Here is a 113,415-nt window from a genome sequence, read left to right on the forward strand (position 1 = left end):
CCACGGTCCCACCGGTCGCGATCCTGCCGTTCCAGGATGAGCAGGTTGCCTGCGGCGTCCCGACGGGCCTCGGCACGGGAGTGCTGGAAGAGGAACAGCGCCAGCAGCGCGGCCACCTCGGACTGCTCCGGCATCAGCCGGTCGAGCAGCCGCGCCAGCCGGACCGCCTCGTCAGCGAAGGCCGGCTCGCCGTCGGCGACGTAGCCGCGGGTGAACAGCAGGTACAGCACGGCGAGGACGCCGGGCAGCCGTTCGGGCAGCGCCGGCCCGCCCGGTACCCGGTACGGGATGCCGGCCTGCGCGATGCGGGTCCGGGCACGGGTCAGCCGTCGGGTCATCGTCGACTCGCTGACCAGCAGGAGTCGAGCGATGTCCTTGGTCGGCACACCGCACACGGTCCGCAGGGTCAGCGCCACCCGGGCCTCGATCGCCAGCGCCGGGTGGCAGCAGGTGAAGATCAGACGCAGCCGGTCGTCCACCACGTCCTCCCCCACCTCGGGCTCGGGCTGCGCCTCCGCCGGTGTGAGCAGCGCCAGGTCGTGCAGCTTGCGGCGCTCCACAGTGGCCCGACGCAGCACGTCGATCGCCCGGTTACGGGCCACCGTCATGAGCCAGCCACCCGGGTTGATCGGCACGCCGTCGCCGGGCCAGCGTTCCAGGGCGGCGGCCAGCGCCTCCTGGGCGCAGTCCTCGGCCAGCGCCCAGTCCCCGGTCACCCGGATCAGGGTCGCGACGATCCGGGGGTACGCCTCGACGCCGGCAGCCGCGACGGCGTCCGCCGCCACCGCGCCGGCCGGCGCCTGGGTGCGCATCGGCCGGCGCTGCGAGGTGGACAACGGTCAGGCGGACAGATTCGCGAACGGGCGCAGTTCCAGCCGCCCGTGTCGGGCCATCGGGTGTGCCCGCGCCACCTCGATCGCCTCGTCCAGGTCGGCGCAGTCGAGCAGGTCGAAGCCCACGATCACCTCCGTGGTCTCCGCGAACGGCCCCTCGGAGACGAGCAGTTCGCCGCCGCGTACCCGGATCGTGGTGGCCGCGGTGGTCGCCGCCAGTTGGTCACCGGTGAGGCGTCGACCGCGGGCGTCGTTCTCGGACACCCACTTGTCGATGTCGGGTACGTCGGTCGGGTCGGTGTCCGGCTCGCTGTCGGTACAGACGAACATCAGGTACTTCATCTGGTCGCTCCCTGGTTTCTCGGGGTGTCGCCAGCATGACGATCGGCCGAGGGTGTTCCGGACACCCTCTCCCGAAAAAACTCGGTCAGTTTCCGTTGGCGGCGCGGCGGCGGGCCTCGCGGGTCTTCATGGCGTGCTCCATCAGCGTGACCAGCACCTCCTTGCTGGACTCACGCTGCCGGGCGTCGCAGAGCAGCACCGGCACCCCCGGGTCCAGGTTCAGCGCGGCCTGCACCTCGTCGAGCCGGTACTGCCGGGCACCCTCGAAGCAGTTCACCGCGACCACGAAGGGCGTGCCGCGGCCCTCGAAGTAGTCGATCGACGGGAAGCAGTCGGCGAGCCGGCGGGTGTCGGCCAGCACCACCGCGCCGATCGCGCCCAGCGCCAGTTCGTCCCAGACGAACCAGAACCGGTCCTGCCCGGGGGTACCGAACAGGTACAGCACCAGGTCGTCGCTGATGGTGATCCGGCCGAAGTCCATGGCCACGGTGGTGGTGGTCTTGCCTTCCACCCCGGACAGGTCGTCGATGCCGACCCCGGACTCGGTCAGCACCTCCTCGGTGCGCAACGGCCGGGTCTCGCTGACCGCGCCGACCATGGTCGTCTTGCCCACGCCGAAGCCGCCGGCGACCAGGATCTTGATCGCGGTGGGCAGTGGGGTCGCTCCCGCCGGCCGGTCAGAGTGCCCGTAGTCCATTGATTACCGCCTCGAAGATGCTGTTGTCGGGAAGACCGGCCGTGGTCTGCGGCTCGCGAACCTGCACCAGGCTGCGGGCTGCCAGATCACCGAGAAGCACCCGGATGGTGCCCACCGGCAGGTCGAGATGGGCGGCGATCTCGGCGACGGACTGTATGCGCTGGCACAGCCCGACGATCGCCAAATGCTCCGGACCGATACCGATCTCCGGCGTGACCTCGGCTCGGGTCGCGGTGACCAGGGAGATCAGGTCAAAGGTGCCGGTGACCGGGCGGGCCCGACCGCGGGTCACCGCGTACGGGCGCACCACCGGACCCGCGTGGTCATCCACCCACTGGTGCTCTGCGGACTCCCCCTGGACCGTCATCGCCGCTACCTCTCGCTGGCCGGTTGCTCGGTACGCGACGGGGATGCGACGTACTTGCCGACGCGGGTGACCAGCATCGCCATCTCGTACGCGATCAGACCGACGTCGGCGTCCTCGCTGGCCAGCACCGCCAGGCAGGCGTTGCGGCCGGCTGCGGTGACGAACAGGAACGACGACTGCATCTCGATGATGGTTTGCTGCACCTGCCCGCCACCGAAGCGCTTGCCGGCGCCTCGGGCCAGGCTCTGGATGCCAGCCGCCATCGCCGCGAGGTGCTCACCGTCGTCCCGGCTCAGCCCCTGGGTGGAGGCCATCAACAGGCCGTCGGTGGAGAGCGCGACCGCGTGCTCGGCCTGCTTGACCCGGCCCACCAGGTCATCCAGCAACCACGTCAGGTCGGCACTCGAAGCCGTCTTCTGGGTCACTTCGTCGTCCTCTTCTCGCGCGGCTCTGCGCCGTGTTCGTCTGGGGCTTGGCCGCCGCACCGCGGAGCCCACGTCATCAGTGTTCGGTCAGGTAGCTTGTGGGTCCTCGTCGGCCGGCTCGGGAGGCGCGGTCGCCGGAGCGCCGGGAGCGCCGCCGAGCAGCCGAGCCGCGTCGGTCCGACCGCGCCGGGTGCCGGTCTGGTAGGAGCTCATCATCCGGCGCACCTGCTCCGGTGCGCGCGCCACATCCTCGTCGTCGGTCTCCGACACCGCCGGGTCGTCGCGCAGTTCGGGGACGATGTTCGCCTGTCGCACCCGGACGGGCAGGCCCGAATCGGTCCGCTCCGCCTCGGCTCGGGCGAGCATCGGAGCGTCGTCGGCTGCCGCGACCTGCGCGCCGTCGTCGGCTGCCACGACCTGCGCGCCGTCGTCGGCTGCCACGACCTGCGCGCCGTCGTCGGCCACGACCTGCGCGCCACTGCCGTCCGCCGATCGGGTGCGGGCGACCGCGGGCAGCCCGGTGGGCACCGTCGGGGCCTCCAGGGCCGGCTGGGTCGGACCACGCCGGGCCCGGGTGGGCAGCTCGGGTGCGGCCGCGGCCGGGGTTGCCCGCTGCCGGGTGGGTAGGACGGTCTCGGCCTCGTCGGCCGGTGCCGTCGGGGTGGGGATGTCGGCCGACATTGACGTCTCCGTGCTGACCGGTTCCGGTACGTCCCGTGCGGTGGTCGTCGGTGCGGCCAGTGCGAGCGGTGCGAGGAAGGCCGGACGACCGGTGTCGATGGCGGGCGCCGACGGCAGCGGAATGGCCGAACCGGTCCGCAACGCCCCCGAGTCCTCCGGGCCGACACCGTTCTCGGTGACCAACTCCAGCGGGATCAGCACGACCGCGGTGGTGCCGCCGTAGGCGGACTCCTTCAGCCTCACCCGCACGCCGTGCCGCTCGGTCAGCCGGCTCACCACGTAGAGCCCGAGGCGGGTGGCGTTGGCGAGGTTCAGCTCGGACTGGTCGACGATCCGGTGGTTCGCCGCGACCAGGTCCTCCTCGCTCATGCCGAGGCCCCGGTCCTCGATCTCGATGGCGAACCCGTTGGACACCAACTGGCCGCGGACCTCGACGGTCGTGTGCGGCGGGGAGAACGACAGACCGTTCTCGATCAGCTCGGCGAGCAGGTGGATGATGTCGCCGACCGCGCGGCCGGCGAGCGACACCGGCCCGAGCGGCAGCACGTTGACCCGGGTGTAGTCCTCCACCTCGGCAACGGCACCGCGCACCACGTCGACCATCGGGACGTTGCGCCGCCAGGCCCGGCCGGGGGTGGAGCCGGAGAGCACGATCAGGTTTTCCGCGTTGCGCCGCATCCGGGTGGCGAGGTGGTCGACCCGGAACAGGTCCTCCAGCTCCTCCGCGTCGTGTTCGCGGCGCTCCATCGCGTCGAGCAGGGTGAGTTGGCGGTGCACGAGCGCCTGGGTGCGCCGGGCCAGGCTGAGGAAGACCTCGCGGACGTTGCGCCGCAGCTCGGCCTGCTCGACGGCGGTACGGATCGCGGTCTCCTGGACTGCGTTGAAGGCCTTACCGACCTGGCCGATCTCGTCGGTGCCGAATTCCAAGGGTGGCGCCTCGGCGGCCACGTCGACCTCTTCGCCACGACCGAGCCGCTCGACCACGCTGGGCAGCCGCTCGTTGGCCAGGCGGAAGGCCGCATTGCGCAACCGTTCCAGCTGCCGCACCAGGGCGCGGGCCGTGGTGATGGAGACGATGATCGAGGCGATGACGGCGAGCAGACCGAGGCCGGTGGCGAGCGCCAGTCGGACGACGACCCCGACGGCGACCGGGGTGGCCCGGTCGACCACGCCGTCGCCACCGGCCAGCACGACGGCGCTGATCTCGGTCAGCGCCGGGGTGGTGGTGTCGCTCCAGTCCGGCGCGGTGAGCGACGGTCGGCCCGCGCCGCTGCCCTGCATGACCTGGGTCTCCAGGGCGGTCAGCCGGCTGAAGGTGGCGCCCGTCGACATCGTCTCGTAGCGGCGTTGGTCGGCGGCGGGGAGCCGGACCAGCGCGGAGGTGGCGACGAACTGTCGGGCGCCGACGATCCGGGTGAAGTCCGCCCGCTCGGCCGGGGTGATCCGGCCGGCGGCCAGCACGCCGGCCAGCAGCGCGTCCTCCTGGGACAGCAGCTCGCGGGACCGGTTGAGGCCGATCAGCGCGGCGGTGTCCTCGGCGACCTGCTCGTCGTCGAGGTTGCCGAGCGCGTCGTACACCCGGTAGATCGACTCGATCACTCCGGTGAAGGTCGCACTGGCCCCGGCCCGGTCGATGCTCCGGTCGTCGACCGCCGTACGGGTCTTGCTCAAGTCGGTCAGCCCGGTGGTGAGAGCCGTGATCCGCTGGTCGAGGGTGTCGCTACCCAGCGCCCCGACCTGCCAGTTTTCGGTCGACTCCCGGAATTTCGCCGCCAACTCGTCGGTCCGCTGCCGCATCTGCGCCAGCGTGGCGCGCTGCGCGTCGTCGGGTCGACCGAGGTAGGCCACCGACGTCCGACGTTCCAACTGGAGCTGCAACAGCAGCGGCTCCGTGGGATCGAAGACCTTGGTGTCCAGCGTCTGCACACCGAGCAGGTTGACCCCGTCCCGGACGGTGACCCAGGCGGTGAAGCCCCAGAGCGCGACGAGCGAGACGAGTAGAGCAACGACCTTGGTACGCAGATTCGTACTGCGGGAACCCATTACACCGTCCCTGGCGCGGCCTGTGATTGATCGATCAGTCAGGATGCGTAGTACACGCATCGACCCCGGCGCACGCTAGCAGCGTCCGGGGCTGTGCTCAAGCGCTGCTGATCATGAGACCGCCGTGCGGGATCGGAGCGGAGACCGGTCCGGGTTGTTGACCAGGCCGGATCTGGTCATCGTCAATTGCCGGGCGGCGAGAACGGCCGCTCGGACGATCAGCACCGGCGTGTAGAGATCCTTATCGTGCCACAAGGGAGGGTCGGCGTGCTGATCGTCCACTTCGGAGAGGTGATGCAGGCCACGGCGGATCGCCTCGGGTACGCCCGGCCGCACCGGTCGGCGTATCCCCAGCAGCACGTGCAGGGCGTACGCCGTCTCCTCCGCGGTGCCCGCCCAGCGTCCCCAGCCGCCGTCCGCCCGTTGGGTGGCGACCAGCCAGTCGACGGCGCGGTCGACCGCCGGTCCGCCGATCCCGGCCGGGGCGTACCGGTCGAGAGCTGTCACGACGCACGAGGTGGCGTAGTACGCGGACGCGTGCCAGCGGTCGGCCCAGGAGCCGTCGGGCTGCTGTTCGTCGCCCAGCCACCCGGCCAGCGCGGCCGCACGGCCGCCGTAGCGGCTCGCGCCCGCCGCCGTGTGCCGGGCATGCCAGCCGAGCGCCTCCAGCACGTGCGCGTTCGTGGTGACCGACCGCCCGTCCTCCCCCTGCCAGGTGCAGAAGTGGGTGCCGAGGTCGAACCGGAGCAGGCTCGCCGGGTCCACCGGGTGACCGAGGCGGGCGAGAACGTAGAGGGTGACCGAGGTGGTGTCCGCGTCGGCCGGTAGCCCCGGCCCGGTCGGCACGCCCTGCGGTCCGAGGGCGGCGGCCAGGTCGGCGATGAGCTTCGGCGCGGGCCGGACCGGCACTTCCGCTCGGGCCAGACTGCTCAGCGCCCAGGCCCGCTCGAACACCGTGATCGGCGTGCAACAGGGCACCGGCCCGTCGAGAGGACCGACAGCCGTTTGCAGGTAGGCCAGCGCCTCCGGGTCGGCGCCGGGCGCCTCCGGGTCGCCGATCCAGGCGGCGGTGGCCGCCGGCGAGGCGCCGACGGCCCCGGCGACCGGGACCACGCCGCGGTGCCGGTGCGCGAGCGGCCCGAGCACCTCGAAGGCGTGCAGCAGCTTCTGCGGCACCGGACGTCCGGCGGCCACCAGCGCGTGTACCGCGTCGAGCCGCCGTCGGTCCACGGCGGGCAGGGCACGGAGCCCGTCGGCGAACCTCCGATCGCCCTGCGCGGCGAAGTAGGTGAGGTGGTCGTTGATCCGTTCCACCAGGGCCGGCACAATGAGGTCGGCCGCCGGTGTGTCCGGCAGTGCCGTGCCCCTTTCGAGCCAGCCGGCGAGCGCGCCCACGCCTCGGCTGGCGGCGGCGGCCAACCCGGTCGGGGCGGAGGCGGGGGCGCCTCGCAGTGTGCCGAGCAGCGCCTCGACCGCGCTCACCGTCGGCACCACGGCGTAACCGCCGGCGCCACCCCAACCGCCATCAAAGCGCTGGGCGTCCAGCAGATACCGCAGCCGCCGCTCATGCCCGGTGAGCCAGGGTGCATCAGCGACGACCCGGCCGGTCTCGTACACCGACGGGGTGACCCGGCCCGCCGGTTCGAGCATCATGGCGGCGAGCAACTCCCGGGCCGATGCGGCCACCTCGGACTCGTCGCGGGCGTCCGCGGTGGTCACAGCACGCCCCAGAAGTCGGTCGACCGGTAGAAACCCGAGCTGAAGCCGATCTGGCGGGCGAGGTAGTCCGCCTGCACCGGGCAGGTCTCGTGCAGCGGGTCGAGCAGTTCGCGGGCGTACGCCACCAGGTCGGTGATCTGACGCTCGACGTCGGCCCGCTCCGGCACCAACATCAACGCGTTGAGGTCCCCCCACCGCTTGTCGCGTTCGTAGCTGGCCAGGTCGTTGACGAGTCGGAGGATCCGCTGCACCTGGTCACTGGCCGCCACGAGCGCGTCGAGGTGGGCAAGCGTCGAGCGATCGTCGGAGTGGATCCAGTGCACGACGTTGACCACCGTGCAGGCCAGGTTCGCCGCATTGGCCAGGTACTCGTCGAGGGTGGGCAGCGCCCCGGTGCCGGCGGCCTGCTTCCAGTCCCACTCGCGCGCCATGGCGTCGAGCATCGTCCGCAACTCGTTGCGCCAGACCACCCCGTGGGTCTTGTAGGCCGGCACGGCGGCCAGGTCGTCGTGCAACTCGGCGAGGAAGCGGCCGAGAGAGTCGTCCGCCGCCGGTCGCCCGCCCTCGGCCACCGCGAGGCAGCCCGCCGTCAACCGGTCGATCTCGTCACGGGTACGCGCTTCGTGGTCGACGAGCCAGTCGACCGCGAAGCCCCAGAGCACGGCCCGGTTCGTGACGCGTAACTGGTCGAGGTCGCACCAGGGCGCCCCGAACGCGATAGCCATCGCGACGTTGCCGAACAGCGCCGGGTCGAAGGGTCGCGCCGGGAAGAGATCGGGGTACGCCGCAGCACGTTCAGCCAGGTCACGTTGGCCCTTCGCGGCGAGGGCACAGATCCGACCCTGCTCCGCGGCCAGCGCCATCTGGTCGCCACCGGTTGTCGGCGGCGACGCGAGCCCTGCGGTCATGCGGAGACACTCCGCACCGGCCGCAGGGTCACCTCGACACGCTCAAGGGGCCGCAGCGCGGCTGCCACCTTGATGCCGGGGAGAGCTTGTCGCTGCAGGCGGAACCGGAACCGGCTCAGCACCGTGGCCACGATCAGCATCGCCTCCAGATAGAACAGGTGCATGCCGATGCACTGGTGCGGGCCGCCGCCGAACGGGAAGTGCGCGTACCGGTGCCGGTCGCGGACCTGCTCCGGGTCGAAGCGGTCGGGGTCGAAGACCTCGGGCCGGTCCCAGAACGCGGACATCCGATGGGTGATCAGCGGGCTGACCACGAGGGTCGCGCCGGCCTCGATCCGTACGCCCCCGATCACGTCGGCCTCCACCGCGCGGCGCGGGAAGAGCCAGCCGATCGGATAGAGCCGCAGCAGTTCGTCGAGCACCTGCCGGGTGTAGCGCAGCTCGCGCAGGTGCTCGCGCCGGACCGGCGCGTCGCCGACCACCCGGTCGATCTCCTCGTACAGCCGCTCGGCGATCTGCTCGTCCTGGGCGATGTGCGGCCAGAGCCAGGTCAACACGCTGATCGTGGTCTCGGTGGTGGTGGCGACCATGGACACGGTGTCGTCCCGGACCTGCCGCTCGTCGAGCCGGCCACCTGTCTCGGTGCGACCGCGCCACAGCGTCGCGATGATGTCGTCGCCGTCCGTCTCGGCCGTCTCCCGAGCGGCTCGGACGATGGGGAGCAGAGTGTCGTCGATGACGCGAACGGCCTTACGGAATGCCCGGTCGCCGGGCATCGGCATCGCCAGCGGCGCCCACGGCACCATCAACCGCGGCATCACCGACCAGGCGATCGCGTCCTGCGCCTCCATGATGCGCATCGCCTGCGGCACCGAGATCTTGTCGGCGAAGAAGACCCGCATGATCGCCGAGCAGACGATCTGGGCCTGCACGGTGCCCATGTCGACGGGCTGGCCGGCGCGGGCCGGCCCGTCCAGGTCGTCGACCGCATCCTCGATCGCCTCGGCCAGCCGGTCCACCAGCGAGTCGACGCGTCGAGCGGTGAACAGCGGCTGGAGTACGTGTCGGCTGTTCTTCCAGTAGTCGCCGTCACTGAGGATGCCGTCACCGAACAACCGCTTCAGCGGACGCCACTGGAGACCGTCACCGGCGCGGACGTAGTTGTCGGACTTCTCGCGCAGAACCCGCTGCAGGTGCTCGGGCCGGGTGACCAGGTAGGGCCGGAACGCGCCCAGACTGAGCTTCACCACCTCACCCTGCGACCGCTCGCCCATCTCGACCAGGGTGCCGGCCGGATCGCGGAACAGGTTGGGCACCACGTGGCGCAGCGGGACCGAGCCCGCTCGTCGTGGCGGATCCGGCACTGTCTGAGGTGCTACCACGGGAACCGACACTCCCTTGTGGATACTCGGCGTCGCGGAACGACTCTGCGGAGTTAGTTGTTTTGTGGAGCATGCCACCGCTCGGCCGTCTCCCTCTAGACGCGTTACGTGAAATTTTCACACGCAAGGATTGCGCCGCCGTAGGATTCGAACGCGGGGAAGTGCGCGCACCACAGATCCCGCAGGTAGTGACGGTCGTGACCACGAGCCGGCATCCGTGCTGTTCGATAGTGATGAACATCACTCATTATTTCGTCGGTGGGGTCCGCCCAGGGATCGCCGAGGCTCGGCCGGGGACCGCGTCGGCACCACCTCGACCACCCACGCCGACCCGCGGAACGACCGAATCCGGGCGATGCCCGGCCCCCTGTGCCAGGCTCTTGTCATGGACGACAAGACCATCCTGAACCGGATCACCGAACTGGTCGACGAGGAACACAAGCTGCGGGCGGATGCCCAGGCCCACGAGTCGGGCACCGAGGGCGAGGCCAGCGAGCGGCTGCGCGCCCTGGAGGAGTCCCTCGACCAGTGTTGGGACCTCCTGCGCCGCAGGCGGGCCGCCCGGGACACCCACGGCGACCCGGACGCACAGGGCGAGCGCCCCAAGCCCGAGGTGGAGCGCTACCTGCAGTAACCAGCGTGGCGGGTCGGGCGGTCCGGCCGCCCGACCCGCTCCGGTCAGCGGATGCCCGCCTCGCGCAGCAGCTCTGCGGTCAACATGCCGGGATCGACCTGCTCGGCGGGCAGACCCCGGGCCGCGAACCAGGTGCCGACCACCCGCACGTCGCGGGCCAGGAACTCCGGCCCCTGCGGGTTCGCCACCACGTCGACCACCTGCGGCAGGTCGATCACGACCAGCCGGCCCCGGTGCACGAGCAGGTTGTACGGCGACAGGTCGCCGTGGGCATAGCCGGCCCGGGCCAGCACTCGCAGCGCCTCCACCAGTTGGCTCCACAGGTCGCGCAGCTCGGCCGCACCGGGTCGGAGCTGGGCCAGTCGGGGCGCCGCCTCCCCCGACTCGGCGTCACCGACGAACTCCAGCATCAGCTCGGTACCCCGCACCTGCACCGGGTACGGCACGGCGATCCGGTCGTGGCCGGCGCTGATCTCCCAGAGGCGTGCCAGGGCGTCGAACTCGGCCGCGGCCCACTGCCCGGCGATCATCTGCCGGCCGAACGCCGTCCGACCGGCCATCGCCCGGTTCTCCCGGGAGCGGCGCACCCGGCGGCCCTCCAGGTAGCCGGCGTCGCGGTGGAACAACCGGTGCTCGGGGTCGCGGTAGCGCTTGACCGCCAGCAGGCAGGAGCGGTCGCTGTCGGGCACGGCCCGGCGGACCAGGTGGACGTCCGCCTCCTTGCCGGTCTTCAGCACACCCAGTTCGGTGTCCTTGGCGGCCAACTCGGTGACCAGCCAGTCCGGGTGGGGCTGCGGCCCGTGGACGGCGTCGTCCCAGGACGACCAGCGTTCGCCGGTGTCCGGGTCAGGGGCGCTGTCCGGGTCCGCGGGCGGCTCGGTGGGCCGCCCGCGCTTCAGAAATCGCGGTTCGTCGTCGTCGAAGCGGCTCTTGCCGCGGCTCCGGCGCTCCAGCGCCGGAAGGTCGTGATCGCGCACTGTGGTGAGGTTCCCTTGGTCGAGGCTGAAAAAGGCGGCTGGAAGCGACCTGCGGAGACGGCCATGACCGACCCCCTCTCCTCGACCGGGCGAACGCCCGGGATGCACCATGCGCCGACAATGCTCGCTGCCCCGAGGCAGCCGGTCAACCGATTTATCGAAACGCCGTCCGACCAGCGGTGGAACCGCGGCGAGCGAGCGAACCCCTCAGCGCGCGAGCACGGTGGCGACCGCGGCGATCAACCCGTCCGCGGTGCGGCTCGGCGCGAACCGGACGTCGGACCAGGTGCGCCCCCGGTGCAGCCAGACGCTGGGCAACCCGACCGCGGCGGCGCCGCCGATGTCCGCCTCCGGGCTGTCGCCGACCACCCAGGCACCGCGCAGCGGCATTCGGACCCGCTGCGCGGCGAGCGCGAAGATTCGCGGGTTGGGTTTGCTGACCCCGGCCTCCTCGGAGATCACCCAGTCCGCGACGTACTGGTCCAGGCCGGTCCTGCGAATCTTGGCGTCCTCGACGCGTACGGTGCCGTTGCAGACCACCACCGGCACCCAGCCGGCGTCGTCGGCGATCCGCAGCGCGCAGGCGGTGAGCGGGTCGAGCCGGGTCTGCGCCACCACTCCGTCGTGCAGGTCCTCCACCAGGTCGATCGAGGGGACGCGCAGCTCGTAGCGGTCGCGGATGGCGTCGGCGAGGTCCCAGCGGTCGGTCAACCCGTCGGCGTCGACCGAGACCAGCCAGTCGATGTCGGTGGGGGGCGCGCCGATGCCGTCCAGGAAGCGCTCACCCCAGCGGCGGAACGGCCCGGCCCGATCCAGCAGGGTGTTGTCCAGGTCCAGCAGGAGCAGTGGCACTCGGGCACCCTACGGGACCGACGTGTCCGCCAACAGATCCCGCGGGTACCGACCTGACGACGAGGTCAGCCAGACATCGACATCCGAGGACCGCCCTGGTCGGGCAGTCGATCGGCGAGCATCGAATGGGCCGCTCGGGTGGCCGCGAGCACGGCCGGGTCCAGCGTCGCCACCAGCACCGCCGTGCCGTCGTCGGCACCTCGGGCCAGCACCCGCCCCTGCGGGTCGTAGATCGCCGCGCCCCCGTTGAACCGCCACGGGTCGACACCGCCGACCGCGTTGGAGAAGACCACGAACATCGTGTTGTCCAGGGCTCGCGCCGCGTAGTAGAGGTCCCGGCGGTGCTCGGAGCCGGCCAGGTATCCGCTGGGGCACAGGTATCCGTGCGCACCGTCGAGGGCGGCGGCCCGGCCATGCTCCGGGAAACAACCGTCGTAGCAGATGCCCAGTGCGAGCCGCCAGTCGTCGACGAGCAGCGTCGCGCCCCGACCGCCGGCGCTGAACAGCTCACGCTCGTCGCCCCACAGTTGCTGCTTGTCGTAGCCGACCCGGACCGCCCCGGCCCGGTCGACCACCAGCGCGGCGATGGTCCGCCGGCCGTCCGGGTGGCGGGCGGCGGCACCGACGAGCGCGGTGACGCCGGCCTCGCGGGCCGCGGCGCGCAGCGGATCGAGCCGGGAATCGGCGACCACCCCGGCGGCGTCGGCCGCGACGTCCGTGCCGGCCGGGTCGGCGGCGAGGGCCGGCGGGTGGTACGCGCAGAGGAACAGCTCCGGCAGGACGGCCACCCGGGCACCCAGCTCACCAGCTTGACGGATCAGGTCGGCCGCGCGGACCGCGTTTCCGGCGACGTCGCCCGGCGTGGGGGTGGCCTGAACGGTGGCCACGGTCAGCGGGGCGGTGGGAACGGTGCGGGGCATGGTCACCGGGGCGATGGTAGTCGGCGGCATACCAAGCCGTACGTACGGTTTGCGTGACCCGAGGTGACCTGCAACGATCGACGCGTGCCCAGAGTAAGCCAGGACCAGCTCGACGCGCGCCGGCAGGAGATCCTCGCCGCCGCGCGGGCGTGTTTCGCCCGGCTCGGCTACGAGGGGGCGACCGTACGCCGCCTCGAGGAGGCCACCGGCCTGTCCCGCGGCGCCATCTTCCACCACTTCCGCGACAAGGACTCGCTATTCCTCGCCGTCGCCGAGGACGACGCCGCGGCGATGGTCGAGACGGTGGCCCGCAACGGTCTGGTGCAGGTGATGCGCGACCTGCTCGCCCGCGCCGTCTCCCCGGACACCACCGGCTGGCTGGGCAGCCAACTGGAGGTCTCCCGCCGCCTGCGCACCGACCCGGCGTTCGCCCGACGCTGGGCGGAACGGTCCGCCGCGATCGCCGAGGCGACCCGCGACCGGTTGGCCCGTCAACGCGACGCCGGGGTGCTGCGCGAGGACGTACCGATCGACGTGCTGGCCCAGTTCCTGGAGCTGGCCTACGACGGCCTGGTGCTGCACCTGGCGATGGGCCGACCGGCCGGTGACCTGGGCCCGGTGCTCGACCTGGTCGAGGAGGCGGTCCGCCGCCGCTGACCGGGCGGGCACCGGTACGCCGACCGTGGCGAGGCTGCTCCACAATGGGGCCGCCGATCCCTCCGGCGACAGGAGCAGTCGATGATCGTGAACGCCGCGTCCGGCGACACCTGGGGCATCTCCGGCCCGACCTTCCTCCGGTACTACATAGTGGCGGCCGCCGTGGTGGTGGCGATCGGGGTGTACTACCGGATCCGCCTGCTGGCCGCCTCGGGGCACGCCACACTGGATCCGCTCGGGCCACAGCAGATCGCCTATCTGAACGGTGGCCCCCAACTCGCCGTGCACGCCGCAGTCGGCGGGCTGCGCGGCAGCGGCGCGATCGCCGTGCGCCCGGACCACCGGTTGACCACCGTCGGTGCCCCGCCGACCGGGCTCACCCCACTGGACCAGGCCATCCACTGGGCCGCCCACCAGCACGCTCGGGTCCGGGAGCTGCCACAGGACTCCCGCGTACGCGTCGCGCTCGACCAGATTCGCAACGGCCTGGAGCAGCGCGGTTTGCTGACGAACGACACCCAGCGCGAGCGAGCCCGCTTCTGGCACAAGATCATGCTGGCCCTGCTGGGCCTCGGCGGGCTCCGGCTGTTCTCTGGCCTCTCCAACGATCGCCCGGTGGGCCACCTACTGCTCACCTTTGTCGCGCTGCTGGGCGCCACGCTGTTGCTGGGCCGGGTACCCGTACGCACGCGGGCCGGTCGCACCGCGCTGCGTGCCGTCCGCCGCCAGCACACCCACCTCGCCCCGGCCTCCGCGCCCGCCTACGCCACCTACGGAGCGGCTGGCGCGGCGATGGGTGTGGCCCTGTTCGGCACCGCCTCGCTCTGGGCACTCGACCCTGGCTTCGCCGACCAGGCCGAGATCCAGCGCCAAGCCATCTCCAGCAGCGGCGGTTGGACGGGCGGCTCCGACGGGTCGTCCGGAGGCGACAGCTCCGGTGGAGACGGCGGAAGCTCCTGCGGCGGTGGCGGTGGCGGTGGCGGCTGCGGCGGTGGCGGGGGGTGCGGCGGATGACCGACCCATCCGGAATCGGGATCGGCTGGCGACCGGAGATCGCCGGCTTCGTAGCCGACCTGCCCGGGCTGCGCTTCGTCGAGGTGGTGGCCGAGGGGGTGCCCGCGTCCGGGCCACTCCCACCGGGCCTCGCGCAGTTGCGCGAACGCGCGGTGACTGTCGTACCGCATGGGGTGCGGCTCTCCCTCGGCGGCGCCGAGCCGGTCGACCCGGCGCGGGTCGCCCACCTGGCCGCGGTGGCGCAGCAGGTCGACGCCCCGCTGGTCAGCGAGCACATCGCGTTCGTCCGAGCCGGCGGCCTGGAGGCCGGGCACCTGCTGCCGCTGCCCCGCAGCCGGGAGGCGGTCGACGCGGTCTGCGCCAACGTGGCGCGGGCACAGGCCGAGCTGCCGGTGCCGCTTGCGCTGGAACCGATCGCCGCGTTGGTCGACTGGCCCGACGACGAGCTCGACGAGGCGGACTTCCTGACCGAGATTCTCGACCGGACCGGCGCACTACTGCTGCTGGACGTCGCCAACGTGCACGCCAACGCCCGCAACCGGGGCGCCGACCCGCTCGCGTTGCTGGACCGTCTGCCGCTGGAACGGGTCGCGTACGCCCACGTGGCCGGCGGGGCTGAGCACGGCGGCTTCTACCACGACACACACACCGACCCGGTTCCGGCGGCGGTGCTGGAGCTGGTCGGTGCGCTCTGCGCCCGGCAGCGACCACCGGCGCTGCTGCTGGAACGCGACGGCCACTACCCACCGGCCGTCGAGCTGCGCGCCGAACTGGATGCCCTGGCTGCGGCCTCGGGCTTCCCGGTCGTGACATGACCGACGCGCACGACGGCACGCGGCCACCCGGCGACCTCGCCGGGCTCGCCGAGCGGCAGGCGGAGCTGGTCGCGACGCTGGTCGCCGGCGGGCCGCCACCGCCGGGGTTCGCACCGGCCCAGTTGGCCGCAACCCGGGCGGCCCTGCTGCGCAAGCGTGCCGGCGAAGTGGCGCGGCACTGGCCACTGCTCGCCGCCGGACTCGGCGCCAGGTGGACGACGACCTTCGCCGGCTGGGCGGCCCGACGACCTACCGTCGGGTCGCTACGCGACGGTTGGGACCTGGCCCGCGCGCTGCACAACCAGCACGCGCTGCCCCCGGCGGCCGCCGAGGAGCTGGCCGTCCGCGAGGCGCGCCTGCGCTACGACGGGCTTTCGGCGCCGTGTCCGCGCCGATTGCCGGCGGTGGGTCGCGCCGGCGGCGCCGTCGCGGTGCAGATCGCCGGCCGGGTACGCCTGCTGCGCCCCGCCCCGCGTCCATCGACGGCGCCCACCGTTGGTGGCGACGGCGTACCGGATACGGCAGGATCGGCGTTATGGATCTCGGACTGACCGACCGCGTGTACGTCCTCACCGGCGCCTCCCGAGGCCTGGGCTACGCGACCGCGCAGTGCCTGGTCGCCGACGGGGCGCGGGTGGTGCTCTCGGCCCGGGACCCGGACGCTGTGGCCGCCGCCGCGGAACGGCTGGGCGGCCCGGAGCACGCCGTCGGGCTGACCGCCGACCTGGCCGACCCGGAGACCCCGGGGCAGCTCGTCGCCGCCGCCCGGGACCACTTCGGCCGGCTCGACGGTGCATTGATCTCGGTCGGCGGGCCACCACCGGGCAACGCCGCGGCGATCACCGACGAGCAGTGGCGGCTCTCCTTCGAGACCGTCTTCCTGGGCACGATCCGCGCGGTCCGCACGATCGCCGGCGCGCTGCCCGAGGGCGGTGCGATCGGGCTGGTGCTCTCCACCTCGGCCAGAGGCCCGGTGCCCGGCCTCGGCATCTCCAACGGTCTGCGACCCGGCCTGGTCGGAGCCGCCAAGGACATCGCCGACGACTACGGGCCACGCGGCGTGCGGGTGGTCGGCCTGCTGCCCGGCCGGATCCTGACCGACCGCAACCGGGAGCTCTTCGCCGCGACCGGCGACCCGGAACGCGCCCGCACCGAAGCGGAGGCCGGCATTCCGCTGCGCCGCATCGGCGACCCGGCCGAGTTCGGCCGGGTGGCCGCATTCGTGCTCTCCCCCGCCGCGAGCTACCTGACCGGTCTCACCCTGCCGGTCGACGGCGGCGCGCTGCGCGGACTGTGACGCCCGACCCGGCCGAAGACGCCCGTGTGACGACGCCCGACCCGGCCGAAGACGCCCGTGTGACGACGCCCGACCCGGCCGAAGACGCCCGTATGACGACGCCCGGCCCGGCGCGACGCACCCGGGCGGTGACGCCCGACCCGGTCCGGCCTGCCCGTGCTGCCGGCGGGTTTCCGCGGCCGACCCCCGCGGAGTTGGCAGCGGCCACGGACCGCACCATTCCCGACGTCCTCGCACCGGGGTTGGCCGTGCTCTTCGTGGGCATCAACCCCGGCCTCTGGTCGGCCGCGACGGGGTGGCACTTCGCACGGCCCGGCAACCGGTTCTGGCCCGCGCTGCACGGGGCTGGGTTCACTCCCCGCCTGCTGCACCCCAGTGAACAGGACGAGCTGCCCGCCCTCGGGCTCGGCATCACCAACATGGTCGCCCGGGCGAGCGCCCGCGCGGACGAGCTGAGCACTGAGGAACTACTCGATGGTGCCGCGATCCTGACCGACAAGGTGGCCCGGTACCGGCCGCGCTGGGTGGCAGTGGTGGGGGTGACCGCGTACCGGATCGGTTTTCGCCGGCCGAAGGCCACCTTCGGGCCGCAACCGGAGGCGCTGGGCGACGCCCGGCTGTGGGTGCTGCCCAACCCGAGCGGACTGAACGCGCACTTCACCCCGCTCACCCTGGGCCTCGCCTTCGCCGAGTTACGGGCGGTGGCGATCTGACCGGCGGCCGGCGACAGGCTTGTCGCGCGGCACCGGTGCACCTACGCTGATCCGCGACCCGGCCCCGGCACTGGAGTGACCATGACGGATGCGCCCGCAGGCACCGCCCAGGATCGGGCCTACGAGACCCGCCGCGCCCAGCCGTCCACCGGGCCGATCCGTTCGCTCGTCGCCGTCCAGTTGTACGTCGTGGCGGCCTACCTCGCCGCAGCGGTCATCCCCTACCTGTGGGCTCCCCGGCCATACCCGCCGACCTGGACGTGGATCGTGCCGGGCTGGCTGCTCGGCGTCCCCGGTTTCTTCCTCACCCTGCTCGGGCCGGTGCCCGGCATCCTGCTCGCGGTCATCGGGGTCGGTGTGCTGGTGTCGGCACGTCGCAGCTCCCCGACGGGGATGTACCGGTGGTGCGTCGCCACCACTGTCCTCGCCGCCGCGTACGGATTGTTCGCCTGCACGCCGTTGGCCGGCACGATCGCCGCCTTCGTGGCCGACTGATCCGAGGCAGCCCGTGTCGAGGAGTCAGTTGGCGGCGGCCGGCGGCAGCACCTCGTCGGCGCGGTAGGTGCCCAGCGGCATGACCACCGGCTCGGGGCCGGTCGCGTCGACGAACGGGGTGGGCGAGTCGGCGACCGCGAACTGGGTGCGGTACAGCTCGGCGTAGAGCCCACCGATGGCCACCAGCTCGTCGTGCCGCCCCCGCTCGACGATCCGTCCGCCGTCCAGGACCAGGATCTGGTCGGCGTCGCGCACGGTGGAGAGCCGGTGTGCGATCACCAGGGCGGTACGCCCGGCCAGCGCCACCGACAGCGCCCGTTGCACCGCCGCCTCGCTCTCCGAATCCAGATGTGCGGTCGCCTCGTCGAGGATCACGATCGACGGTGCCTTGAGCAGCAGCCGGGCAATCGCGATGCGCTGTTTCTCGCCACCGGAGAACCGGTAGCCGCGCTCCCCGACGGTGGTGTCCAGCCCGTCGGGCAGCGACCGGACCAGGTCGGCCACCTGTGCGCCGGCCAGTGCGGCCCAGATCTCGTCGTCGGTGGCGTCGGACTTGGCGTACCGCAGGTTCTCGGCGATCGTCTCGTGGAACAGGTGCGAATCCTGGGTCACCACACCGATCTCGTCGCGCAGGGAGGCGAGCGTGGCGTCGCGTACGTCCACGCCACCGACGAGCACCTGCCCTTCGGTGACGTCGTAGATCCGGGAGATGAGCATCGACAGCGTCGACTTGCCGGCACCGGACGGACCGACCAGCGCGACCATCTGCCCGGGCTCCACGCTGAACGAGACCCCCTTGAGCACCGGCTCGTTGACCGTCCGGTCGAGTGTGGCGACCTCCTCCAGGGAGGCGAGGGAGATCTCCGCGGCGCTCGGGTAGCGGAATCGCACGTCCCGGAAGTCGACCCGGCCAGCGCCTCGGGGCACCGGCACCGCGTCGGGCTTCTCCACGATGCCCGGCTTGAGGTCGAGCACCTCGAAGACCCGGTCGAAGGAGACCAGCGCGCTCATCACGTCGACTCGGACGTTGGAGAGCGCGGTGAGCGGACCGTAGAGGCGGGTGAGCAGCAGCGCGAGCTTCACGACGGTGCCCGCACTGACCGCGCCGGCGACCGCCAGCCAGCCACCGAGGCCGTAGGTGAGCGCCTGTGCCAGGGAGGCGACCAGCAACATCGCCACGAAGAAGGTGCGGGAATACATAGCTGACTGGATGCCGATGTCGCGGACCCGCTCGGCCCGGTCGGCGAACCGGCGGGCCTCGATCTCGGGCTGGCCGAAGAGCTTCACCAGCAGCGCACCGGCCACCCCGAACCGTTCGGTCATGGTCGCGTTCATCTTGGCGTCGAGGTTGTACGACTCTCGGGTGATCTCGGCCAGTCGCTTGCCGACCCGGCGAGCCGGGATGATGAACACCGGCAGCAGGATCAGCGACAGCACCGTGATCTGCCAGGACAGGATCATCATCGCACCGGCGGTGAGCGCCAGTTGAATGACGTTGCTGACCACACCGGACAAGGTGGAGGTGAACGCCCGCTGGGCGCCGAGCACATCGTTGTTGAGCCTGCTGACCAGGGCGCCGGTCTGGGTGCGGGTGAAGAACTGCAACGGCATCCGCTGCACGTGGTCGTAGACCCGGGTGCGCAGGTTGAGGATGATGCCCTCGCCGATGCGCGCGGAGTACCAGCGCTGGGCGAGGGAGAAGAGGGCGTCGGCGACGGCCAGCCCGGCGATCACGAGGGCGAGCTTGACCACGATGGAGCCGGCTTGCGGCCCCCGATCGGCGATGGCGTCGATGACCTCACCCGCCAGCAGCGGAGTCGCCACGCCGATCACCGCGGCAATCACCACGGTGACCAGGAAGATCACAATGTCGCGACGGTACGGTTCGGCGAAGGCGATGATCCGCTTGGCGGTGCCGCGCTTGAGCCGGTGGCCGGAGACCTCGTCGCGGTTGCGCATCGACCGGAGCATGCTCCACCCGGCCATGCCTCCGCCGGACATCGGGTTGGACACCGTTCACCTCCGGGTCGTCGGGCAGACTGCACCGTCAGGTCAATTCTCCCGACGACTGTGACAACCTCGGTCGTAACCCGGATCTTCCCGTACGGTCCTTACCTATTCTCCCTGGCCAGCCAGGTCGCGCAGGCGGCGGGTCTGCGCCTCCCGCTCGGCGCGCTGCTGATCGGCGTGCGACCGCCCCGCGGCGCCGGCGAGCAACGCCTTGATCTCCACCACGGCGTCGCGGGCCCCCGAGAGCAGGCCAGCGGTCAGGTCCTGGACCGCGCCGTCCAGCTCGGGTGGTGGCACGACCAGGGTCGCCAGCCCGATCCGGTCCGCCTCGGCGGCGTCCAACCGGCGGCCGGTCGCGCAGATCTCCAATGCCCGCGCATAGCCGACCAACTCGACGAGGCGCTTCGTGCCGGCCAGATCGGGCACCAGGCCGAGGGCCACCTCAGCCATCGACAGCTTCGCGTCCGCGGAGAGCACGCGCAGGTCACAGGCGAGCGCGAGCTGGAAGCCAGCGCCGATCGCATAACCCTGCACGGCCGCGACGGAGATGACGTCCGGTCGGTGCAGCCAGGTGAAGCCAGCCTGGAACTCCGCGATGCGCTCGGCGCACTCCTGCTCGGGCAGGGTGGCCAGCTCCGCGAAGGAGCCGGGGCCGGAAGCGCCGGCCACCGCGAGGTCGAGGCCGGCGGAGAACGCACGCCCCTCACCCCGGACCACCACCACCCGCACGTCACCCGGCAGATCGCGGGAGAAATCGCTCATCGCCCGCCACATCGCGGGCGTCTGAGCATTGAGCACGTCGGGCCGGCACAACGTCACCGTGGCAACCGGCCCGTCGCAGCTCAGCCGAACCCCGGTCGCCTCGGCGGTCACCGGGCGACCCGGGGTGTGACGCTGGTGGACGACGCTGGGGGGCGGGTCACGCCTTCTTGCGGCGCCGGGCACCGCCGCGCTGACGCAGCTGCACCCCTGACTCGGTGAGCACTCGGTGGATGAACCCGTAGGAACGGCCGGTCGAGGCCGCCAACGCCCGGATGCTCTCCCCCGAGGTGTACCGCTTTACCAGGTCCTTGGCGAGCGTCTGACGCTCGGCTCCGACGATCCGGCGACCCTTCTCAGTGCTGGTGGCTGTGCCAGTGGCTGCCATGCTGTGTCCTCACGTCCCAGACTGTGCGGTTCGGATACGGTCCCACCTATTAGACCGCCTCGAACGATCATGCGCCAGATATCAACTCTTCGCCAACCGACACGCTATGCAATGTCAGCTTCCCGATAGAGTGATCCTGGCGATCGGCCCCGGCGCTGCGTCCAGGCGTACCACGGCCGCGCGCTGGCGGCTGCCGACGACCCGTAGCCTTCGATCGTGATCGACCTGTTCGGCACCGCGGCCGCAGCGGCCGTGGTCTTCGCCGCCACCGACATCGACGACATCGTCATCCTGACGCTGTTCTTCGTCGCGGCCCGCACCACCGGCCGACCCCGCCCCTGGCAGATCGTCGCCGGCCAATATCTCGGCATCGGCGCGCTCGCGCTGGCCAGCGCGGTGGTCGCGGCCGGGCTGCTGGTGGTGCCGGACCCGTGGACGGGGCTGCTCGGCCTGCTGCCGATCGCACTGGGCGTACGCGCGCTACGGCGTTCCGACGACGAGGACTCCCCCACGGTCGTCACCGGCATGCTCGGGGTCGCCGGGGTGACGATCGCGAACGGCGCCGACAACGTGGCCGTCTACGTCCCCGTCTTCCGAGCCCTCGGCGTCGCCGAGAGCGCGGCGTTCCTCCTGGCCTTCGTGCTGCTCATCGCGTTGTGGTGCGCCGCCGCGGCCTGGCTGGGCGGGCACCGGAGGGTGGTCCGGTTGGTCGAGCGTGCCGGCCACTGGCTGGTGCCGATGATCTTCATCGCCATCGGAATGGTGATCCTGGTGAGCTCCGGCGTGCTCGGCCGGCTGGTCGACCTGCTCGGCTGAGAATCGGCCGAGCAGCCGTCCGGAAGTGATCAGGCCAGCTCGACCAGCTCGAGCAGGTCGTCGCTCCAGGCGTCCTCGTCGCCGTCGGGCAACAGGATGGCGCGGTCCGGCTTGAGCGCCAGCACCGCGCCCGGGTCGTGGGTGACCAGGACGATCGCGCCCGGGTAGTTGGCGATGGCGTCGAGGACCTGCTCGCGGCTGACCGGGTCGAGGTTGTTCGTCGGCTCGTCGAGCAGCAGCACGTTCGCTCCGGAGCAGACCAGGGTGGACAGTGCCAGCCGGGTCTTCTCGCCACCGGAGAGCACGCCCGCCGGCTTGTTCACGTCGTCACCGGAGAAGAGGAACGCGCCGAGAATCTTGCGCAGGTCGGTGTCGGACTGCTCGACGGCTGCGGCGCGCATGTTCTCCAGCACGGTCCGCTCCACGTCCAGCGTCTCGTGTTCCTGGGCGTAGTAGCCCAGCCGCAGGCCGTGACCCGCGTGCACCTCGCCGGTGTCCGGCGTGAGCAACCCGCCGAGCATCCGCAGCAGGGTCGTCTTGCCGGCGCCGTTGAGCCCGAGGATGGCCACCCGGGAGCCCCGGTCCACCGCGACGTTGACGTCGGTGAAGATCTCCAGCGAGCCGTACGACTTGGACAGGCCGGTCGCGGTCAGCGGCGTCTTGCCACACGGCGCGGGGTTGGGGAACCGCACCTTGGCCACCCGGTCGGCGACCCGGACGTCCTCCAGCCCGGAAATCAGCTTCTCGGCGCGGCGGGCCATGTTCTGCGCGGCCACGGTCTTGGTCGCCTTGGCCCGCATCTTGTCGGCCTGCGCCATCAACGCGCCGGCCTTCTTCTCCGCGTTGGCCCGCTCCCGGCGGCGGCGCCGCTCGTCGGTCTCGCGTGCCTCCAGGTATGCCTTCCAGCCCAGGTTGTACACGTCGACCACGGACCGGGTGGCGTCGAGGAACCAGACCTTGTTGACCACCGACTCCAGCAGTGCGCCGTCGTGGGAGATCACGATCAGGCCGCCCTTGTGGTTGGCGAGGAAGCCGCGCAACCAGGTGATCGAGTCGGCGTCGAGGTGGTTGGTCGGCTCGTCGAGCAGCAGGATGCCGCCGCCGTTCTCGCCCGCGTCGCGGAACAGGATCCGGGCCAGCTCGATGCGCCGACGCTGACCACCGGAGAGGGTGCCGATCGTCTGCGCGAGCGCCCGGTCCGGTAGGCCGAGGTTGGCGCAGATCCGCGCGGCTTCAGCCTCGGCGGCGTACCCGCCCAGGGCGGCGAACTGGTCCTCCAGCGCGCCGTACCGACGAACCAGCTTCTCGCTGGCGTCCTCGGCGAGTTGGGCCTCGATCTCCTGCATCTGGGACATCAGCACGTCCAGGCCGCGCGCCGAGAGGACCCGGTCGCGGCCGGTCACCTCGAGGTCGCCGGTGCGCGGGTCCTGCGGGAGGTAGCCGATGGCGCTGCGCTGGTCGATCTGGCCGGAGTATGGCTGTCCCTCACCGGCGAGCACCTTCAGCGTGGTGGTCTTGCCGGCGCCGTTGCGACCGACCAGGCCGATCCGGTCACCGGGCTGCACGCGCAGGGTGGTGTCGGACAGCAGGATCCGGGAACCGGCACGCAGTTCCAGGCCGGTGGCAGTGATCATGATTTCGGGCTCGCTCTCGGGGTCTGGAAGGCTGACTCGGGGCACGCGAAACGACCGGCGGGCCCAAGGGGCCCGACGGCGCGGGGCGGTTCAGCCTTCGCAGCGCAGCACCCGACAAGTGTACCGGGCGCCGCTGAGCGGCCCGCCCGGATTACCAATCAAGATCATCGGGTACCGGAACCGCTGTCCGGACCCCGTCCGGCACTAACGCGACGAAACGACGCATAGACGACATTTATCGGCATACGGCGATCGGGGCCACCCATGGAACTCAACGAGCGGGCCGAAATCGACACCTCACAGGTCAACGACGTGGGCCGAGGTGGTGGATCCGGCGGCGGCCTCGGCATCCCCATTCCGGGCGGCGGTGGTCGAGGCGGCATCATCGGCATCGTGGTGGCCGTGCTGGTCGCGCTGCTCGGCGGTGGGTTCGGCCTGAACGCCATGACCAACGGCGACGAGGGTGGGCAGGCCGGCGGCACCGACCTGGAGGAGGTGTGCGCGACCAGCAACCCCCAGCACCTCGAGGACCTGCGCTGCCGCAACGCGCTCTACGTCAACAGCATCCAGGGCTACTGGCAGAAGGCGTACCCGGAGCTGGGCAACGCCAAGTACGAGCCGACCGTCACCAACTTCTTCCAGGCCGCGGTGAACACCGGTTGCGGCCAGGCCGACTCGGGTGTCGGCCCGTTCTACTGCCCGGCCGACCGGAAGGTGTACATCGATCTGAGCTTCTACGACGAGCTGGCGTCCCGGTTCGGCGCCAAGGGCGAGTTCGCCCAGCCCTACGTGCTCGCCCACGAGTACGGTCACCACATCCAGAACCTGCTCGGCACCAACGAGAAGGCCGGCCAGGGCGACCAGAGTGGTCCCCGCTCCGCCTCCGTACGGCTGGAGTTGCAGGCCGACTGCTATGCCGGCGCCTGGGCGAAGAACGCCACCGAGAGCAAGGACAAGACCGGCCAGGAGCCGCTGTTCAAGTCGATCACCGCGAGCGACATCAGCGAGGCGGTGCAGGCGGCCGAGGCGATCGGTGACGACAGCATCCAGGAACGCTCCGGTGGGCAGGTCAACCCCGACCAGTTCACCCACGGCACCTCCGCGCAGCGGCAGCGCTGGTTCCAGCAGGGCTACGACCGTGGCGACCCGAAGACCTGCGACACCTTCGGCACCGACCAGCTCTGACCCTCACCCGTCGGCCTCGTCGATCATGGGTTGTGGTGGTGAGCGCCCTCGCCCACCGCCACAACTTCATGATCGACGCGGGTCGGGGGCGGGGGCCGGGCGGGGCGGACGGATCAGTCGAGGCGTGAGACCTGGTAGTGACTGATGTACCAGGTGCTTTCGATCTGGCGCACGATCACGCCGAGGTTGACCGTCAGAGTCGGCCGGTCGGTGAAGCCGAAGCCGACCTCCAGATAGCCGAGGACCAGGTCGTCGGCAAGTCGCCGGGTCTCCCGGATGTGGTACGCGGCGCTCAGACCGACCGGCTGTGCGGCGTAGTACGCGGCGACACCGTCACGGCCGACGGTGTACGGGTGCAGACCCTGGAAGATCGCATCGTCGGTGAAGTAGGACGCGACGCGGTCCGGCTCGTGGGCGTCGACTGCGGACCGCCACCGGTCGAGGACGGTACGCAGGATCTGAGCCTCGGCACTGGACATGATGATCTCCCTGGTCGGGCGGTCGGGCGAGTGGAGGGACGGACAGACACCGGTTACCGTGACGGCTGACCCGGATCGTTCGGGTGCGGTGTCAGCGGAGTGACGGTCTCGCGCCGCCAGGCGCGCAGCGGCATCGACGCGAGGACCGCCTCCAGCTCGTCCGCGTCGTCGGCGCGAAACAGCCCCCAGGTGCGCCACTCCCCCGGTGCCAGCGGCGGCCGCCACAGGCGCAGGAGGCTGCCCTGCGCCGCCAACTCGGCCGAGCGCGCTGCCTCACGCCTGCGCATGTCGGCGACCCCGTCCTCCGACGTGCCCTCCGGCACCGTCGTCACCATGTCCACCAGAAACTCCACGTGCCCATACTCCGGCCGCCAGCGCGGCCACACCTCAGGAATCCGCTATTGCGCACGGCCGCCCGCCCACCGCGCCCGAGGTCAGTCGGCCTGCCCGGGGGCCGGATCACGCAGCCGGATCCAGATCGCCCGGGCCGCAGCCACCGCGCCGACCAGCACCGCGTGCCGAGGCTCCGGCACGTCGAGCAACCGTTCGGCACGTAGCGGCACGAGCGGAGCCAACCGCCGGTCGGCCAGCACCGTGTCCACCGCCCGCCGGTCACCGCCGCAGACCACCGCCGCCAACGCCGCAGCCTCCGGCAACAGCAGCCGTACGGCCAGCTCCGCCGCGTCACCCAACGCCGCCTTGGCCTGGTTGTCGCGCCGACGGGCGAACCGCTGCTGCGACCACCCCCCTGCGGCGGTGCGCCCCTGCACGTACTGGCGGTCCACCTTGGACACGACGAGGTCGCCGCCCTCGGCCACGCCGACGGCCACCGCGCCCTTGCGGGCCAGCAGCAGACCGATCCGGCGGGGCGCGACGGCGGCGTCCACGAACCCGGCCACGTCGGCGGCGGCCGGCGCGCCCGGTGGGTCGTGCAGCTCCGCGGTGGACCCGTCGGGGGCGGCGAGCAGCAGCCCGTACTCCTGGGGGGTGGTGGTGGGCGGGCCGTGCCGGTCGGCGAAGCCCTCGACCCACCGGCCGACGCGGGCCGGGTCGACCTCGACCCACCGGCCGCCCCCTGCTGCGGGTCGACTGGTCACCGCCCGACCGTACGGCACGGCGGACCCGACCGGGTCCACGGGCGACCGCTCAGGGCCGCAGCAGCGCGGCCACCGCCAGCGCGGCGATCAGAGCGCTGGAGACGAGGCCCGTGACCAGCCGGCCGCGCCGCCCGGTCAGCGCCCGACCGACGACGGTGCCGCCACCGGCGATGAGCAACTGCCAACTCGCCGACGCCAGGAACACACCCGCCACGAAGAGCGCCGCGGAGCCCTCGTCGGCGGTGTCCCGACGGCCGAGCACCAGCGCGGCGAAGTACAGCACCGTCGTCGGGTTCAACAGGGTCAACCCGAGCACCGCCGCGTAGGCCCGCCCGGGAGTGCTCAGACCCCGACCGCCAGTTGTCGTCGACGTCTGCCGCGAACGGTGGACGCACCAGGTCCGCCACAGGCCGTGCGCGGCGAGACCCGACAGGACCACGGCGGCAACCACCCGCAGTGGCCCGGCGACCGGCGCGACGACCCCGGCCAGGCCAGCGCCACCGAGCGCGGCGACCGCCGCGTAGAGCCCATCGGCCGTCGCCACCGCGAGCGCCGCGGCCGCACCGACCCGGAACGAGGTACGGGCACTGAGCCCCAGGATGAGCACTGCGATCGCGCCGACCGGGATGGCGACGCCGTAACCGGCGACGAGACCGGCGAGGAACGCGTCGCTCACGACGACGGGTGGCGGATCGGAGCGACCCCGGGCACGGCGCGCTGTCGACGCACGGCGGTGGCCGCACGGACAGGAACCTGCTTCGGGTACGCCTCAATCACCCCGTCATCCTGGTCGCCGAAGCCTCACCCTCGCCACCAGATTTCCCGCGCCTCGCCCCACGCGCCTCGCGCCCCACGCCCACGCCCCACGCCAAGATCGTGCTCGATCTTGGGACGGCGCAGGGCCGCAGGGCCGCCTCCCGGTTGCGGGCCGCACGGCGAACGGTCGACGCGCGAAAAGCATCGAGCGCGACGCCCCGGTTGGGGGCGTCGCGCTCGACGGGTAGAGCCGACCAGGTCGACTCAGACGTTGAAACCGAGGGAACGGAGCTGGTCCCGACCCTCGTCAGTGATCTTGTCCGGGCCCCATGGCGGGAGCCACACCCAGTTGATTCGGATGTCGTTGACCAGGCCGCCGCCGGGACCGGTGGTGAGCGCCTGCCGGGTCTGGTCCTCGATGACGTCGGTCAACGGACAGGCCGCCGAGGTGAGCGTCATGTCCAGGGTGGCGACGTTCTCGTCGTCGACGTGCACGCCGTACACCAGGCCGAGGTCGACCACGTTGATGCCGAGCTCGGGGTCGACGACGTCCTTCATCGCCTCCTCGATGTCGGCGATCATGGCCTTGCTGACGCCGCCCGTCGGGGTGGCGGCCTCGGGCGTCACACCATCAGGCGTCACGCCGTCGGGCGTCACGGTGTCGGTCTGCGCCGCGGCGTCGGCCTGCGCCACGACGGCGTCACCGGCCTCCGGCGTTGCTGCGGTAGCCGTGTTCTCGCTGCTCATGACGTTCCTCCGCTTCGCTTCATGACGCCACGAGGCACCATCGGGCTGCAACAATGATTCGCTCGCTGACGCTCGGTCATGCCTTTACCTCCGGGCTCACGCCCACACCGGCGCGTGCCGCGGCGTCCTTGAACGCCATCCACGGCAGCAGCGCGCACTTGACCCGGGCGGGGTAACGGGCCACACCCGCGAAAGCCACCCCGTCACCGAGCACGTCCTCGTCCGGCGTGACCTGGCCACGTCCGGACATCAACTCCACGAACGCCTCGTGCACCTGGAAAGCTTCCCCGGCGTTCCGACCGCGCAGCAGCTCGTGCAGCACGCTCGCCGAGGCCTGGCTGATCGAGCAGCCCATCCCGTCGTACGAGATGTCGTGCAGCACCGTGCCGTCGGTGGCCACCCGGACGGTGACCTCGTCACCGCAGGTCGGGTTGACGTGGTGCGCCTCCGCGACCTGGTCACCCGAGTCGTCGGCGTCACGCAGGCCACGCCCGTGTGGGCGCTTGTAGTGGTCCAGGATGATCTCCTGGTAGAGCTGGTCGAGCTGCATCAGTCGAACACCTTCTTCACCTGCTCCAGACCGGCCACCAGAGCGTCGATCTCCTCCGTGGTGGTGTAGAGGTAGAACGAGGCCCGGGTCATCGCCGGCACGCCGAACCGGTTGCACACCGGCTTGGCACAGTGGTGGCCCACCCGCACCTGCACCCCGAGCGAGTCGAGCACCTGACCCACGTCGTGCGGGTGTACGTCACCGAGCGCGAACGAGATGGTGCCGCCCCGGCCGACCGGCACGGTCGGGCCGAAGATCCGCAGGTCCGGCACCGTCCCGAGGGCGTCCAGCGCGTACGCCGTCAGCTCCTTCTCGTGCCACTGGATGGCCCGCATCCCGACGCCGTTCAGGTAGTCGACCGCCGCGCCGAGCGCGACCGCCTCGGCGATCGGAGGGGTGCCAGCCTCGAATCGGGCCGGTGGCGCGGCGAACGTGGAGCGGCCCATGGTGACCGTCTCGATCATCGAGCCGCCGCCGAAGACCGGAGGCATGGCCGCCAGCAGCTCGGCCCGGCCCCAGAGCACACCGATACCGGTCGGGGCGAGCATCTTGTGACCGGTGAAGACGATGTAGTCGGCGTCCAGGTCGACCACGTCCATCGGCAGGTGCGGCACCGACTGCGAGCAGTCCAGCAGCAGCAGGGCCCCCACCTCGCGGACCCGCTCGGTGATGCGGGAGGTGGCGTTCACCGTGCCGAGGATGTTCGACACGTGCACCAGCGAGACGATCTTCGTTCGTTCGGTGACCAGGTCGTCCAGGCCCGACTCGTCCAGCCGGCCCTGATCGGTGACGGGGAACCAGCGCAGGGTCGCGCCGGTCCGCTCGCAGAGCAGCTGCCACGGGACGATGTTGGAGTGGTGCTCCATCTCGGAGATCACCACCTCGTCGCCGGGGCCCAACCGGAACCGGGGGTCACCGTCCGGGCGCAGCGAGGCGTTGGAGAACGCGTACGCCACGATGTTGATCGCCTCGGTGGAGTTCTTCGTGAACACCACCTCGTCCGGGCTCGGCGCGTTGATGAACGCGGCGACCTTGGCCCGCGCCCCCTCGTACGCCTCGGTGGCCTCGGTGCCGAGGGTGTGCACGGAACGCGACACGTTGCCGTTGTGCCGCGCGTAGTGCTCGCCGAGCACGTCGAGCACCTGCCGGGGCTTGTGCGAGGTGTTGGCGCTGTCGAGGTAGACCAGCGGGTGCCCGTTGATCTCCCGGGACAGGATCGGGAAGTCGGCGCGCACCTGGGCGACGTCGAAACGCGGCACGTCGTCGTACTGTGGCATGCCGGGTGGGATCGCGATGCTGGTCATCTCGGCAGCGCCTCTCTCGCTCAGGCCTGGGCCGTGCCGGCCCCGGCGGCGTACCGCTCGTAGCCCTCGGCCTCAAGCTTGTCGGCCAGCTCCGGGCCGCCCTGCTCGACGATCCGGCCGGCCACGAAGACGTGCACGAAGTCCGGCTTGATGTAGCGCAGGATCCGGGTGTAGTGGGTGATCAGCAGCACGCCGGTGTCACCGGTGTCACGGACGCGGTTGACGCCCTCGCTGACCACGCGCAGCGCGTCCACGTCGAGGCCGGAGTCGGTCTCGTCGAGGATCGCGATCTTCGGCTTGAGCAGCTCCAGTTGGACGATCTCGTGCCGCTTCTTCTCACCGCCGGAGAAGCCCTCGTTGACGTTGCGCTGGGCGAACGCCGGGTCCATCTGGAGTCGCTCCATGGCACCGCGCAGCTCGCCGCCCCAGGTGCGCAGCTTCGGCGCTTCGCCGTCGATGGCGGTCTTCGCGGTACGCAGGAAGTTCGCCACCGAGACGCCGGGCACCTCGACCGGGTACTGCATGGCCAGGAAGAGGCCGGCGCGGGCGCGCTCGTCGACCGTCATGGCCAGCACGTCCTCGCCGTCGAGCGTCACCGTACCGCCGGTGATCTCGTACTTGGGGTGGCCGGCGATCGAGTACGCCAGGGTCGACTTGCCGGAGCCGTTCGGGCCCATGATGGCGTGGGTTTCGCCCGACTTCACGGTCAGGTCGACGCCGGCCAGGATCGGCTTGAGCTCACCCTCGGGCAGCTTGACCGACACCTTCAGGTCGCGGATCTCCAGGGTGCTCATTATCGGGTCACTCCATTACTCGGCGTCAGGCTGAGGTAGATGTCGCCGTCGCGGACTTCGACGGGGTAGACGGGTACGGGTTCGGTGGCGGGCAGGCCGCTCGGTTCGCCGGTGCGCAGGTCGAAGCGCGAGCCGTGCAGCCAGCACTCCAACGTGCACCCGTCGACCTCGCCCTCGGAGAGGGCGACCGAGGCGTGCGAGCACTCGTCGTAGGCGGCGTAGAAGTTGCCGTCCTCGCCGTGCACCAGGGCGATCGGGGTGCCGTCGACATCCGCGCTGATCGCGGTGCCCTTCGGCACGTCCTCGGTGGAGCAGATGCGGATCATCAGGCGCCGGCCTTGGCGAGCCGGGCTTCGATCGCGTCGCCGAGGCGCTCGCGCAGCGACTCCACCGGGATCTTGTTGATCAGCTCGGCGAAGAAGCCGCGGACCACCAGGCGGCGGGCTTCGCTCTCCGGGATACCGCGCGCCATCAGGTAGAACAGCTGCTCGTCGTCGAAGCGGCCGGTCGCGCTGGCGTGACCGGCGCCGGCGATCTCGCCGGTCTCGATCTCCAGATTGGGTACGGAGTCCGCCCGCGCGCCGTCGGTGAGGAGCAGGTTCCGGTTGATCTCGTACGTGTCGGTGCCGGTCGCCTCGGCCCGGATCAGCACGTCACCGATCCAGACGGTGTGCGCGTCCTCGCCCTGCAGCGCGCCCCGGTAGCCGACGTAGCTGCGGCAGTCCGGCACGGTGTGGTCGACGAGTTGCCGGTGCTCCAGGTGCTGACCGGAGTCGGCGAAGTAGACGCCGTACAGCTCGGCCTCGCCACCCCGGCCGGTGTAGTCCACGCTGGTGAACTGCCGGACCAGGTCGCCACCGAGGGTGACCTGGACGTGCACCACCCGGGCGTCGCGACCCAGCTTGATGTTGATGTGCTGCGCCTGCACCGCGTCCTCGGCCCAGTCCGCCACGGTGACCAGGGTCAGCTTCGCGCCGTCGGCGACCGTCACCTCGACGTTGTCGGCGAGCGTGGCCGAGCCCTCCTGGGAGAAGACGACCGTGGCCTCCGCGAACCGACCCACCTGGACCTGGGTCCGGGCGAAGGCCAGTTCCTCGGGGTACGCGCCCAGCAGCCGGACGACGACCGGCTCCGAGACCACCGCGTCGGCGGCCACCTCGACCAGCGCGACCCGCGCCGCCCCGCCGTGGGCCAACGCGCTGATCCGGTCGGTCGGCAGCGGAGCGGGCGCGACACCGGCGTCGGTCGGGTCGACGAGCCGCACCGACACCCCGGCCGGGAGATCCGGGTGCTCGACGGTGACGCCCCGGCCGGTGGCGGCCGATTTGTCCGCCGTGGCCAGGCCGCGCAGGCGCTTGAGCGGGGTGAAGCGCCACTCCTCCTCCAGGCCGGTGAGGGCCGGGAAGTCAGCGACGTCGTACGAGCGCAGCGCCTGCGACTTGGTGCTGGGCGGCGCGGAAGCCTGGGTAGTCATTTCTTCCTTGGTCTGTCTGTTCCGTGACGACGAGGTTGGGGCAGGGTGCGGGCGGGCCGAGGTTCCGGCCCGCCACGCGGGAGCGGCGGCGTCAGCCGACCGCGCCCTCCATCTGGAGCTCGATCAGGCGGTTGAGCTCCAGGGCGTACTCCATCGGGAGCTCCTTGGCGATCGGCTCGATGAAGCCGCGCACGATCATGGCCATCGCCTCGTCCTCGCTCAGGCCCCGGCTCATCAGGTAGAAGAGCTGGTCGTCACTGATCTTGGAGACGGTCGCCTCGTGCCCCATCGACACGTCGTCCTCGCGGATGTCGACGTACGGGTAGGTGTCCGAGCGGGAGATGGTGTCGACCAGCAGCGCGTCGCACTTGACCGTGCTGCGGCTGTGGTGCGAACCCTCCAGCACCTGCACCAGACCCCGGTACGAGGTGCGGCCGCCGCCCCGGGCGATCGACTTCGACACGATGGTCGAGGAGGTGTGCGGCGCGGCGTGCACCATCTTGGCGCCGGCGTCCTGGTGCTGGCCCTCGCCAGCCATCGCCACCGAGAGCACCTCGCCCTTGGCGTGCTCACCGACCATGAAGACCGCCGGGTACTTCATGGTCACCTTGGAGCCGATGTTGCCGTCGACCCACTCCATGGTCGCGCCCTCGTGGCAGACGGCGCGCTTGGTGACCAGGTTGTAGACGTTGTTCGACCAGTTCTGGATGGTCGTGTAGCGGCAGCGCGCGTTCTTCTTGACGATGATCTCCACGACCGCGCTGTGCAGCGAGTCGGAGGAGTAGAGCGGCGCGGTGCAGCCCTCGACGTAGTGCACGTACGCACCCTCGTCGACGATGATCAGTGTCCGCTCGAACTGGCCCATGTTCTCCGTGTTGATCCGGAAGTAGGCCTGCAGCGGGATCTCCACGTGCACACCCTTCGGCACGTAGATGAACGAGCCACCGGACCACACGGAGGTGTTCAGGGCGGCGAACTTGTTGTCGCCCACCGGGATCACCGTGCCGAAGTACTCCTTGAAGACGTCCTCGTGCTCGCGCAGCGCCGTGTCGGTGTCCAGGAAGAGGACACCCTGCTCCTCAAGGTCCTCGCGGATCTTGTGGTAGACGACCTCGGACTCGTACTGCGCCGCGACACCGGCGACCAGTCGCTGCTTCTCCGCCTCCGGGATGCCCAGCCGGTCGTAGGTGTTCTTGATGTCCTCGGGCAGGTCCTCCCAACTGGTGGCCTGCTTCTCGGTCGACCGCACGAAGTACTTGATGTTGTCGAAGTCGATCCCGGTGAGGTCCGCGCCCCAGGCCGGCATCGGCTTACGGCCGAACAGCCGCAGACCCTTCAGCCGCAGGTCGAGCATCCACGCCGGCTCGTTCTTCTTGGCCGAGATGTCCCGCACCACCGCCTCGTTGATGCCGCGCTGGGCAACCGCCCCGGCGGCGTCCGGGTCGGACCAGCCGTACTCGTACCGGCCCAGGGCGGCAAGCTGCTCTTCCTGGGTCAGGGGCTGGACGATCTGCTCGGTCATCTATCTGTCCTCACAGTGGTGACGGGATTACCGGATTGAGCGCGCCCCGGCTGGGTCGGAATGTGCGTGGTGCACACCCCGTCGCCGTGCGCGATGGTGGCCAGGCGCTGCACGTGGGTGCCGACCAGACGGGAAATGACCGCGGTCTCGGCCTCGCACAGCTGAGGAAACTCGGCGGCCACGTGCGCCACCGGGCAGTGATGCTGGCAGAGCTGACCGCCGGAGGCGATCGTGGTCGCGTTGGCAGCGTAACCCTCGGCGGTGAGCGCCGCGGCGAGTGCCTCGGCTCGCGCAAGGGGGTCGTCGCCGGCGTCCTCCATGGCCGCCCGACAGCGCGACTCCAGGGCGGACACCTGCTCCGTGGCGAACGCCTCGACCGCGTCCGAACCGCCACTGCGGGCGATCCAGCGCAGCGCGGCGGTGGCCATGTTGTCGTAGTGATGGGTGCCACAGCGGACCCGAGCGGCCTCGGTCAGCATGAACACCTTGGCCGGGCGCCCCCGACCGCGGCTGCCCTGCACGGTCTGCTCGCGGGCGTAGACGTCACCCTCGGCGAGCATCGCGTCCAGGTGCCGGCGGATCGCCGCCGGGCTGAGCCCGAGGGCCACACCGAGCTGAGCGGCGGTGGTGGCCCCCCGCTCCAGCAGCAGTTGGGTGACCCGGTCGCGGGTGGAGATCTCGGCCGCCGTGGCCACGACAGGCGCAGACACGGACGCGCCGACGGCCGGACCGGCCGTCGACTGGTGCCCGGAGAGCGCCGCCGCGTTTTTCACAACGCCAACGTTACGTAATTACCTGGAGGGTCGCAAACCCGGGCCCCGGTGATCCGAACCACCGCGCGACCGAGTCGGACAAACCTCGATCACTACAGTGCGTAGGATTTGCGCCGTGAACCGAATCACGCGTCCGGTCTCCGGCACCCTGCTGCGCCGCCTCGCGCTCACCTCGATCATCGCGAACGTGGGCGTCGTCGTCACCGGCGGGGCCGTCCGCCTGACCGCCTCGGGCCTCGGTTGCCCCACCTGGCCCCGGTGCACCGACGATTCGTACGTCACCTCGTCCGAGTTGGGCGTGCACGGAGTGATCGAATTCGGCAACCGGATGCTGGGCTTCGCCGTGGGTCTGATCGCGCTGGCCACCGTGCTGGCCGTACTGCTGCACCGGCCCCGCCGACCCGGGCTCCTCGCACTGGCCGTGGTGGTCTTCCTGGGCATCCCCGCCCAGGCGGTGATCGGTGGCATCACCGTGCTGACCGACCTCAACCCGTGGGTGGTCGGGCTGCACTTCCTCGCCTCGATGGCGGTGATCGCCGCCGCGTACGCCCTCTGGCGGCGCATCGGCGACCCCGACGGCCCAGCCGTGGCCGTGGTGCCCGCACCACTGCGCGCGCTGGCCCGGGTCACCACCGGCGTCACCGTCGCCGTACTGGTCATCGGCACCTGGGTCACCGGCAGCGGCCCGCACGCCGGCGACCACGGCGCGGCCCGCAACGGCCTGGACCCGGAGTCGATCTCGCAGGTGCACGCGGACGCTGTCTTCCTGCTGATCGGCCTCTCGGTAGCGCTGATCTTCGCGTTCCGCGCCGTCGGTGCGCGGCGGGCCACCCGGGCCGCGATCGTGCTGATCGCCGTGGAGCTGGGTCAGGGCCTGATCGGCTTCGTGCAGTACTTCACCCATGTGCCGGCGCTCCTGGTCGGCGCACACATGCTCGGCTCCTGCCTGGTACTGCTGGCCGCCCTGTCGGTGCAATGGTCGACCCGCGAGCGCCACCCGGTCGCCCCGGCACCCGAGACCACCCCCGCCGACGACGCCGCACCAGTCCCGGTCACCGCCTGACGTCCCGCGGAGCCCCGCGCCCCGCCTGACGCGGGTCAGGTGCGGCGGGCCAGTTGGGTGGTGATCGCGGCAGCGAGACGGTCGGGGGCTCCGTCGGCGTACCCGATGAAGAGCGACGGCTCGGTCAGCTCCAGCTCGACCAGGACCGGCTCGCCGTCCGGACCGGGGATCAGGTCGACCCGGGCGTAGAGCAGCTGCCGTGTGCCGCCAGGAATCGCGGCGAGGGTCTTTTCGGCCACCGCCAGCTGTTCGGGTCGGGCGGTGCGGGTAGTGATCTCTTCGGCCTTGTAGAGCCCGTCCGGGCCGAGGTCCGGCCCGGTCAGCATCGGGCCCTTGCGGATCGCGTGGCTGAAGGTGAGCCCGTCCGGGCCGGCCAGGAAGAGCAGTGCCGTCTCGCCCTCGGTGTCGACGGCGCGCAGGTACGGCTGGACCATGGTCACCCGGCCGGCGTCGGAGAGCCGGCGGACGTGTGCCACGGCCAGGTCGCGGTGCTCCGGGTCGGCCAGGTCGTAGCGGCCGGTGTCCTGACTGCCGGCGCTCACGGCGGGCTTGAGCACGTACTCGCCGGTTTCGGCGGGTGGCTGCCAACTCTCCCCCGGCTCGACCCACGAGGTCGGGACGGTCGGCACCCCGGCGGCGCTCAGCTCGGCGAGGTAGCGCTTGTCGGTGTTCCAGCGAACCACGTCGGCCGGGTTGACCAGCGCCGGGACGGATGCCGCCCAGGCGACGAACTCGTCGCGGCGCAGCGCGTAGTCCCATGGTGAGCGGAGCACGACCAGGTCGTAGGAGGACCAGTCGACGTCGGGGTCGTCCCAGACCGGGGTCTCGACCGTGATGCCGCGGGCGGTGAGCGGGGCGAGAACGAGCCGGTCGTCCGGGTCGAGGTCGACCAGGTCGGCACAGGTCACGAGAGCGACCCGGGGTTCCCCCCGGGTCGACGTGTGATGGGTGGTCAATTCAGCTGTCTATTCAGCGGGCCATCGTGCGCCGGGCCATCGACCGCCAGAGGTCGTTGCTCGGGCGCATCTGGTCCATCAGTTCACGCTCCCAGGCGTTCTCGACGGTGACTCCCGCCTTGGCGCACGCCTCCCGTGCGGTGACGGTGTCGTCGGCGAACTGGTCGCCCCACTCACCGTCGGAACCCACGAGGACGATTCGGGCGCCACGCTTGCCGACGTACTCGATGACCGCCTTCGCGCCGCCGTGCCCGGCGGCGAACGCCTGGAGGCCCGCGACCAGGCCGTGGGGCGCCTGCTCGCCGGCGGTCTGCTCGGCCGTCAGCGTCGTATCGGAACCATCTGCCATGACGCGAAGCCTAAGCAGACCTGCACCCCCTCGGGCGAGAATCATGAACCTTTTGTGATGCCAATTACTCAGAGGTTTAAGGAAGACCACAGCTTTGGTGTCCGGTTATATCCGGACTTTATTGCTCAAAGCACGCGGCCAAACCAGTGCCCAACCGTCGCAGGTTGAGCCGATCCGGCTCATGTTGAAAGTTACTATGATGTGACGTTAAACCCGGACAACTCATCCATGGTCATGATTAGTCAGGAGATCATCGGCGCGCGACTGGCACACCGGCGGAGCCGCAGGACGTGAACGGGTCAGATCAGCGCGTCGAGCGCGACAGCCACGAACACGATCGTCAGGTACGTCGTCGACCAGTGGAACAGCCGCATCGGCTTGACCGCCTCGCCGCGCGTCGCGCGTCGGCAGAGCCGGTGCGCCTCGACCACGAAGATGGCACCCACCACCAGGGTCGGCACCCCGTAGATCGCGCTGAGCCCCAGCGGCCAGACGGCCAGGGAGGTGAGCACGGTGAGCCACGCGAAGATCAGGATCTCGGCGTTCACCCGCCGGGTCGAGGCGACCACCGGCAGCATCGGAATCCCGGCCCGCGCGTAGTCGTCCTTGTACTTCATGGCGAGGGGGTAGAAGTGCGGCATCTGCCAGAAGAAGACCACCGCGAAGAGCCCCCAGGCGGCAGGCGCCAGTGAGCCGGTCACCGCCGCCCACCCGATCAGCACCGGGGCCGCCCCGCAGGCGCCACCCCAGAAGGTGTTCGTCGGGGTGGACCGCTTGAGCCACAGGGTGTAGACGAGGTCGTAGTAGGCGATCGCCGCGAGGGTCAGCCCGGCGGCCAGCAGGTTGGTGAACGCCGCCATCAGGGCGACCGACACCACCGCGAGCACCAGACCGAAGATCAGCGCGTTCCGTGGCGACACGGTGTGCGCCGGCAGCGGCCGACGCTTGGTACGCCGCATCAACTGGTCGATGTCCCGGTCGATGTAGCAGTTGAGCACGCTGGCCGCGCCCGCGGCGAGCGAGCCACCGATCAGCACGACGGCCATCAGCCACAGCGACGGGAGCCCACGCTCGGCGAGCATCATCGCCGGGATGGTGGTGACCAGCAGCAGTTCGACGATCCGCGGCTTGGTGAGCGCCACGTACGCCAGGAGGACCGCGCGTACGTCCCGCCGGGCCACCGGACCCTCGGCAGCCCGGGCCGGGTGCCCGGCCGGGCTGCTCGCGGGGCGCTCGGTGATCATGCTCACGGATTGCCACCTTCCGGCATCGGCACGGGGAGATCGGATCGGCCCGGACCGCTCGGGTCCGCATACCGACCCACACACTACGCGTTGTCGTTTTGGCTGCCCGGCCGACCCGACAACGGTGCGGGCCGTCACACCACCGGGTTGAACCGGGCATTCGAATGGTCACGTAGCGCACACCATGCAGAGATCCCTGGGCGCACGTTTAGGGACGCTCGATAGGGTCACCAATGAGGGTTCCGCCCATCTGCCGAGGAGCACAACCATCGTGGCTGCCAAACGACCCGAGCACTCCGCACTGAACTGGTCCGACCTCGATCGCCGGGCCGTAGATACCGTCCGCGTGCTGGCTATGGATGCCGTGGAGAAATCCGGCAACGGCCACCCGGGCACCGCGATGAGCCTCGCGCCCGCGGCGTACCTCCTCTTCAACCGCGTCATGCGGCACAATCCGGCCGACCCGAACTGGGGCGGCCGCGACCGGTTCGTGCTCTCCGCCGGGCACTCCAGCCTGACTCTCTACATCCAGCTGTTCCTGTCCGGCTACCCGCTGAGCCTGGACGACCTGAAGTCGCTGCGGCAGTGGGGTTCGCAGACTCCGGGTCACCCCGAGCACGGGCACACCCCGGGCGTGGAGACCACCACCGGGCCGCTCGGGCAGGGCCTGGGCAACGCGGTCGGCATGGCCATGGCGACCCGCCGCGAGCGCGGCCTGTTCGACCCGGAGGCCGAGCCGGGCGCGTCGGTCTTCGACCACAACATCTGGTGCATCGTCTCCGACGGTGACATCGAGGAGGGCATCAGCCACGAGGCCAGCGCCCTCGCCGGGCACCAGCAGCTGGGCAACCTCACGGTGATCTACGACGACAACGAGATCTCCATCGAGGACGACACCCGGATCGCCAAGAGCGAGGACGTGGCCGCCCGCTACGAGGCGTACGGCTGGCACGTGCAGACCGTCGACTGGCGTCTCGGCGACGCCGACCAGGGCGACTACCACGAGGACGCCGAGGCGCTGTACGCGGCGCTGGTGGCCGCCAAGGCGGAGACCGGCCGCCCCTCCTTCATCGCGCTGCGCACCATCATCGGCTGGCCCGCGCCCAACAAGCAGAACACCGGCAAGATCCACGGTTCGGCGCTCGGCGCCGACGAGGTGAAGGCCACCAAGCGGATCCTCGACTTCGACCCGGAGCAGACCTTCCAGGTCGACGAGGAGGTGCTCAGCCACGCCCGCACGGTGATGGGCCGCGGCTCCGACGCCCAGCAGGAGTGGACCACGGCGTTCGACTCCTGGAAGAAGGCCAACCCGGAGCGCACCGCGCTCTACGAGCGGCTGGCTGGCCGCGTACTCCCCGACGGCTGGGCCGACGCTGTGCCGGTGTTCCCCGCGGATGCCAAGGGGGTGGCCACCCGGGCGGCCTCCGGCAAGGTGCTGGAGGCGCTCGCGCCGGTGCTCCCGGAGCTGTGGGGCGGCTCGGCCGACCTGGCCGAGAGCAACAACACCACCATGAAGGGCGAGCCGTCGTTCATTCCGGCCGCGCACGCCACCAAGGACTTCCCCGGCCACGAGTACGGCCGCACGCTGCACTTCGGCATCCGTGAGCACGCCATGGGCGCGATCCTCAACGGCATCGCCCTGCACGGTGGCACCCGCCCGTACGGCGGCACGTTCCTGGTCTTCAGCGACTACATGCGTCCGTCGGTGCGGCTGGCCGCGCTGATGAAGCTGCCGGTGACCTACGTCTGGACGCACGACTCGATCGGCCTCGGCGAGGACGGCCCGACCCACCAGCCGGTGGAGCACCTGACCGCGCTGCGCGCCATCCCGGGCCTGGACGTGGTCCGTCCGGCAGACGCCAACGAGACCGCCTGGGCCTGGCGGCAGGCGCTGGAGCACACCGACCGGCCGACCGCGCTGGCGCTGAGCCGTCAGCCGCTGCCGACCATGGACCGCGACGTCCTGGGCAGCGCGGAGGGCGTGGCCAAGGGTGGCTACGTGCTGGCCGAGGCATCCAACGGCAAGCCTCAGGTGATCATCGTCGGCACCGGTTCCGAGGTGCAGCTCTGCCTGACCGCCCGAGAGCGGCTGGAGGCCGATGGCACCCCGACCCGGGTCGTGTCGATGCCCTGCCAGGAGTGGTTCTACGAGCAGGACGAGGCGTACCGGGAGTCAGTGCTCCCGCGCGGGGTAAAGGCACGGGTGAGCGTGGAAGCGGGCATCGCGATGTCCTGGCGCGGCATCGTCGGTGACCTGGGCGAGAGCGTGAGCCTGGAGCACTACGGAGCGAGCGCCCCGCACACCGTGCTCTTCGAGCAGTTCGGGTTCACTCCCGACCGGATCGTGGCGGCGGCGCACGCCTCGCTGGCCCGGGTGGGCGACATCACCGGTTTCACGACCGGCAACTGAGGGAGCGTGGACGGCATGACGGACAAGCTGAATGAGCTGAGCGCTGCGGGCGTGGCGGTCTGGCTCGACGATCTTTCCCGAGTACGACTGAGCTCCGGCGGGCTGGACCAGCTCCGCCGCGAGAAGCACGTCGCCGGAGTCACCACCAATCCGACGATCTTCGCCAAGGCGCTGAGCGACGCCGACGAGTACAACTGGCAGCTGCGCGACCTCGCCACCCGTGGGGTGGAGGTCGAGGAGTCGGTACGCATGCTCACCACGTACGACGTGCGGTGGGCCTGCGACGTGATGCGCCCGTCGTACGACGCGAGCGCCGGTGTCGACGGCCGGGTCTCCATCGAGGTGGACCCCCGGCTGGCCCATGAGAGCGACCGGACGGTGGCCGAGGCCAAGGCCCTCTGGTGGTTGGTGGACCGCCCCAACCTCTACATCAAGATCCCGGCCACCGAGGCGGGCCTCCCGGCGATCACCGCCACCCTGGCCGAGGGGATCAGCGTCAACGTCACGCTGATCTTCGGCCTGGACCGCTACTCGGCGGTCATGGAGGCGTTCCTCGCCGGTCTGGAGCAGGCCAAGGCGAACGGCCACGACCTGTCCAAGATCGGCTCGGTGGCGTCGTTCTTCGTCTCCCGGGTCGACTCCGAGGTCGACAAGAGGCTGGAGAAGGTCGGCTCCGACCAGGCCAAGGCCCTCAAGGGCAAGGCTGCCATCGCCAACGCGCAGCTGGCGTACGAGCGCTACACCGAGGTGTTCTCCTCCGACCGCTGGAAGGCGCTCGCCGGCGCCGGCGCGCACCCGCAGCGGCCGCTGTGGGCGTCCACCTCGACGAAGAACCCGGACTACCGCGACGTCATCTACGTCGAGGAACTGATCGCCCCCGGCACGGTCAACACCATGCCGGAGTCGGTCATCCACGCCTACGCCGATCACGGCGAGACCCGCGGCGACACCATCACCGGCGCCTACGACGCGGCCCGCAAGGTCTTCGCCGACCTGGAGTCGGTCGGGGTGGACATGGACGACGTGATCGTCACCCTGGAGCGCGAGGGCGTGGAGAAGTTCGAGGCCAGCTGGCAGGAACTGCTCGACGGCGTCCGCAAGTCGCTCGAGGCGGCGGGTGCCGGCAAGGGTTCGCCGAACAAGGCCGCCAAGGGCAACGCGAAGGCCGCCGAGAAGGCCGGTGGTAACGCATGAGTGATCTTCTCGCTGGGCCGGTGGAGGCAGCCGCCGGGCTCGCGGTCTACGGCGCGGACGCGGTCGACAAGTCCGCGCCCGCCTCGACCCGGGACGCGCTGGTCAAGGCCGGTGTCCCGGGCAAGCTGGCGGGTAAGGACGCAAGCCTGTGGGGCCCGGACGCCGAAGCCGAGGCGAAGATCCGCCTCGGCTGGGTGGACACCCACCAGCGCAGCCGGGAGCTGCTGGTGCAGCTGGCCGAGCTGACCGCGGAGCTGGCCGATCTGGACCACGTGGTGCTCGCCGGGATGGGCGGCTCGTCGCTGGCCCCCGAGGTGATCACCCGGACCCTGGGTCGTCCGCTGACCGTGCTGGACACCACCGACCCGGGCCAGGTCCGGGCGGCGCTCGGTGACCGGCTGGAGCGCACCGTGGTGGTGGTGGCCAGCAAGTCCGGATCGACCGTGGAGACCGACAGCCACCGACGCGCCTACTGGCAGGCGTTCCTGGACGCCGGGATGACCGAGGCGGAGGCCGGGCGGCACTTCGTCATCGTCACCGACCCGGGCTCGCCGCTGGAGACCACCGCGACCGAGATGGGCGCGTTCACCGTGCTCGCCGACCCGAACGTCGGCGGCCGGTACTCGGCGCTGACCGCGTTCGGCCTGGTGCCCTCGGCGCTGGCCGGGGTCGAGGTCGCGGAACTGCTCGACCAGGCCGAGGCGCTGGCCGCGTCGCTCGGCGCGGACCGGAACAACCCGGCGCTGGCGCTGGGCGCCGCTCTTGGCGCCGCGGCGACGCTGGCCCGGGACAAGGTCGCCCTGGTGTCCGACGGCACCGGCATCGACGGCCTCGGCGACTGGGCTGAGCAGCTGATCGCCGAGTCGACCGGCAAGGCCGGGGTGGGCATCCTCCCGGTGGTCGTGGAGTCCCCGCAGAGCCCCGGCGCCACCGGTGCGGACGTGCTGACCGTCAGCTACGGCGGCGCGCTCGCCCCCGGTGACGTGCCTGGTGGCGGCGCCACCCCGGACGTGGCCGTCAACGGCCCGCTGGGCGCGCAGTTCCTGGCCTGGGAGTACGCCACCGCGGTGGCCGGGGTGGTGCTCGGCATCGACCCGTTCAACCAGCCGAACGTCACCGAGTCCAAGGAGAACACCAACAAGATCCTGGCTTCGGGTCTGCCGGCGGAGACGCCGTCGTTCACCGAGGGCGCGATCGAGGTGTACGCCCCGCAGGGCGCTCCCGGGGACCTGGCCGGGGTGCTGCGCTGGCTGCTCGACGGGCTGGGCGACGACGGTTACCTCGCGGTGATGGCGTACCTCGACCGGTTCGCCGACGCCGACGCGGCCCGGCTGCGGCCGCTGCTGGCGCAGGCGGGGCGCCCGGTGACCTTCGGCTGGGGGCCGCGGTTCCTGCACTCGACGGGCCAGTACCACAAGGGCGGCCCGCAGGTCGGCAGCTACCTTCAGGTGACCGGCGCGGTCGCCGAGGACCTGAAGGTGCCGGGCAAGCCGTACACCTTCGGTGAGCTGCAGGCGGCACAGGCCGCCGGCGACCGGCAGGCCCTCGCGGGTCGGGAGCGGCCGCTGCTGCGGCTGCACCTGACCGACCGGGCGGCCGGGGTCGCCCAACTGCTCGACGCGGCCGGTGAGCTGCGGGCGTGAGGATGGACGATGTGACTGAGGCGGAGCGAGGAGGCACCGTGAGCGCGAGGAGTGAGCCGATCTTGCGTAGCCCCGGAGCCGCGAACCGAGAGACCTCGGTGAACCCGCTCCGCGACCCGCAGGACCGCCGGTTGCCCCGGATCCCGGAGCCCTGCGCTCTGGTGATCTTCGGGGTGACCGGCGACCTGGCCCGTAAGAAGCTGCTCCCCGCCGTCTACGACCTGGCCAACCGGGGGCTGCTGCCGCCGGGCTTCGTGGTGCTCGGCTTCGCGCGCCGCGACTGGGGTGACGGCGATTTCGAGACCCTCGCCTGCGAGGCGGCCCGCAAGCACGCCCGTACCCCCTGGCGGGACGAGGTGTGGGCACGCCTGGCCGGCAACATCAAGTTCGTCGGTGGGTCCTTCGACGACGACGCCGCGTTCGACCAGCTCGCTTCGACGCTGGACGACCTGCGGCAGACCCACGGCATCACCGGCAACGCGGCGTTCTACTTCTCCATCCCTCCGGCCGCCTTCCCCGTCGTGCTCAAGCAACTGGCTCGCACCGGGATGGCCGACAACGAGAAGTCCGGCGGTTGGCGCCGCGTCGTGGTGGAGAAGCCGTTCGGTAACGACCTGCCCTCGGCGAAGGCGCTCAACGACCTCGTCGACGACGTGTTCACCCGGCAGGACGTCTTCCGGATCGACCACTACCTGGGCAAGGAGACGGTCCAGAACATCCTCGCCCTGCGGTTCGCCAACAACCTGTTCGAGCCGCTGTGGAACTCCAAGTACGTCGACTCGGTGCAGATCACCATGGCCGAGGATGTCGGCATCGGCACCCGCGCCGGCTTCTACGACACCGTCGGCACCGCCCGCGACGTACTGCAGAACCACCTCCTGCAACTTCTCGCCCTGGTGGCGATGGAGGAGCCGACCAGCTTCGACGCCGACGAGATCCGGGCCGAGAAGCTGAAGGTGCTCAAGGCCATCACCCTGCCCAAGGACGTCGCCCGGGACACCGTCCGCGGCCAGTACCTGCCCGGCTGGGTGGGCGGCGAACGCGCGGTCGGGTACCTGGAGGAGCGGGACGTTCCCACCGACTCCACCACGGAGACGTACGTGGCGGTGCGGCTGGGCATCCAGAACCGCCGCTGGGCGGAGGTGCCGTTCTACATCCGGGCCGGCAAGCGGCTGCCCCGGCGGGTCACCGAGGTCGCCATCATCTTCAAGAAGGCGCCGCACCTGCCGTTCAACGACGCCGACATGGAGTCGCTGGGCAACAACCAGCTGGTGATCCGGGTGCAGCCGGACGAGGGCGTGGTGCTCAAGTTCGGCTCGAAGGTGCCGGGCACCACGATGGAGGTCCGCGACATCGCGATGGACTTCCAGTACGGCGAGGCGTTCACCGAATCCAGCCCTGAGGCGTACGAGCGGCTGGTCCTCGACGTGCTGATCGGCGACCGCACCCTGTTCCCGGACGCGGCCGAGGTCGAGCAGAGCTGGCAGGTGATCGACCCGCTGGAGCGCGCCTGGGAGGGCACCAAGCCGGAGCCGTACCGGGCCGGCGAGTGGGGGCCGCGGGCCTCCGACGAGATGCTGGCCCGCGAGGGCCGCGCATGGCGGCGCGCGTGAGCGAGCGCAGTGAGCTCACCATGACGCAGAGCAGGAGGCTCCAGTGATCGGGCTGTGGGATACCACCGGCAACGAGGTGGTCAAGGCGCTCGCCGCCGAGAGGCGCAGCGCCGGTGGGGTGGCCAGCGGCATGGCGCTCACCCTGATCGTGGTGGTCGACGAGAAGCGGGTCCGCGAGGCGGAGGCGGCGGCGACGATTGCCGCCGCCGCCCACCCGTGCCGGCTGGTGGTGGTGGTTCGCTCCGAGATCGAGCGGGACCGCAGCCGGCTGGACGCGGAGATCGTGGTCGGTGGTCGCCTCGGTCCGGGCGAGGCGGTGGTCACCCGGATGTACGGTCGGCTGGCCCTGCACGCCGAGTCGGTCGTGATGCCGCTCCTGGTCCCGGACGTGCCGGTGGTGACCTGGTGGCACGGCGAGCCGCCGGCGGAGATCGCCACCGACTTCCTCGGGGTGGTCGCCGACCGGAGGATCACCGACTCGGCACAGGCCGCCGACCCGGTGGAGGCGCTGCGGCAGCGTGCCCGCGACTACGCGCCGGGCGACACCGACCTGGCGTGGACCCGGATCACCCCGTGGCGGACCCTCGTCGCCGGGGCGTTCGACACCGCCAGCGAGCGGGTTGTCGAGGCGACCGTGGTCGCGCCGCCCAGCGACCCGACGGCGACGCTGATGGTCGGTTGGCTGTCCAGCCGACTCGGCATCACCCCGCACCGGGTGGACACCGATGAGTTCCCCCGGATGCGGGAGGTGCGGTTGAGCTGCGGCAACGGCGACCAGCTGACGCTGACCCGTGAGGACAGCATGGCGGTGTTCCGGCGGACGGGCCAGGACGACCGGGCCCTGCCGCTGGTCCGTCGGCCCCTCGGTGACGAGTTGGCCGAGGAGCTGCGGCGTCTGGACGCCGACCAGGTGTACGCGGAGGCGCTGGGCGCGACGGTCGGGTTGCGAGGGCTGGAGCAGCGTCCCCCGCAGCGGGTGCACGTCTGGAAGGACCCGGCCACCGCGCAACGCGCCGAGGCCGGGGTCGCCGCGCACGCCGGCACGAGCGGCGAGGGCTGAGCCCAGCCCGGGCACGACCTCGGGGCAGGGCCGGGTTGATTCCGGGCCCTGCCCCCGCAACCTCCGGGGGCGTTCGCCCCCTCCACCTCGGGCACACCGGCCCGGGCCCACGCGACAGCGACCGCCCCGCGGTCTGAGAAACGAAGGCGCAACCCATGAGTGAGGCGAGTGTCGCGGTCCACGCCGACGCCGACCTGCTGGCGCAGGCAGTGGCGGCCCGGTTGCTGGTGAAGCTGCTCGACGCCCAGGCTGACCGGGGCGAGGCGTCGGTGGTGCTCACCGGTGGTCGGATCGCCGCGGCCGTGTACCGGGCGGTGGCGACGCTGCCGGCCCGCGACGCGGTGGACTGGTCCCGCGTCGACGTGTGGTGGGGTGACGAGCGGTTCCTGCCCGCCGGTGATCCGGACCGCAACGAGACGCAGGCCCGCGCCGCCCTGCTGGACGTGGTGCCGCTGGACCCGGCCCGGGTGCACCCGATGCCGGCCTCCGACGGCCCGGCCGGCAACGACCCCGAGGCGGCGGCAGCCGCGTACGCCGAGGAGTTGGCGCGCGCCGCCCGGCCCGGGCACGCCACGCTGCCGCACTTCGACGTGCTGATGCTGGGCGTCGGCGAGGACGGGCACGTGGCCTCGGTCTTCCCCGAGCACCCGGTGCACTACGAGACCCGGCCGGTCAGCGCCGTGCGGGGCAGCCCCAAGCCGCCGCCGATGCGGACCACGCTCACCCTGCCGGCGATCAACACCGCCGAGGAGGTCTGGCTGGTGGCCGGAGGCGCCGACAAGGCACGCGCGGTGGGGATGGCGTTGGCCGGCGCGGGGCCGGTGCAGTTGCCGGCCGCCGGGGTGCACGGCGTGGACCGCACCCGTTGGTTGTTGGACCGGGCGGCGGCGGCCGACGTCCCCGCCCGCCTACGCAGCCTCCGCTGACCGCGAGGAGGGGCCCGCTATTCGCCGCGCCGGCGGCGTAGCGCGGCGAGGGCCTCGGCCAGCAACGCCTCGCCCTCCTCGGCGGTACGCCGCTCCTTCACGTACGCCAGGTGGCTCTTGTACGGTTCGGCACGGACCCTGCCTGGCGGGTTCTGCGCGTCCCGTCCGGCGGGTAGACCACACCGGGGGCAGTCCCACCGGGCAGGCGCCTCGGCGTCCGCGGCGATCCGGATGTCGATCCGGTGGTCGTTGCGGCACCAGTAGGTGACGTTCTGTCGGGGGGCGGGTTGGTGCCGTTCGTCGGGGCGCATGGAAGCGGACCCGACACGGGCGCCGCGGATGACGTTGCCACTGGGCACGGCTGCTCGCTCCTGTCGTCGGAGGGGACCCGCCGTCTTTTCAGGGGTGGACGGCGGGCGACGCGGTGCAGCGGAGAAAAGCCTGCGCGCGGCCCGTCGAGTGACGGACCGCGCGCAGATTGTACGACTTGACGAGCTAGCTCAGGAGCCGCTGTTCATCTGGAGACGCAGCCAGAGCCCGAGCCCGACGATGGCGGCGAACCAGACGACGCTCACCAGAACCGTGTAGCGGTCCAGGTTTTTCTCCGCGACCGAGGAGCCGGCGAGGCTGGAGCTGACGCCACCGCCGAACATGCTCGACAGACCGCCGCCCTTGCCACGGTGCAGCAAGATCAGCATGGTGAGCAGAATGCTCGTGATGACCAGCAACACGATCAACGTGTATGCGAACCAGATCGGCATGGCTGGGGTCAGTTCCTCTCGTAGCGATCCTCGCCCGGTCTGATCGGGCACGGTGGCACCGACCGGTGGACGGGCGGTGTCCAGGATACCGAGCGATCAGCGGGCGAGGTGCTCCGGGAACCGGCAGATCTGAGCGAATTCCTCCGCGTCCAGGCTGGCGCCCCCCACCAGGGCCCCGTCCACGTCCAGCTGGGCCATGATCGAGGCGACGTTGGACGCCTTGACCGAGCCGCCGTAGAGGACCCGGACCTGGTCGGCGGTGTCCTGGCCGAAGCGGTCCACCAGTCGCTGCCGGACCGCCCCGCAGACCTCCTGAGCGTCGTCCGGCGTCGCGGTCTTGCCCGTGCCGATCGCCCAGACCGGCTCGTACGCGATCACGACCTGCCGGACCTGCTCGGCGGTGAGCCCGGCCAGGCCCCCGTCGAGCTGGTCGGCGCAGTGCGCCACGTGGGTGCCCTGCTCGCGCACGTCCAGCCCCTCGCCCACGCAGAGGATCGGCGTCAGGCCGTGCGTCAGCGCCGCCTTCACCTTGGCGTTGACCAGGGCGTCGTCCTCGTGGTGGTAGGCCCGCCGCTCGGAGTGCCCGACCACCACGTACGTGCAGCCGAGCTTGGCCAGCATTGGGCCGGAGATCTCTCCCGTGTACGCGCCGGACGCGTGCGGGGAGAGGTCCTGCCCGCCGTAGCCGATCATCAGCTTGTCGCCGTCCACCGCGGTCTGCACGGTACGCAGGTCGGTGAAGGGCGGCAGCACGACCGTCTCGACGTCGGTGAGGTGCTTCTCGGTGAGGCTCGCCGCCAGCTTCTGCACCAGCAGGTTGGCCTCGAGGTGGTTGAGGTTCATCTTCCAGTTGCCGGCCATCAACGGCCGACGGGTCGTGCTCGCCATTCAGTTCTCCAGGGCTGCGATGCCGGGGAGGGCCTTGCCCTCGAGGTATTCAAGGGAGGCGCCGCCGCCGGTGGAGATGTGCCCGAAGGACGACTCGTCCAGCCCCAGGGCACGGACCGCCGCCGCCGAGTCGCCGCCACCGACGACGCTGAACGCGTCGGCCTTGGTGATCGCCTCGGCGATTCCCCGGGTGCCAGCCGCGAAGGCCGGCATCTCGAACACGCCCATCGGCCCGTTCCAGAAGATCGTCTTCGCCTGGGACAGCGCGGCGCTGAAGCCGGCCACCGTCTCCGGGCCAACGTCCAGGCCGAGCCGGTGGCTCGGGATGCCGTCGACGCGGACCGTGTCGTGGGCGGCATCCGGGGCGAACGCGTCCGCGACCACCACGTCGACCGGGAGCATGATCTTGCCGCCGGACCGCTCCAGCAGGTTGCGGCAGGTCTCGACCATGTCCTTCTCCAGCAGCGAGGTGCCCACCTCCAGGCCCTGGGCCTTGAGGAACGTGAAGCACATCCCGCCACCGATGAGCAGCCGATCGACCGTGGGCAGCAGCGCCTCGATCACGGCAAGCTTGTCGGACACCTTCGACCCACCGAGCACCACCACGTACGGCCGCTCGGGGTCACCGGTGAGCTTGGAGAGCACCTCGACCTCGCGCAGCACCAGGCGGCCCGCGACGTGCGGCAGCCGCGCCGGCACGTCGTAGACGCTGGCGTGCTTGCGGTGCACGGCACCGAACGCGTCGTCCACGTACGCGTCGCCGAACGCGGCGAGCTGGTCGGCGAAGGCACCCCGCTCGGCCTCGTCCTTGCTGGTCTCGCCCGCGTTGAAGCGCAGGTTCTCCAGCAGGGCGACCTGGCCGTCGGCCAGGTCCGCGACCGTGGAACGGGCGGAATCCCCGACGGTGTCGGTGGCGAAGTGCACCGGCGCGCCGAGCAGCTCACCGAGCCGCCCGGCGACCGGGCGGAGGCTGAACTGCGGATCCGGCGCACCCTTCGGGCGGCCCAGGTGCGAACAGACGACGACCTTCGCGCCGGCCTCGACCAGCGCGCCGACGGTCGGCAGCACCGCGCGGATGCGGCCGTCGTCCGTGATGGCACCGGTCTGCTTGTCGAGCGGGACGTTCAGGTCGGCGCGCACCAGCACGCGCCGACCCGACACCCCCTCGGCGAACAGATCGTCGAGGGTCCGGATGCTCACAGCGAGCTACCGACCAGCTTGACGAGGTCGACGAGACGGTTGGAGTAGCCCCACTCGTTGTCGTACCAGCCGACGACCTTGACCTGGTTGCCAACGACCTTGGTCAGCGGCGCGTCGAAGATGCACGACGCCGGGTCCGTGACGATGTCGGTGGAGACGATCGGGTCCTCGTTGTAGACCAGGATGCCCTTGAGCGGGCCGTCCGCGGCGGCCTTCAGCGCGGCGTTGACCTCGTCCACGGTGGTCTCACGAGCCACGTTGACGGTGAGGTCGGTGACCGAGCCGGTCGGGATCGGCACCCGCAGGGCGTACCCGTCGAGCTTGCCCTTGAGGTCCGGCAGGACCAGACCGATCGCCTTGGCGGCGCCGGTGGAGGTCGGGACGATGTTCAGCGCGGCGGCCCGGGCCCGACGCAGGTCCGAGTGCGGCGCGTCCTGCAGGTTCTGGTCCTGGGTGTACGCGTGGATCGTCGTCATCAGACCGTGCTGGATGCCGAACGTGTCGTGCAGGACCTTCGCCATCGGGGCGAGGCAGTTGGTGGTGCACGAAGCGTTGGAGATGATGGTGTGCTTCGCCGGGTCGTAGGTGTCGTGGTTGACACCCATGACGACGGTGACGTCCTCGTTCTTCGCCGGGGCGGAGATGATGACCTTCTTGGCCCCGCCGTCGACGTGCGCCTTGGCCTTGGTGGCGTCGGTGAAGAAGCCGGTGGACTCGATGACGACGTCGGCGCCGACCTCGCCCCACGGCAGCTTCGACGGGTCCTTCTCGGCGTACGCCTTGATGGTCTTGCCACCGACGGTGATCTCGTCGGCGGTGGCCTTGACCTCGTAGGGCAGGCGACCGAGGATGCTGTCGTACTTGAGCAGGTGGGCGAGCGTGGCGTTGTCGGTCAGGTCGTTCACCGCCACGACCTCGATGTCGGCGTCAGACGCCAGCACTGCCCGGAAGAAGTTACGGCCGATTCGGCCAAAGCCGTTGATGCCAACCCGGATGGTCACAGGTCCCATCTCCTCGCGTTCTGGTCCGCCGGCTTCAGACAACGGGCCGGCGGGAATGGTGTGCGCCGACCGTTGGAGCCGGCCGTCGACGGTTCATCTCGGCCACCCCGCCGCGCGGTCTGAGGACCTGACCGCCCGAGGCGGTGGGGCACGACGAGAGTGCCGGTGTCGGCCCCCTTGCCGTACGCAGCGACCATATCCGAGCGCGCGAGACCACACTGCGCCGGGTCGTGCTCCCGGGCGCACTGTGCGGTCCCACCGTCCTATCAGACCACGAGCATGTCGGGCGTGACGGCTGCTTCCGTATCCGGGATGCCAAGATCGCGGGCCCGCTTGTCGGCCAGCGCCAGGAGCCGGCGGATCCGCCCCGCGATGGCGTCCTTGGTCAACGGCGGTTCGGCCAGCGCGCCCAACTCCTCCAGCGACGCCTGCCGGTGCTCCAGGCGCAGCCGGCCGGCGTCGGTCAGGTGGTTGGGCGCCTCGTCGGCGAGGATCTCCAGTGCGCGGGTGACCCGGGCGGCGGCGGCGACCGCGGCACGAGCCGAGCGGCGCAGGTTGGCGTCGTCGAAGTTGGCGAGCCGGTTGGCGGTGGCCCGCACCTCGCGGCGTACCCGCCGCTCCTCCCACGCGAGCACGCTGGAGTGCGCGCCGATGCGGGTGAGCAGCGCGGCGATCGCGTCGCCGTCCTTGACCACCACCCGGTCCACGCCGCGCACCTCGCGGTTCTTCGCGGTGATGCCGATGCGGCGGGCCGCGCCGACCAGCGCCAGTGCCGACTCGGGCCCCGGGCAGGTGATCTCCAGGGCGCTGGAGCGGCCGGGCTCGGTGAGCGAGCCGTGCGCCATGAAGGCGCCCCGCCACGCGGAGACCGCGCAGCAGACGTTCGCCGCCACCACGTGCGGGGGCAGCCCACGCACCGGGCGGCCCCGCACGTCGAGCAGGCCGGTCTGCCGCGCGAGGGCCTCGCCGTCCTTGACGACCCGCACGATGAAGTGGCTGCCCTTGCGCAACCCACCGGAGGCCAGCACGTGGATCTCGCTGGGGTACCCGTAGACCTCGGCGATCTCCCGGCGCAGCCGCCGGGCCACCGCCCCGGTGTCCAACTCCGCCTCCACCACCACGCGGCCGGAGACGATGTGCAGCCCGCCAGCGAACCGCAGCAGCGCCGCCATCTCCGCCCGCCGACAGCAGGGCTTGGGCACGTCGACCCGACTCAGCTCGTCCTTGACCGCGGCCGTCATCGCCATTGTGCGTCCCCTCACGGACCGGTTCCGGCGTGTCGCCGGAGATTACGTACGTGTCTAACGATCGGCGCGCAGGACAGGCACCAGCGCGGCGCCCAGGGCAGCCGGATCATGGCGGGGAGTGCCGTCGCGGACGGCGACGGGGGCGAGGACCAGGCGGGCACCCAGCGATTCTGCCGCACGTTCGACCGGTTCGGGGTCACCCACCGCCTTGGCATCAGCGAGCACGAGATCCACCTTCAGCTCGGGCAGGTACTGATGCAGTGCCGCGAGGTGGTCGGCGACGGAGAGCCCGAGGGTCTCCTTCTCCGCGGCGAGGTTCAGTGTGACCAACCGCCGGGCCGAGGTCGACACGATCGCGTCGGCCAACTGCGGCACCAGCAGGTGCGGAAGCACGCTTGTGTACCAGCTGCCCGGCCCGAAGATCAACCAGTCCGCCGCCATGATCGCCTCGATGGCCTCGGCGCAGGCCGCCGGCGCGGCGGGGGTGAGGCGCAGCGACTCGACCCGCCCGGTGGTCACGGCCACCTGGTGCTGGCCGCGCACGGTGCGCACCTCGTCGGGGGCGGCCGGGTCGACCCCGCGTACCCGCGCCTCGATGCCCACCGGCTGGCGGGACATCGGCAACACCCGGCCGACCGTGCCGAGCATCGCGCCGGCGTGCTCCAGCGCGGCCACCGGGTCACCGAGCAGCTCCATGAGACCGCAGAGCACCAGGTTGCCCACCGCGTGCCCGGCCAGCCCGTCCGTGCCGGCCGACGCCCCGTCGGTGCCGCGCCGGGCGGCGCCGTCGCCGTCCGGGTCGGTCGTTCCAGATTCGGGTACGCCCACCGGCACGGCCGCGAAGCGGTGCTGGAACAGCCCGGCGCTGCGACGGGTGGCCGGGTGGTCCCCGGCCAGCGCCACCAGAGCCTGACGCAGATCACCCGGAGGCAGCCCACCTCGCTCGGCGCGCAGGCGGCCACTGGAGCCGCCGTCGTCACCGACGGTGACCACCGCGGTGATATCGAAGTCGAGTTCGGGTGCACAGTGACGCAGCGCTCGCAGCGAGGCGGACAGGCCGTGCCCACCGCCGAACGCGACCACCCGGCGGGCCGTCATTCGCGCCCCAGATCACGGTGCTGGGCGTTGGCCGCCAGCCCGGAGTGGCGCAGCCGGCTGGCCAACTCCTCGGCGATGGCCACGCTGCGGTGCTTGCCGCCGGTGCAGCCCACGGCGACCGTCAGGTACCGCTTGCCCTCCCGCTCGAAGCCGATCGTGGTGGCGTTGACCAGGTCCGCGTACGAGGTGACGAAGGCGTCCGCGCCCTCCTGGCCCAAAACGTACGCGCTGACCGCCTCCTCCCGCCCGGTGTGCTCGCGCAACTCCGGCACCCAGTACGGGTTGGGCAGGAACCGGGCGTCCAGCACGAAGTCCGCGTCCGGCGGCAGGCCGTACTTGAAGCCGAACGACAGCACGGTGACCCGTAGCCGACGGGCGTCCTCGCCGCCGAACAACTCCTCGATGCGCCGACGGAGCTGGTTGACGTTGAGGTGGCTGGTGTCGATGATCACGTCGGCCTGGTCGCGTGCCTCCTCCAGCAGCCCGCGCTCCACGGCGATGCCGTCGGCCAACCGCCCGTCGCCCTGCAACGGGTGCGAACGGCGAACGCTCTCGAACCGCCGGATCAACACCTCGTCGTCGGCGTCGACGAAGACCACCCGAGGTGAGAAGCCGCGCTCCTTGAGCTCCCGGATCGCCCCGGCCAGGTCGGTGGAGAAGGCCCGCGAGCGCACGTCCAACACCATCGCGGTACGCCGAGCGGCACCGCCCGCCTTGAACGCCAACTCGGCCATGTCCAGCATCAGTGCCTGCGGCAGGTTGTCGACGACGTAGTAGCCGACGTTCTCCAACGCTCGGGCAACCGTGCTGCGGCCGCCCCCGGAGACGCCGGTGACCACCACGAGTGTGGTTTCCGACTCGGCCGCCGGCTGCCCGTCGACGGCGCTCGGATCGTCGATCCGGCCGCCGGCTGTGCGCGCCTCGCTCACCCGTACCCCCAAGCTGTGGCGCCGCGGCCGCCCTCGGCCGCGATAGGTCAATCAGCGACTCTATCCCGCCGCCCAGCCGACGGCCGGTACGCGTCGCGGGTCGCCGCTCGACCGACCGCCGCGGGTCGCCCTCCCGACAGCCACCACTCTTGATGACGATCAGTAACCGTCAATAAGCTCTTCGTGATCGTCGCAGGTCACACCGACACTGGGAGGGTGCGATGCACGACCTGGCGGACAAGAACAAATACGTCGGCTTCCTGTTCATGCGGATCAACCCGGAGTACTTCGCCCTCGGCCGGGAGGGCATCCACGAGGTCTCCGCCGAGCACGCGCGGGACCTGGGCCGCTTCGCCAAGCAGCTCACCCACGTCGTGACGACCGGGGTGAACGGCAAGTACGACCAGGTCACCATGGTCGAGGCCGACACCCTGGAGGAGATCAACGCGGCGGCCACCGCCTTCCGAATGGGCAACAAGGCCCGCTACATCGAGATCGTCGACATCGTGGTCGGGATGAAGGCCCCGCCGCGCGGCCTCGCGAACCGGTCCAGCCGGCCCAGCTGACCGCGCCCGCCCGGCGTGCCCGCCACTCGGGTGCGCCGGGCGGGCGGTGTCGGGGTCGGCTCGTAGACTCCGCGGATGGCTTCTCCCACCGACCTGCGCACCGAGGACGCTCTGCCGGTGCTGCGCCGGGTGTTCGGCTACGACGCCTTCCGCGGTTTCCAGCAGGACGTGATCGACCATGTGGTTGCCGGTGGCGACGCACTGGTGTTGATGCCCACCGGTGGCGGCAAGTCGCTGTGCTACCAGATCCCAGCCCTGGTCCGCGACGGGGTCGCGGTCGTCGTGTCCCCGCTGATCGCGCTCATGCAGGACCAGGTCGACGCGCTCACCGCGGTCGGCGTACGTGCCGGCTTCCTCAACTCGACCCAGACCCTGGACGCCCGCCGTCGGGTCGAGGCCGCCTTCGTCGCCGGCGAGTTGGACCTGCTCTACCTTGCCCCGGAGGCACTCGGCGTCCGGTCCACCCTCGCCCTGCTGGACCGGGGGCGCATCTCCCTGTTCGCGATCGACGAGGCGCACTGCGTGTCCCAGTGGGGGCACGACTTCCGCCCCGACTACCTGGCGCTGTCGATGCTGCACGAGCGTTGGCCCGAGGTGCCCCGCATCGCGCTGACCGCCACCGCGACCAGCGCCACCCGCACCGAGATCGCCACGCGGCTGAAGCTCGACGACGCCCGCCACTTCGTGGCCAGTTTCGACCGGCCCAACATCCAGTACCGCATCGTTCCCAAGCGGGAGCCCCGCAAGCAACTGCTGGCCCTGCTGCGCGACGAGCACCCCGGCGACGCCGGCATCATCTACTGCCTGTCCCGGGCCTCGGTCGACAAGACGGCCGAGTTCCTCACCGCCAACGGGGTCGCCGCCCTGCCGTACCACGCCGGTCTGGACGCCGCGACCCGCGCCGCCAACCAGCAACGCTTCCTGCGTGAGGACGGCCTGGTGATGGTGGCGACGATCGCCTTCGGCATGGGCATCGACAAACCGGACGTCCGATTCGTCGCCCACCTCGACCTGCCCAAGTCCGTCGAGGGCTACTACCAGGAGACCGGCCGTGCCGGGCGGGACGGCTTACCGTCCACCGCCTGGCTGGCGTACGGGCTGCAGGACGTCGTCCAGCAACGCAAGATGATCGAGACGTCCGACGGGGACCTCGCCCACCGCCGCAACCTCGCCGCACACCTGGACGCGATGCTCGCCCTCTGCGAGACGGTGCGCTGCCGACGGGTCCAGTTGCTCGAATACTTCGGCGAGACGACAACGGCCGCGTGCGGCAACTGCGACACCTGCCTGACCCCGCCGGAGTCCTGGGACGGCACGGTCGCCGCCCAGAAGTTGCTCTCCGCCGTCTTCCGTCTCGACCGCGAACGCAACCAGCGGTTCGGCGCCGGGCACTGCATCGACATCCTGCTCGGCAAACAGACCGACAAGATCAGCCAGTACGGTCACGACTCGCTGACCGTCTTCGGCATCGGCGCCGAGCTGAGTGAGGCCGAGTGGCGAGGCGTGGTCCGGCAACTGCTCGCCGAGGGGCTACTCGCCGTGGAGGGCGACTACGGCACGCTCGCCCTGACCGAGGCGAGCGCCGACGTCCTGGGTCGCCGCCGTACGGTCACCCTGCGTCGCGAACCGGAGAAGCCGGCCTCGACCCGCTCGTCGAAGCCGCGCGGCTCGGCCACCGTCGTGGCCGACCTGACGCCGGCCGCCACGTCGCTCTTCGAGCGGCTGCGCGGCTGGCGGGCGGCCACTGCCAAAGAGCAGGGCGTCCCGGCGTACGTGGTCTTCCACGACGCGACGCTCCGGCAGATCGCCAGCGGCGCGCCGGCCACACTGGCCGACTTGTCCCGCGTCAGCGGGGTCGGCGAGAACAAGCTCGCCAAGTACGGCGAGCAGATCCTCACCGTCCTCGCCACCGACTGAGAGCATGCCGAAGGGCCGGGCCCCTTTTGGGGGGTCCGGCCCTTCGGTCGTTGCTGGGCTGGTCAGCCGTCGGTCGTGTGCCGGGCTGAGCGATGTCGAAGGGCCGGACCCCGGGTGGGGGGTCCGGCCCTTCGGTGTGGTGCGGGTCAGCCTTGTGGTCGTGCGCTGGGCGGGTCAGCTGGTGGCGTAGCCGCGGGTGGCGATCCAGTCGGCGAGGTGCTCGATGCTGATCTGGTAGGCGGCGGTGTTGGGGTCGGCGGAGTCGGCGATGGTGACGGTGTTGCCGTTGTCGTGGTAGCCGACGACGCTGATGTAGTGCCCGCCTTCGTAGGAGTGCACGCCACCGCCTGTGTCGGTGCTGGTGCCGGCGATGTTGGCGACCACGGCGCGGCCGTTGTCGACGGTCTTGACCACGTCGGCGCGCAGACGGTCGGTCTGCTTGTCATCAGCGTTGGGGTTGCTGATCTCGACACTGTGGTAGGCGTCAGCCTTACCGGTTTCCTTGTTCAGCACCGGGGTGATGTCGTTGATCGAGTTGGTGCCGGCCTCGGTGGTGCCCATTTCCTTGGCCATGTCGTCGATGTTGATGTCCTTGCCCTGCACGGACAGGGCGTTACGGGTCGCGGCGGGGCCGCAGTCGTAGAAGTTCGGCTGCGCCTGGTAGCGCACGTTCAGTTCCCGCTCGCTGGTGGGCTTACGGTCGCCCTGGGTGTGGGCGTCCGCGGCGTACGCGGCGGTGATGGGGCCGGCGATGGCGCCGCCGGTGAAGGCGAGCCCAGCAGCGGTGAGAGCGGTCTTACGGATCAGATCGGTACGCATGATGGCGTGCTCCTCTGCGATGGGGGTGTCCGCAGCGCGCATCCGGGGGTGGGTGCGCGGCGGGAAGTCGTTCTCGGGGGGTTGCGCCCGGCAGCCCACGAACGGGCCGGCGTCGGGTGTCTCCAAGGGGGTGTAACGATCCCGGGGTAGCGGGTCATTCCGCCGCACTTGCCGGGGGTTGGCCTTGCTACTTCGGCGGCCGGGGGGTTTAACCGTGGCGGCCCGGCGGGTGTTCCCGGGGGCTGCCCGCACACCTCAGCTCCGGGGCTGTGGTGGCGTGCCAGGTATAACGACCCGGGTCGGCCCCCGATTCCACCGCCAGGGTGACTCCAACCACCGGACGAAACCACCCATCCGGAACAAACCGGCGACTTGGTGCTCCCGCATGGTGGGCATCCCGGCGTGATCCACTCCATGTCGGCGACATTGCGGTATCCGAGAGGCGGGATACCGCCACGTCGGCGATTTGGAGTCGATCACCCGACAGAAATCCCACATCACCCCACTGGCGACTAAGCTAATCGGGTCGTCGGCCCTCGCACCGCCTCGAACCGTCCTCGGGAGCTGGCGCGCGCCACGGAGGCACGGCTCGCCTGCCGAGATCATGCTCGATCCAGGCAACAGGGCCGTCAGTCATGAACGAGGCAACTACAACCAGGATCGAGCACGATCATGCGAACAGACACACCACCCTCGACCGCGGGCAGGCAGGACAGACGCACCACCGACTGACCGGCGGGGCGGGCGAGGCCGGCGAGGCGGGGCAAGTCGGGGGCAGGCGAGCCGAGACGAGGCGGGACCGGGCGAGGCTGGCGGGACCGGGCGGGACCGGGCAGGACCGGCGGGACCGGGCGGCGCAGGACCGGCGGGACCGGGCGGCGCAGGGCAGGCAGGACCGGGCGGCGCAGGGCAGGCAGGACCGGGCGGCGCAGGGCAGGCAGGACCGGGCGGCGCAGGGCAGGCAGGACCGGGCGGCGCAGGGCAGGCAGGCCGGGCAAGGCAGAGGAGGCGGGACAGGCGGCTGTCAGGGGCCCGGCGTCGCTGTGGCGCCGCCGTCGCCACTCGTGTCCTTGTCGAGGGCGGCCAGAATCGCCTCGGCGGTACGCCGGCCCACCCCGGGCACCTCGGTGATCTCCTCGACTGTTGCGGCGGAGAGTCGCTTGAGTGAGCCGAAATGACGCAGCAGCGCCTTGCGCCGAACCTCGCCCAAGCCGGGCACGTGGTCCAGCGCCGACTCGGTCATCCGCTTGGAACGCCGCTGCCGGTGGAAGGTGATGGCAAACCGGTGGGCCTCGTCACGGACCCGTTGCAGCAGGTAGAGCCCCTCCGAGGTGCGCGGCAGGATGACCGGGAACTCGTCGTCGGGGAGCCAGACCTCCTCCAGCCGCTTGGCCAGCCCACACAGGGCCACGTCGTCGATGCCCAGGTCGGCGAGGGCCTGCGCGGCCGCCGCGACCTGCGGGGCACCGCCGTCGACGACCACCAGCTGTGGCGGGTACGCGAATTTCCGCGGCCGGCCGGTGGTCGGATCGATCAGGACACCGACCTGCGGCTCCACCGCACCTCCAGGGGCGGTGGGGTCGTCGGCCGACTCCACCCCGACCTCGCCGGTCTCGGCCCTGGAGTCCAGGTAGCGGGCGAAGCGGCGGCGGAGCACCTCGGACATCGCGGACAGGTCGTCGGTGGCGCCACGGATGATGAAGCGCCGGTACTCGCTCTTGCGGGGCAACCCGTCCTCGAAGACGACCATGCTGGCGACCACATCGGTGCCCTGGATCTGGGAGATGTCGAAACACTCGATGCGCAGCGGCGAGGTACGCATGCCGAGTGCTTCGCTGATCTCGTCGAGTGCCTTGCCCCGGGTGGTCAGGTCACCGGAACGCTTGAGCTTGTGCCGGGCCAGCGCGTCCTTGGCGTTGCGCTCCACCGTCTCCATGAGTGAGCGCTTGTCGCCGCGCTGTGGCACCCGCAGCGACACCCGGCTGCCCCGGTGGTTGGAGAGCCAGTCGGCCAGCGCGTCGGCGTCCGCGGGCAACTCGGGCACCAGCAGCTCCCGGGGCACGTCGGTTTCGCCCTGCTCGCTCCCGTACACCTGGGTGCAGAAGTGGTGCACGAGGTCGCCGGTGGTCAGGTCCTCGGTCTTCTCCACCACCCAGCCCCGCTGGCCGCGGACCCGGCCGTCACGGACGTGGAAGACCTGGACGGCCGCTTCGAGCGGGTCGTCGGCGAACGCGACCACGTCGGCGTCGGTGCCGTCGCCCAGCACCACGGTCTGCTTCTCCATGGCCCGGCGCAGCGCGGCCACGTCGTCACGCAGTCGGGCGGCGCGCTCGAACTCCAGTTGCTCGCTCGCCTCGGTCATCTCGCGCTCGATCTTGCGGACCATGGTGTCGGTGCGCCCGGCCATGAAGTCGCAGAACCCGTCGACGATCGCGCGGTGTTCGTCGGCGGAGACGGTGCCGACGCACGGCGCCGAGCACTTGCCGATGTAGCCGAGCAGGCAGGGACGGCCGACCTGTCCGGCCCGTTTGAACACCCCGGCGGAGCAGGTCCGGGCGGGGAACACCCGCAGCAGCAGGTCGAGCGTCTCCCGGATCGCCCAGGCGTGCGAGTACGGACCGAAGTAGCGCACCCCCTTGCGCTTGGCGCCACGCATCACCTGCAGCCGCGGGTACTCCTCGTCGAGGGTGACGGCGAGGTAGGGGTATGACTTGTCGTCGCGGTAGCGGACGTTGAACCGAGGGTCGTACTGCTTGATCCAGGTGAACTCCTGCTGGAGCGCCTCGACCTCGGTGCCGACGGTGATCCAGTCCACCGATTCGGCGGTGGTGACCATCTGCCGCGTGCGCTCGTGCAGGTTCCACACGTCGCCGAAGTAGGAGTTGAGCCGGCTGCGCAGGTTTTTCGCCTTGCCAACGTAGATCACTCGGCCGGTGCCGTCACGGAAGCGGTAGACCCCCGGTGACTCCGGGATGGTGCCGGGCGCGGGGCGGTAGGTCGAGGGGTCAGCCACGCCAGCAAGCCTAGTCCGCAGCACCGACAGCCCACCGCAACCGCTAGATCCACTCGGTGTCCGGGAGATCGAGGCGCCGCAGGTCGCGGGCACACCGACTCCCGGAACGCGAGTCGACAAAGCAGACGAGGTACGCGTCAGGCCAGTGAGATCTGGTCTCCGGTGACCTTGATCTCCTTGGGCGGCAGCGGCCTGGTGGCCGGGCCGGCCTTCACCGAGCCGTCCTCGATGGAGAACTTGCTGCCGTGGCAGGTGCAGTTGATGGTGCCCCCGTCGACGTTCGTCACCGGGCAGTTCTGGTGGGTGCAGATCGGGCTGAAGCCCTTGAACTGGCCCGCGGTGGGCTGGGTGATGACCACGCCGTCGCTGGCGAGGACCTTCCCGCCACCGACCGGGATGTCGGCGGTGGTGGCCAGCGACTGGGCGCCCTGCCGGTCGCCGCCGCCGGCGTCCCCGGTGCTGGGCACCGCTGGGCCGCCGCTGGTGGGAGCGGCACTGCCGTTGCCGTCATCACTGCCGCAGGCGGCCAGGACGACGGCCGCGCCGACTGCCCCGACGCCAGTGAGCAGGGTACGACGTGTCTGGGTACCCGGACCGGTCAGCGCCTGATCGTCACTCATGCCTCGCCTCTCTCTAGCTGCGCCGGTTGGAGAGCCGGCACACTTCTCCACACGGGCAACTGTGCCGGATGGTTCAGCGCGGCATCTGTCCGACCGGGAAATGGGACGGGACGGGCTCCGGTCCGGTTCCACCGACGCCACCTGGACGTGCGCGAACCGGACCAGACCCGTCCCGCAATCGGCATACGCGAACCCGACCGGACCCACCGCCACAATCGGCGTACGCGAGCCCGACCGGAGCCGCTCTGGGAAAGCCGACGGTCAGCGCGCCGCCGCGGCCGGCACCTTGCGGCTGGCCCGCGTCTTTGTCGCGACACCGTTGGCCTTGGTCGCCCGGGTGGTGGCGGCAGCCGCGCCCTTTGCCTCGCCGTCGAGCTTGAGCACCTGGCGCAGGAACTGGCCGGTGTGGCTCTCCGCCACCTCGGCGACCTCCTCGGGGGTGCCGGTGGCGAGCACGGTGCCGCCCCGGTGACCGCCCTCCGGACCCATGTCGATCAGCCAGTCGGCCGTCTTGATCACGTCGAGGTTGTGCTCGATGGTGATCACGGTGTTGCCCTTGTCGACCAGCCCTTCCAGCACCATCAGCAGCTTGCGGATGTCCTCGAAGTGCAGACCGGTGGTCGGCTCGTCGAGCACGTAGACCGTCCGACCGGTGGAACGCTTCTGCAGCTCGGAGGCGAGCTTGACCCGCTGCGCCTCACCGCCGGAGAGTGTCGGCGCGGGCTGACCGAGGCGTACGTAGCCGAGGCCGACGTCGACAAGCGTCTTGAGGTGCCGGTGGATGGGCGGGATGGCGGAGAAGAACTCGGCGGCCTCCTCGATCGGCATCTCCAGCACGTCCGACACGGTCTTGCCCTTGTAGTGCACCTCCAGGGTCTCCCGGTTGTACCGCGCACCCTTGCAGACCTCGCAGGGGACGTACACGTCGGGCAGGAAGTTCATCTCGATCTTGATGGTGCCGTCGCCGGAGCACGCCTCGCAGCGCCCGCCCTTGACGTTGAACGAGAACCGGCCCGGGCCATACCCGCGCACCTTCGCCTCGGTGGTCTCGGCGAAGAGCCTGCGGACGTGGTCCCAGACGCCGGTGTAGGTGGCCGGGTTGGAGCGCGGCGTCCGGCCGATCGGCGACTGATCCACTCCGACGACCTTGTCCACGTGCTCCAGGCCGGAGACCCGGGTGTGCCGGCCGGGGACCAGCCGAGCGCCGTTGATCTGGTTGGCCAGCACCGCGTACAGGATGTCGTTGACCAGCGTCGACTTGCCCGAGCCACTCACCCCGGTGACCGCGATCAGCTGGCCCAGCGGGAACGGGACGGTCAGGTTGCGCAGGTTGTGCTCACGCGCGCCGTGCACCACCAGGTCCCGGGTCGGATCCTGCGGGCGGCGCTTCGTCGGCGTCGGGATCGACCGCCGCCCGGACAGGTACGCCCCGGTGATCGACTCCTTGTTCTTCAGCAGGGCCGGCACCGAGCCGCTGTGCACGATCTTGCCGCCGTGCTCACCCGCGCCGGGCCCGATGTCGACGATCCAGTCGGCGGTGCGGATGGTGTCCTCGTCGTGCTCCACCACGATCAGCGTGTTGCCCAGACCGCGCAGCCGGATCAGGGTCTCGATCAGCCGATGGTTGTCGCGCTGGTGCAGCCCGATCGAGGGCTCGTCGAGCACGTAGAGCACACCCACCAGGCCGGAGCCGATCTGGGTGGCGAGCCGGATGCGCTGCGCCTCACCGCCGGACAGCGTGCCGGCCGGCCGGTCCAGGGAGAGGTAGTCCAGACCCACGTCGAGCAGGAACCGCAGCCGGGCGTTGATCTCCTTGAGGACCCGCTCGGCGATCAACTTCTGCCGGTCGGTGAGCTCGATGCCGGCGAGCAGGTCGGCGCACTCCCCCACGGAAAGGTTGCAGACCTCGGCGATGCTCTTGCCGGCCAGCGTGACCGCGAGCACCTCGGGCTTGAGCCGGGCGCCGCCGCACGCCGCACACGGCACGTCGCGCATGTAGCCCTCGTACTTGTCGCGGGACGACTCGGACTCGGTGTCGGAGTGCCGGCGCTCGATCCACTGCACCACGCCCTCGAAGCCGGTGTAGTAGGAGCGCTCGCGCCCGTACTTGTTGCGGTAGCGCACGTGCACCTGATCGTCGGAGCCGTGCAGGATCGTCTTCTGCGCCCGCGCCGGCAACGCCCGCCACGGGGTGTCGACGTCGAAGTGCTGGGCCTCGCCGAGGGCCTCCAGCAGGCGCAGGAAGTATTCCAGGTTGTGCCCGGTGGACCAGGGCTGAACGGCGCCCTCGCGCAGGCTGCGCTCCGGGTCGGGGACCAGCAGCTCCGGGTCGACCTCCTTCTTGGTGCCCAGGCCCGTGCATTCCGGGCAGGCGCCGTACGGTGCGTTGAAGGAGAAGACCCGGGGCTCGAGATCCTCAATGGCGAGCGGGTGGTCGTTGGGGCAGGCCAGGTGCTCGGAGTAGCGGCGCTCCCGCTCCGGGTCGTCCTCCGGAAGGTCGACGAAGTCGAGCAGCACCAGTCCACTGGACAGACCCAGGGCGGCCTCGACCGAGTCGGTCAGCCGCTGCTTGGCGCTCGGCTTGACGGTGAGCCGGTCGATCACCACCTCGATGGTGTGCTTCTCCTGCTTCTTGAGCTTCGGCGGCTCGGTCAGCGGGTGCACCACGCCGTCGATCCGGGCCCGGGCATAGCCCTTGGCCTGCAGCTCGGCGAAGAGGTCGACGTACTCGCCCTTGCGGCCGCGGATCACCGGCGCGAGCACCATGAACTTGGTGCCCTCGGCCATGGCGAGGACCCGGTCGACGATCTGCTGGGGGCTCTGCCGAGAGATCCGCTCACCACAGACCGGGCAGTGCGGCTCGCCGATGCGGGCGTAGAGCAGTCGGAGGTAGTCGTAGACCTCGGTGATGGTGCCGACGGTCGACCGCGGGTTGCGCGAGGTGGACTTCTGGTCGATGGAGACGGCGGGGCTCAGGCCCTCGATGAAGTCGACGTCCGGCTTGTCCATCTGGCCGAGGAACTGCCGGGCGTACGACGAGAGCGACTCGACGTAGCGGCGCTGCCCCTCGGCGAAGATCGTGTCGAAGGCCAGGCTCGACTTGCCCGACCCGGACAGCCCGGTGAACACGATGAGCGCGTCCCGGGGCAGGTCGAGACTGACGTCACGCAGGTTGTGCTCGCGCGCGCCACGGATGATCAGTCGGTCGGCCACAGTGCGTGTACTCCCGGGAGAAGATGAAGCGAAGGATCTGTCCCGCTCTGGGGTGATTCTGAGCGGTCGTGCGGGCGCGGAAAACACGCCTCGGCAACTCTAGCCCCGAGGTACGACAGTTTTCCCCGCCCGCACATTCCCCCAGCTCAGCCCGGTCGGCCGCGCCAATCAGATGCTCTTGGCCACAGAGGTCACGAGCGTCGGATCAGTAACCCCCGAGCGACGCGGGCCGGGTCAGTAACCCCCGGGCGACGGGGGCCGGGCTGCCCGACGCCGGGCCGAACGCCACCCACCGCGCCGCTCCGCCGCCAACCGCGCCTCCCGCCGTCGGCTCTCGTGGGACACCTCCCCCTGCAGCCGTCGCCAACTCTCCCACCGGCGGGTGGAGAGCTCGCCGGTCTGCAGCGCCTCGCGGACCGCGCAGGCGGGCTCGCCGTCGTGCCCGCAGTCGGCGTACCGGCAGCCCTCGGCCAGCCCGGCGATATCGGCGAATGCCCGGTCGAGCCCGGCCGCGCCGTCCAGCAGGCCGACCGCCCGCACACCGGGAGTGTCGATCACGGCGCCCCCGCCGGGGATCGGCACGAGGGCCCGCCAGGTGGTGGTGTGCCGCCCCTTGCCGTCGACCCGCCGGATCGCCTGGGTCGGCATCATCACCGCCCCGACCAGGGCGTTGACCAGGCTCGACTTGCCGGCGCCGGACGGCCCGAGCAGGCCGAGCGTGCGGCCGGGCGTCACCTCGGCGCGCAGTGGGCCCAGCCCGATGCCCCGTTCGGCGCTGACCGGCAGGACCGGCACGCCGGGGGCCACCGCGGCCAACTGGCGGGCCAGCGCGGCCGGGTCGGCCGCGAGGTCGGCCTTCGTCAGTACGACCAGCGGCCGGGCGCCGGACTCGTGGGCGAGGGAGAGCAGCCGTTCGATGCGGCCCACGTCCGGCTCGGGGTGCACCGGCTCGACCACGGCGGCCGCGTCGAGGTTGGCGGCCAGCACCTGGCCGCTGGCGTCCTTGCCGGCGGTACGGCGGATCAGCGCGGCCCGCCGCGGCAGCACCGCCTCCACGGTGACGCGCCGGTCCGGCCAGTGGGTGAGCAGCACCCAGTCCCCGGCGCAGGGCAGCGCGGACGGGTCCCGGGCCGCAGCGGCCAGCACAGCCCCGCCCAGGCTGGACCGGACCGGGCCGGTCGCCGTGAGCACCGTGCAGACTCCGCGGTCCACCCGGGCTACCCGGCCGGGGTGGTGCTCGCCGCGTCGCGCGGCGTGGGCCGCCCGCTCGGCGTCCCAGCCGAGGGCGGTCAGATCGATCGTCATGGCATCCTCATCGGTGTCGAAGCTGGTGATGGCGGAACACGCGTGCCACGTCCGGCATGATCACCACCTCCGTCCGATGTCCCGGTGCCGCGTCTGCCGCTGACGGTAGGTCGCGCGCCGACTTGCCGAAAGCGATTTCCCCGGCGACGGCGCGACGACGGACCGCTAGGGTCGACGGGTGACCACGGATCCGCTGTTGCTGATGGGCGAGGTGGACGCGGCCACCAGCCGACTCCTACGAACCGCAGCCTCCTTCGACGCCGCGGACCTGGCCGCCGCGTCGCTGCTGTCGGGCTGGACGCGCGGCCACGTGCTGGCGCATCTGGCGCGCAACGCCGACGGCTTCGTCAACCTGCTCACCTCGGCCCGCACCGGCCAGGCACTGCCGATGTACGCCTCGCTGGCGGCCCGCACGACGGACATCGAAGTGGGCTCGGGCCGGCCATCCGCCGAGCACCTGGACGATCTGCGGCGCACCGCGGACCTGTTCACCGAGGCGGTCGCGGCGATGCCGGCCGAGGCCTGGGCGGCGACGGTGCAGGCGCGTCGGGGCCCGTGGCCGGCCGCGCTGCTCGTCTGGGGCCGGCTGCGCGAGATCGAGGTGCACCACCTCGACCTGGCCGCCGACTACCGACCCGCCGACTGGTCGGAGACGTTCGCCCTCCGACTGCTGCGGGAGGCCGCCAGCCATCACGCCATGGGGCCGACACCGCCGTCGATGGTGCTGCACCTCGACGGCAGCGAGCACGAGGTGGTGATCGGCGACCGCGTCGGCGCCCCGATCGTCGCCGGCCCCGTCCCCGACCTCGCCGCGTGGTTGATCGGCCGCGCCGACGGCGACCCGCTCTCCGTCACCCCCGACGGTCCCCTGCCTACTCCACCGGAATGGATCTAGAAACGTCATGACATACAGCGGAGACGTCACCCACGGCGGCGCGCCGGCGGTACGCGAGCTGAACGGGCTCACCATCAGCAAGCTGTCGGTCGGCCCGATGGACAACAACGCCTACCTGCTGCGCTGCACGGGCACCGGTGACCAGGTCCTGATCGACGCCGCCAACGAGGCACCCCGGCTGCTGGACCTGATCGGCGACGGAGGGCTCACCGCCGTGGTGACGACTCACCAGCACATGGATCACTGGGTGGCGTTGGAGGAGGTGGTCGCCAAGACCAGTGCCCGGGCGCTGGTGCACGCCGACGACGCGGCCGGGCTGCCGATCGAGGCGGAACACCTGGCCGACGGCGACATCGTGCCGGTCGGCGACTGCGCGCTGGAGGTCATCCACATCAAGGGGCACACCCCGGGCTCGATCGCGCTGCTCTACCGCGACCCGGCCGGCACCGGGCACCTCTTCACCGGCGACAGCCTCTTCCCGGGCGGTGTCGGAAACACCGACAAGGACCCGGAGCGCTTCGCCGCGCTGATCGACGACGTCGAGCACAAGCTGTTCGACCAACTACCGGACGACACCTGGTTCTACCCCGGCCATGGCAAGGACAGCACCCTGGGAGCGGAACGACCGTCCCTCCCCCAGTGGCGAGCCCGAGGCTGGTAAACCCAACAAGCCGAGCTGACCGAACACCACTTAGATCGAAACCCGTCGTGGTGGCGGCTCCCCCGAACGAGCCGCCACCACGACGGGGGCGGGGGCCTGCCGTGCCCGGCGCAGGGATCAAGCCTGACCGCCCGGAGCCGGGCACGGCAGGCCCCCGCCCCACCCCCGCAACCAGCAGCCCCGCAGCAACAGCAAGCCAGGCCCAACCAGCAAGCCTCAACCAGCCACCGAGAACAACCGCCGCCGCGCCCCCAGCAGCACAACAGATGCCAACACCAGCCCGACCCCCATGGTGACCAGCAGCGGACTGGGGTCTCCGGGGAGCAGCCCGGCGAGCGACCGGGATGCGGTGCCCAGCGCGAGGTAGAGACCGGCCCAGGCGGTGGCGCCGAGGGCCGCGCAGCCGAGGAATCGACGGTACGACATCCGTAGCCCGCCGGCGGCCAGCGGGAGGAGCGCGTTGAACACGGGCAGGAACGGCGCGACGACCATCATCCGGCCGCCGCCGCGGCGCAGGATTCCCTCCGCGGCCGCCCAGCGTGTCTCGCCGATCCAGCCGCCGATCCGGCTGTGTCGCAGGCGCTCGGAGTAGCGGCGGCCGATCAGGAAGCTCAGCGACCAGCCGGCCAGGCAGCCGACCAGCACCGCGGCGAAGGTGGCCAGCCCGGTGGTCGGGCGGCCCACCCCGACGGCGGCCAGGATCGCCACGTCGCCGGGGACCAGGACACCCAGCAGGGGTACGGCGTCGAAGAGCATGACGAGCCCGAGCGCACCCATCAGCAGCAGGACGGGCAGTTCTCCGATCTGGGCCAGCCATTGCGTCATGCCTCGTACGCTATGGCCGCCGCACCACCCCGGGCATCCGGCCGTTGCCCCCAGCGGCCCCTGGTATCCGCCTCGGGGTCACCCCTGAGGCGGCGCCCCCATCTCAGGTGGGTCGCAGCACCTGCACGCGGCGTAACGACGAGTCGACCGACGGTTCGGTGGTGGGCACCGGATAGTTGGCCAGTACCGTCAGGCGGTCCGCCGGGAGGTGCCCTCGACCGGGGTCGCCGACCAGCACGTCGGCGCCCCCGGCGGCGGCTCTCTGCAGGAACGGCAGCATCCGGTCGGCCATCGCGCGGTCGTAGAAGACGTCTCCGGCGACCACCAGGTCGGCGTCGGCTTCGGTGCTGTCGAGCAGGTCGTCTCCGACGGCGTCGACGGCGACCCGGTTGGCCCGGGCGTTGAGCGTGACGGCGGCGATGGCGTAGGGGTCGATGTCGTTGGCGGTCACCTGTGCGGCGCCGGCCAGCGCGGCGGCGATGGCCACCAGCCCCGATCCGGCGGCGAGGTCGAGCACCCGGCGTCCGGCGGCGAGTTCCGGGTGGTCCAGGAGATGGCGGGCCAGGGCCTGACCGCCGGCCCAGGCGGACGCCCAGTACGGCGCCGGCAGGGCATGCCCGACGGCGGCCTCCATCCGAGCCCACCAGACGATCGCGTCCTCGGCCAGGTGCAGCCGCACCTCGGGAACGAACGGGGTGGGCACCAACCGGAGCCGGTCCAGGCCGACGCCGGGCGCGTCGATCTCGCGCTCCAACTCGGTCAGCGCGTCGGCTGCGGCACCCCTCATCGGCGCAAGCATGCCCCAGCGGCGGGCGATCGGGGCAGCTTTCGCATGCCGGCGCGCAGAGTTCACCCGACTTCACACGAAGACCTACGGCACTTCGGCCAGCGGATCGGGGTTTCGCCCGTTACTGTCGGACAGGTACGGGCGATCATCGGCCAGAGGCCGAGGGTCAGCCGCTTTGAACAGGGAGAGATGCATGGCAACCGGCACGGTTAAGTGGTTCAACTCGGAAAAGGGTTTCGGCTTCATCGAGCAGGACGGTGGAGGGCCGGACGTGTTCGTCCACTACTCCGCCATCGCTTCGAGCGGCTACCGGGAACTCAACGAGGGCCAGAAGGTCGAGTTCGAGGTGACCCAGGGGCAGAAGGGTCCGCAGGCGGACAACGTCCGCCCGATGTAGCTCCGTGCCGGTGACGGCGGCCGGTTCTCCGGCCGCCGTCGCAGCGCACTCAAGACGCCGCCGGGGCGGCGGGCAAGTCCCGCCGCCTCCGGATTGGCCCCATCAACAGAATCAACGGGGTGAGCGCCAACCAGGCGGTCATCACTCCGATCGCTGTCTCGACGCCGTAGCGGGCGCCGATGGCACCCGCGAGCACGGCCGCCAGCGGGATCGTGCCGTAGTTGAGCAGTTGCATGCTCACCGTCACTCGGCCCAGCAGGTGGTGCGGCGTGTACGCCTGCCGGAAAGCGCCCTTGACCACGTTGCCGATGGCCACCCCAAGGCCGATCAGCACGCCGCCGAGTGCCGGCCAGATCAGCCCGACGCCGGGTGCGGCGAGCGGGATGAGCAGTGCGGGTGGGCCGGTGAGCACCGCCCCGAGCAGCAGTGCCCGGGCGGTGCCGCAGCGTCGGGCCAGCGTGGTGGCGAGCAGCGCGCCGATGATCCCGCCAACGCTCATCACGCCGACCAGCGCGCCCACCAGGCCCGGCTCCAGATGCAACTCGCGGACCAGGAAGACCACCAGGACGGCCTGGTAGCCGGTCAGACCGATGTTGCTGGCCGCGCCGAAGACCGTCAGCACCCGCAGGTACGGGTCCCGGGCGACGAAGCGAAGCCCCTCGGCGATGTCCTCGCGTAGTGCCCGGGATCGGTCTTCTCGGCGAACGCGTGGTTCGACGGTGCGGATCCGCAGCAACAGGACCGCGGAGAGCAGGAACGTGAGGGCGTCCAGCAACAGCGCGGCGACGGCACCGGTGAGCTGGGCGATCAGGCCGGCGAGGCCGGGTCCGACGACGTAGCTCGCGGTCTGGGTCGCCTGCAGCTTCGCGTTGCCCTCCGCCAGTTGCTCGGGTCGCAGCAGCACCGGCAGGTACACCTGGTCGGCGGTCTCGAAGAAGACCCGCGCGACGCCGGCGCTGAGGGCGACCACCAGCAGGTGCAGGACGGTGAGCCGGTCCAGTACGGCGGCCAGCGGCACGCTGAGGAAGGCCAGGGCGCAGAGCAGGTCGCAGACCACCATCACCGGTCGACGGGGCAGCCGGTCGACCCATGCGCCGGCCGGCAGGCCGATCAGCAGCCAGGGCAGCCAGGCCGCGGCGGTGAGCACCGCCACCTGGAAGGTGCCGGCATTGAGGACGGAGACCGCGACCAGGGGCAGCGCGACCGTGGTGACGTTGCTGCCGATGCTGCTGACCGCCTGACCGGCCCAGAGCAGCCGGAAGTCCCGGTGCCGCAGCAGCCCTCCGGCCCGGCGGCCCGGGGTCGGGGTCGGGGTCGGGGTCGGGGTCGGGGTCGGGGTCGGGCCGCTGCGGGTGTCGGCGGTCATGGGCGGGCCGGCACGCCGTGGACGAACACGAAGACCGGCCGGCGGTCGGCACCGTCGTCGGGCAGGTCGCGGTTGGCCCAGCGGGCGAGGAGGTCGATCATCTCGTGACTCAGCTCGGCCAACTCGTCTGGCGTGAGGCGCAGCCAGTGGTCGGTGGAGAACGGCGCGTCGTTCCAGGTGGCCTGCGCCGACTCGTCGGCGGCATGCCACGCCCGGGCCAGGGCGACGTGCCGGTCCAGGTTGAGCGAGGTGGCGGCGTCGGCGACCGCACGGGCGGCCGGGTCGGTGTCGAAGTCGGTGTTGGACCAGCGCAGCCCTCTGGTGACCAACCGCCACCAACGCTCGCGCCGATCCCGCGCCAACTCCGGGGCCTCGGTGACGAGGTCCGCGGCGGCGAGGACCTTGAGGTGGTGACTGACGTTCGCTGGCGCCTGGTCGATGCGGTCGGCGAGCTGACCGACGGTCGAGGGGCCGTGCACCTTGAGCACGTCCATCAGGCGGCGGCGCAGCGGGTGGGCCATCGCGGCCAGCACCCGCGAGTCGGTGATCTGGCGTACGTCGGGGCTGTCCATGACCCCAGAATCGCATCCGCAACAGCTATTGCGCAACAGTCATTGCCCAACACCTGTTGCGGATTGGCGACGCTGAGAGGGGCGACCCGGCGGCTACGGGCGCCCGTCGCTCAGGCGACCAGCCGGCGGGCCAGCTCGTCGGCGACCTGCTTGGCGATGGTGGGCGGGATCGCCGCCGCGATCTTCTCCGGCGTCAGCCCGGCCAACACGCCCTGGACGATCGCCGGCTCGTCGGTGAAGTCGCGGTTCGACAGCGCGTCGATCGCCGTCTGCAGCGCGGTGAGCTGCTTCGTCATCGCCTGCAGGTTCCAGTTGCCGATCACCGGGGCACCGGTGTCGTCCCGACCCTCCGCCATCCGGGTGTAGATCTGTCCGATCGGGTTGCGACCGTCCAGCACGGTGAGGTTCTTGTGCACGGTGGCCAGCCAGTTGTGTTCTTCGGGGGTCATGTCGTCGTCCTCCAGGAGTCCGATGGAGCTGAGGTAGCGGCGGAACACTGGCCGCTGGTCGCGGCCGGCCTTGATGGCGTCCCGAAAGAAGCTGAAGTGGGTGTGCCAGCGGTGCGAGCTGTCGCCGGTGCTGCGCTTGCCGAGGCGGTCCCACCGCTTCACCGTGGAGCCGTCGGGGCTATAGATGATCTCGCGGATGTCCCGGGTGTCCGCCGCGTTCGCGGCGCACTGCCCGACACACCAGAGCGAGAAACTGGACAGGGTGTGCGTCCGACCACCGGAGCGGACCTCGAAACCGCCGACGTCCAGCGCCGCCGCGTCGAGGGTCAGGCCGGCCCGGTCCCGGGGTGACTCCACCACCGAGTAGTCGTTGGTGACCACCCGGTCCGAGCCGCAGTGGTAGCCGCCCCGGTGGGCCGGGTCGCCGACGATGCCGACCTCCGCCGGCTCCAGATCGGCGGCGCGGACGGTGTTCGGGTCGACGTTGAGGTGGGTGAGAAGCAGGCTTCGGACGGCCAACAGGTTAGCCGGGGCCCGAGTCATGGGGTCCCCTCTCTGATGGGCGGGGACCGGGCACGACATCACACCGCGTACGCGATGCTGGGCTTTGGACGAGCCCGGTCTGCTGATGCACGGCGCCGGGCGTTGACTCAACCATAGCCCGCAATTTGGGTGAACGCCCAGCTCAGGACGTGTCTGTTCAGATTGGAGGCTGCGGTGGGGCAGAGTGGACGATCGGCAACAGCAGTGCCGAGGGGTACGCGGGTTCGTGCAGAACCTGCCGCCAACCGGCACGCAGCGTCACCGCCGTACCGAGGGGTGCGCCGGTGCCGGGGTTACGCGCCCACCGCGGATGGGCGCCACCGGCGACCTGCACCCGCAGCCGGTGTCCGGCTGCGAACCGGTACGCCGTCGGCCAGATCGGCACCGGGACCGTCCGCACTCCCCGGGGATCGGCGGGGAAGCGCTCGGGGGTGACCCGCACCAGACCGTCGCAGACGTTCCACGAGCGACCTCGACGGTCCACGTCGCACAGTCGAACGAAGACGTCCAGGTACGGCAGGTCGGAGCGGACGTGGATCTCAGCGCGTACCGGACCGATCACCTCGATCGGGCCGGTCAGCGGGGCGCTGGTGTAGGTCAGCACGTCGGGGCGGGCCTCGACGTGCCGGTTGTCCACCGGGCCGGCCCGCTTGGCGACCAGCAGCGGCCCGCCCAGTGACGGGGTGGGGTCGGCCGGGTCGTACCGGAACTCGTCCGGCGCCGACGCAACCGGCCGGCGCACCGCCAGCTCACCACCCGGGTGCAGGTGCCACGCGGTCTCGACCGCCGGCGGTGGCCAGTCCGGCAGGTCCCGCCAGCCGCCGCCGGGACCACTGACGTACAGCCGGACCGGGGTGGTGGTGTCACGCGAGGGCCGACCGGCCGGCGCCGCAGCCGTCAGGTGCTCGTCGAGCCAGGCCAGCCCCTCCCGCAGCGCGGCCACGAACAGTCCGGGGCTGCCGTGCGTCCAGGGGCCGATCACCAGGCGTGGCTGCGCACCGGCGGCCCGCAGGGTGGCGTGGTCGTCGAGCTGGGCCGGCAGGAAGATGTCGTGCCAACCGCTGACCATGACCACCGGCGCCCGCACCAGGGGCACCCGGTCGGCGAAGACCCGGTTCCGCCAGTACCCGGCCTCCGGGGTGTGGTGGCGCAGCCACTCCTGAAAGAACGGGATGGTCACACCGGTGGCCACCCGGTCGGCGTCCACGAGTGGCAGGTGTACGAGCGCGGCGGCCAGCCGCGGCTGGCCGCGCTTGAGCTCCCACTGCCGGGCCAGCCACGGCACGGTCTGCGCGTGCAGCAACTCCGCCCAGGTCAGCACGGTGTCCAAGGCGAAGGACTCCCCCGCGTACGTCGAGTCCCGGGTGGCCGAGGCGGTCACCACGGCGACCATCGCGCGCAATTCCTCGCCGGCGTCGGCGGCCAGCGCCCACTGCGCGAACCCCTGGTAACTGACCCCGAACATGCCGAGTTGGCCGGACCACCAGGGCTGGCGACGCAGCCAGTCCAGGGTGTCCAACCCGTCGTCGCGCTCGTGCACCAGCGGGGCGAATGTCCCACCGGAACCACCGGTGCCCCGACAGGACTGGATCACCGCGTGCCGGCCCCGCGCGGCGAGCAGCCGGCCGAGCAGTCGCAGCGGTCCGCCCCGCCCGTACGGGGTACGGATCAACACGGTCGGCGCGTCCCGGACCTTCGGGGCGTAGTGATCGGTGCGCAGCACCACACCGTCGCGGGCCCGGACCGGAAGGTCGCGAGTGACCCGCACCGGGCCGGAGCGTGTCGGTGGCAACCGCAGCGCGACGCCGGCGAGGCGGGTGACGAGCCGGTCCGGCACGGGTCAGCCCGTCGACCGGCGGGACGACTCGGGCCGGGCGGCGCGCACCGCGTCGCGGTGTCCCCGCAGCGACTCGCTCATCTCCGCCACGAACCGGTGCACCACCTCCAGCTCGTCCTCGCCGAAGCGGGCCATCACCGTGTCGGTCCGGGCACCCAGTGGCTGAAAGAACTCCATGGCCAGGGCAGCCCCCTGGTCGGCGTAGTGCAACAGCACCTTGCGGCGGTCGACGGTGTCCCGGTCCCGGCGGATGTGGCCGGCCCGCTCCAACCGGTCGATCAGGGCGGTCACCGAGCCGGAGGAGAGGTTGAGCTGCTCACCGAGGCGGCCGGGGGTGATCGGGTCACCGAGTAGTTCGGCGTCCATCACCGCGATCAACGCCTGCAGGTCGGTCGGGTTGAGTCCGTGCAGGTTGGCGAAGGCGTGGCCGACCTGCTGGGCGTCCACCGCGTACCGCCGGAGGTTGTTGGTGATCTCCGCGACCAACTGCTCGCGGCGCGTTTCGCGCCGCCGGTACATGCCGTGAGTCGCCACCTCGCGCCGCTCTTCCCGTCGTCGGTCCCCCGGGTTGCAGCATAGAACAGCCCTCGATAATCTCGGCCATCAAGATACTCGTGGCTCAAGGGACCTTGGGGTCAGCTGATGTCTGTGTTCACCAGAGTCACCCGCGGCCGGTTGGCCGCCTGGCTCACCGTCGCCGCCGCGATCGTCGTCGGCGCGGCCATCTTCGGGATGCCCCGACCGGACAACCCGGCGCCGGTCTCCGCGACCGGTCTCTCCGTGCGGTGGCAGTCGACCCAGGTGCAGCGTCTGCAGGACCAGCTCCCGTCCCGTGACGTGCAGCCGGCCATCGTGGTGGTGAGCCGCGGCGACGGCGGCGCGCTGAGCGAGGCCGACCGGACCACCGTCGGCGCCCGCGCCGACGCCCTGCGCAGCTTCGCGGTGGGCGGGCAGGTCAGCCCCCTCCAGATCTCCCCGGACGGCACGGTCGCCCTCGTCGCCGTGCCCCTCGACACCGCCGGCGGACAGGAGGACGTCACCGAGACGGTCACCCAGCTACGCGCCGCGCTGGCCGACCTGCCCGACAGCCTGACCGTCGAGGTGACCGGCGCCCCGGCCTTCACCGCCGACCTGTCCTCGGTGTTCGAGGGCGCCGACGTCACCCTGCTCGCGGTGACCGCCGCCGTGGTCGCGTTGCTGCTGCTGATTACGTATCGCAGCCCGTTCCTGTGGATCGTCCCGCTCGTGGTGGTAGCGGTGACCGAGCAGATCACCCTGCGCGCGGTGGACACGATCGTGCCGGCCGTCGGGATCAACCTCCAACAGGGCCAGGTCACCGGCATCGCCAGCGTGCTGGTCTTCGGCGCCGCCACCGACTACGCCCTGCTGCTGATCGCCCGCTACCGCGAGGAGCTGCGGCGCGAGGAGGACCGGTTCGTCGCGATGCGCGCCGCGTTGCGCCGTACCGCCGAACCCATCCTGGCCAGCGGCGGCACCGTGGTGCTCGGCGTCCTCACCCTGCTGCTCAGCGAGCAGGAGACGAACCGGGCACTGGCGGTGGCCTGCGCCACCGGTGTGGTCTTCGCCATGCTCTCGGCGCTGTTCGTGCTCCCCGCCGTGCTGGTGCTCCTCGGTCGGCGCCTGTTCTGGCCGTTCGTACCCCGGGTCGGTGGCCCGGTCCGGGAGGGTCGGCTCTGGGGCCGGATGGGCGCCGCCGTGGAACGCCGCCCGGTCGTGGTCGCGGTGCTGGCCACCCTGCTGCTCGGCGGCCTTGCGCTGGGTGGGCTCGGTATCCGCACCGGCCTGTCCGAGACCGAGCAGTTCCGGGCCGAGCCCGAGGCGGTCACCGGTGCGCAGACCCTGGCCCGCGCGTTCCCTGCCGGCAGCACCCAGCCGGTGGCCGTGCTCACCAACCCGACGGCCGTCCGAGCGGTCACCGAGGCCGCCAGCGCCGTGCCCGGGGTCGCCTCGGCACGCCCCGGTGACGCGGGTGCGGCCGTTGCCCAGGTCGACGTGGTGCTGGACGCCGAGCCGGGCACCACCGCCGCGGACCGCACCATCGGGGCGCTGCGTGCGGCGGTCGCCGCGGTCGGCGGCTCCGCGCCGCCCGCCGTCGAGGGCGCCGACCCGCCGTCCGGTGCGCTCGTCGGCGGCACCGTGGCGGCCACCTACGACTCGGAGAAAGCCAACGACTCCGACCTGCGGCTGATCCTGCCGATCATCCTGTTGCTGGTCGGCGCCGTGCTCGTGCTGCTGTTGCGTGGCCTGCTCGCACCGGTGCTGCTGGTGCTCACCGTGATCGCGTCGTTCTTCGCGAGCCTCGGCGCGGCATGGCTGCTCTTCGACCACGTGCTGGGCTTCCCGGCACTGGACAGCGGGGTGCTGCTGCTCGCCTTCGTGTTCCTGGTCGCACTCGGGGTGGACTACAACATCTTCCTGGTCACCCGGGCCCGGGAGGACGCCCGCAGCGTGGGCACCCGCGAGGGGATGCTCTCCGCTCTGCAGGTCACCGGTGGGGTGATCACGAGCGCCGGCGTGCTGCTCGCCGCGGTGTTCGCCGTGCTCGGCGTGCTGCCGCTGATCACGCTGACCCAGATCGGCATCATCGTCTGCATCGGCGTCCTGCTCGACACCCTGCTGGTCCGCACGGTCCTGGTCCCGGCGCTGGCGTTCGTGCTCGGCGACCGCTTCTGGTGGCCCGGCCGGATCACGCGGGAGCGCCGGGCGGACCCTCCGGTGTCGCCGGAGCCGGTCGCCGCTCGCGACTGACCAGCACCCACCGCCCCGACCGGGGCCGTGGTCACTCCGCCCCGACCGGGGCCGTGGTCACTCCGCCACGGCCCGGTCGGGTCAGTACTCCAGGCAGACGCACTCGCTCATCAACGCCCGCACGTTACGCACGTACGACGGGTTGGGGATGGTCAGTGGCTCCCCCTCCTGCGCCACCGCCCCATGCCCGAAGTTGTACGCGGCGATGACCGCGTTGAGCAGGCAGGAGTTCAGCTCGGCGGTGCACAGGGCCGGGTCGAGGCGGAAGTCGGATTCGAAGTACATCTCGCCGATGTACCTGGTCGCCCAGGCCAGATAGGTGGCGCCGAGATAGGCGTTGTCCCGGTAGTCGTCGATCTGGTAGCTCTTCTCGAACCGTTGGTTCATCCAGGTCGCGGTGGCCGGCATCACCTGCATCAACCCGACGCCGCCGTCGCAGGCGTAGATGTTGGACTGCCAGCCGCTCTCCTGCCACGCGGTGGCCTTGAGCAGGCTGAGCGGAATCTTGATGTCCTTCGCGGAGACCGGCCAGTAGATGCGGTCGGCCGCGTCGGTCAAGGCGGCCTTCACCTCGGCGCGGGTCGCCTGGGTGCCCTCGTAACTCGGCTTGCAGGAGCTCGGCGCCGGCTTCGGCGGGGCCGGCGGGACGTTGGTCTCGGTGGGCGGCTTCGCCACCGCGAGCGGCTTCGGCGCCGTGCGGGTCGACTTCTTCGTCGGCTTCGCGGTCGGGGTCGCACGGCGACTCGGCGCGGCACCCATCGACTCCACGGCGCTCACCGACGGGCTCGGCTCCGCGGTGACCTCATCGGTGGGGGCGTCCGTCGGCGCATCGGTGACCGCGACCGGAGCGGTCAGGTCCTGTGGGCTCTCCCCCTTGGCGGCGCAGCCGACCAGCGCACTCGCCAGCAGGAGCCCGGCGAGCACCGCAGCGCCCGGCCGACCGGTCCGTCGAAACATGTCGATGCCTCCCCGTGTGATCGTCGCCGCACCCTAGCAAGGCTCCACCGGTCGGCGGTGCCCCTGCGACGGCGGCCGGGCCTGATCAACGTGCTGTTCCCGATCCCCCACCGCCCGGTCCCGGGTGGCCCAGGCGACGATGAACACCACGGTCCAGAGCACCCCGAGCAGCACCGCCGCGGCGGTTCCGCTCGCCGTCTCCAGCCCGAGGTAGAGCCGCGCGCCGCCGATTCCGAACACCCCCGCGGCGGCGGTTGTCCAGGCGGCCACCGCCACCGGCCAGCGGGCGCTTCGCGACACCAGCCAGGCCAGGGTGCAGAAGCTCGCCGCGACCACGGCGTTCTGAGTCGAGAGCGGGACCGCTTCCCCGCCACCCGGTGCGCTGCCGTGCGGCCCGGTCACCTCGGCCACCACGGCCAACACCACCAGCGGCACGAAGGCGCCCACCGTGCCGACCACGCTGAGCAGGTCCGCGCGCCAGGGCCGGTTGCGCCACGCCAGCACCGCGGCGACCAGCGCCACCAACACGATCAACACCCACCCTCGTACCACCGACACCACGAGCATCGTGGCGTCGGCGGCGCCCGGGGTACGCCTCGCTGCGAACCAGCCCGCGACGGCGTCGTCCAGGGCGGCCAGCCCACTGTTGCGGATCGCCACGGCGAGCAGCCCGGCGATGGCGAGCCCGGCAGCGAAGAGCAGCAGCAGCCCGGCGGCCAGATTGAGCAGCAGCGTCCAGGCCGGCCCGATCCGCATGGCCACCAGGAAGAACAGCACACCGTAGCGGGCTGTGAGCCAGCGCACCGGCGGCAGCGCGCCCGCCCGGGACAGCAGGGCGCGTACCGGGTCGGGGTTGCGGCCCAGCCACCGGCCGGCGAGCACGACTCCCAACAGACCGGCCAGCAGCAGCAGCGCCACGCCGGTGGCGCGACCGAGCAGCCGGGAAACCGTGTCGTACGACTCACCGGCGAGGTGACCGAGCAGGACCGAGCCGCCCACCCAGGTCACCACTCCGGCCAGGTTCCACGGCGCGAACCGCCGGTACGGCATGCCGGCCGCGCCGGCCAGCCGAGGTACCAGGGTGCGGGCGAAGGCCACCCAACGGGCGGCGAACACGCCCCGCCCACCGAGCCGGGCGAGCATGGCGTCGGCCCGGGTCCATCGCTCGGGCCCGACCCGGTGCCCCAGCCCGGCACGCAGCCGGGGCCCGTAGCGCCGTCCGGCGCGGAAGGCCAGCCCGTCACCGAGGACCGCCGCGACGATCATCGCGAGCAACGCCGGCCCGAGTCGCAAGGTACCGTTGTAGGTGAGGAAGCCGACGAGCAGCAGGGTAGCCTCACCCGGCACGAGCAGGCCGAAGATCACCGCGGTCTCGCCCGCCACGATCAGCGCGGCGACCAGGTAGATCCACAGGGCGGGCAGGCCCTGCACCCAGGTCAGCAGGTCATGCACTCAGGCCCCCGGAACACGGGAGTCAGCATGCCAGCCGGGGGAACGACCCGGACAGCAGTTTCACCATAGATCAGGGGCACCTGGGGGTGACCCCGACGCAGCCTGCGCGAGCGCAGGCGGAAGGATAGAGGGTATGCAGCTTCGCACGGACCTCCGCAACGTCGCCATCATCGCTCACGTCGACCACGGCAAGACCACCCTGGTCGACGCCATGTTGCGGCAGGCCGGCGCGTACGGCGCACGGGGCGAGAACACCGAGCGGGTGATGGACTCCGGGGACCTGGAACGGGAGAAGGGCATCACCATCCTGGCCAAGAACACCGGCGTGCGCTACCTGCCGGCGGACGGCTCGGACCCGGTCACCATCAACATCATCGACACCCCCGGCCACGCCGACTTCGGTGGCGAGGTGGAGCGCGGCCTGACCATGGTCGACGGCGTGGTGCTGCTCGTCGACGCCAGCGAGGGCCCGCTGCCGCAGACCCGCTTCGTGCTGCGTAAGGCGCTGCGCGCCCGGATGCCGATCATCCTGGTGATCAACAAGGTGGACCGCCCCGACGCTCGGATCAAGGAGGTCGTGGACGACACCTACGAGCTCTTCCTCGACCTGGACGCCGACGAGGAGCAGATCGACTTCCCGATCGTCTACGCCTGCGCCCGCGACGGCATCGCCTCGCTGACCCAGCCCGCCGACGGTTCGGTGCCCGACGACAGCACCTCCCTGGAGCCGCTGTTCCGCACCCTGCTGGACACCATCCCGGCACCCGCGTACGAGGACGACGCACCGCTGCAGGCGCACGTCACCAACCTCGACGCGTCGCCGTTCCTCGGCCGACTGGCGCTGTGCCGGGTCCGCCAGGGCACCATCAGCAAGGGCCAGACGGTGGCCTGGTGCCGCACCGACGGCAGCACCCAGCGGGTCCGCATCTCCGAGATGCTGATGACCGAGGGCCTGGAGCGGAAGCCGGCCGAGACGGCCGGTCCGGGTGACATCATCGCCGTCGCCGGCATCCCCGAGATCATGATCGGTGAGACGCTGGCCGACGCGGAGAACCCGGTGGCTCTGCCGCTGATCACGGTCGACGAGCCGGCCATCTCGATGACCATCGGCACCAACACCTCGCCGCTGGTCGGCCGGGTCAAGGGCGCCAAGGTCACCGCCCGGATGGTCAAGGACCGGCTCGACAAGGAGCTGGTCGGCAACGTGTCGCTGCGTGTGCTGCCCACCGAGCGTCCGGACGCCTGGGAGGTGCAGGGCCGCGGTGAGCTGGCGCTGGCCATCCTGGTCGAGCAGATGCGCCGGGAGAGCTACGAGTTGACCGTCGGCAAGCCGCAGGTGGTCACCCGGGAGATCAACGGCAAGATCTGCGAGCCGGTGGAGCGGCTGACCATCGACTCCCCGGAGGAGTACCTGGGTGCGATCACCCAGCTGCTGGCGACCCGCAAGGGCCGGATGGAGCAGTTGGTCAACCACGGCACCGGCTGGATCCGGATGGAGTGGCTGGTCCCGGCGCGTGGTCTGATCGGCTTCCGCACCGAGTTCCTCACCGACACCCGCGGCACCGGCATCCTGCACCACGTCTTCGAGTCCTACGAGCCGTGGTTCGGCGAGCTGCGTACCCGCAACAACGGCTCCCTGGTCGCCGACCGGGCCGGTGCGGTCACCGCCTTCGCGATGATCAACCTGCAGGAGCGCGGTCAGCTCTTCGTCGACCCGACCACCGAGGTGTACGAGGGCATGATCGTCGGGGAGAACTCCCGCTCCGACGACATGGACGTCAACATCACCAAGGAGAAGAAGCTCACCAACATGCGGGCGTCGACCTCCGACGAGACCGAGAAGCTGGTCCCGCCGCGCAAGCTCTCCTTGGAGCAGGCCCTGGAGTTCTGCCGCGAGGACGAGTGCGTCGAGGTCACCCCGGCCACGGTGCGCATCCGCAAGGTGGTGCTCGACCAGCAGCAGCGGGGCCGCGCCGCCGCCCGCCGCAAGCACGCCGGCTGACCGCAGCAGCACCCGACACCGGGCGCGTCGACCGCTTGCGGTCGACGCGCCCGTCCGTTTCCGGCAGGGGTACGCGGGCCGCTCCGACCGTCCGCCGCTGATCGGCTACGGTCACCGGCATGACCTGGGATGATCTCGACGCCCACCTGGACCGGGTGCCCGGCACCGTCTCGGCGTACGTGGGCCGGCTCGACGCTCCGCCGACGTGGACCCGCCACGTGGACGCCGCCCACTATGCCGCGAGCACCATGAAGGTGGGCGTGCTCGCCGCGCTGCACCGCGCCGCTGAGGCCGGCACGCTGGACCTGGACGTCCCGATCCCGCTCGTCAACGAATTCGACTCCGCCCAGCCGGGCGCACCCCGGTTCTCCTGCGCGCAGCACTACGACAACGACGACGCGGTCTGGGACCGGTTGGGTTCCACGGCGACGCTGCGCTGGCTGGCCGACCGGATGATCGTGCGCTCCAGCAATCTGGCCACCAACCTGGTCATCGGGCACGTCGGGCTGCCCGCGGTGGCCGAGGTGTGGGCGCTCGCCGGTGCCCGCAACAGCGTCACGGGCCGGGGCATCGAGGACTTCGCCGCCCGCGACGCCGGCATCACCAACGTGGTCACCGCCGCCGACCTGGCCGCCCTGCTCGGCGCCCTGGCCTCCGGGGCGGGCTCCCCCGGCAAGCTCGCCTCGCCAGCCGCCTGCTCGGCCATGCTGGACGTCCTGCTCGCTCAGGAGCACCGCGAGGACCTGGCCGCCGGGCTGCCGGAGGGCACCCGCATCGCGCACAAGAACGGTTGGGTGCGCGGAGTGCGGCACGGCGCCGGCGTGGTGCTGCCCGACGACGCCCCGCCGTACCTGATCGCCGTCTGCACCACCACCGACCCGTCCGGCGGCGACGCGGGCGACGACGAGGACGAGGACGACGCCTGCCTGCTGATCGCGCACGTCTCGGCCCAGGTCTGGGCCGCACGCCACCAGCTCTGACCCCGCGCGAGCCGAGTCCGGCCAGCCCTCGGAGCTGTTGATCGGCGCCGGGGTGGCCGGCGCGCCGATCACTCCAGCAACTGCGCCCGCAACGCCGTGCGGGTCTCGTCGGTGATCCCGAGCCCGTCGCGCAGGTACGCGTCGAACGAGCCGTGCACCCGGCGTACCTCGTCGTAGGCGGCGTCGAGGTACTCGTCGCGGACCTCCAGCACCGGCAGCACCGCGTCGACGTCCAGGTCGGCGTGCCGCCGCCGCATCGCCTCGACGATCACCGCGCGCAGACTCTCGGTCAGGGCGTTGTTGCGCAGGTAGTCGGAGCGGATCGCCGCCTCGTCCACCCCGAGCGCCGTCAACAGGACGACGGTCAGCCAGCCGGTGCGATCCTTGCCGGCGGAGCAGTGGTAGACCAGCGGCAGGTTCTCCGGCTGGGCGGCCAGCCGCACCGCCTCGGCGAAACCGACCCGCGCCGAGGCGCCGGTGACGAACCACCGGTAGATCGCCGCCATCGCCCCCGCCGTGCCCTGTCGGGCCAGCTCCGCGTACGCGTCGAGGTCGTGGCCGAGCAGCACCGCCGAGACGTACGTGAAGACCGGGTGCTCCGGGTCGTGCACCGGGAGGTGCACCACCCGGGGTTCACCGACCAGCCGATCCGTCGGGGCGACCGCGATCTCGGAGGAGTCGCGCAGGTCCAGCACAATTGCCGGGCCCAGCTTCGCGAGCACCGGCAGGTCCTCGTCGGTCAGCCGACCCAACGCCGGAGTACGGATCAGTTGCCCGACGCGGACCCGCCGCCCGTCGGCACCGATGAGCCCGCCCAGGTCCCGTGCGTTCGGTGCGCCCACCAACTCCCAGCCCTGCCCAGCCATCCGGTGTCCCCTCCCGCCGTGTGCCTGCGTATAGGGTGCCGCACATGACGATCTCGGCGGTACGCACCCACCGGGTTACTGCCCCCTTACACACCCCATTCGTCACCGCACTGCGCCGCACCACCACGGTGGACACTCTCGTCGTCGAACTGATCGATGCCGACGGCCGGTCCGGCTTCGGCGAGGCGCCCCAGGTCTGGCAGGTCACCGGCGCGTCGGTGGCCGGCGCGCAGGCGTGCGTGCGCGAGCTGCTCGGCCCACTGCTGATCGGTCGCGACCCGGACGACCTGGTGGCCCGTTGCGCCGAGGTGCAGCGCGCCGCGGCTGGCAACGAGGCGGCGAAGGCGGCGGTGGACGTCGCTCTGCACGACCTCGCCGCCCGGCGGTTGGGCGTACCCCTGGTGCGGTTGCTCGGGGGCACCTCGCTGCGGGTGCCGACGGACGTCACGCTGGCGGCGGGCGACGCGGTGGACCTGGCGGCGGCGGCGCGGCAGCGGCAGGCTGACGGGTTCGGCGTCCTGAAGTTGAAGGTCGGCACCGACGCGGCCGGCGACCTGGACCGGGTGCGGGCCGTCCGTGCGGCCGTCGGCCCCGGGGTCCGGATTCGGCTCGACGCCAACCAGGGCTGGACGCCCCGGGAGGCGGTCCGGGTGATCCGTGGCATCGAGGACGCCGGGCTCGACGTGGAGCTGGTCGAGCAGCCGGTGGTCCGCTGGGACCTGGACGGGTTGGCCTGGGTCAGCGACCGGGTGTCCGTGCCGATCCTGGCCGACGAGGCGGTCTTCGGGGTCCGCGACCTGGTGGAGGTGATCCGCCGTCGGGCCGCTGACCTGGTCAACGTCAAGCTGGCCAAGTGCGGCGGGTTGCAACCGGCGCGTACTCTCCTCGAGCTGGCCACCGCCCACGGGCTCGGCACGGTGGTTGGTTCGATGATGGAGAGTCAGGTCGGCATCGGGGCGGCGGCGAGTCTGGTCGCCGCCTATGGCACCACCGCGGTGGCCGACCTGGACGCCGCCTGGTGGCTGGCCTGGTCGCCGGTGCAGGGCGGGATCCGCTACGACGGGTCGACCGTGGTGCTGCCGAATGCCCCTGGCCTGGGCATCTCCGGGATTGCTGAAGCAAAGGTGCAGGCCAGCAGTTGATGATCGACGGTTTCTTTCATAGGGTTTCTCCTGGACAGCCGACACGATCTGGGGGTTGACGTGGAGCTGCAACCGGGCCGTGAGGCCGTCGTACGGGTCGCGGTGGCAACACTGTGGACCTCCCCCGAGTCGGTCCGGCCGGTCGACCGCCCGGCGCTGACCGCCGGAGCCGACATCCCGGCCTGGGTCTCCGGTCTGAACACCGACCAGCAGGTCGGCGACTGTGTGCTGAGCCAACTCCTGCTCGGCGAGCGGGTTCTGGTCAGCGAGTTGCGCCCGGACGGCTGGGCCCGGGTCGTCGCCGTCGAGCAGCCGGCCGCCAAGCTGGACCCGCTCGGCTACCCGGGTTGGCTCCCCGCCGACCAGCTGGCCGCGGTCGACCCGGCCACCCGCACCGACACCGACCACCCGCTGGTGGTCGACGCCACCGTCACCGGTCTGCACGCCGAGCCGAATGGCCCGGTGGTGCTGCCCGGCGTGGTCGTCGGCACCCGCCTGCTCCCGGCCGGCCCCGCGCGCGACGGCTGGCGGCCGGTGCACGTCCCCGGACGGGCCGCGCCGCTCTGGCTGCTCGACGACCACCTGGTCCCGGCCCCGGCCGCGACGCCGCCCGCCGAGCAGGCGCTCGCGGTGGCGCAGCGGCTGCTGGACGTGGTCTACATCTGGGGCGGTCTCTCCGCGCACGGCATCGACTGCTCGGGGCTCGTGCACCTGGCCTGGCGGCGATTCGGAGTGCTGCTACCCCGCGACGCGGACGACCAGGCCGTAGCCACCACCCCGCTGGCGCTGGGCGCGGAACGCCCCGGCGATCTCTACTTCTTCGCCCGGCCCGGCCGCAAGATCCACCACATCGGCATCGTCACCGCCATACCCGGCGACGACGGTCAGCGGCGGATGCTGCACGCCTGCTACCGGCGGCGGCGGGTCATCGAGGAGCCACTGCCCGCCGATCGGACCGCCACGCTGGTCGGCGCACACCGGGTCTGACCGGCCGGGCGCGCATCCGCACCCGGCCGGTACCCGGTCAGCGTCGGGCGTCAGCCAACTCGCGGCGCCGGTCCCGGGAGGACTTGATCAGGCTGGCGGCGGTGGCGACACCCAGGGTGCCGATGATGACCAGCAGGGACAGCCAGATCGGGATGTGCGGCGCCCAGCCGACGTGCTCGCCACCGTTGATGAACGGCAGGTTGTTGTCGGCCAACGCCTCCAGCACCAGCTTGACCCCGATGAAGCCGAGCACGACGGCCAGGCCGTAGCTGAGGTAGATCAACCGGTCGAGCAGGCCACCGAGCAGGAAGTAGAGCTGACGGAGGCCCATCAGCGCGAAGACGTTCGCGGTGAAGACCAGGTACGGCTCCTGCGTGATGCCGAAGATCGCCGGGATCGAGTCCAGGGCGAAGATCAGGTCGGTGGTGCCGATCGCGATCATCACAATCAGCATCGGGGTGAACAGCCGCTTGCCGGTCGCGTGGGTGGTGAGCTTCGCGCCGTCGTACTCCTTGGAGATCGGCAGCGCCTTGCGGCTCCACCGGATCAACACGTTCTCGGAGAACTCGTCCTCGTCCGGCTCACCCTGGCGGGCCAGGTTGACCGCCGTGTAGATCAGGAACGCGCCGAAGATGTAGAAGACCCAGGAGAACTGCGTGATCAGCGCCGCACCGGCGGCGATGAACCCGCCACGCATCACCAGCGCCAGCACGATGCCGACGAGCAGCACCTTCTGCTGGTACTGCCGAGGCACCCCGAAGCGGGCCATGATGATCACAAAGACGAAGAGGTTGTCCACCGAGAGGCTGTATTCGGTGAGCCAACCGGTGTAGAACTGCCCCGCCGCGCTGGCGCCCGAGGTCAGCCAGACACCGGCTCCGAAGAGCAGGGCAAGACCGACGTAGAAGGCGACCCAGAGGCTCGACTCCCGCACACTCGGCTCGTGCGGACGCCGACCGATGATCAACAGGTCGACGAGCAGGACCGCAGTCAGTGCGACAAGCGTCCCCGCCCACACCAATCCGGACACGTCCAACGTTCATTCCTCCGGCAGACACGCGGCGTCGGGCACACCGTACGCCCCCGTGGGGGCCGGCGTGCCGCTGTCGCTCACTCTGGTGACTGTCGGAGGTCTCTTCCGCCGCCACCCCTTGTCGGGGCGGCGACCTACGGGGCCGGGTCGGCCGCCGTTGTTCCGGCGATCGACCGTGCTGACGACTCCGTCGCGGGGGAATACTCCCCTCCTCGGTGACCATTGTTGCCCACCACGCCCCGTGATCACACCCCGGGCAGCCGGTGTCGCTGGCCACCCGTCGGCGGGGAACAACGCGCGCGCCACACCCGCTCGGCCGTCCTAGGAGGCTAGTGCAAGTCGGGGGCGGCGATCGGATCGGCCAGCGACATGTCGGGGGCGGTGATCGGATCGGCCAGCGACCAGCCGGCGGCGAGCAGGTCGTCGCAGGCCCGCACCGCCCGGGTCAGTCGCTCGGCGTGCGACCCGACCAACTCCACGACCGGCACGCCGCATCCCGCCAACTCGGCACGGAACCGCTCGGTCATCCAACTCCGCAGGTGCTCGCCGTCGCGCAACCCGTCATCGGTGAAGGGCACATCCCGGTGATCCGTCAGCAGGTACAGCGCCGGCCGGCGGGCCGCCGCCCGCACCTCCGGCGACGCGCTGCCCAGGTAGCGCTCCTCCCAGACCGCCGTGGCCCGCGCGTCGGTGTCGCAGACCAGCAGCGGCCCGCTCGTCCGGGCCGCCACGTCCTCAGCAGCCTGCTGCTCGCGGACCACCGTGCGAAAGTCGTCCCGGTCCCAGGTGACGTCGAAGACCGTCGCCTCCGGTGTGCGCTCGCGCAACCGGGCCAGCTTGCGGGCGGTCAACTCCCGGCCATACTCCGGCACCCACGGCGTGCCGTAGTGCGCCGCGAGCGCGGCGGCCATCGTGGTGGTGCCCGTCGACTCGGCGCCGACCACCACCACCCGGCGCACGAACCAGGCGCGCACCGGCGGACTCAGCCACCGCCAGTGGCCCGCCGGGTCCGCGCGGACGGCCGTCCCGGACACCGGAACGGTCCGCCGATCCGGATCCACCCCCACGGGTACGGCAGCGAAGCGACGAGCCAACTCCGCGCCGTACGCCTCGGAGGAGAAGACCGCATCCACCCGCCCGGACCCGACCGCCTCGCGGAACACCGCGCAGTGCGCGTCCCAGACGGTCGGGTCGGCGTAGTCCACCGGGTGGTCGTCGTAGCGCCCGACGAAGCGGACCCACGGCGTGCCCGAATGCACCTCCCGCAGCCAGTCCAGCCGCAGCGCGAGCGGAATGGACTCCCGCCGCGAGGGCGCCACCACGACGGTGACCGTGGCGCAGCGGGCGGCGGCAGCCTCGATCAGCGCGTGGTGCCCGGCGTGCGGCGGGTAGAACTTCCCCACCACCATCCCGTGGCCGAACTCCGGGGACCGCGCCGGCTGGCGCGGCATCGCCGGCTGGCCCGGTGTTGCCGGTTGGCCCGCAGGCTGGCCCGGCGTCGGCGGCTGGCCCGGTGTCGCTGGCGCTGGTTGGCGTGGTGTCGGCGGACGCCCCGGCACGTCGGCGCTCACGCGGTCACCGGGGCCGGGCCGGGTGGGACAGGGGTCGGCCGGTCGATCCGACGCAGGTCGGCCCGCCAGGCGCGCAGCCCGAGCACGCACAGGGCGAGGAAGACGAGGTACAGGACAGCGGTCAGGTGCAGCCCCTTGTACGCGTACAACGGGATGTAGATCAGGTCTGCGGCGATCCAGAGCCACCAGCTCTCCACCCGCTTGCGGGTCTGCCCGTACGTCGCCAGCAGGGACAGCACCGTGGTCAACGCGTCCGGCAACGGCACCGTCGAGTCGGTGGCCCGGTCCAACAGGGCCCACAGCCCACCGGTCAGCAGCACCCCGACGACGAGCAGCACCAGCCACTCCCGTCGCCCGGTCCGGCTCACCAGGAGACGGCTCCGCCGCTCGCCACCGAACAGCCAGTGCCACCAGCCGTAGCAGCCCAGCGCGACGTACACGACCTGGAGCCCCGCGTCGGCGTACAGGCCTGCGGTCCAGAACAGCAGCAGGAGCAGCAGGACGTTGGCGATGCCGATCGGCCAGTTCGCGATCTTCTGCCGGGCCACCAACCACACGTTGAGCCCACCGGTCACGAACCCCAGCAGTTCCGCCCACGTGGTGCCCGCACCGGCCACCTGGAACGCGGTGCCGGTGAGCCAGTCAATGATCACGATGCCACCCTAGGGGCACCGTCGACACCGGAACAGACCCCGCGTCGCCGCCGGCCCTGCCCACCGTGGGAGGCTTTCCGACATGGTGCTTGAGGTCGCGCTAATCGACGTACTGCCCGGACACGAGGACGCGTTCGCCGCCGCGTACGCCGAGGGTCACCCCGTGCTCGCCGGGGCAACCGGCTGCCGGTCCGTGCGGATGACCCGGGGAATCGAGTCTCCGACCCGCTTCGTGCTGCTGGTCGAATGGGACTCGGTCGAGGCACACGAGGAGAACTTCCGGGCCACCGATCGGTTCGAGCAGTGGCGGGCGCTGATCGGGCCGCACTTCGCCGGGCCGCCCCTGGTCGAGCACTTCCTCGACGTGCCGGCCTGATTCGACGCGCCCGGCCCGTTTCGCCGTTCCGGCCTGGTTCAGGGTGCCGGCCCGTTTCGCCGTCCCGGCCTGGTTCAGGGTGCCGGCCTGGTTCAGGGTGCCGGCCGTGTCGACGTGTCGGCTGAGCGACGCTGTCGTACCGCACGGTTATCGTGCCCTGCGCACGCGCCGGCCGCCGGTCCCGACGGGCTCGGGGGCGCCGGGCCCGGTGGCCGCGCGGCGCGCCGCCGTGGGCCTTATTCGCCGGCGCGGCGGGCCAGCGCGGTGACCGTCTCCTCCGCTGACAGTGCGGCCGCCAGCAACGCCTCGGTCATCCGCTCGTAGCGGTCGACGTCGAGCACCGTGGCCAACCGGACGTCGGTCGTCAACGCTTCGATCATCACCGTCCGCGGGTCCGCCGGGTCGGGAAAGGCATAGCAGGAGTACGGCGTGAGCGGGTGCAGGCCGCCACCGGCCGCCCCCGGTGGCAGCAGCCGCACCGTGACATGGGACAGCCCGGTCACAGTGACCAGGTGCCGCAACTGTTCCCGCCAGACCGCCACCGGAAGGTCACCCCGGTCGCAGACGGCCGCGGCGAGCACCGCCGTGTAACGCGGCGGGTAGGCCCGTCTCAGCACCTCCTGCCGCAGCGCCCGGGCGCGCACCTCCGCCTCCACGTCGACCTCCGGCGTGAGCTGGGCGCCGGCCGCGACCAGAACCCGGGCGTACGCGGGCGTCTGGAGCAGCCCCGGCACGACCGTCGGCTGGTACTCGACGATCTCGGCGGCACCCGCCTCCAACTCGGCGTAGGTGCGCTGCCGTTCGCTCATCTCGCCCAACGTCTTCCACCAGCCTCGGCTGGTCGCCGCGTCCCGGGCGATCACGATCAGCGCGTCCCGGGCCGGCGTCGGCACCTTGTAGATGTCCAGCAGATCGAGCACATCGGCCAGATCCGGACGGCTCTGACCCAGCTCGATGCGGGACAGTTTCGACGTCGAGGCCCAGCCCAGCCGGTCGCAGACCTGCTCCAGGGTCAGCGCCTCGCGCCGACGTAGTTGGCGCAGTTCTGCGCCCAGACGTACACGTCGAATGACAGGACTCGTTGGCAGCGGCATCCCGGCCTCCCCATCGAGGGAGACTACGCAGGACGATCACCCAGTGCAATAGCTCGCTCGCTCACCGCAATCAGGGCATTCGGCGCGGTCGCCCGATCGGACCGGCCCGGACCTGCGCCTCGACCCGTCGGCGGGCGGTGCCAGGCGGGGAGTCTGGGCCGGTGCGGGAGGCCCTCGCCGGCCCGGCCGGGTCCCCATGCCAGGCGTGCCCGGCTCAGGGCCAGACCGGCCCGGCTCAGGGCCAGACCGGCCCGGCTCAGGGTCGGTAGGTGCCGAAGGCCCAGACGTTTCCGGCCAGGTCGCGGGCGGCGTAGTCGCGGGAGCCGTAGTCGGTGTCGAACGGCTCTCGGGTGATTTCGGCACCGGCCGCGCGGGCCTGAGCGCAGTGGGCGTCGACGTCCGGCACCGCCACGTAGACCGGGCAGTCGTCGTCGGCCGGCCGGGGTTTCGCGTCGGCCCGACCGCCCAGCATGATCATGCCGGTGTCGAGGACGAGTTCGGCGTGCGCGACCGTGCCGTCCGGTGCCTCGTGCACGGCGTGCACCTGGAAACCGAAGGCGGAGCAGAGCCAGTCGATCGCGGAGCGGGCATCGGGGTAGCGGATGACGGGATAGACGGTTCGCATGACCCATTCTGCGGCTGGCGGGCCCGCTCCGGATTGGACGAATGTGACCTCGGCGGGTCGCCCACTGAGTGGTGTCAGCCGCCCATCGACCGGGCGGCGAGCAGCGCGGCCGGAGTCGCCCCCGCGAACTGGTGAAAGTCCCGGATCAGGTGGGACTGGTCGTAGTAACCGCATCGCGCCGCCACCGCGGCCCAGTCGACGGCCCGTGTCACGCCGGGCGATCCCGCACCAGCCGCGGACTCGGTCGGCGGCCCGGCACCCGTCCCGGCCACCGCATTCGGCCCGATGGTCGCGCCCACGTCGGTCAGTGCCGCGTACGCCTGCTGGAAGCGCAGCAACCGGGCGACCATCTTGGGCGGCAGCCCGACGTCCTGCCGGAACCGGGACGCGAGGTGCCGCCGGCTCCAGCCCAACTCGTGGGCGAGCACACCCACACCCCCTTGCCCACCACAGGCGACGAGCCATCGCCACGCCCAGTCCAGCCGGGCGTCCACCGGCGGGGACGCCGCAAGCCGGCCGGCGAGCACCCGGTCGAGCAGGGCGAACCGGTCCGGCCAGCCCGCCGTCTCGGCGAGCCGGTCGCGCAGCCGATCCAACCAATGGCCCGGGAGCTGCCCGACGCCCACGGCCCGGTTGGTCAGCTCGCTCAGCGGCAGACCGAGGAGCCGGCGGGCGGTCAGTGGGGCGAGCAGCAACTCGACGCCCTCCCCCACACCCACCGTGCGTGTGGTGCACCAGCCGTCGAAGGTGCCAGCCACGAACGAGTCGACCTTCGTGGCCCCGCGCTCTGCGTTGCGCGGGTCGGTCACGTCCAGCGGAGCACCCCAACCAAGGATCAGCACCACGAACACGCCCGCCGACTCCCGCCGGACCAGCGGCACGTCGGCCCGTTCCCGGTAGCCGACGTACCGATCGACGAACGGACGCAGCCGGACGTCGGGCAGCCCAAGAACCATCTCCCCGACCGGTGCCACCGCCGTCACCCTCGCCCGCCCTTCGCGCGCCCCGGCCGGCCGCGCCCAAGCGGAGCGCTCGTCGTGGCCAGCCGGGTGGTGGCCGTTACTTCACGCCGGCGGCGTCCATGCCGCGCAACTCCTTCTTCAGGTCGGAGACCTCGTCACGGATCCGGGCCGCCAGCTCGAACTGCAGCTCGCGGGCGGCGGCCAGCATCTGGTCGTTGAGCTCCTGGATGAGCTGGGCGAGGTCGGCGCGGGCCATCCCCTCCCGTGAGGTGGTGGTCGCGGCGGACCGGCTCCGGCTGCGGGTCTCCTTGACCGGCGCCTTGCCGCGGGACAGCTGACGCACCGCGCCCCCGACCCGGGAGTTTTCGGTGTCCTCGGCCTCGCGGTAGATGTCGTCCAGAATGTCGTGGATCTTCTTACGCAACGGCTCCGGGCTGATCCCGTGCGCCTCGTTGTGCGCGATCTGCTTGGCCCGGCGCCGATCGGTCTCGTCGATCGCCGCCGCCATCGACGGGGTGATCTTGTCGGCGTACATGTGCACCTGACCGGACACGTTACGGGCGGCCCGCCCGATGGTCTGGATCAGCGACCGGCCACTGCGCAGGAAGCCTTCCTTGTCGGCGTCGAGGATCGCCACCAGCGACACCTCGGGCAGGTCCAGACCTTCACGGAGCAGGTTGATGCCGACCAGCACGTCGTAGTCGCCCTTGCGCAGCTCGCGCAGCAGCTCCACCCGACGCAAGGTGTCGACCTCCGAGTGCAGGTAGCGCACCCGGATGCCGTTTTCCAGGAGGTAGTCGGACAGGTCCTCGGCCATCTTCTTGGTCAGCGTGGTGACCAGGACCCGCTCGTCGCGATCGGTGCGCAGTTTGATCTCGTGCATCAGGTCGTCGATCTGGCCCTTGGTCGGCTTGATCACGACCTCCGGGTCGACCAGACCGGTGGGCCGGATGACCTGCTCGACGAACTCGCCCTGGGCCTGCTCCATCTCCCACGTCCCGGGGGTCGCGGACAGGTAGACCATCTGGCCGACCCGCTCCAGGAACTCGTCGAAGCGCAACGGTCGGTTGTCGGCCGCGCTGGGCAGCCGGAAACCGTGGTCGATGAGCATCCGCTTGCGGGACGCGTCGCCCTCGTACATGCCGCCGATCTGCGGGATGGTCACGTGCGACTCGTCGACCACAGTGAGGAAGTCGTCGGGGAAGTAGTCGAGCAGGGCGTGCGGCGGGCTGCCGGGCAGCCGCCCGTCCATGTGCATCGAGTAGTTCTCGATGCCGGAGCAGAAGCCCACCTGCCGCATCATCTCGATGTCGTAGGTGGTGCGCATGCGCAGCCGCTGCGCCTCCAGCAGCTTGCCCTGCCGCTCCAGCTCGGCCAGCCGCTCGGCCAACTCCACCTCGATGTCACGGATCGCCCGCTCCATCCGCTCCGGACCGGCCGCGTAGTGCGTGGCCGGGAAGATCACCAGCTGGTCGACCTCGCGGACCACGTCACCGGTCAACGGGTTGAGGTAGTAGAGCTTCTCCACCTCGTCACCGAACAGCTCGATCCGGATCGCCAGCTCCTCGTACGCCGGGATGATCTCGAGCGTGTCACCGCGGACCCGGAAGGTGCCCCGCTGGAAGGCCATGTCGTTGCGGGTGTACTGGATGTCGACCAGCCGGCGCAGCAACTGGTCGCGGTCGAGCTCCTGCCCGATCTGCACCCGGACGGCCCGGTTGAGGTATTCCTCCGGGGTGCCCAGGCCGTAGATCGCCGAGACGGTGGCCACCACGATCACGTCGCGGCGGGTGAGCAGCGACATCGTCGCCGAGTGCCGCAGCCGCTCGACCTCCTCGTTGATCGAGGAGTCCTTCTCGATGTAGGTGTCGGTCTGCGGGATGTACGCCTCGGGCTGGTAGTAGTCGTAGTACGAGACGAAGTATTCGACCGCGTTGTGCGGCAGCAGCTCACTGAACTCCTTGGCCAACTGCGCACAGAGCGTCTTGTTCGGGGCGAGCACCAGGGTCGGGCGCTGCAGCCGCTCGATCAACCACGCCGTGGTGGCGCTCTTGCCGGTGCCGGTCGCGCCGAGCAGCACGGTATTGCGGTCACCGCGCCGAACCCGACGCTCAAGATCATCGATGGCTGCGGGTTGGTCGCCGGCCGGCTGGAAATCACTGACGACCTGGAAGCGGCTGTCGAGCCGGGGAATGTCGAGCGCCATGCCAACAACGGTACGCCGGAGGTCCGACAGGAACGGCCGTCACGCCAGGTACGTGACCGGCTTCAATATTCCCATTGTGTGGCACATGTCACCGGGACTACCCTCTCCATGTAGGCCGCTCGCGGCGGCCGACCGGGCCGGTGGCCAGGCCGTCATCACGGCCGGCCACCCCCGGCACTGCGGTCGCAGCACCCGGCTTGTCCGGCGTGCGCACCCGTGTGGTCGCGCTCGAGGCGCAGACCGGCCGCCGCGAGCGCCCCTACTCGTCACCCCGGTGCCTCCCCGCCCGTTTCATCTCCGTGGACACCTCTGCGACCCCGTCTCCCGACACCACCACCCCCAGGGGCACACCGCCCGGCGCCAAGCCGCCCGGTCCCACGCCGCCCGGCGCCAAGTCACCCGGTTCCGAGCCGTCCAGCGCCAAAGCGTCCGGTGCCAAGCCGTCCGGTCCCGAGCGGTCCAGCACCAAAGCGTCGGGCGCCAAGCCGTCCGGTCCCGAGCGGTCCAGCACCAAAGCGTCCGGCGCCAAGGCTTCTGGTCCCGAGCGGTCCAGCACCAAAGCGTCCGGCGCCGAGGCTTCTGGTCCCAAGCCGTCCAGCACCAAGCCGTCGGGTGCCAAGGCACCGGGTGCCAAGGCACCGGGTGCTGAGCCCTCCGGTGCCGAGCCCTCCGGCACCACGTTCTCCCGTGCCACGCGGCCCGCTGCCAAGCCAACCGGCGCCGACCCCTCCGGCACCAAGCCCTCCGGTACCGCGCCGTCCGGTGCCAAGCCGCCCGCTGCCAAGCCGTCCGGTGCGAAGCCGTCCGGTGCCAAGCCGTCGGGCGGTGGGAGTCCCGGATTTCTCCGCGGCGGGATTGCCAAGTTGCCGGGTGCCCCCAGTGCCGCGGCAGGTGCCGGAGCCGTCCGGCCGGGGCGTGGCACCGGGCGTCACCGCACAGGATCGGCCCGCGCGTCCGCAGCCTTCCCGAGCACCGCCAGCGGGTCCACCACCAGCCGACCCGCCACCGACCGACCGGCCACCGACCGACCGGCCACCACAGATCGGCCCGCCGCCGCCCACCGAACCGCCGCCGCCAGCCGAACCCCTGCCGCCCGAACCGCCGCCGCCCGCCGAGCCACCCCCGCCAGCCGGGGACCCGAGAAGTCCCCGACCACCACGCGTCCCGAGGGCACCGCCGACACGGCCGCCGACACCGCAGGTCCGGCCCCGGCCAGCCGCCGCAGACGTACCCTGCTGATGTTGCTCGGTCTGACCGCGGTGACGTCCGCGACGGCGTTGGTTCTCGGACTGTTGAGCTGGGCGCCCGAACCGCCCGAGCCGGCCCGGCCGCTGACCCTCACGGAGGGCGAGCGGCTGGCCGCCATGCGGGTCACCAATCTGCGGGACCTGCGCGCCGGGGTCCGCGTCACCGCCGGCACCGACGCAGCCCGGATCGAGCTGGTGGGCTGGGTGGACTGGTCGCGGTCACTGCTCTACCTCGACGTGGGCGGGCCGGGCGCGGGTGCCGAGCGCGGGCTGTTGCAGAGAACCGGCCAGGTGTTGGTGATCCGGCCCGACCCGGCGGCGGTGCCCACCCCCGCCGCACCCCCACTGGTGCCGCCGGCGGACCGTTGGCGGCTGCACCGCCTGGCACCCGGAGCGAGTCTGGCACCGGTGCTCGACCTGCTCCTCGGGCTCGCCGCCGACCGCCCGGACCCAACCCAGACGGCGCCGGGCAGCGAAGCGCGCTGGATTGCCCGGGACACCGTGGCGGGCGGCCCGGTGGACGTACTTCAGGCACCGCTGCCCACCGGGACCGCACCCGCCGCCAGCACCACACCGGGCGGCACGGCACTGGGCAGCACCGCAGCGGGCAGCACCGCAGCGGGCAGCACGGCACCGGGTAGCACGGCACCCAGATCGGACACCGGATCGGCGGGTACCGACCAGGACGGGCGGAGCCGGTACTGGCTCGACCAGGACGCCCGGCTGCACAAGCTGGTGACCCGACTGCCCGGCGTCGGCCCGGTCACGGTGATGTTCAACCGGGTGGACCGGCCGACACTACGGCCGGTGGATGCCCTCGGTGGCCGACCCGGTCTGCCCCGCGCACTGACCGACGCCGAGCAGCGTCGGTTGGACCGGCTGCCGGCTCGGCTACGCGCTCAGGGCGGCGCCACGGTCACGCTGACCGCGCCGACGGGCACGGACACGAACCTGCGGGGCGCCGGTTGGTTGAGCTGGACCGCGCGTACCGCGTACCTCTCGGTTGCCGATCTGGGCGTGCCGGATCGGCGGACCCTGCTGCGACGCGACACCGCCGGCGTGGCCCGGGTGGACCTGCCGGCGGCCGCCGCTGGCGGCGGAACGGCGGAGGCGCCGGGCCGGCCACCGTTGCCACCCCCGGCCGGGGCGTGGCGGGTCTCCCGATCCGGCGGTGACGACCTGAACCTACTGGTCGACACCGCGTTGGCCGCCGGGTCGGTCGGGCAACGCGGCGCGGCCGTGCGAATACGCGAGGACGTCGCCGCCGGACGAACCGTGGACATCATCGAGGTGGGCCCGGCCGACGCGCGGCTGCGCTACTGGATCGACCGCGACGGGTCGCTACTGCGGCTGGAGCTGCACACCGACGCCAACGCCTGGGCTCAACTAGATCTGCACCGAGCCGTGGTGCCCCGACTGGCCCCGGTGCCCCGCCCGGCCCCGAAACCCCGACCCGGCACCCGCTGAGCGCGCCCCTCAGGGTCGCCAGTCGGTCTGCGCGGCCCACTGCTCGGCCCGCAGGTACTCCTCGTCGAACCACGGGTCGCCGGCCGTGCCAGAGTCGCCGGCCGGTGCCGAGTCGACCAGGTCCCGCTTGAGCTGCAGGTACGCGGCCCGCTGATCCGGGTCGGCACGCAGGTGGTCGCGCATCAGCAGCGCATACCGCCAGCCCGGCGAGCCCGCGACGCGCACGTGCAGCCGAACCGGGCGGGCCGGGTCCGCGCTGCCGTGCAGCCGCTTCTCCCACCGACCACTGCCAGCCGGGCGCGGATCGTCCCACCACTGCCCCGGCACCCGCGGGAACCCGGCATTCGCCAGCCGGTCGGCCAGCGCCCCGTCGGCGTCAGTGAGGCTGGGCACAGCCACCTGCACGTCGATGACGTCCTGGGCGGCGAGGCCGGGCACCGCGGTTGAGCCGATGTGGTCGATGCGCAGGGCGTCCGAGGCGAGCGTGTGACGGATCCGGGCGGCCAACCGTGCGTACTGCTCGGGCCAACTCGCGTCGGTCCTCGCCAGGTCGACCCGGCCCGGCGGGACCACCCGCCGCTCGCGCAGGTTGTCGTCGTAGGGCAACAGCCGCTGCTGCCAGAGCGCGTCGACGGCATCGTGCAACGCCGCCAGACTCCCGTCGTTGCTGAGCACCACGTCCGCAGCCGCCCGGCGACGGGCGTCGTCGGTCTGGGCGGCGATCCGCCGCTCGGCCTCCGCGCGACCCATCCCCCGGTCGCGCGCCAGCCGGTCCAGTCGGGTCGTCACGGCCGTCTCCACCACGATCACCAGGTGGTACGTGGGCGCGAGACCAACCTCAACGAGCAGCGGTACGTCGTTGACGACGATCGCATCGGGTGCCGCCGCGGCGGCCAGCTCCGCAGTGCGCGCCCGGACCCGGGGGTGGGTGATCGCCTCCAGCCGACGGCGGGCGGCTTCGTCGGCGAACACCACCGCGCCCAGTGCGGCACGGTCCAACGCGCCATCGGCATCCAGCACCACGTCGGAGAAGGCGGCAACGACCTCGGCCAGCCCCTCCGTACCCGGGGCGACGACCTCCCGGGCCACCCGGTCGGCGTCGATGAGCACCGCCCCCCGCTCCACGAGCCGCGCGGCCACCGCGCTCTTGCCCGACCCGATCCCGCCGGTCAACCCCACCCTCAGCACCCGACCAGTCAACCGGATCATCGGCCAAGCCGGCAAACCCACCACGCTGGTGCTCACCAGCCCAGCGGCCAGCCCAGCCCAGCCCAGCCCGCCCCGGCCCGCCCGGCCCAGCACGGCCCCCGCTCCGGCCCGGCCCCGCCCCGGCCCGCCCGGCCCGGCCCAGCACGTCCGCCCGCGCCAGCCCCCGCGTGTGATCCACTCCATGTCGCCGATCTGGCGGTATCTCCCCCGGCGGATACCGCCATGTCGCCGACCTGGAGTGGATCACGCCCCGACGCCTACCGCGCAGGAGGACCCACCCGGGAGGACCCACGACCCGGGAGACCCACGACCCGGGAGGACCCACCACCCGGGAGACCCACCACCCGGGCACGGCGAAGGCCCCGCCCCCGGCGATCCAGAGATCGCGGGGACGGGGCCTGTCGTCGTTCAGTCGTTCAGCGGGTCACTTACCGCCGGCGAGCTTCTCCCGCAGTGCGGCGAGCGCCTCGTCGGTGGCCAGCGTGCCGGCCGGCTCCTCGGCCTGCCGGCTCGGGGCCGGGCTGGACGAAGAGGTGGTGCCACCGCCGCCAGCGCCGCCAGCGGCCGGAACGGCCGGAGTCGGGTTGGCAGCAGCCTCGGCGTCGGCGGCCCGAGAGGTCTGCACCTGCTTGGTGTGGGCCTCCCAGCGCAGACGAGCCTCGGCGTACTGGTTCTCCCAGGTCTCGCGCTGCTTGTCGTACCCCTCGAGCCACTCGCCCGTCTCCGGGTCGAAGCCCTCCGGGTAGATGTAGTTGCCCTCGGTGTCGTACGTCGCGGCCATGCCGTAGAGGGTCGGGTCGAAGTGCTCCTCGCCCTCGACGAAGCCCTCGTTGGCCTGCTTGAGCGACAGCGAGATCCGGCGACGCTCCAGGTCGATGTCGATGACCTTGACCATGACCTCGGAGCCAACCTGGACGACCTGCTCCGGGATCTCCACGTGGCGCTCGGCCAGCTCGGAGATGTGGACCAGGCCCTCGATGCCGTCGTCCACGCGGACGAACGCACCGAACGGCACCAGCTTGGTGACCTTACCCGGCACGATCTGCTGGATCGCGTGGGTGCGGGCGAACTGCCGCCACGGGTCCTCCTGGGTCGCCTTCAGCGACAGCGAGACCCGCTCGCGGTCCAGGTCGACGTCCAGGACCTCGACCTCGACCTCCTGGCCCACCTCGACGACCTCAGACGGGTGGTCGATGTGCTTCCAGGACAGCTCGGAGACGTGCACCAGACCGTCGACGCCGCCGAGGTCCACGAATGCGCCGAAGTTGACGATCGAGGACACGACGCCCTTGCGGACCTGGCCCTTCTGCAGCTTGTTGAGGAACTCGGTACGCACCTCGGACTGCGTCTGCTCCAGCCAGGCACGGCGGGACAGGACCACGTTGTTGCGGTTCTTGTCCAGCTCGATGATCTTGGCCTCGAGCTCACGCCCGACGTACGGCTGCAGGTCGCGCACACGACGCATCTCGACCAGGGACGCGGGCAGGAAGCCGCGCAGCCCGATGTCGAGGATGAGGCCGCCCTTGACCACCTCGATGACCGAACCGCGGACGACGCCGTCCTCGTCCTTGATCTTCTCGATCGTGCCCCAGGCCCGCTCGTACTGTGCCCGCTTCTTGGAGAGGATCAGACGACCCTCCTTGTCCTCCTTCTGGAGGACCAGGGCCTCGATGTGGTCACCAACCGTCACAACCTCGGCGGGGTCCACGTCGTGCTTGATCGACAACTCCCGAGAGGGGATGACACCCTCGGTCTTGTAGCCGATGTCGAGCAGGACCTCGTCCCGATCGACCTTGACGACGGTGCCTTCGACAATGTCGCCGTCGTTGAAGTACTTGATGGTCTCGTCGATCGCGGCGAGGAATGCCTCCTCGGAACCGAGATCGTCGTGGGTGACCCGGGTGGCGCTCGAGGGGGCCTCGATGCTGCTCGTCATGTGGGCGGTTGCTCCGGTCGGTGGGTTGTCACAGCAGGCTGGTGTCGCAGTGACCTGTTCGCGCCAGCGGATTCGTCGCCGGGCACACCGAACGATCGCCTAGTGAGATCATGATGTGGCTCCGTCGACCGCGTACCTGCTCCCTGCCGAGGCAACGCGATCCGCGAGCGCATCGTCTAGCCTACCGTGCGCATTACCACAGCGTGCAAGCCCTCCCGCCTTCTCTCCGTGCGGTGACCTGCGAAAGACGAACAATCGCCCAGAAACCACCCCTGCTGTCTCCCGTGTCACACCAACCCCAGCGGCCACGGCCGCACCTCCAAGATCCACGAGCTTCCGGGCACCTGCTGTCGCGGACACGGCTGAGACGACATCTTCTCCGATACCGCGCGGAAGGTCGCCGGCCGCCATGGCGAAGCAGGGACGGTTGGGGTGTTCGGGCTCGGCGGGTCGGGCCGGCCCAGCGGGCGGAACGGCCACGGTGGGGCCTAGCGTGAGCGCGTGGATGACGACAGCCGGGTTACCCGGCGCCGGGTGGGTGACGCCGAGGCCCGGCGGGCCAACCGCGGCTGGTGGGACACCGACGCCGACGACTACCAGGCCGAGCACGGCGCGTTCCTCGGCGACGTGGACTTCGTGTGGTGCCCCGAGGGCCTGCGCGAGGCCGACGCCCGGCTGCTCGGTGACCTGCCCGGACGGCGGGTGCTGGAGGTGGGCTGCGGTGCGGCTGCCGCCGCCCGCTGGCTGGCCACCCAGGGTGCCCGGCCGGTCGCCTTCGACCTGTCCGCCGGCATGTTGCGGCACGCCGCCGAGGCCGCCGACCGCACCGGGGTACGCGTACCGCTGGTGCACGCCGACGCGCTCGCCCTGCCGTTCGCCGACGGGTCGTTCGACGTCGCCTGCACCGCCTTCGGCGCGATCCCCTTCGTGGACGACTCGGCGACCCTGCATGCCGAGGTGCACCGGGTACTGCGCCCCGGGGGGCGGTGGGTGTTCTCGGTGACCCACCCGATGCGTTGGATCTTCCTCGACGACCCCGGCGAGGGCGGGCTGACCGCAACGCACTCGTACTTCGACCGCTCCCCATACGTGGAACAGGACGACTCCGGCGTGGCCACCTACGTCGAGCAGCACCGCACCCTCGGTGACCGGATTCGGGAGTTGGTCGGCGCCGGGTTCCGGCTGCTGGACCTGCTGGAACCGGAGTGGCCGCAGGGGCACGAGGGGATCTGGGGGCAGTGGAGCCCGTTGCGCGGCCGGCTCTTCCCCGGCACCGCCATCTTCGTCACCGAAAAGCCCGCGGAGTAAGCGCGTCGCACCCACAGTCCGCCCTGTGTCGCATCGACCGCCGGTAGGCTCGTCCCATGAGCGCCGAGCCCATCCCGACATCACCTGGCCCCTGGTGTCCGGACCCGATGCGGCAGCAGCGTGCCGACTACACGCTGGAGGACCTGCTCACCCTGCCGGACGACGCCCCGCGCGTCGAACTCGTCGACGGAGTAATCCAGGTGACACCCTCCCCCACCCTGGGCCATCAGAACATCTCCAGCCTGCTGTGGCTCTGGCTGCACAACCACGCGCCTCAGCACCTCGGCGCTGCCCAGGCCATCGGTGTCAAGCTCAGCCACAACACAAGCCGACAGCCCGACGTGCTGTTGCACCGTGCTGGCGTGGCGTCCGTCCGATCCATCCTGCGACCGGAAGATGTCCTGCTCGCCGTGGAGATCGTTTCGCCCGGCACACGACGGATCGACCGGTTCGCGAAGCCGGGTGAGTACGCCGCCGCCGGCATTCCGTTCTACTGGCGGATCGAGCAGGATCCGGTGCACGTCTACGCGTACCGGATCGGCGACCGGGTGGGACCCGGCGGTGAGCGGCAGTACGAACTGGTCGCCGACGGTGCCGACGTGATCGAGCTGACCGAGCCGTTCGACATCAAGCTGCCGATAGCCGAGATCACCCCGTAGCGCCTCCCCGGACCGGCCGTTTCGCCGCTCCGGTGTCGGGTAGCCGAGAGTCATGGCCGAACAGAGATTCCACAAGGGCGACCATGTCTCCTGGTCGGCCCACGGCAGCCGCGCGTACGGCGTGGTGCGGGAGACGATCACCGAGCGGACGCGGATCCGCGGGCGGGCGGTGAACGCGGCGCCCGACGACCCGCAGTACCGGGTCCGCAGTGACGGGACGGGCCGCGACGTGGCCCACCGCCCCGAGGCGCTGCGTCATGAGCAGAGCTGACGATCAGGGCCGGGACACCTACCGGGAGTTCACCGAGGCGGTGAACATGAAGCCCGGCGAGCTGTCCACGTGGCTGGAGACCGATGAGTCGAAGCGGGTCGGCTGGCACAAGGGCGGCCGCTCCGGTGGTGGCGAGTCCGTCGGGCACGATTCCGGCCGGAAGATCATCAACCTGCTCCGGCGCAAGCGCGACGACCTGTCCGAGGGCGACTACAAGCACATGCGCAAGGTGGTCGGTTACGTACGCCGGCACATGGCGCAGCGCCCCTCCGGCAACGTCCGCGACACCAAATGGCGCTGGTCCCTCATGAACTGGGGCCACGACCCCCTGAAGTGACCACACCACAGATCAGAACCAAGGCGACGGCCGTCACACGAGTGGCTGCAAGGCGACCAGGGCGAGCCGGTCAGGGGTTCCGGGGCAGCCCGACCCACGCAGGGATCAAGCCTGACCGCCCGGAGTGGGTCGGGCTGCCCCGGAACCCCCACACCGCAACCACCAAAGATCAGTGATCGGCGCTGTTCCAGTCGCGCCCGTCGCCGACCGACACCGACAACGGCACCGACAGCGGGTACGCCTCACCCATCTCCCGCCGGACCAGTGCCTCCAATGTCTCCCGCTCACCGGGGGCGACCTCGAAGACCAACTCGTCGTGCACCTGCAGCAGCATCCGGGAGCGCATCCCGGCCTCGCCGAGCGCGGTGTCGACGTGCAGCATCGCCACCTTGATGATGTCGGCCGCGGAGCCCTGGATCGGGGCGTTGAGCGCCATCCGCTCGGCGATGTCACGGCGCTGCCGGTTGTCGCTGACCAGGTCGGGCAGGTAGCGGCGGCGGCCCAGGATGGTGGAGGTGTAGCCGTCCTGGCGTGCCCGGGCGACCACCTGTTGCAGGTAGTCGCGGACCCCGCCGAAGCCGGCGAAGTAGTTTTCCATCAGCCCGCGCGCCTCGTCGGTGCCGATGCTGAGCTGCTGGGACAGGCCGAACGCGCTCAGCCCGTACGCCAGGCCGTAGTTCATGGCCTTGATCTTGCGGCGCTGGTCGGGGGTGACCTCGTCGAGCGGCACCCCGAAGACGGACGACGCGGTGGCGGCGTGGAAGTCGGCGCCGGAGTTGAACGCCTCGATCAGCGCGTCGTCCGAGGACAGGTGCGCCATGATCCGCATTTCGATCTGGCTGTAGTCGGCGGTGAGCAGGCACTCGTAGCCCTCCCCCACCACGAAGGCCCGGCGGATCCGCCGGCCCTCCTCGGTGCGGATGGGGATGTTCTGCAGGTTCGGCTCGGTGGAGGAGAGCCGACCGGTGGCCGCCACCGTCTGGTTGAAGGTGGTGTGGATCCGACCGTCGTCGGAGACCGACTTGAGCAGCCCGTCGACGGTCGACTTGAGCTTGGCCACGTCCCGGTGGCGCAGCAGGTGGGCCAGCACCGGGTGCGGCTGCTGCGCGTAGAGCCACTGCAGGGCGTCGGCGTCGGTGGTGTAGCCCGTCTTGATCTTCTTGGTCTTCGGCAGACCCAGCTCGGTGAAGAGGATCTCCTGCAACTGCTTGGGGGAGCCGAGGTTGAACTCCCGACCCACCGCCTCGTACGCGCCCTGCGCGGCGGCCTTCACCTCGGCGGCGAAATGCGCCTCCAGCTCGGACAGGTAGTGCGTGTCGGCGGCGATGCCGATGCTCTCCATGCCGGCCAGCACCCGCATCAACGGCAGCTCCACCCCGGCCATCAGCCGGGCGGACTGCTCGCCGTCGCGGGACAGCTCGGCGTCGATCGCGTCGGCGAGGTCGAGAGTGGCGCGGGCCTGGAGCATCAGGTTCTGCTCGGCGACGCCTTGGTCACCGAGGCCGTCGAGGGTGAGCTGGCCGGACTCCGGGACGTCGACCCGCAGCTCCCGGTGCAGGTAGCGCAGCGCCAGGTCGGTCAGATCGTAGGACCGCTGGTCGGGTCGGGCCAGGTACGCGGCGATCTGGGTGTCGCGGACGATGCCGGCGAGCTGCCAGCCGTGCGCGGCGCAGGCCAACACGGCCGGCTTGCTGTCGTGCAGCACCTTGGGGCGCTGCGCGTCGGCCAACCAGCCGGCCAGGGCGCCCTCGTCGGCCGGGTCGAGCTGCGCCGGGTCGACCCAGGCAGCCGCGCCGCCGGCGGTGGCCAGTGCGAGGCCGGTGATCGAGGCGGTGTGCCGGCGGTTGGGGCCGGTGTCGAGCTTGACCGCCAACCCGACCGGGGTGCCGGTCGGTGCGTGCGTGGTCAGCCACCCGGCCAGCGCGCCGGGCTCGGTGAGCACCTCGCCGGTGAGGTCGAAGCCGGACTCGGCCTCCGGCTCGACCGCTTCCAGGTACTGGTAGAGGCGGTCGCGCAGGATGCGGAACTCCAGCGTGTCGAAGACCTGGTGCACCGCCTCCCGGTCCCAGCCCGTCCAGCGGGTGTTTTCTGGGCGCAGCGGCAGCTCCAGGTCGGAGACGAGGCGGTTGATCTCATAGTTGCGGATCACGTCGGCGAGCCGCTCCCGCAGGCTGTCGCCGGCCTTGCCCTTGATCTCGTCGGCGCGGGCGATCACGCCCTCCACCCCGCCGTACGTGGTGATCCATTTGGCGGCGGTCTTCGGGCCGACGCCCGGGATGCCGGGCAGATTGTCACTGGTCTCGCCGACCAGCGCGGCGAGGTCCCGGTACTGCTGTGGCCCGACGCCGTACTTCGCCTCGATCGCCGACGGGTCCATCCGGGCCAGGTCGGAGACGCCCTTGCGCGGGTAGAGGACGGTGATCTGATCGTCGACCAACTGGAAGGCGTCCCGGTCACCGCTGCTGATCAGCACCGACATGCCCTGGTCGCGGGCCTGACAGGCGAGGGTGGCGATGACGTCGTCGGCCTCGAAGCCCTCCTTCTCGACCACCGGGATCTGCAGCGCGGCCAGGACCTCCTTGACGAGGCTGACCTGGCCCTTGAAGTCGGTCGGGGTCTCGCTGCGGCCGGCCTTGTACTCCGAGTATTTCTCGGTGCGGAAGGAACGGCGGGAGACGTCGAAGGCCACGACGATGTGGGTGGGCTGCTCGTCCCGCAGCACGTTGATCAGCATCGAGGTGAAGCCATAGACCGCGTTGGTTGGCTGCCCCGTCGTGGTGGAGAAGTTTTCCACCGGCAGGGCGAAGAAAGCCCGGTATGCCAGGGAATGTCCGTCGACGAGGAGCAGGCGCGGTGTCGTAGCTGTCACGGCAGCGACTCTAGTCCGTCGCACCGACAACCCTGGGCCTCGGCACGGGGTGCCGCGACGCCGAGACGACAGCCGGCCCGAAGGCCGGCGGCCGGCCACCCCCGCGAGGGGATGACCGGCCGCCGCTCGGGTGGCTCAGGCCACGCCGAGGTACGCCTCCTTGACCGACGGATCGTGCAGCAGGTCCTGACCGGACCCCTCCTTCACGATCTGACCGGTCTCCAGCACGTAGCCGCGGTGTGCCCGCGACAACGCCTGCTGGGCGTTCTGCTCCACCAGCAGGATCGTGGTGCCCTGCTGGTTGATCTCCGTGATGATGTCGAAGATCTGCCGGATCACCAACGGGGCCAGACCCATCGACGGCTCGTCGAGCAGCAGCAGCTTCGGGCGGCTCATCAGTGCCCGGCCGACCGCGAGCATCTGCTGCTCGCCGCCGGAGAGCGTGCCACCGGCCTGCTTACGCCGCTCGGCCAGCCGCGGGAAGAGGGTCAGCACCCGCTCCAGGTCGGAGGCGATGCCGGCGGAGTCCCGCCGGGTGTACGCCCCCATGTCCAGGTTCTCCATCACGGTCATACCCGGGAAGATCTGCCGACCCTCCGGCGACTGACACAGCCCCCGGACCACCCGCAGGTCGGCCCGGAGCTTGCTGATGTCCTCACCGTTGAACGTGATCTTCCCGCTGGCGAGCGACCGGGTTCCGGAGATGGCCCGCATGGTGGTGGTCTTACCGGCGCCGTTCGCGCCGATCAGGGCCACCACCTCGCCCTCGTTCACGGTGAGGCTGATCCCGTGCAACGCCTCGATCCGGCCGTAGGCGACGGCGACGTTCTCAAGCTCAAGCAGCATCATCGGCGGGCTCCCCCAGGTACGCGGCGATCACCTTCGGATCGCGGCTGACCTCCGCGGGCGCACCCTCGGCGATCTTGCGGCCGAACTCCAGCACCACGATCCGGTCGGTGACTCCCATGACCAGCCGCATGTCGTGCTCGATGAGCAGGACGGTCAGGCCCATGTCACGGATCTTGCGAATCAGGGTGAGGAGCTCTTCCTTCTCCGCCGGGTTGAAGCCGGCGGCCGGCTCGTCCAGGCAGATCAGCTTCGGCTCGGTGGCCAGCGCACGGGCGATTTCCAACCGACGCTGGTAGCCGTACGGCAGGTTGCGTGCCTCGTCGTTGGCCCGATCGGCGATCCCGACGAAACGCAGCAACTCGAGCGCCTTGGACTCGGCCGCCCGCTCCTCGAGGATGTGCCGGGACAAGCCGAAGATCTTCGCGGCCGACAGGCGCACCTGCTGCCAGGTCCGGACGATCCCGGACTCGGCGGTGACCTGCGGCAACTCCTCCGGCTTCGGCCGCACCCGGTAGAGCCGGAACAGCGCCCCGGGCACGCTCGTCTTGTGCCGCGAGTCGGTGCCGACCATGACGTTCTCCAGTGCCGTCATCTCCGGGAAGAGACGGATGTTCTGGAACGTGCGGGAGATGCCCAACTGGCTGATCTGGTGCGGCTTGCGGCCGGTCACCTTCTGGCCGCGGAACCGGACCGCCCCGGAAGTCGGCTTGTAGACCCCCGTCATCACGTTGAAGCTGGTGGTCTTGCCGGCACCGTTGGGCCCGATGAGGCCGAGGATCTCGCCCTCGTAGATCTGGAAATTGATCTTGTCGAGGGCGACCACACCGCCGAAGCGGAGCGTGACGTCGTCGACTTCGAGCAGTACCGTCCGAGGCCCCGCCTGAGTCGGGATCTTCGGCGTCGCGGTGCTAGTCGTCTGGTCAGACATGAGCGGGCGCCTCCTCTGCCTCCGCCGCGCGGTCCTTCAACTCGCGGGCACGCCGCCGGCTCGGGACGAGACCCTGCGGACGCAGGATCATCACCAGGACCATGGCCAGGCCGAAGACCAACCACCGGTAGTCGGCGAAGTCGCGGAACCGCTCCGGCAGGTACGCCAGCAGCACCGCGCCGAGCGAGACGCCGATCATGTTGCCGGAGCCACCCACCACGACCATGGCCACGAACAGGATGGACAGGTTCGCGTTGAACTGGGTCGGGTCGATGAACGCGTTCCGGCTGCCGAACAGGAAGCCGGACAGGCCACCGAGCGCCGCACCGATGGCGAACGCCCAGAGCTTGAACTTGAACGGGTACACGCCCATGACCGCGGCGGCGTCCTCGTCCTCCCGCACGGCCAACCACGCCCGGCCGACCCGGCTGTGCTCCAGCCGACGGACCAGGATCACCATGATCAGCACGAAGGTGATCGCCAACCAGTACCAGGGCTTCGCGTCGATCAGACCGAAGACCTTGTTGTCCGGCGACGGCGCACCCTCGGGGCCGGGGATGGCCGAGATGCCCACCGGGCCGTTGGTCAGCCCGGTGGCGTTACGGGCCACGATCCGGATGATCTCGCCGAAGCCCAGCGTCACGATGGCCAGGTAGTCACCGCGCAGCCGCAGCGTCGGCCAGCCCAGCAGCACGCCGGAGACCATCGTCAGCACGATTGCGATGAACAGGCAGATCGCCCAGGTCACCGCCCAGGTGGGTGGCAGGTTGAACTCCTGCTGGATCCACTTGACCACCGGCGAGTTCACCGAACCGAACAGCGCGACGCTGTACGCCCCGATGGCGAAGAAGCCGATGTAGCCCAGGTCGAGCAGGCCGGCGAGGCCGACCACCACGTTCAGGCCGATCGCGACCAGCACGTAGATGGCGCAGACGAAGAGCACACCCGCCCAGTTGTTACCGCCCTTGATCGAGTCGGTACGCAACCAGGTCAGGCCCGGAATGCCGAGCAGCGGCAGGTAGTAGAGGATCGCCACGAAGGCGGCCAGCCCGAGGGCCTGCTGCCATTTGGCCAATGCCCGCCAGCGGTCGCCGACCGAGGTCAGCATGCCGACGCGGCGGCGGTCTGCGGAGCGAATCTTGTCGATCATGCGCGGGCCCTCCCGAGCGACTCACCCAACAGGCCGGTGGGCCGGAACATCAGCACCACGATCAGCACCACGAAGGCGATGACGTCCTCCCAGTTGGACGCGAAGAGCGTGGCGCCGTAGACCTCGACGATGCCGAGGAAGAGGCCACCCAGCAGCGCGCCGCGCAGGTTGCCGATACCGCCGAGCACCGCGGCGGTGAACGCCTTCAGACCGAGCACGAAGCCGATGCTGTTCTGGGTGAAGCCGAACCGCATGCTCCACAACAGCGCGGCGGCGCCGGCCATGATGCCACCCAGCACGAAGATCAGCATGATCACGCGCTCCTGGTTGACGCCCATCAGCGCGGCGGTCTCCGGGTTCTGGGCAACCGCCCGCACACCCCGGCCGTAACGAGTGCGGTTGATGAACCAGTCCAGCAGTGCCATCATCGCGACGGCCGCGACGAAGACGATCAGCTGAATGTTCGTGATCGCCGTGTTGCCAATGGTGAACAGGGTCTCCTGCTGGATGATCGTCGGCATACCGACGATCTGCCGGGGCCGGCCGAACGCCTCCGGCAACACACCACCGAGGAGCTTGGGCAGCACCTGCCCGAAGAGCTCCACGAAGACCAGTGACAGACCGATCGCGGTAATCAAGAAGATCAGCGGCGGTGCGTTCTTACGTCGCAACGGCCGGTACGCAATACGCTCCAGCGCCAGGGCCGTACCGCCCGAGGCGGCCGCCGCGACGACCAGACCGAGCACGAGGAACAGGATCGCCTGGCCGACAGGCGGGTTATTTTGCACCCCGAGCTGGGTCCACAGGATCAGCACCGCGAAGGTACCAACCATGAAAACCTCGGAGTGCGCAAAGTTGATCAGGCGAAGAACGCCGTAGACGAGGGTGTAGCCAAGGGCGATCAGGGCGTAGATGGCGCCCTTGGACAGGCCATCGACCGTGTGCTGGCCGAGATGACCGATCAGTTCATCAAAATGCACCGGGGTCTCCTTGAATCGAATACGGCCGGGGCGAAACACCCCGGCCGTATTCCATTTGCCTAGGCGTCAGCTGAGCTTGAGCTCCTGCAGCGCCTCGATAGCAGTGCCCTTGATCTGGTAGGCCCAGATGACGACCTTCGTCGGGTCCACGTCACCCTTGGCGTCGAACTTGATGTACTTCGACACGCCCTGCTTGTCGTACGACTTGACGTACTCCAGGAGCTCCGCCCGGGTCTTCTTGCCGGCCTTGAAGGCGTCCAGGTAGATCGTCGCGCCGTCGAAGCCTTCCGCACCGTAGGAGCCCGGCGGGATGCCGTACTCCTTCTGGTAGTCGGCCGAGAAGGTGCCGCCGGCCTTGTCAGCCGGGAGGCACGGGCAGGTGATGATCGCGCCCTCGGCACCGCCGGAGGCACCCTCCGGGAACGCCGGGTCGTAGAGACCGTCCGGGCCGACGAACTTGGCCTGGACACCAGCGGCACGCATCTGCTTCACCAGCGGAGCAGCCTCACGGGTGTAGCCGCCGTAGAAGACGAAGTCCGCCTGCGCAGACTTGATCTTGGAGATGGTGGCGTCGAACTGCGCCTGCCGCTCCTGGATCTTGTCCTTGTTCACGATCAGCGGGCCGAGCTGCTTGCCCAGCTCCTCGGTGATGCCCGCGCCGTATGCGCTGGCGTCATCGACCAGGAAGACCTTCTGAGCGTTCTGCGTCTTCAGGTAGCTCGCCACCGCACCGGCCTGCGTGCCGTCGTTGCCGACCACGCGGAAGAAGGACTTGTTGCCCTTCTGGGTCAGGTCGGTCCGGGTCGCCGACGGGCTGACCATCGCCAGGCCCGCGGCCTGGTAGATCGGCATCGTCGCGTCCGACTCACCGGAGAAGTGACCACCGATGACACCGAGGAACGAGTTGTCCCCCGCGATCTGGTTCGCGAACGGGGTCGCCACCGCAGGGTCACCCTGGGTGTCGAACGGCTGCATCTCGACCTTGCAGTTCGGGTTCGCCGCGTTGAACTGCTTCACGGCGAGCTTCGCGCCGTTCAGCGACGGGATCACCAGACCCGCGTTGTCACCCGTGAACGCGCCGAAGATCGCGATCTTGCCACCGCAGTCACCCGACGCGGTCCCACCGTCGCCGCCACCGGAATCCTGGCAACCAGCCGCGACCACCAGGGTCGCGGCGAGCGCCACCGTACCCAGCGCCCTTACATAGCTTCGCCTCACGGCTTCCTGACCTCCTCCAGATGCGGACGCGACTGACCCGTTGCGACGGCGACAGCAGCAGACCGCAATTCCACCCACCCCGCAGAGACTCCCCCTGCGTTACGGCTCGTGATGGCGGAGCGTACCGATACCGCATACCGTCCCGGAAGGCCTGAACCCGGGGTCTGCGAAACCGTTACGAAGACGCGGGCAATCATGTCGATGTCCGTCACAGGTGAACCCGTCTTTTGGTCCTTAAGTCCGCGTCCGGTCGGAGGTCACCCGTACCCACCCGGACCGATCCCAGCTGACGAGAGGCTATTGACCTGGGGAAATAGCTCGGCACTTCGCATCCCGCACGGCGCGGCACGCCACGCTGACGCTCAGACGCCCACGCCGGCCGCCGACCACAGCCCGGCCCGCGTCCCGTCATCCGCCGCCAACCACCACCGGTCACCCACCGCCACCAGCGTCACGTCCCGATCAACGCCGGCCGGCACGTCGAGTGGCATCGCGGCCTCCCGCCACGACCCACCCCGATCCGTCGACACCCACACCGACTGCCGCGCCCCATCGGTCACCGCGGCGAACAGCCGGTCCCCGGACGACACCAGCGACGCCACACCCGGCACCCCGGCTCCGGCCCGCCGCCCGAACGTCCCGGCGGCCACCCAGCCCGCGGCCTCCTGCCGCCACACGCCGAACGTCGACCCCCGCAGCCCCACCGCCACCGGCACCCCGCCGACCAGCGCAACCCGCTGCAACTCCTCGTACTCCGAACCGCCCGGCAACACCGTGCGCCGCCACGACCGCCCGTCCGGCGACGACCACAGCGCCGGGTCACGGTCGATCCGGCCCACCGGTAGGAGACCACCCACCGCCAGCCAGCCCGACGACGTCGCCACCGCGTCGAACGCCCAGGTCACTCCGACCGCGTCACTGGCCAGCTCCGGTGCACCCTCGACCAGTGCGAACTCCGCCGCGTCCGGCGACGACACCCAGGAGGCCGCACCCGCCGAACGGTTGCCGACGATGAGCCAGCCCTGCCCACCGGCCGTCAGGCGGGACACGTTCACCGCCGTCGGACCGCCGAACGTCTCGAATGGCGCCTGCACCTCGACCAGCGCGCCGTCAGCCACCTGCCGCCACGTGCTGATCCGCGGATAGCCGTGCGCGCCACCGACCTTGGCGCCGATCAGCGCCGCCTCACCGTCCCGGCAAGCCACCGAGAGAAAGACGTTCTGCCGACCGTAGAAGGAATCCGGACGGACCGTCACCACCGTCCAGGTCGTACCGTCCACGCTGGTCCACGCCGCCGGACGAGTCCCGCCGGCGGTGTCGGCGACGCCACCGACCACGAACCACCGACCCGCACATGATGTCGCGTCGCGTACCAGAAGACGACCCTCGCCACCCGGCGGCGCCGGCAGCGCCAAGGGCTGCCAATCCGGCCGCAGCGCCGGCGCGGCCGACGGCGACCCGGTGCCGCTCGGCGCGGCCGGCCCGTCGCAGCCGGCAAGGACCAGCGCGAAGAGGCCGAACACCGCGATCACCCGTCGGACGGACACCCGTCGATGCTAACCACCGGACACCGCGACCGGGGGCCCCACGCGGCCGGAATCGCGCAGGTCGGGTCTTCAGACGGTCGGCTGCTGCGACACCTCGCCGCCAGCGGTCTCCGCGAGGATCCGCTCGGCGACCTCTTTCATGGTCATCCGGTGATCCATTGCCGTGCGCTGGATCCACTTGAACGCCTGTGGCTCGGTCATCCCGTACGTGGTCATCAGCGCACCCTTGGCGCGCTCCACGGCCTTGCGGATCTCCAGGCGGTCGGTCAGGCTCGCGACCTCCGCCTCCAGGGCCGCGACCTCGGAGTAACGCGACAGCGCGATCTCCACCGCCGGGACCAGGTCGCTCTTCTGGAAGGGCTTCACGAGGTACGCCATCGCGCCCGCAGCCCGCGCCCGCTCCACCAGGTCACGCTGGCTGAACGCGGTCAGGATGATCACCGGAGCGATCCGGGCGCCGGCGATGCGCTCGGCGGCGGCCAGCCCATCCATGATCGGCATCTTGATGTCGAGGATGACCAGATCGGGCTTCAACTCCTCGGCGAGGCGGACGGCGGTCTCACCGTCACCGGCTTCCCCCACCACCTCGTAACCCTCTTCGACCAGCATCTCGGCGAGGTCCAGCCGGATCAGCGCCTCGTCCTCGGCGATCAGTACGCGCCTACGCTCGGCATCCGTCGGCATCTCAGCCACCAGCCCTACCCCCACCAGTCGAAACCTGACACCCGCCCAGCCGGGTGTCACCGCCCTCAGCGTAGTAGGTAACCTATGGGAGGCCGCCAGAGCATTCGGCCAAGCGTCCCCGTATTCCAACCGGCAGAGAAGCGGAGCTCAAACCTCCGACAGTGTGGGTTCGAATCCCACCGGGGGCACCAAAAGTGTCGTACGGCTGTTCCAAAATCGTCATGTGCATCCACCTGAACTACGCATTCGTGCACGGCAGCAGCACCTCGCCGGCAGCACGGTCGCCGAGGTTGCCAGACGTCTGAGACTTCCGTACCCGACGGTCAGGGGCTGGTGCAAGCACCAGGTCGAGCCGAGAAGGTCCAGCAGCGAGCTTCGGTGCTTTCGCTGCCGGCCCGAGGTCAGGAATCAGACAGATCCGTCTGCATACCTCTACCTGCTCGGTCTCTACCTGGGCGACGGGCATCTCGTCACCTCCGCACGGGTACCGGTGCTGCGCATCGCTTGCAGCAGTAGTTGGCCGGGCTTGATCGAGGCGTGCGACGCCAGCATGCGGCAGGTGCTCGCGGCGAAGGTCCAGCGCGTCCATCAGCCTGGTTGCGTCAGCGTGCAGAGCTCCGGCAAGCACTGGCCATGCCTGCTTCCCCAGCATGGTCCGGGCAAGAAACACGAACGGCCAATCGTCCTCGCCGATTGGCAACGGGACATCGTCGCGACGCATCCGGGTGACTTCCTGCGTGGGCTGTTCCACTCCGACGGCTGTCGGTTCGCCAACCGGGTGACCGTGCGCGGCAAGGCGTACGTCTACCCGCGCTACATGTTCGTCAACGAGTCGGCGGACATCATGGCGCTCTGCCAGTGGAGCCTCGACCTGCTCGGCATCGCCTGGCGGATGAACCGCCGCAACTCGCTGTCGGTGGCGCGACGCAACGCGGTCGCCACGCTGGACCGGCATGTCGGCCCCAAATCCTGACCGCTACCCGCGCGGATCACACGGACCGTGGGAGCCTGGCTGACACCCGGGCGGAACGGCCGTTGGCGGGGTCGACGACAGGGGTGGGGACCGATGCGGGTGGTCATCTTCGGTGCGACCGGCATGGTCGGCCAGGGCGTTCTGCGGGAGTGCCTGCTCGCCGACGACGTGCGGGAGGTGGTGACGGTCGGCCGGAGGCCGACCGGTGCGCAGGATCCGAAGCTACGTGAGCTGACGGTCGCGGACGTGGGTGAGTTGGACGCGGTGCGGGCCGAGTTGACCGGGGTGGACGCGTGTTTCTACTGCCTGGGTGTCTCGTCGTTGGGTTTGGGTGAGGCCGCGTACACGCGGGTCAGCCATGACTACCCGCTCGCGGCGGCGCGGCTGTTGGCGCAGGTGAGCCCGCAGGTCACGTTCATCTACGTTTCGGGTCAGGGGACTGATTCGTCGGGCGAGGGTCGGGTGATGTGGGCCCGGGTCAAGGGTCGTACCGAGAACGCGATCATCGACCTGCTGCCCAACGGCTACGCGGCGCGGCCCGGCTTCATCCAGCCGACGCACGGGGTGGTGTCGAAGACCCGTTGGTACCGGATCGGGTACGCGATCACCCGTCCGCTCGTTCCGGTGTTGCGCCGCTGGCTGCCGAATCAGATCACCACGACCGAGGGGATCGGCCTGGCGA

At 71.0% G+C, this 113,415-nt stretch carries 106 protein-coding genes, 1 tRNA gene and 1 pseudogene (2 of these 108 running past the window's edge); 36 read left to right on the top strand and 72 right to left on the bottom strand.

The features are described from left to right. The 9 genes from JOD64_RS04745 to JOD64_RS04785 form a co-directional block, all read right to left on the bottom strand. A protein-coding gene (locus JOD64_RS04745; RefSeq protein WP_204941086.1) for an RNA polymerase sigma factor crosses the window boundary here: on the bottom strand, positions 1–812 show its 5' portion. It extends 424 nt beyond the left edge of the window; the window shows 812 of its 1,236 coding nt (coding positions 1–812); the start codon lies at positions 810–812; its stop codon lies off the left edge, out of view. 27 nt (positions 813–839) lie between these two features. After that, entirely contained in the window at positions 840–1,175 is a 336-nt protein-coding gene (locus tag JOD64_RS04750) for a YciI family protein (RefSeq protein WP_204941087.1), read from the bottom strand. Positions 1,176–1,260: 85 nt separating this feature from the next. Further along, complete coding sequence (locus tag JOD64_RS04755) at positions 1,261–1,872, bottom strand: GTP-binding protein (RefSeq protein ID WP_184176789.1); 612 nt, start codon at positions 1,870–1,872, stop codon at positions 1,261–1,263. Next, the gene (locus JOD64_RS04760) at positions 1,853–2,239 is read right to left on the bottom strand and encodes a DUF742 domain-containing protein (RefSeq protein WP_204941088.1); all 387 of its coding nucleotides are present in this window, start codon (positions 2,237–2,239) and stop codon (positions 1,853–1,855) included. The genes JOD64_RS04755 and JOD64_RS04760 overlap by 20 nt, the downstream gene beginning before the upstream one ends. Before the next feature lie 5 nt (positions 2,240–2,244). Further along, the gene (locus JOD64_RS04765) at positions 2,245–2,664 is read right to left on the bottom strand and encodes a roadblock/LC7 domain-containing protein (protein ID WP_204941089.1); all 420 of its coding nucleotides are present in this window, start codon (positions 2,662–2,664) and stop codon (positions 2,245–2,247) included. 87 nt (positions 2,665–2,751) lie between these two features. Further along, the gene (locus JOD64_RS04770; protein WP_204941090.1) at positions 2,752–5,388 is read right to left on the bottom strand and encodes a sensor histidine kinase; all 2,637 of its coding nucleotides are present in this window, start codon (positions 5,386–5,388) and stop codon (positions 2,752–2,754) included. 111 nt (positions 5,389–5,499) lie between these two features. Next, positions 5,500–7,107, bottom strand: a complete 1,608-nt coding sequence (locus JOD64_RS04775) for a phosphoheptose isomerase family protein (protein WP_307813237.1) — start codon at positions 7,105–7,107, stop codon at positions 5,500–5,502. Further along, a complete protein-coding gene (locus JOD64_RS04780; protein WP_204941091.1) occupies positions 7,104–8,015 on the bottom strand; it encodes a terpene synthase family protein in 912 nt (303 codons plus the stop codon). The genes JOD64_RS04775 and JOD64_RS04780 overlap by 4 nt, the downstream gene beginning before the upstream one ends. Beyond that, positions 8,012–9,289, bottom strand: coding sequence for a cytochrome P450 (locus JOD64_RS04785; protein WP_204945898.1), 1,278 nt, complete (start codon positions 9,287–9,289; stop codon positions 8,012–8,014). Before JOD64_RS04785 ends, JOD64_RS04780 begins: the two co-directional genes overlap by 4 nt. Positions 9,290–9,782: 493 nt before the next feature. Between JOD64_RS04785 and JOD64_RS04790 the strand changes: the two genes are divergently transcribed. After that, the gene (locus tag JOD64_RS04790) at positions 9,783–10,031 is read left to right on the top strand and encodes a DUF2630 family protein (RefSeq protein ID WP_110567885.1); all 249 of its coding nucleotides are present in this window, start codon (positions 9,783–9,785) and stop codon (positions 10,029–10,031) included. Between the two features lie 44 nt (positions 10,032–10,075). Here JOD64_RS04790 and JOD64_RS04795 read toward each other — a convergent pair whose 3' ends face one another. The 3 genes from JOD64_RS04795 to JOD64_RS04805 all read right to left on the bottom strand — a co-directional run bounded on the left by JOD64_RS04795 (position 10,076) and on the right by JOD64_RS04805 (position 12,780). Next, positions 10,076–11,008 (bottom strand): serine protein kinase RIO, encoded by a 933-nt coding sequence (locus tag JOD64_RS04795; RefSeq protein WP_204941092.1) that lies wholly within the window; start codon positions 11,006–11,008, stop codon positions 10,076–10,078. Between the two features lie 207 nt (positions 11,009–11,215). Further along, positions 11,216–11,860 (bottom strand): HAD family hydrolase, encoded by a 645-nt coding sequence (locus tag JOD64_RS04800; RefSeq protein WP_204941093.1) that lies wholly within the window; start codon positions 11,858–11,860, stop codon positions 11,216–11,218. 65 nt (positions 11,861–11,925) lie between these two features. After that, positions 11,926–12,780, bottom strand: a complete 855-nt coding sequence (locus JOD64_RS04805; RefSeq protein WP_204945899.1) for a carbon-nitrogen hydrolase family protein — start codon at positions 12,778–12,780, stop codon at positions 11,926–11,928. An 84-nt stretch (positions 12,781–12,864) separates the two neighbouring features. Here JOD64_RS04805 and JOD64_RS04810 point away from each other — a divergent pair, with 84 nt between their 5' ends. The 7 genes from JOD64_RS04810 to JOD64_RS04840 all read left to right on the top strand — a co-directional run bounded on the left by JOD64_RS04810 (position 12,865) and on the right by JOD64_RS04840 (position 17,771). Further along, positions 12,865–13,437: a TetR/AcrR family transcriptional regulator gene (locus JOD64_RS04810; protein WP_184176807.1), complete on the top strand. Its 573-nt coding sequence runs from the start codon at positions 12,865–12,867 to the stop codon at positions 13,435–13,437. An 81-nt stretch (positions 13,438–13,518) separates the two neighbouring features. Continuing rightward, positions 13,519–14,451, top strand: a complete 933-nt coding sequence (locus tag JOD64_RS04815) for a TIGR04222 domain-containing membrane protein (RefSeq protein ID WP_204941094.1) — start codon at positions 13,519–13,521, stop codon at positions 14,449–14,451. Then, on the top strand, positions 14,448–15,266 hold the full coding sequence (locus JOD64_RS04820) for an MbnB/TglH/ChrH family RiPP precursor modification enzyme (RefSeq protein WP_204941095.1): 819 nt from the start codon (positions 14,448–14,450) through the stop codon (positions 15,264–15,266). The genes JOD64_RS04815 and JOD64_RS04820 overlap by 4 nt, the downstream gene beginning before the upstream one ends. Beyond that, positions 15,263–15,817 (top strand): SCO6045 C-terminal-like domain-containing protein, encoded by a 555-nt coding sequence (locus JOD64_RS04825; protein WP_239559412.1) that lies wholly within the window; start codon positions 15,263–15,265, stop codon positions 15,815–15,817. Before JOD64_RS04820 ends, JOD64_RS04825 begins: the two co-directional genes overlap by 4 nt. Then, positions 15,802–16,563 (top strand): SDR family oxidoreductase, encoded by a 762-nt coding sequence (locus JOD64_RS04830; RefSeq protein WP_204941096.1) that lies wholly within the window; start codon positions 15,802–15,804, stop codon positions 16,561–16,563. Before JOD64_RS04825 ends, JOD64_RS04830 begins: the two co-directional genes overlap by 16 nt. Positions 16,564–16,655: 92 nt before the next feature. After that, complete coding sequence (gene mug, locus JOD64_RS04835; RefSeq protein WP_239559993.1) at positions 16,656–17,276, top strand: G/U mismatch-specific DNA glycosylase; 621 nt, start codon at positions 16,656–16,658, stop codon at positions 17,274–17,276. 81 nt (positions 17,277–17,357) lie between these two features. Further along, a complete protein-coding gene (locus JOD64_RS04840) occupies positions 17,358–17,771 on the top strand; it encodes a hypothetical protein (protein WP_204941097.1) in 414 nt (137 codons plus the stop codon). Between the two features lie 24 nt (positions 17,772–17,795). Here JOD64_RS04840 and JOD64_RS04845 read toward each other — a convergent pair whose 3' ends face one another. From JOD64_RS04845 to JOD64_RS04855, 3 genes are all read right to left on the bottom strand, one after another. After that, on the bottom strand, positions 17,796–19,772 hold the full coding sequence (locus JOD64_RS04845) for an ABC transporter ATP-binding protein (protein WP_204945901.1): 1,977 nt from the start codon (positions 19,770–19,772) through the stop codon (positions 17,796–17,798). Between the two features lie 114 nt (positions 19,773–19,886). Next, positions 19,887–20,654 (bottom strand): enoyl-CoA hydratase/isomerase family protein, encoded by a 768-nt coding sequence (locus JOD64_RS04850; protein WP_204941098.1) that lies wholly within the window; start codon positions 20,652–20,654, stop codon positions 19,887–19,889. 46 nt (positions 20,655–20,700) lie between these two features. Beyond that, positions 20,701–20,928, bottom strand: a complete 228-nt coding sequence (locus JOD64_RS04855; RefSeq protein ID WP_007462679.1) for a helix-turn-helix domain-containing protein — start codon at positions 20,926–20,928, stop codon at positions 20,701–20,703. A 216-nt stretch (positions 20,929–21,144) separates the two neighbouring features. Here JOD64_RS04855 and JOD64_RS04860 point away from each other — a divergent pair, with 216 nt between their 5' ends. Continuing rightward, a complete protein-coding gene (locus JOD64_RS04860) occupies positions 21,145–21,744 on the top strand; it encodes a cadmium resistance transporter (RefSeq protein ID WP_204941099.1) in 600 nt (199 codons plus the stop codon). Positions 21,745–21,773: 29 nt separating this feature from the next. Here JOD64_RS04860 and JOD64_RS04865 read toward each other — a convergent pair whose 3' ends face one another. After that, positions 21,774–23,378, bottom strand: a complete 1,605-nt coding sequence (locus JOD64_RS04865; protein WP_204941100.1) for an ABC-F family ATP-binding cassette domain-containing protein — start codon at positions 23,376–23,378, stop codon at positions 21,774–21,776. Between the two features lie 264 nt (positions 23,379–23,642). Here JOD64_RS04865 and ypfJ point away from each other — a divergent pair, with 264 nt between their 5' ends. Further along, positions 23,643–24,563, top strand: a complete 921-nt coding sequence (gene ypfJ, locus JOD64_RS04870; RefSeq protein ID WP_204941101.1) for a KPN_02809 family neutral zinc metallopeptidase — start codon at positions 23,643–23,645, stop codon at positions 24,561–24,563. A 113-nt stretch (positions 24,564–24,676) separates the two neighbouring features. Here ypfJ and JOD64_RS04875 read toward each other — a convergent pair whose 3' ends face one another. From JOD64_RS04875 to JOD64_RS04930, 12 genes are all read right to left on the bottom strand, one after another. Continuing rightward, positions 24,677–25,042 carry a YybH family protein gene (locus JOD64_RS04875; RefSeq protein WP_239559413.1) on the bottom strand — a complete coding sequence of 122 codons (366 nt, stop codon included), beginning with the start codon at positions 25,040–25,042 and terminating at the stop codon, positions 24,677–24,679. Positions 25,043–25,095: 53 nt separating this feature from the next. Further along, positions 25,096–25,395: a muconolactone Delta-isomerase family protein gene (locus JOD64_RS04880; RefSeq protein ID WP_204941102.1), complete on the bottom strand. Its 300-nt coding sequence runs from the start codon at positions 25,393–25,395 to the stop codon at positions 25,096–25,098. Between the two features lie 81 nt (positions 25,396–25,476). Then, positions 25,477–26,139, bottom strand: a complete 663-nt coding sequence (locus JOD64_RS04885) for an acVLRF1 family peptidyl-tRNA hydrolase (RefSeq protein WP_204941103.1) — start codon at positions 26,137–26,139, stop codon at positions 25,477–25,479. 49 nt (positions 26,140–26,188) lie between these two features. Further along, positions 26,189–26,815 carry a LysE family transporter gene (locus tag JOD64_RS04890; protein WP_204941104.1) on the bottom strand — a complete coding sequence of 209 codons (627 nt, stop codon included), beginning with the start codon at positions 26,813–26,815 and terminating at the stop codon, positions 26,189–26,191. A gap of 344 nt (positions 26,816–27,159) precedes the next feature. Further along, positions 27,160–27,642 (bottom strand): metal-sulfur cluster assembly factor, encoded by a 483-nt coding sequence (locus tag JOD64_RS04895; protein WP_204941105.1) that lies wholly within the window; start codon positions 27,640–27,642, stop codon positions 27,160–27,162. Positions 27,643–27,718: 76 nt separating this feature from the next. Next, positions 27,719–28,192, bottom strand: a complete 474-nt coding sequence (gene sufU, locus JOD64_RS04900; RefSeq protein ID WP_204941106.1) for a Fe-S cluster assembly sulfur transfer protein SufU — start codon at positions 28,190–28,192, stop codon at positions 27,719–27,721. Then, positions 28,192–29,496 carry a cysteine desulfurase gene (locus JOD64_RS04905; RefSeq protein ID WP_204941107.1) on the bottom strand — a complete coding sequence of 435 codons (1,305 nt, stop codon included), beginning with the start codon at positions 29,494–29,496 and terminating at the stop codon, positions 28,192–28,194. The genes sufU and JOD64_RS04905 overlap by 1 nt, the downstream gene beginning before the upstream one ends. 20 nt (positions 29,497–29,516) lie before the next feature. Further along, positions 29,517–30,290 carry a Fe-S cluster assembly ATPase SufC gene (sufC, locus tag JOD64_RS04910; protein ID WP_184176835.1) on the bottom strand — a complete coding sequence of 258 codons (774 nt, stop codon included), beginning with the start codon at positions 30,288–30,290 and terminating at the stop codon, positions 29,517–29,519. After that, a complete protein-coding gene (locus tag JOD64_RS04915; RefSeq protein WP_110567872.1) occupies positions 30,290–30,616 on the bottom strand; it encodes a non-heme iron oxygenase ferredoxin subunit in 327 nt (108 codons plus the stop codon). The genes sufC and JOD64_RS04915 overlap by 1 nt, the downstream gene beginning before the upstream one ends. Then, a complete protein-coding gene (gene sufD / locus JOD64_RS04920; RefSeq protein WP_204941108.1) occupies positions 30,616–31,764 on the bottom strand; it encodes a Fe-S cluster assembly protein SufD in 1,149 nt (382 codons plus the stop codon). Before sufD ends, JOD64_RS04915 begins: the two co-directional genes overlap by 1 nt. A 91-nt stretch (positions 31,765–31,855) precedes the next feature. Then, positions 31,856–33,286 carry a Fe-S cluster assembly protein SufB gene (sufB, locus tag JOD64_RS04925; protein ID WP_184176841.1) on the bottom strand — a complete coding sequence of 477 codons (1,431 nt, stop codon included), beginning with the start codon at positions 33,284–33,286 and terminating at the stop codon, positions 31,856–31,858. Next, on the bottom strand, positions 33,283–34,059 hold the full coding sequence (locus JOD64_RS04930; protein WP_204941109.1) for a helix-turn-helix transcriptional regulator: 777 nt from the start codon (positions 34,057–34,059) through the stop codon (positions 33,283–33,285). The genes sufB and JOD64_RS04930 overlap by 4 nt, the downstream gene beginning before the upstream one ends. Before the next feature lie 97 nt (positions 34,060–34,156). On the opposite strand from JOD64_RS04930, the gene JOD64_RS04935 reads away from it, so the two are divergent. Continuing rightward, complete coding sequence (locus JOD64_RS04935) at positions 34,157–35,122, top strand: COX15/CtaA family protein (RefSeq protein WP_204941110.1); 966 nt, start codon at positions 34,157–34,159, stop codon at positions 35,120–35,122. Between the two features lie 35 nt (positions 35,123–35,157). Here the strand turns inward: JOD64_RS04935 and JOD64_RS04940 are convergent, their stop codons facing one another. From JOD64_RS04940 to JOD64_RS04950, 3 genes are all read right to left on the bottom strand, one after another. Then, complete coding sequence (locus tag JOD64_RS04940) at positions 35,158–36,078, bottom strand: ATP-grasp domain-containing protein (RefSeq protein ID WP_204941111.1); 921 nt, start codon at positions 36,076–36,078, stop codon at positions 35,158–35,160. 13 nt (positions 36,079–36,091) lie between these two features. Further along, positions 36,092–36,427, bottom strand: a complete 336-nt coding sequence (locus tag JOD64_RS04945; protein WP_110563941.1) for a hypothetical protein — start codon at positions 36,425–36,427, stop codon at positions 36,092–36,094. Positions 36,428–36,726: 299 nt separating this feature from the next. Continuing rightward, positions 36,727–37,677, bottom strand: a complete 951-nt coding sequence (locus JOD64_RS04950; protein WP_204941112.1) for a heme o synthase — start codon at positions 37,675–37,677, stop codon at positions 36,727–36,729. A 265-nt stretch (positions 37,678–37,942) separates the two neighbouring features. Here JOD64_RS04950 and tkt point away from each other — a divergent pair, with 265 nt between their 5' ends. The 6 genes from tkt to pgl all read left to right on the top strand — a co-directional run bounded on the left by tkt (position 37,943) and on the right by pgl (position 46,517). Continuing rightward, a complete protein-coding gene (tkt, locus tag JOD64_RS04955; protein WP_204941113.1) occupies positions 37,943–40,081 on the top strand; it encodes a transketolase in 2,139 nt (712 codons plus the stop codon). Between the two features lie 15 nt (positions 40,082–40,096). Next, entirely contained in the window at positions 40,097–41,275 is a 1,179-nt protein-coding gene (gene tal, locus JOD64_RS04960) for a transaldolase (RefSeq protein ID WP_204941114.1), read from the top strand. After that, positions 41,272–42,918 (top strand): phosphoglucose isomerase-related protein, encoded by a 1,647-nt coding sequence (locus JOD64_RS04965; RefSeq protein WP_204941115.1) that lies wholly within the window; start codon positions 41,272–41,274, stop codon positions 42,916–42,918. The genes tal and JOD64_RS04965 overlap by 4 nt, the downstream gene beginning before the upstream one ends. A gap of 98 nt (positions 42,919–43,016) precedes the next feature. After that, positions 43,017–44,531 (top strand): glucose-6-phosphate dehydrogenase, encoded by a 1,515-nt coding sequence (gene zwf / locus JOD64_RS04970; RefSeq protein ID WP_204945903.1) that lies wholly within the window; start codon positions 43,017–43,019, stop codon positions 44,529–44,531. Between the two features lie 43 nt (positions 44,532–44,574). Continuing rightward, the gene (locus JOD64_RS04975; protein ID WP_204941116.1) at positions 44,575–45,591 is read left to right on the top strand and encodes a glucose-6-phosphate dehydrogenase assembly protein OpcA; all 1,017 of its coding nucleotides are present in this window, start codon (positions 44,575–44,577) and stop codon (positions 45,589–45,591) included. Between the two features lie 155 nt (positions 45,592–45,746). Next, positions 45,747–46,517, top strand: coding sequence for a 6-phosphogluconolactonase (gene pgl, locus JOD64_RS04980; RefSeq protein WP_204941117.1), 771 nt, complete (start codon positions 45,747–45,749; stop codon positions 46,515–46,517). A gap of 17 nt (positions 46,518–46,534) precedes the next feature. On the opposite strand, the gene JOD64_RS04985 is transcribed toward pgl, so the two are convergent. From JOD64_RS04985 to rapZ, 8 genes are all read right to left on the bottom strand, one after another. Beyond that, a complete protein-coding gene (locus tag JOD64_RS04985; protein ID WP_204941118.1) occupies positions 46,535–46,876 on the bottom strand; it encodes an RNA polymerase-binding protein RbpA in 342 nt (113 codons plus the stop codon). 141 nt (positions 46,877–47,017) lie between these two features. Then, complete coding sequence (secG, locus tag JOD64_RS04990; protein WP_110563949.1) at positions 47,018–47,278, bottom strand: preprotein translocase subunit SecG; 261 nt, start codon at positions 47,276–47,278, stop codon at positions 47,018–47,020. A gap of 96 nt (positions 47,279–47,374) precedes the next feature. Beyond that, complete coding sequence (gene tpiA / locus JOD64_RS04995) at positions 47,375–48,166, bottom strand: triose-phosphate isomerase (protein ID WP_204941119.1); 792 nt, start codon at positions 48,164–48,166, stop codon at positions 47,375–47,377. Continuing rightward, the gene (locus JOD64_RS05000) at positions 48,167–49,366 is read right to left on the bottom strand and encodes a phosphoglycerate kinase (RefSeq protein ID WP_204941120.1); all 1,200 of its coding nucleotides are present in this window, start codon (positions 49,364–49,366) and stop codon (positions 48,167–48,169) included. It abuts the gene before it with no gap. After that, the gene (gene gap, locus JOD64_RS05005; protein WP_204941121.1) at positions 49,363–50,367 is read right to left on the bottom strand and encodes a type I glyceraldehyde-3-phosphate dehydrogenase; all 1,005 of its coding nucleotides are present in this window, start codon (positions 50,365–50,367) and stop codon (positions 49,363–49,365) included. The genes JOD64_RS05000 and gap overlap by 4 nt, the downstream gene beginning before the upstream one ends. Before the next feature lie 266 nt (positions 50,368–50,633). Beyond that, a complete protein-coding gene (gene whiA / locus JOD64_RS05010; RefSeq protein WP_074312802.1) occupies positions 50,634–51,614 on the bottom strand; it encodes a DNA-binding protein WhiA in 981 nt (326 codons plus the stop codon). A gap of 54 nt (positions 51,615–51,668) precedes the next feature. Beyond that, positions 51,669–52,712, bottom strand: coding sequence for a gluconeogenesis factor YvcK family protein (locus JOD64_RS05015; RefSeq protein ID WP_204941122.1), 1,044 nt, complete (start codon positions 52,710–52,712; stop codon positions 51,669–51,671). Next, positions 52,709–53,611, bottom strand: a complete 903-nt coding sequence (rapZ, locus tag JOD64_RS05020) for an RNase adapter RapZ (protein WP_204945904.1) — start codon at positions 53,609–53,611, stop codon at positions 52,709–52,711. The genes JOD64_RS05015 and rapZ overlap by 4 nt, the downstream gene beginning before the upstream one ends. A 251-nt stretch (positions 53,612–53,862) precedes the next feature. Between rapZ and JOD64_RS05025 the strand changes: the two genes are divergently transcribed. Both JOD64_RS05025 and recQ read left to right on the top strand, forming a co-directional pair. After that, entirely contained in the window at positions 53,863–54,207 is a 345-nt protein-coding gene (locus JOD64_RS05025) for a hypothetical protein (protein ID WP_204941123.1), read from the top strand. 75 nt (positions 54,208–54,282) lie between these two features. Beyond that, a complete protein-coding gene (gene recQ / locus JOD64_RS05030) occupies positions 54,283–56,124 on the top strand; it encodes a DNA helicase RecQ (RefSeq protein ID WP_204941124.1) in 1,842 nt (613 codons plus the stop codon). 174 nt (positions 56,125–56,298) lie between these two features. Here recQ and JOD64_RS05035 read toward each other — a convergent pair whose 3' ends face one another. From JOD64_RS05035 to rsgA, 5 genes are all read right to left on the bottom strand, one after another. Then, entirely contained in the window at positions 56,299–56,943 is a 645-nt protein-coding gene (locus tag JOD64_RS05035) for a C39 family peptidase (protein WP_204945905.1), read from the bottom strand. A gap of 1,024 nt (positions 56,944–57,967) precedes the next feature. Beyond that, positions 57,968–59,956: an excinuclease ABC subunit UvrC gene (gene uvrC, locus JOD64_RS05040; protein ID WP_204941125.1), complete on the bottom strand. Its 1,989-nt coding sequence runs from the start codon at positions 59,954–59,956 to the stop codon at positions 57,968–57,970. Positions 59,957–60,093: 137 nt separating this feature from the next. Then, the gene (locus JOD64_RS05045) at positions 60,094–60,576 is read right to left on the bottom strand and encodes a Rieske (2Fe-2S) protein (RefSeq protein ID WP_204941126.1); all 483 of its coding nucleotides are present in this window, start codon (positions 60,574–60,576) and stop codon (positions 60,094–60,096) included. A 261-nt stretch (positions 60,577–60,837) separates the two neighbouring features. Continuing rightward, positions 60,838–63,789 (bottom strand): excinuclease ABC subunit UvrA, encoded by a 2,952-nt coding sequence (uvrA, locus tag JOD64_RS05050; RefSeq protein ID WP_204941128.1) that lies wholly within the window; start codon positions 63,787–63,789, stop codon positions 60,838–60,840. 234 nt (positions 63,790–64,023) lie between these two features. Next, complete coding sequence (rsgA, locus tag JOD64_RS05055; protein ID WP_204941130.1) at positions 64,024–65,094, bottom strand: ribosome small subunit-dependent GTPase A; 1,071 nt, start codon at positions 65,092–65,094, stop codon at positions 64,024–64,026. A gap of 178 nt (positions 65,095–65,272) precedes the next feature. Here rsgA and JOD64_RS05060 point away from each other — a divergent pair, with 178 nt between their 5' ends. Both JOD64_RS05060 and JOD64_RS05065 read left to right on the top strand, forming a co-directional pair. Beyond that, positions 65,273–65,989, top strand: a complete 717-nt coding sequence (locus tag JOD64_RS05060; RefSeq protein ID WP_204941131.1) for a maleylpyruvate isomerase family mycothiol-dependent enzyme — start codon at positions 65,273–65,275, stop codon at positions 65,987–65,989. 7 nt (positions 65,990–65,996) lie between these two features. Continuing rightward, a complete protein-coding gene (locus JOD64_RS05065) occupies positions 65,997–66,650 on the top strand; it encodes an MBL fold metallo-hydrolase (RefSeq protein ID WP_204941132.1) in 654 nt (217 codons plus the stop codon). A gap of 216 nt (positions 66,651–66,866) precedes the next feature. On the opposite strand, the gene JOD64_RS05070 is transcribed toward JOD64_RS05065, so the two are convergent. Beyond that, positions 66,867–67,475 (bottom strand): DedA family protein, encoded by a 609-nt coding sequence (locus JOD64_RS05070; RefSeq protein WP_204941134.1) that lies wholly within the window; start codon positions 67,473–67,475, stop codon positions 66,867–66,869. 103 nt (positions 67,476–67,578) lie between these two features. After that, positions 67,579–68,262 (bottom strand): class I SAM-dependent methyltransferase, encoded by a 684-nt coding sequence (locus JOD64_RS05075; RefSeq protein ID WP_372434081.1) that lies wholly within the window; start codon positions 68,260–68,262, stop codon positions 67,579–67,581. 193 nt (positions 68,263–68,455) lie between these two features. Here JOD64_RS05075 and JOD64_RS05080 point away from each other — a divergent pair, with 193 nt between their 5' ends. After that, on the top strand, positions 68,456–68,659 hold the full coding sequence (locus JOD64_RS05080) for a cold-shock protein (RefSeq protein WP_007462771.1): 204 nt from the start codon (positions 68,456–68,458) through the stop codon (positions 68,657–68,659). A 49-nt stretch (positions 68,660–68,708) separates the two neighbouring features. On the opposite strand, the gene JOD64_RS05085 is transcribed toward JOD64_RS05080, so the two are convergent. From JOD64_RS05085 to JOD64_RS05105, 5 genes are all read right to left on the bottom strand, one after another. Beyond that, a complete protein-coding gene (locus JOD64_RS05085; RefSeq protein WP_204941136.1) occupies positions 68,709–70,025 on the bottom strand; it encodes an MFS transporter in 1,317 nt (438 codons plus the stop codon). Beyond that, complete coding sequence (locus tag JOD64_RS05090; RefSeq protein ID WP_204941138.1) at positions 70,022–70,597, bottom strand: ArsR/SmtB family transcription factor; 576 nt, start codon at positions 70,595–70,597, stop codon at positions 70,022–70,024. Before JOD64_RS05090 ends, JOD64_RS05085 begins: the two co-directional genes overlap by 4 nt. 110 nt (positions 70,598–70,707) lie before the next feature. Further along, entirely contained in the window at positions 70,708–71,589 is an 882-nt protein-coding gene (locus JOD64_RS05095) for a hypothetical protein (RefSeq protein WP_204941140.1), read from the bottom strand. Between the two features lie 157 nt (positions 71,590–71,746). After that, complete coding sequence (locus tag JOD64_RS05100; RefSeq protein ID WP_204941141.1) at positions 71,747–73,426, bottom strand: CocE/NonD family hydrolase; 1,680 nt, start codon at positions 73,424–73,426, stop codon at positions 71,747–71,749. 3 nt (positions 73,427–73,429) lie between these two features. Next, a complete protein-coding gene (locus JOD64_RS05105; RefSeq protein WP_204945907.1) occupies positions 73,430–73,945 on the bottom strand; it encodes a MarR family winged helix-turn-helix transcriptional regulator in 516 nt (171 codons plus the stop codon). A 123-nt stretch (positions 73,946–74,068) separates the two neighbouring features. On the opposite strand from JOD64_RS05105, the gene JOD64_RS05110 reads away from it, so the two are divergent. Continuing rightward, a complete protein-coding gene (locus JOD64_RS05110; RefSeq protein WP_204941142.1) occupies positions 74,069–76,195 on the top strand; it encodes an MMPL family transporter in 2,127 nt (708 codons plus the stop codon). An 81-nt stretch (positions 76,196–76,276) separates the two neighbouring features. Here JOD64_RS05110 and JOD64_RS05115 read toward each other — a convergent pair whose 3' ends face one another. After that, complete coding sequence (locus JOD64_RS05115; RefSeq protein WP_204941143.1) at positions 76,277–77,152, bottom strand: lytic transglycosylase domain-containing protein; 876 nt, start codon at positions 77,150–77,152, stop codon at positions 76,277–76,279. Between the two features lie 33 nt (positions 77,153–77,185). Continuing rightward, positions 77,186–78,604, bottom strand: coding sequence for a DedA family protein (locus tag JOD64_RS05120; protein WP_204941145.1), 1,419 nt, complete (start codon positions 78,602–78,604; stop codon positions 77,186–77,188). A 133-nt stretch (positions 78,605–78,737) separates the two neighbouring features. Here JOD64_RS05120 and typA point away from each other — a divergent pair, with 133 nt between their 5' ends. Together typA and JOD64_RS05130 are read left to right on the top strand one after the other, a co-directional pair. Continuing rightward, positions 78,738–80,606, top strand: a complete 1,869-nt coding sequence (gene typA / locus JOD64_RS05125; RefSeq protein ID WP_204941147.1) for a translational GTPase TypA — start codon at positions 78,738–78,740, stop codon at positions 80,604–80,606. A gap of 119 nt (positions 80,607–80,725) precedes the next feature. Further along, on the top strand, positions 80,726–81,586 hold the full coding sequence (locus JOD64_RS05130) for a serine hydrolase (RefSeq protein ID WP_204941148.1): 861 nt from the start codon (positions 80,726–80,728) through the stop codon (positions 81,584–81,586). Positions 81,587–81,654: 68 nt separating this feature from the next. Here the strand turns inward: JOD64_RS05130 and JOD64_RS05135 are convergent, their stop codons facing one another. Continuing rightward, a complete protein-coding gene (locus JOD64_RS05135; RefSeq protein ID WP_204941149.1) occupies positions 81,655–82,452 on the bottom strand; it encodes a tyrosine-protein phosphatase in 798 nt (265 codons plus the stop codon). 44 nt (positions 82,453–82,496) lie between these two features. Between JOD64_RS05135 and JOD64_RS05140 the strand changes: the two genes are divergently transcribed. Continuing rightward, entirely contained in the window at positions 82,497–83,594 is a 1,098-nt protein-coding gene (locus JOD64_RS05140; RefSeq protein ID WP_204941151.1) for a mandelate racemase/muconate lactonizing enzyme family protein, read from the top strand. 60 nt (positions 83,595–83,654) lie between these two features. After that, entirely contained in the window at positions 83,655–84,581 is a 927-nt protein-coding gene (locus tag JOD64_RS05145; protein WP_204941153.1) for a C40 family peptidase, read from the top strand. A gap of 37 nt (positions 84,582–84,618) precedes the next feature. On the opposite strand, the gene JOD64_RS05150 is transcribed toward JOD64_RS05145, so the two are convergent. The 3 genes from JOD64_RS05150 to pnuC all read right to left on the bottom strand — a co-directional run bounded on the left by JOD64_RS05150 (position 84,619) and on the right by pnuC (position 87,838). After that, entirely contained in the window at positions 84,619–85,617 is a 999-nt protein-coding gene (locus JOD64_RS05150) for a TerC family protein (protein WP_204941154.1), read from the bottom strand. A 326-nt stretch (positions 85,618–85,943) separates the two neighbouring features. Beyond that, positions 85,944–87,065 (bottom strand): AAA family ATPase, encoded by a 1,122-nt coding sequence (locus JOD64_RS05155; protein WP_239559416.1) that lies wholly within the window; start codon positions 87,063–87,065, stop codon positions 85,944–85,946. A gap of 116 nt (positions 87,066–87,181) precedes the next feature. After that, on the bottom strand, positions 87,182–87,838 hold the full coding sequence (gene pnuC / locus JOD64_RS05160; protein ID WP_204941156.1) for a nicotinamide riboside transporter PnuC: 657 nt from the start codon (positions 87,836–87,838) through the stop codon (positions 87,182–87,184). A gap of 82 nt (positions 87,839–87,920) precedes the next feature. Between pnuC and JOD64_RS05165 the strand changes: the two genes are divergently transcribed. Next, positions 87,921–88,214: an antibiotic biosynthesis monooxygenase family protein gene (locus tag JOD64_RS05165; protein WP_204941157.1), complete on the top strand. Its 294-nt coding sequence runs from the start codon at positions 87,921–87,923 to the stop codon at positions 88,212–88,214. A gap of 236 nt (positions 88,215–88,450) precedes the next feature. Here JOD64_RS05165 and JOD64_RS05170 read toward each other — a convergent pair whose 3' ends face one another. From JOD64_RS05170 to JOD64_RS33415, 5 genes are all read right to left on the bottom strand, one after another. Beyond that, the gene (locus JOD64_RS05170; RefSeq protein ID WP_204941158.1) at positions 88,451–89,308 is read right to left on the bottom strand and encodes a helix-turn-helix domain-containing protein; all 858 of its coding nucleotides are present in this window, start codon (positions 89,306–89,308) and stop codon (positions 88,451–88,453) included. A gap of 256 nt (positions 89,309–89,564) precedes the next feature. Next, the gene (locus JOD64_RS05175; RefSeq protein WP_204941160.1) at positions 89,565–89,933 is read right to left on the bottom strand and encodes a VOC family protein; all 369 of its coding nucleotides are present in this window, start codon (positions 89,931–89,933) and stop codon (positions 89,565–89,567) included. A 74-nt stretch (positions 89,934–90,007) separates the two neighbouring features. After that, on the bottom strand, positions 90,008–90,907 hold the full coding sequence (locus tag JOD64_RS05180; protein ID WP_307813243.1) for a helix-turn-helix domain-containing protein: 900 nt from the start codon (positions 90,905–90,907) through the stop codon (positions 90,008–90,010). An 85-nt stretch (positions 90,908–90,992) separates the two neighbouring features. Beyond that, positions 90,993–93,101 (bottom strand): excinuclease ABC subunit UvrB, encoded by a 2,109-nt coding sequence (gene uvrB / locus JOD64_RS05185; RefSeq protein ID WP_204941161.1) that lies wholly within the window; start codon positions 93,099–93,101, stop codon positions 90,993–90,995. A gap of 928 nt (positions 93,102–94,029) precedes the next feature. Beyond that, entirely contained in the window at positions 94,030–94,296 is a 267-nt protein-coding gene (locus tag JOD64_RS33415) for a hypothetical protein (protein WP_204941163.1), read from the bottom strand. 43 nt (positions 94,297–94,339) lie between these two features. Here JOD64_RS33415 and JOD64_RS05195 point away from each other — a divergent pair, with 43 nt between their 5' ends. Next, entirely contained in the window at positions 94,340–95,815 is a 1,476-nt protein-coding gene (locus JOD64_RS05195) for a hypothetical protein (protein ID WP_204941165.1), read from the top strand. A 9-nt stretch (positions 95,816–95,824) separates the two neighbouring features. Here the strand turns inward: JOD64_RS05195 and coaE are convergent, their stop codons facing one another. After that, on the bottom strand, positions 95,825–97,003 hold the full coding sequence (gene coaE / locus JOD64_RS05200) for a dephospho-CoA kinase (protein WP_204945910.1): 1,179 nt from the start codon (positions 97,001–97,003) through the stop codon (positions 95,825–95,827). A gap of 445 nt (positions 97,004–97,448) precedes the next feature. Then, positions 97,449–98,960: a 30S ribosomal protein S1 gene (gene rpsA / locus JOD64_RS05205; RefSeq protein WP_221309705.1), complete on the bottom strand. Its 1,512-nt coding sequence runs from the start codon at positions 98,958–98,960 to the stop codon at positions 97,449–97,451. Between the two features lie 501 nt (positions 98,961–99,461). Here rpsA and JOD64_RS05210 point away from each other — a divergent pair. The 4 genes and pseudogenes from JOD64_RS05210 to JOD64_RS05225 form a co-directional block, all read left to right on the top strand. After that, the gene (locus JOD64_RS05210) at positions 99,462–100,268 is read left to right on the top strand and encodes a class I SAM-dependent methyltransferase (protein WP_204941166.1); all 807 of its coding nucleotides are present in this window, start codon (positions 99,462–99,464) and stop codon (positions 100,266–100,268) included. Positions 100,269–100,324: 56 nt separating this feature from the next. Next, positions 100,325–100,927 (top strand): Uma2 family endonuclease, encoded by a 603-nt coding sequence (locus JOD64_RS05215; RefSeq protein ID WP_239559417.1) that lies wholly within the window; start codon positions 100,325–100,327, stop codon positions 100,925–100,927. A gap of 52 nt (positions 100,928–100,979) precedes the next feature. Further along, on the top strand, positions 100,980–101,198 hold the full coding sequence (locus JOD64_RS05220) for a hypervirulence associated TUDOR domain-containing protein (protein ID WP_204941168.1): 219 nt from the start codon (positions 100,980–100,982) through the stop codon (positions 101,196–101,198). Then, a pseudogene (locus JOD64_RS05225) lies at positions 101,185–101,532 on the top strand (DUF3140 domain-containing protein); the annotation flags it as partial. The gene JOD64_RS05220 and the pseudogene JOD64_RS05225, both read left to right, overlap by 14 nt. Before the next feature lie 172 nt (positions 101,533–101,704). Here the strand turns inward: JOD64_RS05225 and polA are convergent. The 8 genes from polA to JOD64_RS05265 form a co-directional block, all read right to left on the bottom strand. Next, positions 101,705–104,404 carry a DNA polymerase I gene (polA, locus tag JOD64_RS05230; protein ID WP_204941172.1) on the bottom strand — a complete coding sequence of 900 codons (2,700 nt, stop codon included), beginning with the start codon at positions 104,402–104,404 and terminating at the stop codon, positions 101,705–101,707. Positions 104,405–104,539: 135 nt separating this feature from the next. Continuing rightward, on the bottom strand, positions 104,540–105,250 hold the full coding sequence (locus tag JOD64_RS05235; protein ID WP_204945912.1) for an ABC transporter ATP-binding protein: 711 nt from the start codon (positions 105,248–105,250) through the stop codon (positions 104,540–104,542). Then, a complete protein-coding gene (locus JOD64_RS05240; RefSeq protein WP_239559419.1) occupies positions 105,240–106,181 on the bottom strand; it encodes an ABC transporter ATP-binding protein in 942 nt (313 codons plus the stop codon). The genes JOD64_RS05235 and JOD64_RS05240 overlap by 11 nt, the downstream gene beginning before the upstream one ends. Then, positions 106,174–107,331 (bottom strand): branched-chain amino acid ABC transporter permease, encoded by a 1,158-nt coding sequence (locus JOD64_RS05245; RefSeq protein ID WP_204941174.1) that lies wholly within the window; start codon positions 107,329–107,331, stop codon positions 106,174–106,176. The genes JOD64_RS05240 and JOD64_RS05245 overlap by 8 nt, the downstream gene beginning before the upstream one ends. Continuing rightward, positions 107,328–108,311 (bottom strand): branched-chain amino acid ABC transporter permease, encoded by a 984-nt coding sequence (locus JOD64_RS05250; RefSeq protein ID WP_204941175.1) that lies wholly within the window; start codon positions 108,309–108,311, stop codon positions 107,328–107,330. The genes JOD64_RS05245 and JOD64_RS05250 overlap by 4 nt, the downstream gene beginning before the upstream one ends. A 66-nt stretch (positions 108,312–108,377) precedes the next feature. Next, complete coding sequence (locus JOD64_RS05255) at positions 108,378–109,529, bottom strand: branched-chain amino acid ABC transporter substrate-binding protein (protein WP_204941177.1); 1,152 nt, start codon at positions 109,527–109,529, stop codon at positions 108,378–108,380. Between the two features lie 362 nt (positions 109,530–109,891). Beyond that, positions 109,892–111,076, bottom strand: a complete 1,185-nt coding sequence (locus tag JOD64_RS05260; protein WP_204941179.1) for a hypothetical protein — start codon at positions 111,074–111,076, stop codon at positions 109,892–109,894. Positions 111,077–111,145: 69 nt separating this feature from the next. Then, positions 111,146–111,769 carry an ANTAR domain-containing response regulator gene (locus JOD64_RS05265; RefSeq protein WP_088991522.1) on the bottom strand — a complete coding sequence of 208 codons (624 nt, stop codon included), beginning with the start codon at positions 111,767–111,769 and terminating at the stop codon, positions 111,146–111,148. 105 nt (positions 111,770–111,874) lie between these two features. Here JOD64_RS05265 and JOD64_RS05270 point away from each other — a divergent pair. The 3 genes from JOD64_RS05270 to JOD64_RS05280 form a co-directional block, all read left to right on the top strand. Continuing rightward, positions 111,875–111,951, top strand: a tRNA-Leu gene (locus tag JOD64_RS05270). Positions 111,952–112,310: 359 nt separating this feature from the next. Further along, complete coding sequence (locus JOD64_RS32835; RefSeq protein WP_239560014.1) at positions 112,311–112,733, top strand: hypothetical protein; 423 nt, start codon at positions 112,311–112,313, stop codon at positions 112,731–112,733. A 93-nt stretch (positions 112,734–112,826) separates the two neighbouring features. After that, positions 112,827–113,415 carry the 5' portion of an NAD-dependent epimerase/dehydratase family protein gene (locus JOD64_RS05280; RefSeq protein ID WP_204941181.1) on the top strand. It continues 62 nt past the right edge of the window, so only the first 589 of its 651 coding nucleotides appear in the window; it begins with the start codon at positions 112,827–112,829; its stop codon lies beyond the right edge, outside the window.

Origin of the sequence: Micromonospora luteifusca, assembly GCF_016907275.1 — a bacterium.
Lineage (GTDB): Bacteria > Actinomycetota > Actinomycetes > Mycobacteriales > Micromonosporaceae > Micromonospora > Micromonospora luteifusca.

What these genes read in the sequence shown, in the direction of transcription:
- JOD64_RS04840 (WP_204941097.1), top strand. Translation starts at nt 17,358, where the DNA reads ATGACGGATGCGCCCGCAGGCACCGCCCAGGATCGGGCCTACGAGACC.
- JOD64_RS05105 (WP_204945907.1), bottom strand. Translation starts at nt 73,945, where the DNA reads ATGTACCGGCGGCGCGAAACGCGCCGCGAGCAGTTGGTCGCGGAGATC.
- sufU (WP_204941106.1), bottom strand. Translation starts at nt 28,192, where the DNA reads ATGCAGCTCGACCAGCTCTACCAGGAGATCATCCTGGACCACTACAAG.
- sufB (WP_184176841.1), bottom strand. Translation starts at nt 33,286, where the DNA reads ATGACCGAGCAGATCGTCCAGCCCCTGACCCAGGAAGAGCAGCTTGCC.
- JOD64_RS04760 (WP_204941088.1), bottom strand. Translation starts at nt 2,239, where the DNA reads ATGACGGTCCAGGGGGAGTCCGCAGAGCACCAGTGGGTGGATGACCAC.
- JOD64_RS04965 (WP_204941115.1), top strand. Translation starts at nt 41,272, where the DNA reads ATGAGTGATCTTCTCGCTGGGCCGGTGGAGGCAGCCGCCGGGCTCGCG.
- JOD64_RS05235 (WP_204945912.1), bottom strand. Translation starts at nt 105,250, where the DNA reads ATGCTGCTTGAGCTTGAGAACGTCGCCGTCGCCTACGGCCGGATCGAG.
- JOD64_RS05110 (WP_204941142.1), top strand. Translation starts at nt 74,069, where the DNA reads ATGTCTGTGTTCACCAGAGTCACCCGCGGCCGGTTGGCCGCCTGGCTC.
- tal (WP_204941114.1), top strand. Translation starts at nt 40,097, where the DNA reads ATGACGGACAAGCTGAATGAGCTGAGCGCTGCGGGCGTGGCGGTCTGG.
- JOD64_RS04785 (WP_204945898.1), bottom strand. Translation starts at nt 9,289, where the DNA reads ATGGGCGAGCGGTCGCAGGGTGAGGTGGTGAAGCTCAGTCTGGGCGCG.
- JOD64_RS05215 (WP_239559417.1), top strand. Translation starts at nt 100,325, where the DNA reads ATGAGCGCCGAGCCCATCCCGACATCACCTGGCCCCTGGTGTCCGGAC.
- JOD64_RS05170 (WP_204941158.1), bottom strand. Translation starts at nt 89,308, where the DNA reads ATGCCGCTGCCAACGAGTCCTGTCATTCGACGTGTACGTCTGGGCGCA.
- JOD64_RS05165 (WP_204941157.1), top strand. Translation starts at nt 87,921, where the DNA reads ATGGTGCTTGAGGTCGCGCTAATCGACGTACTGCCCGGACACGAGGAC.
- JOD64_RS04905 (WP_204941107.1), bottom strand. Translation starts at nt 29,496, where the DNA reads ATGACCAGCATCGCGATCCCACCCGGCATGCCACAGTACGACGACGTG.
- JOD64_RS05090 (WP_204941138.1), bottom strand. Translation starts at nt 70,597, where the DNA reads ATGGACAGCCCCGACGTACGCCAGATCACCGACTCGCGGGTGCTGGCC.
- JOD64_RS05115 (WP_204941143.1), bottom strand. Translation starts at nt 77,152, where the DNA reads ATGTTTCGACGGACCGGTCGGCCGGGCGCTGCGGTGCTCGCCGGGCTC.
- JOD64_RS04875 (WP_239559413.1), bottom strand. Translation starts at nt 25,042, where the DNA reads ATGTCCAGTGCCGAGGCTCAGATCCTGCGTACCGTCCTCGACCGGTGG.
- JOD64_RS04790 (WP_110567885.1), top strand. Translation starts at nt 9,783, where the DNA reads ATGGACGACAAGACCATCCTGAACCGGATCACCGAACTGGTCGACGAG.
- JOD64_RS04915 (WP_110567872.1), bottom strand. Translation starts at nt 30,616, where the DNA reads ATGATCCGCATCTGCTCCACCGAGGACGTGCCGAAGGGCACCGCGATC.
- ypfJ (WP_204941101.1), top strand. Translation starts at nt 23,643, where the DNA reads ATGGAACTCAACGAGCGGGCCGAAATCGACACCTCACAGGTCAACGAC.
- typA (WP_204941147.1), top strand. Translation starts at nt 78,738, where the DNA reads ATGCAGCTTCGCACGGACCTCCGCAACGTCGCCATCATCGCTCACGTC.
- JOD64_RS04825 (WP_239559412.1), top strand. Translation starts at nt 15,263, where the DNA reads ATGACCGACGCGCACGACGGCACGCGGCCACCCGGCGACCTCGCCGGG.
- JOD64_RS05155 (WP_239559416.1), bottom strand. Translation starts at nt 87,065, where the DNA reads ATGCCGCGCCAGCCGGCGCGGTCCCCGGAGTTCGGCCACGGGATGGTG.
- sufC (WP_184176835.1), bottom strand. Translation starts at nt 30,290, where the DNA reads ATGAGCACCCTGGAGATCCGCGACCTGAAGGTGTCGGTCAAGCTGCCC.
- whiA (WP_074312802.1), bottom strand. Translation starts at nt 51,614, where the DNA reads ATGGCGATGACGGCCGCGGTCAAGGACGAGCTGAGTCGGGTCGACGTG.
- JOD64_RS05080 (WP_007462771.1), top strand. Translation starts at nt 68,456, where the DNA reads ATGGCAACCGGCACGGTTAAGTGGTTCAACTCGGAAAAGGGTTTCGGC.
- JOD64_RS04945 (WP_110563941.1), bottom strand. Translation starts at nt 36,427, where the DNA reads ATGGCAGATGGTTCCGATACGACGCTGACGGCCGAGCAGACCGCCGGC.
- JOD64_RS05175 (WP_204941160.1), bottom strand. Translation starts at nt 89,933, where the DNA reads ATGCGAACCGTCTATCCCGTCATCCGCTACCCCGATGCCCGCTCCGCG.
- JOD64_RS04780 (WP_204941091.1), bottom strand. Translation starts at nt 8,015, where the DNA reads ATGACCGCAGGGCTCGCGTCGCCGCCGACAACCGGTGGCGACCAGATG.
- JOD64_RS04895 (WP_204941105.1), bottom strand. Translation starts at nt 27,642, where the DNA reads ATGAGCAGCGAGAACACGGCTACCGCAGCAACGCCGGAGGCCGGTGAC.
- JOD64_RS05140 (WP_204941151.1), top strand. Translation starts at nt 82,497, where the DNA reads ATGACGATCTCGGCGGTACGCACCCACCGGGTTACTGCCCCCTTACAC.
- JOD64_RS05195 (WP_204941165.1), top strand. Translation starts at nt 94,340, where the DNA reads ATGTTGCTCGGTCTGACCGCGGTGACGTCCGCGACGGCGTTGGTTCTC.
- JOD64_RS05245 (WP_204941174.1), bottom strand. Translation starts at nt 107,331, where the DNA reads ATGATCGACAAGATTCGCTCCGCAGACCGCCGCCGCGTCGGCATGCTG.
- rpsA (WP_221309705.1), bottom strand. Translation starts at nt 98,960, where the DNA reads ATGACGAGCAGCATCGAGGCCCCCTCGAGCGCCACCCGGGTCACCCAC.
- JOD64_RS05075 (WP_372434081.1), bottom strand. Translation starts at nt 68,262, where the DNA reads ATGAGGGGTGCCGCAGCCGACGCGCTGACCGAGTTGGAGCGCGAGATC.
- pgl (WP_204941117.1), top strand. Translation starts at nt 45,747, where the DNA reads ATGAGTGAGGCGAGTGTCGCGGTCCACGCCGACGCCGACCTGCTGGCG.
- JOD64_RS04815 (WP_204941094.1), top strand. Translation starts at nt 13,519, where the DNA reads ATGATCGTGAACGCCGCGTCCGGCGACACCTGGGGCATCTCCGGCCCG.
- JOD64_RS05135 (WP_204941149.1), bottom strand. Translation starts at nt 82,452, where the DNA reads ATGGCTGGGCAGGGCTGGGAGTTGGTGGGCGCACCGAACGCACGGGAC.
- JOD64_RS05095 (WP_204941140.1), bottom strand. Translation starts at nt 71,589, where the DNA reads ATGACTCGGGCCCCGGCTAACCTGTTGGCCGTCCGAAGCCTGCTTCTC.
- secG (WP_110563949.1), bottom strand. Translation starts at nt 47,278, where the DNA reads ATGCCGATCTGGTTCGCATACACGTTGATCGTGTTGCTGGTCATCACG.
- tpiA (WP_204941119.1), bottom strand. Translation starts at nt 48,166, where the DNA reads ATGGCGAGCACGACCCGTCGGCCGTTGATGGCCGGCAACTGGAAGATG.
- JOD64_RS05085 (WP_204941136.1), bottom strand. Translation starts at nt 70,025, where the DNA reads ATGACCGCCGACACCCGCAGCGGCCCGACCCCGACCCCGACCCCGACC.
- JOD64_RS05025 (WP_204941123.1), top strand. Translation starts at nt 53,863, where the DNA reads ATGCACGACCTGGCGGACAAGAACAAATACGTCGGCTTCCTGTTCATG.
- JOD64_RS04855 (WP_007462679.1), bottom strand. Translation starts at nt 20,928, where the DNA reads ATGGCAGCCACTGGCACAGCCACCAGCACTGAGAAGGGTCGCCGGATC.
- JOD64_RS04820 (WP_204941095.1), top strand. Translation starts at nt 14,448, where the DNA reads ATGACCGACCCATCCGGAATCGGGATCGGCTGGCGACCGGAGATCGCC.
- JOD64_RS05070 (WP_204941134.1), bottom strand. Translation starts at nt 67,475, where the DNA reads ATGACGCAATGGCTGGCCCAGATCGGAGAACTGCCCGTCCTGCTGCTG.
- sufD (WP_204941108.1), bottom strand. Translation starts at nt 31,764, where the DNA reads ATGACTACCCAGGCTTCCGCGCCGCCCAGCACCAAGTCGCAGGCGCTG.
- JOD64_RS05240 (WP_239559419.1), bottom strand. Translation starts at nt 106,181, where the DNA reads ATGTCTGACCAGACGACTAGCACCGCGACGCCGAAGATCCCGACTCAG.
- JOD64_RS05015 (WP_204941122.1), bottom strand. Translation starts at nt 52,712, where the DNA reads ATGACGGCCCGCCGGGTGGTCGCGTTCGGCGGTGGGCACGGCCTGTCC.
- JOD64_RS05220 (WP_204941168.1), top strand. Translation starts at nt 100,980, where the DNA reads ATGGCCGAACAGAGATTCCACAAGGGCGACCATGTCTCCTGGTCGGCC.
- uvrB (WP_204941161.1), bottom strand. Translation starts at nt 93,101, where the DNA reads ATGGCGCTCGACATTCCCCGGCTCGACAGCCGCTTCCAGGTCGTCAGT.
- JOD64_RS04755 (WP_184176789.1), bottom strand. Translation starts at nt 1,872, where the DNA reads ATGGACTACGGGCACTCTGACCGGCCGGCGGGAGCGACCCCACTGCCC.
- JOD64_RS05035 (WP_204945905.1), bottom strand. Translation starts at nt 56,943, where the DNA reads ATGCGTACCGATCTGATCCGTAAGACCGCTCTCACCGCTGCTGGGCTC.
- JOD64_RS04830 (WP_204941096.1), top strand. Translation starts at nt 15,802, where the DNA reads ATGGATCTCGGACTGACCGACCGCGTGTACGTCCTCACCGGCGCCTCC.
- JOD64_RS04770 (WP_204941090.1), bottom strand. Translation starts at nt 5,388, where the DNA reads ATGGGTTCCCGCAGTACGAATCTGCGTACCAAGGTCGTTGCTCTACTC.
- JOD64_RS32835 (WP_239560014.1), top strand. Translation starts at nt 112,311, where the DNA reads ATGCGGCAGGTGCTCGCGGCGAAGGTCCAGCGCGTCCATCAGCCTGGT.
- JOD64_RS05130 (WP_204941148.1), top strand. Translation starts at nt 80,726, where the DNA reads ATGACCTGGGATGATCTCGACGCCCACCTGGACCGGGTGCCCGGCACC.
- JOD64_RS04845 (WP_204945901.1), bottom strand. Translation starts at nt 19,772, where the DNA reads ATGTCCGGCGGAGGCATGGCCGGGTGGAGCATGCTCCGGTCGATGCGC.
- JOD64_RS04805 (WP_204945899.1), bottom strand. Translation starts at nt 12,780, where the DNA reads ATGCCCCGCACCGTTCCCACCGCCCCGCTGACCGTGGCCACCGTTCAG.
- rsgA (WP_204941130.1), bottom strand. Translation starts at nt 65,094, where the DNA reads ATGACGATCGATCTGACCGCCCTCGGCTGGGACGCCGAGCGGGCGGCC.
- recQ (WP_204941124.1), top strand. Translation starts at nt 54,283, where the DNA reads ATGGCTTCTCCCACCGACCTGCGCACCGAGGACGCTCTGCCGGTGCTG.
- JOD64_RS05065 (WP_204941132.1), top strand. Translation starts at nt 65,997, where the DNA reads ATGACATACAGCGGAGACGTCACCCACGGCGGCGCGCCGGCGGTACGC.
- JOD64_RS04750 (WP_204941087.1), bottom strand. Translation starts at nt 1,175, where the DNA reads ATGAAGTACCTGATGTTCGTCTGTACCGACAGCGAGCCGGACACCGAC.
- JOD64_RS04865 (WP_204941100.1), bottom strand. Translation starts at nt 23,378, where the DNA reads ATGATCACTGCCACCGGCCTGGAACTGCGTGCCGGTTCCCGGATCCTG.
- JOD64_RS05045 (WP_204941126.1), bottom strand. Translation starts at nt 60,576, where the DNA reads ATGAGTGACGATCAGGCGCTGACCGGTCCGGGTACCCAGACACGTCGT.
- mug (WP_239559993.1), top strand. Translation starts at nt 16,656, where the DNA reads ATGACGACGCCCGGCCCGGCGCGACGCACCCGGGCGGTGACGCCCGAC.